Source organism: Dickeya sp. CFBP 2040 (genome assembly GCF_012273755.1).
GTDB classification, from domain to species: domain Bacteria; phylum Pseudomonadota; class Gammaproteobacteria; order Enterobacterales; family Enterobacteriaceae; genus Dickeya; species Dickeya poaceiphila.
The window spans coordinates 115,344-230,686 of the sequence record NZ_JAAVXH010000087.1; the positions used below are offsets into that span (position 1 = coordinate 115,344).

Annotated in this window: 95 protein-coding genes, 1 pseudogene and 3 CRISPR repeat arrays (2 of these 99 cut by a window edge); of the genes and pseudogenes, 37 read left to right on the forward strand and 59 right to left on the reverse strand. The window is 55.0% G+C overall.

The features are described from left to right. From Dpoa2040_RS12260 to Dpoa2040_RS12275, 4 genes are all read right to left on the reverse strand, one after another. Positions 1-482: the 5' portion of an FCD domain-containing protein gene (locus Dpoa2040_RS12260; protein WP_042872620.1), read on the reverse strand. Its footprint begins 286 nt before the window's first position; the window shows 482 of its 768 coding nt (coding positions 1-482); the start codon lies at positions 480-482; its stop codon lies off the left edge, out of view. Positions 483-595: 113 nt separating this feature from the next. Then, on the reverse strand, positions 596-913 hold the full coding sequence (locus Dpoa2040_RS12265) for a PTS sugar transporter subunit IIB (protein WP_168641417.1): 318 nt from the start codon (positions 911-913) through the stop codon (positions 596-598). Between the two features lie 8 nt (positions 914-921). Then, positions 922-2,358: a glycoside hydrolase family 1 protein gene (locus tag Dpoa2040_RS12270; RefSeq protein WP_168641418.1), complete on the reverse strand. Its 1,437-nt coding sequence runs from the start codon at positions 2,356-2,358 to the stop codon at positions 922-924. 62 nt (positions 2,359-2,420) lie between these two features. Next, the gene (locus tag Dpoa2040_RS12275) at positions 2,421-3,761 is read right to left on the reverse strand and encodes a PTS sugar transporter subunit IIC (protein WP_168641419.1); all 1,341 of its coding nucleotides are present in this window, start codon (positions 3,759-3,761) and stop codon (positions 2,421-2,423) included. A gap of 234 nt (positions 3,762-3,995) precedes the next feature. On the opposite strand from Dpoa2040_RS12275, the gene Dpoa2040_RS12280 reads away from it, so the two are divergent. Together Dpoa2040_RS12280 and Dpoa2040_RS12285 are read left to right on the forward strand one after the other, a co-directional pair. Then, positions 3,996-4,322 carry a PTS lactose/cellobiose transporter subunit IIA gene (locus tag Dpoa2040_RS12280; protein ID WP_042872629.1) on the forward strand — a complete coding sequence of 109 codons (327 nt, stop codon included), beginning with the start codon at positions 3,996-3,998 and terminating at the stop codon, positions 4,320-4,322. 130 nt (positions 4,323-4,452) lie between these two features. Then, entirely contained in the window at positions 4,453-5,463 is a 1,011-nt protein-coding gene (locus tag Dpoa2040_RS12285; RefSeq protein ID WP_168641420.1) for a LacI family DNA-binding transcriptional regulator, read from the forward strand. A gap of 24 nt (positions 5,464-5,487) precedes the next feature. Here the strand turns inward: Dpoa2040_RS12285 and lysA are convergent, their stop codons facing one another. Continuing rightward, positions 5,488-6,750 (reverse strand): diaminopimelate decarboxylase, encoded by a 1,263-nt coding sequence (gene lysA, locus Dpoa2040_RS12290; RefSeq protein ID WP_168641421.1) that lies wholly within the window; start codon positions 6,748-6,750, stop codon positions 5,488-5,490. 125 nt (positions 6,751-6,875) lie between these two features. Here lysA and Dpoa2040_RS12295 point away from each other — a divergent pair, with 125 nt between their 5' ends. Continuing rightward, positions 6,876-7,811 carry a LysR family transcriptional regulator gene (locus Dpoa2040_RS12295; protein ID WP_168641422.1) on the forward strand — a complete coding sequence of 312 codons (936 nt, stop codon included), beginning with the start codon at positions 6,876-6,878 and terminating at the stop codon, positions 7,809-7,811. Between the two features lie 10 nt (positions 7,812-7,821). Here the strand turns inward: Dpoa2040_RS12295 and Dpoa2040_RS12300 are convergent, their stop codons facing one another. The 5 genes from Dpoa2040_RS12300 to Dpoa2040_RS12320 are packed head-to-tail and all read right to left on the reverse strand — an operon-like array spanning position 7,822 to position 12,388. Next, positions 7,822-8,814 (reverse strand): ABC transporter ATP-binding protein, encoded by a 993-nt coding sequence (locus Dpoa2040_RS12300; protein WP_168641423.1) that lies wholly within the window; start codon positions 8,812-8,814, stop codon positions 7,822-7,824. A 33-nt stretch (positions 8,815-8,847) separates the two neighbouring features. Beyond that, positions 8,848-9,630, reverse strand: a complete 783-nt coding sequence (locus Dpoa2040_RS12305; protein WP_042872638.1) for an ABC transporter permease — start codon at positions 9,628-9,630, stop codon at positions 8,848-8,850. A gap of 20 nt (positions 9,631-9,650) precedes the next feature. Further along, positions 9,651-10,493: an ABC transporter permease subunit gene (locus tag Dpoa2040_RS12310; protein ID WP_042872640.1), complete on the reverse strand. Its 843-nt coding sequence runs from the start codon at positions 10,491-10,493 to the stop codon at positions 9,651-9,653. Then, positions 10,490-11,314 (reverse strand): alkaline phosphatase family protein, encoded by an 825-nt coding sequence (locus Dpoa2040_RS12315; protein WP_168641424.1) that lies wholly within the window; start codon positions 11,312-11,314, stop codon positions 10,490-10,492. Before Dpoa2040_RS12315 ends, Dpoa2040_RS12310 begins: the two co-directional genes overlap by 4 nt. A gap of 21 nt (positions 11,315-11,335) precedes the next feature. Next, positions 11,336-12,388, reverse strand: coding sequence for an ABC transporter substrate-binding protein (locus Dpoa2040_RS12320; protein WP_042872646.1), 1,053 nt, complete (start codon positions 12,386-12,388; stop codon positions 11,336-11,338). 257 nt (positions 12,389-12,645) lie between these two features. On the opposite strand from Dpoa2040_RS12320, the gene Dpoa2040_RS12325 reads away from it, so the two are divergent. From Dpoa2040_RS12325 to pspG, 3 genes are all read left to right on the forward strand, one after another. Then, positions 12,646-13,353 carry a UTRA domain-containing protein gene (locus Dpoa2040_RS12325; protein WP_168641425.1) on the forward strand — a complete coding sequence of 236 codons (708 nt, stop codon included), beginning with the start codon at positions 12,646-12,648 and terminating at the stop codon, positions 13,351-13,353. Between the two features lie 359 nt (positions 13,354-13,712). Continuing rightward, on the forward strand, positions 13,713-14,729 hold the full coding sequence (dusA, locus tag Dpoa2040_RS12330) for a tRNA dihydrouridine(20/20a) synthase DusA (protein ID WP_246867295.1): 1,017 nt from the start codon (positions 13,713-13,715) through the stop codon (positions 14,727-14,729). A 191-nt stretch (positions 14,730-14,920) separates the two neighbouring features. Further along, positions 14,921-15,196 (forward strand): envelope stress response protein PspG, encoded by a 276-nt coding sequence (gene pspG, locus Dpoa2040_RS12335; protein WP_042872656.1) that lies wholly within the window; start codon positions 14,921-14,923, stop codon positions 15,194-15,196. 558 nt (positions 15,197-15,754) lie between these two features. On the opposite strand, the gene Dpoa2040_RS12340 is transcribed toward pspG, so the two are convergent. Then, the gene (locus tag Dpoa2040_RS12340) at positions 15,755-16,750 is read right to left on the reverse strand and encodes a quinone oxidoreductase (protein ID WP_168641426.1); all 996 of its coding nucleotides are present in this window, start codon (positions 16,748-16,750) and stop codon (positions 15,755-15,757) included. Between the two features lie 108 nt (positions 16,751-16,858). On the opposite strand from Dpoa2040_RS12340, the gene dnaB reads away from it, so the two are divergent. Together dnaB and alr are read left to right on the forward strand one after the other, a co-directional pair. Beyond that, positions 16,859-18,262, forward strand: a complete 1,404-nt coding sequence (gene dnaB / locus Dpoa2040_RS12345) for a replicative DNA helicase (RefSeq protein WP_042872660.1) — start codon at positions 16,859-16,861, stop codon at positions 18,260-18,262. A 73-nt stretch (positions 18,263-18,335) separates the two neighbouring features. Beyond that, positions 18,336-19,412, forward strand: coding sequence for an alanine racemase (gene alr / locus Dpoa2040_RS12350; protein WP_042872663.1), 1,077 nt, complete (start codon positions 18,336-18,338; stop codon positions 19,410-19,412). Positions 19,413-19,540: 128 nt separating this feature from the next. On the opposite strand, the gene Dpoa2040_RS12355 is transcribed toward alr, so the two are convergent. After that, positions 19,541-19,789, reverse strand: coding sequence for a DUF1471 domain-containing protein (locus Dpoa2040_RS12355; RefSeq protein WP_042872664.1), 249 nt, complete (start codon positions 19,787-19,789; stop codon positions 19,541-19,543). A gap of 243 nt (positions 19,790-20,032) precedes the next feature. Further along, positions 20,033-20,800 carry a transporter substrate-binding domain-containing protein gene (locus Dpoa2040_RS12360; RefSeq protein WP_168641427.1) on the reverse strand — a complete coding sequence of 256 codons (768 nt, stop codon included), beginning with the start codon at positions 20,798-20,800 and terminating at the stop codon, positions 20,033-20,035. Positions 20,801-20,999: 199 nt separating this feature from the next. Beyond that, positions 21,000-21,455: a CRISPR direct-repeat array (repeat unit 28 nt; unit sequence GTGAACTGCCGCGTAGGCAGCTTAGAAA). A gap of 354 nt (positions 21,456-21,809) precedes the next feature. On the opposite strand from Dpoa2040_RS12360, the gene Dpoa2040_RS12365 reads away from it, so the two are divergent. From Dpoa2040_RS12365 to Dpoa2040_RS12375, 3 genes are all read left to right on the forward strand, one after another. Then, positions 21,810-22,286, forward strand: coding sequence for an Lrp/AsnC family transcriptional regulator (locus tag Dpoa2040_RS12365; protein WP_168641428.1), 477 nt, complete (start codon positions 21,810-21,812; stop codon positions 22,284-22,286). Positions 22,287-22,539: 253 nt separating this feature from the next. Then, entirely contained in the window at positions 22,540-23,154 is a 615-nt protein-coding gene (locus Dpoa2040_RS12370; RefSeq protein ID WP_168641429.1) for a YitT family protein, read from the forward strand. Between the two features lie 41 nt (positions 23,155-23,195). After that, the gene (locus Dpoa2040_RS12375) at positions 23,196-24,389 is read left to right on the forward strand and encodes an amino acid aminotransferase (RefSeq protein ID WP_168641430.1); all 1,194 of its coding nucleotides are present in this window, start codon (positions 23,196-23,198) and stop codon (positions 24,387-24,389) included. A 418-nt stretch (positions 24,390-24,807) separates the two neighbouring features. Continuing rightward, positions 24,808-25,256: direct repeats of the CRISPR family, unit length 28 nt; unit sequence TTTCTAAGCTGCCTGTGCGGCAGTGAAC. 129 nt (positions 25,257-25,385) lie between these two features. On the opposite strand, the gene cas6f is transcribed toward Dpoa2040_RS12375, so the two are convergent. The 7 genes from cas6f to Dpoa2040_RS12410 form a co-directional block, all read right to left on the reverse strand. After that, complete coding sequence (gene cas6f / locus Dpoa2040_RS12380) at positions 25,386-25,940, reverse strand: type I-F CRISPR-associated endoribonuclease Cas6/Csy4 (protein ID WP_042872676.1); 555 nt, start codon at positions 25,938-25,940, stop codon at positions 25,386-25,388. A 4-nt stretch (positions 25,941-25,944) separates the two neighbouring features. Beyond that, the gene (gene csy3, locus Dpoa2040_RS12385) at positions 25,945-26,973 is read right to left on the reverse strand and encodes a type I-F CRISPR-associated protein Csy3 (RefSeq protein ID WP_168641431.1); all 1,029 of its coding nucleotides are present in this window, start codon (positions 26,971-26,973) and stop codon (positions 25,945-25,947) included. A 16-nt stretch (positions 26,974-26,989) separates the two neighbouring features. Next, positions 26,990-27,949: a type I-F CRISPR-associated protein Csy2 gene (gene csy2 / locus Dpoa2040_RS12390; RefSeq protein ID WP_168641432.1), complete on the reverse strand. Its 960-nt coding sequence runs from the start codon at positions 27,947-27,949 to the stop codon at positions 26,990-26,992. After that, positions 27,946-29,259, reverse strand: coding sequence for a type I-F CRISPR-associated protein Csy1 (gene csy1, locus Dpoa2040_RS12395; protein ID WP_168641582.1), 1,314 nt, complete (start codon positions 29,257-29,259; stop codon positions 27,946-27,948). Before csy1 ends, csy2 begins: the two co-directional genes overlap by 4 nt. Positions 29,260-29,273: 14 nt before the next feature. Further along, on the reverse strand, positions 29,274-32,549 hold the full coding sequence (cas3f, locus tag Dpoa2040_RS12400; RefSeq protein ID WP_168641433.1) for a type I-F CRISPR-associated helicase Cas3f: 3,276 nt from the start codon (positions 32,547-32,549) through the stop codon (positions 29,274-29,276). Then, positions 32,546-33,547: a type I-F CRISPR-associated endonuclease Cas1f gene (gene cas1f, locus Dpoa2040_RS12405; protein WP_168641434.1), complete on the reverse strand. Its 1,002-nt coding sequence runs from the start codon at positions 33,545-33,547 to the stop codon at positions 32,546-32,548. The genes cas3f and cas1f overlap by 4 nt, the downstream gene beginning before the upstream one ends. 297 nt (positions 33,548-33,844) lie before the next feature. Further along, a CRISPR array of direct repeats spans positions 33,845-34,592; the repeat unit is 28 nt; unit sequence GTTCACTGCCGAGTAGGCAGCTTAGAAA. A gap of 519 nt (positions 34,593-35,111) precedes the next feature. Further along, positions 35,112-36,806: a methyl-accepting chemotaxis protein gene (locus Dpoa2040_RS12410; RefSeq protein ID WP_168641435.1), complete on the reverse strand. Its 1,695-nt coding sequence runs from the start codon at positions 36,804-36,806 to the stop codon at positions 35,112-35,114. A gap of 1,055 nt (positions 36,807-37,861) precedes the next feature. Between Dpoa2040_RS12410 and Dpoa2040_RS12415 the strand changes: the two genes are divergently transcribed. Then, entirely contained in the window at positions 37,862-39,406 is a 1,545-nt protein-coding gene (locus Dpoa2040_RS12415) for a sensor domain-containing diguanylate cyclase (protein ID WP_246867296.1), read from the forward strand. A 294-nt stretch (positions 39,407-39,700) separates the two neighbouring features. On the opposite strand, the gene uvrA is transcribed toward Dpoa2040_RS12415, so the two are convergent. Then, positions 39,701-42,532: an excinuclease ABC subunit UvrA gene (gene uvrA / locus Dpoa2040_RS12420; protein ID WP_168641437.1), complete on the reverse strand. Its 2,832-nt coding sequence runs from the start codon at positions 42,530-42,532 to the stop codon at positions 39,701-39,703. Between the two features lie 244 nt (positions 42,533-42,776). Between uvrA and Dpoa2040_RS12425 the strand changes: the two genes are divergently transcribed. Further along, the gene (locus Dpoa2040_RS12425) at positions 42,777-43,331 is read left to right on the forward strand and encodes a single-stranded DNA-binding protein (protein WP_042872689.1); all 555 of its coding nucleotides are present in this window, start codon (positions 42,777-42,779) and stop codon (positions 43,329-43,331) included. Positions 43,332-43,975: 644 nt separating this feature from the next. Here Dpoa2040_RS12425 and Dpoa2040_RS12430 read toward each other — a convergent pair. The 7 genes from Dpoa2040_RS12430 to Dpoa2040_RS12460 form a co-directional block, all read right to left on the reverse strand. Continuing rightward, the gene (locus tag Dpoa2040_RS12430; protein ID WP_210423922.1) at positions 43,976-44,239 is read right to left on the reverse strand and encodes a hypothetical protein; all 264 of its coding nucleotides are present in this window, start codon (positions 44,237-44,239) and stop codon (positions 43,976-43,978) included. A gap of 352 nt (positions 44,240-44,591) precedes the next feature. Next, on the reverse strand, positions 44,592-45,632 hold the full coding sequence (locus Dpoa2040_RS12435; RefSeq protein WP_168641439.1) for a LacI family DNA-binding transcriptional regulator: 1,041 nt from the start codon (positions 45,630-45,632) through the stop codon (positions 44,592-44,594). Beyond that, on the reverse strand, positions 45,633-46,685 hold the full coding sequence (locus Dpoa2040_RS12440; RefSeq protein WP_168641440.1) for a carbohydrate ABC transporter permease: 1,053 nt from the start codon (positions 46,683-46,685) through the stop codon (positions 45,633-45,635). 12 nt (positions 46,686-46,697) lie between these two features. After that, positions 46,698-47,699, reverse strand: a complete 1,002-nt coding sequence (locus Dpoa2040_RS12445) for a carbohydrate ABC transporter permease (protein ID WP_042874073.1) — start codon at positions 47,697-47,699, stop codon at positions 46,698-46,700. Between the two features lie 99 nt (positions 47,700-47,798). Next, complete coding sequence (locus Dpoa2040_RS12450; RefSeq protein ID WP_168641441.1) at positions 47,799-48,899, reverse strand: ABC transporter ATP-binding protein; 1,101 nt, start codon at positions 48,897-48,899, stop codon at positions 47,799-47,801. A gap of 47 nt (positions 48,900-48,946) precedes the next feature. Continuing rightward, positions 48,947-50,050 carry a glycoside hydrolase family 105 protein gene (locus Dpoa2040_RS12455; protein WP_168641442.1) on the reverse strand — a complete coding sequence of 368 codons (1,104 nt, stop codon included), beginning with the start codon at positions 50,048-50,050 and terminating at the stop codon, positions 48,947-48,949. 1 nt (position 50,051) lies between these two features. Then, complete coding sequence (locus tag Dpoa2040_RS12460; RefSeq protein WP_168641443.1) at positions 50,052-52,517, reverse strand: hypothetical protein; 2,466 nt, start codon at positions 52,515-52,517, stop codon at positions 50,052-50,054. 653 nt (positions 52,518-53,170) lie between these two features. Between Dpoa2040_RS12460 and Dpoa2040_RS12465 the strand changes: the two genes are divergently transcribed. The 7 genes from Dpoa2040_RS12465 to Dpoa2040_RS12495 all read left to right on the forward strand — a co-directional run bounded on the left by Dpoa2040_RS12465 (position 53,171) and on the right by Dpoa2040_RS12495 (position 59,564). Next, positions 53,171-54,481: an ABC transporter substrate-binding protein gene (locus Dpoa2040_RS12465; protein ID WP_246867297.1), complete on the forward strand. Its 1,311-nt coding sequence runs from the start codon at positions 53,171-53,173 to the stop codon at positions 54,479-54,481. A gap of 9 nt (positions 54,482-54,490) precedes the next feature. Then, a complete protein-coding gene (locus tag Dpoa2040_RS12470; RefSeq protein WP_042872704.1) occupies positions 54,491-55,039 on the forward strand; it encodes a glucosamine kinase in 549 nt (182 codons plus the stop codon). Continuing rightward, positions 55,036-55,953, forward strand: a complete 918-nt coding sequence (locus tag Dpoa2040_RS12475) for a BadF/BadG/BcrA/BcrD ATPase family protein (RefSeq protein WP_168641444.1) — start codon at positions 55,036-55,038, stop codon at positions 55,951-55,953. The genes Dpoa2040_RS12470 and Dpoa2040_RS12475 overlap by 4 nt, the downstream gene beginning before the upstream one ends. A gap of 322 nt (positions 55,954-56,275) precedes the next feature. After that, entirely contained in the window at positions 56,276-56,977 is a 702-nt protein-coding gene (locus tag Dpoa2040_RS12480) for a metal ABC transporter ATP-binding protein (protein ID WP_168641584.1), read from the forward strand. Next, positions 56,974-57,828, forward strand: coding sequence for a metal ABC transporter permease (locus tag Dpoa2040_RS12485; RefSeq protein WP_168641445.1), 855 nt, complete (start codon positions 56,974-56,976; stop codon positions 57,826-57,828). Before Dpoa2040_RS12480 ends, Dpoa2040_RS12485 begins: the two co-directional genes overlap by 4 nt. 54 nt (positions 57,829-57,882) lie before the next feature. Further along, on the forward strand, positions 57,883-58,761 hold the full coding sequence (locus Dpoa2040_RS12490; RefSeq protein ID WP_042872705.1) for a metal ABC transporter substrate-binding protein: 879 nt from the start codon (positions 57,883-57,885) through the stop codon (positions 58,759-58,761). A gap of 236 nt (positions 58,762-58,997) precedes the next feature. After that, complete coding sequence (locus tag Dpoa2040_RS12495) at positions 58,998-59,564, forward strand: TIGR00730 family Rossman fold protein (RefSeq protein WP_168641446.1); 567 nt, start codon at positions 58,998-59,000, stop codon at positions 59,562-59,564. Positions 59,565-59,590: 26 nt separating this feature from the next. Here the strand turns inward: Dpoa2040_RS12495 and Dpoa2040_RS12500 are convergent, their stop codons facing one another. From Dpoa2040_RS12500 to Dpoa2040_RS12510, 3 genes are read right to left on the reverse strand one after another with little or no spacing between them, the layout of a single operon-like run. Continuing rightward, on the reverse strand, positions 59,591-60,409 hold the full coding sequence (locus tag Dpoa2040_RS12500; RefSeq protein WP_042872709.1) for a DeoR/GlpR family DNA-binding transcription regulator: 819 nt from the start codon (positions 60,407-60,409) through the stop codon (positions 59,591-59,593). A 34-nt stretch (positions 60,410-60,443) separates the two neighbouring features. Then, complete coding sequence (locus tag Dpoa2040_RS12505; protein ID WP_042872710.1) at positions 60,444-61,424, reverse strand: D-threonate 4-phosphate dehydrogenase; 981 nt, start codon at positions 61,422-61,424, stop codon at positions 60,444-60,446. Next, a complete protein-coding gene (locus tag Dpoa2040_RS12510; RefSeq protein ID WP_168641447.1) occupies positions 61,417-62,703 on the reverse strand; it encodes a four-carbon acid sugar kinase family protein in 1,287 nt (428 codons plus the stop codon). Before Dpoa2040_RS12510 ends, Dpoa2040_RS12505 begins: the two co-directional genes overlap by 8 nt. A 215-nt stretch (positions 62,704-62,918) precedes the next feature. Between Dpoa2040_RS12510 and Dpoa2040_RS12515 the strand changes: the two genes are divergently transcribed. The 6 genes from Dpoa2040_RS12515 to Dpoa2040_RS12540 all read left to right on the forward strand — a co-directional run bounded on the left by Dpoa2040_RS12515 (position 62,919) and on the right by Dpoa2040_RS12540 (position 68,908). Then, positions 62,919-64,055, forward strand: coding sequence for an iron-containing alcohol dehydrogenase (locus Dpoa2040_RS12515; RefSeq protein WP_168641448.1), 1,137 nt, complete (start codon positions 62,919-62,921; stop codon positions 64,053-64,055). Positions 64,056-64,147: 92 nt separating this feature from the next. Next, the gene (locus tag Dpoa2040_RS12520; RefSeq protein ID WP_168641449.1) at positions 64,148-65,032 is read left to right on the forward strand and encodes a dihydrodipicolinate synthase family protein; all 885 of its coding nucleotides are present in this window, start codon (positions 64,148-64,150) and stop codon (positions 65,030-65,032) included. A 37-nt stretch (positions 65,033-65,069) separates the two neighbouring features. Next, entirely contained in the window at positions 65,070-66,491 is a 1,422-nt protein-coding gene (locus tag Dpoa2040_RS12525) for a sodium:solute symporter family protein (RefSeq protein ID WP_168641450.1), read from the forward strand. Positions 66,492-66,497: 6 nt separating this feature from the next. Next, entirely contained in the window at positions 66,498-67,673 is a 1,176-nt protein-coding gene (locus Dpoa2040_RS12530) for an exo-alpha-sialidase (RefSeq protein ID WP_168641451.1), read from the forward strand. Positions 67,674-67,745: 72 nt separating this feature from the next. Next, positions 67,746-68,219, forward strand: coding sequence for a YhcH/YjgK/YiaL family protein (locus Dpoa2040_RS12535; RefSeq protein ID WP_042872720.1), 474 nt, complete (start codon positions 67,746-67,748; stop codon positions 68,217-68,219). A gap of 5 nt (positions 68,220-68,224) precedes the next feature. Then, positions 68,225-68,908 (forward strand): SDR family NAD(P)-dependent oxidoreductase, encoded by a 684-nt coding sequence (locus Dpoa2040_RS12540; RefSeq protein WP_168641452.1) that lies wholly within the window; start codon positions 68,225-68,227, stop codon positions 68,906-68,908. 96 nt (positions 68,909-69,004) lie between these two features. Here Dpoa2040_RS12540 and Dpoa2040_RS18385 read toward each other — a convergent pair whose 3' ends face one another. The 4 genes and pseudogenes from Dpoa2040_RS18385 to acnB all read right to left on the reverse strand — a co-directional run bounded on the left by Dpoa2040_RS18385 (position 69,005) and on the right by acnB (position 74,205). Continuing rightward, a complete protein-coding gene (locus tag Dpoa2040_RS18385) occupies positions 69,005-70,069 on the reverse strand; it encodes a methyl-accepting chemotaxis protein (RefSeq protein WP_246867300.1) in 1,065 nt (354 codons plus the stop codon). Between the two features lie 39 nt (positions 70,070-70,108). After that, positions 70,109-70,648 (reverse strand): annotated as a pseudogene (locus Dpoa2040_RS18390) (MCP four helix bundle domain-containing protein); the annotation flags it as partial. A 495-nt stretch (positions 70,649-71,143) separates the two neighbouring features. After that, a complete protein-coding gene (yacL, locus tag Dpoa2040_RS12550; protein ID WP_042874076.1) occupies positions 71,144-71,506 on the reverse strand; it encodes a protein YacL in 363 nt (120 codons plus the stop codon). A gap of 101 nt (positions 71,507-71,607) precedes the next feature. Beyond that, positions 71,608-74,205, reverse strand: coding sequence for a bifunctional aconitate hydratase 2/2-methylisocitrate dehydratase (gene acnB / locus Dpoa2040_RS12555; protein WP_168641454.1), 2,598 nt, complete (start codon positions 74,203-74,205; stop codon positions 71,608-71,610). A gap of 531 nt (positions 74,206-74,736) precedes the next feature. On the opposite strand from acnB, the gene Dpoa2040_RS12560 reads away from it, so the two are divergent. Beyond that, positions 74,737-76,068, forward strand: a complete 1,332-nt coding sequence (locus Dpoa2040_RS12560; RefSeq protein ID WP_168641455.1) for an MmgE/PrpD family protein — start codon at positions 74,737-74,739, stop codon at positions 76,066-76,068. Positions 76,069-76,278: 210 nt separating this feature from the next. Here Dpoa2040_RS12560 and lpdA read toward each other — a convergent pair whose 3' ends face one another. From lpdA to pdhR, 4 genes are all read right to left on the reverse strand, one after another. Next, positions 76,279-77,703, reverse strand: a complete 1,425-nt coding sequence (gene lpdA / locus Dpoa2040_RS12565) for a dihydrolipoyl dehydrogenase (protein ID WP_168641456.1) — start codon at positions 77,701-77,703, stop codon at positions 76,279-76,281. 218 nt (positions 77,704-77,921) lie between these two features. Then, positions 77,922-79,808, reverse strand: a complete 1,887-nt coding sequence (aceF, locus tag Dpoa2040_RS12570; RefSeq protein ID WP_168641457.1) for a pyruvate dehydrogenase complex dihydrolipoyllysine-residue acetyltransferase — start codon at positions 79,806-79,808, stop codon at positions 77,922-77,924. A gap of 13 nt (positions 79,809-79,821) precedes the next feature. Then, positions 79,822-82,485, reverse strand: a complete 2,664-nt coding sequence (gene aceE, locus Dpoa2040_RS12575) for a pyruvate dehydrogenase (acetyl-transferring), homodimeric type (RefSeq protein WP_038909008.1) — start codon at positions 82,483-82,485, stop codon at positions 79,822-79,824. 131 nt (positions 82,486-82,616) lie between these two features. Continuing rightward, positions 82,617-83,381 carry a pyruvate dehydrogenase complex transcriptional repressor PdhR gene (gene pdhR / locus Dpoa2040_RS12580; RefSeq protein WP_168641458.1) on the reverse strand — a complete coding sequence of 255 codons (765 nt, stop codon included), beginning with the start codon at positions 83,379-83,381 and terminating at the stop codon, positions 82,617-82,619. A 648-nt stretch (positions 83,382-84,029) separates the two neighbouring features. Between pdhR and Dpoa2040_RS12585 the strand changes: the two genes are divergently transcribed. After that, positions 84,030-85,376 (forward strand): amino acid permease, encoded by a 1,347-nt coding sequence (locus Dpoa2040_RS12585; RefSeq protein WP_168641459.1) that lies wholly within the window; start codon positions 84,030-84,032, stop codon positions 85,374-85,376. Positions 85,377-85,447: 71 nt separating this feature from the next. On the opposite strand, the gene ampE is transcribed toward Dpoa2040_RS12585, so the two are convergent. Next, entirely contained in the window at positions 85,448-86,302 is an 855-nt protein-coding gene (gene ampE / locus Dpoa2040_RS12590) for a beta-lactamase regulator AmpE (protein WP_168641460.1), read from the reverse strand. A gap of 6 nt (positions 86,303-86,308) precedes the next feature. Further along, on the reverse strand, positions 86,309-86,869 hold the full coding sequence (gene ampD, locus Dpoa2040_RS12595) for a 1,6-anhydro-N-acetylmuramyl-L-alanine amidase AmpD (protein ID WP_168641585.1): 561 nt from the start codon (positions 86,867-86,869) through the stop codon (positions 86,309-86,311). Between the two features lie 421 nt (positions 86,870-87,290). On the opposite strand from ampD, the gene Dpoa2040_RS12600 reads away from it, so the two are divergent. The 5 genes from Dpoa2040_RS12600 to hofC all read left to right on the forward strand — a co-directional run bounded on the left by Dpoa2040_RS12600 (position 87,291) and on the right by hofC (position 92,556). Continuing rightward, a complete protein-coding gene (locus Dpoa2040_RS12600) occupies positions 87,291-88,154 on the forward strand; it encodes a nucleoside-specific channel-forming protein Tsx (RefSeq protein ID WP_042872739.1) in 864 nt (287 codons plus the stop codon). A gap of 148 nt (positions 88,155-88,302) precedes the next feature. Continuing rightward, positions 88,303-89,193 (forward strand): carboxylating nicotinate-nucleotide diphosphorylase, encoded by an 891-nt coding sequence (gene nadC, locus Dpoa2040_RS12605; protein WP_168641586.1) that lies wholly within the window; start codon positions 88,303-88,305, stop codon positions 89,191-89,193. Between the two features lie 262 nt (positions 89,194-89,455). Then, a complete protein-coding gene (gene ppdD / locus Dpoa2040_RS12610) occupies positions 89,456-89,899 on the forward strand; it encodes a prepilin peptidase-dependent pilin (RefSeq protein ID WP_168641461.1) in 444 nt (147 codons plus the stop codon). Positions 89,900-89,904: 5 nt separating this feature from the next. Beyond that, complete coding sequence (gspE, locus tag Dpoa2040_RS12615) at positions 89,905-91,341, forward strand: type II secretion system protein GspE (protein WP_042874081.1); 1,437 nt, start codon at positions 89,905-89,907, stop codon at positions 91,339-91,341. A gap of 9 nt (positions 91,342-91,350) precedes the next feature. Beyond that, positions 91,351-92,556 (forward strand): protein transport protein HofC, encoded by a 1,206-nt coding sequence (hofC, locus tag Dpoa2040_RS12620; protein WP_168641462.1) that lies wholly within the window; start codon positions 91,351-91,353, stop codon positions 92,554-92,556. 25 nt (positions 92,557-92,581) lie between these two features. On the opposite strand, the gene Dpoa2040_RS12625 is transcribed toward hofC, so the two are convergent. After that, positions 92,582-93,622, reverse strand: coding sequence for a GMP reductase (locus Dpoa2040_RS12625; protein ID WP_042872745.1), 1,041 nt, complete (start codon positions 93,620-93,622; stop codon positions 92,582-92,584). Between the two features lie 181 nt (positions 93,623-93,803). Here Dpoa2040_RS12625 and coaE point away from each other — a divergent pair, with 181 nt between their 5' ends. From coaE to yacG, 3 genes are read left to right on the forward strand one after another with little or no spacing between them, the layout of a single operon-like run. After that, positions 93,804-94,430, forward strand: a complete 627-nt coding sequence (gene coaE / locus Dpoa2040_RS12630; protein WP_042872746.1) for a dephospho-CoA kinase — start codon at positions 93,804-93,806, stop codon at positions 94,428-94,430. Next, complete coding sequence (zapD, locus tag Dpoa2040_RS12635) at positions 94,423-95,172, forward strand: cell division protein ZapD (RefSeq protein ID WP_042872749.1); 750 nt, start codon at positions 94,423-94,425, stop codon at positions 95,170-95,172. The genes coaE and zapD overlap by 8 nt, the downstream gene beginning before the upstream one ends. Positions 95,173-95,232: 60 nt before the next feature. Further along, complete coding sequence (gene yacG / locus Dpoa2040_RS12640) at positions 95,233-95,454, forward strand: DNA gyrase inhibitor YacG (RefSeq protein ID WP_042872751.1); 222 nt, start codon at positions 95,233-95,235, stop codon at positions 95,452-95,454. 81 nt (positions 95,455-95,535) lie between these two features. On the opposite strand, the gene mutT is transcribed toward yacG, so the two are convergent. From mutT to secM, 3 genes are all read right to left on the reverse strand, one after another. Then, entirely contained in the window at positions 95,536-95,937 is a 402-nt protein-coding gene (gene mutT / locus Dpoa2040_RS12645) for an 8-oxo-dGTP diphosphatase MutT (protein ID WP_128569785.1), read from the reverse strand. Positions 95,938-96,003: 66 nt separating this feature from the next. Next, the gene (gene secA, locus Dpoa2040_RS12650; protein ID WP_042872756.1) at positions 96,004-98,697 is read right to left on the reverse strand and encodes a preprotein translocase subunit SecA; all 2,694 of its coding nucleotides are present in this window, start codon (positions 98,695-98,697) and stop codon (positions 96,004-96,006) included. Positions 98,698-98,792: 95 nt separating this feature from the next. Continuing rightward, entirely contained in the window at positions 98,793-99,299 is a 507-nt protein-coding gene (gene secM / locus Dpoa2040_RS12655; protein ID WP_042872758.1) for a secA translation cis-regulator SecM, read from the reverse strand. 27 nt (positions 99,300-99,326) lie between these two features. Between secM and Dpoa2040_RS12660 the strand changes: the two genes are divergently transcribed. Beyond that, positions 99,327-99,857 carry a DUF721 domain-containing protein gene (locus Dpoa2040_RS12660; RefSeq protein WP_042872759.1) on the forward strand — a complete coding sequence of 177 codons (531 nt, stop codon included), beginning with the start codon at positions 99,327-99,329 and terminating at the stop codon, positions 99,855-99,857. 7 nt (positions 99,858-99,864) lie between these two features. Here the strand turns inward: Dpoa2040_RS12660 and lpxC are convergent, their stop codons facing one another. The 14 genes from lpxC to ftsL all read right to left on the reverse strand — a co-directional run. After that, a complete protein-coding gene (gene lpxC / locus Dpoa2040_RS12665; protein ID WP_042872761.1) occupies positions 99,865-100,782 on the reverse strand; it encodes a UDP-3-O-acyl-N-acetylglucosamine deacetylase in 918 nt (305 codons plus the stop codon). A gap of 94 nt (positions 100,783-100,876) precedes the next feature. Next, entirely contained in the window at positions 100,877-102,028 is a 1,152-nt protein-coding gene (ftsZ, locus tag Dpoa2040_RS12670) for a cell division protein FtsZ (RefSeq protein WP_042872763.1), read from the reverse strand. 73 nt (positions 102,029-102,101) lie between these two features. Then, positions 102,102-103,358 (reverse strand): cell division protein FtsA, encoded by a 1,257-nt coding sequence (gene ftsA / locus Dpoa2040_RS12675; RefSeq protein ID WP_013319461.1) that lies wholly within the window; start codon positions 103,356-103,358, stop codon positions 102,102-102,104. Then, positions 103,355-104,209 carry a cell division protein FtsQ gene (ftsQ, locus tag Dpoa2040_RS12680; RefSeq protein WP_168641463.1) on the reverse strand — a complete coding sequence of 285 codons (855 nt, stop codon included), beginning with the start codon at positions 104,207-104,209 and terminating at the stop codon, positions 103,355-103,357. The genes ftsA and ftsQ overlap by 4 nt, the downstream gene beginning before the upstream one ends. 1 nt (position 104,210) lies before the next feature. Next, a complete protein-coding gene (locus Dpoa2040_RS12685; protein WP_168641464.1) occupies positions 104,211-104,354 on the reverse strand; it encodes a hypothetical protein in 144 nt (47 codons plus the stop codon). 7 nt (positions 104,355-104,361) lie between these two features. Then, positions 104,362-105,822 (reverse strand): UDP-N-acetylmuramate--L-alanine ligase, encoded by a 1,461-nt coding sequence (murC, locus tag Dpoa2040_RS12690; RefSeq protein WP_168641465.1) that lies wholly within the window; start codon positions 105,820-105,822, stop codon positions 104,362-104,364. A 57-nt stretch (positions 105,823-105,879) separates the two neighbouring features. Then, positions 105,880-106,965 (reverse strand): undecaprenyldiphospho-muramoylpentapeptide beta-N-acetylglucosaminyltransferase, encoded by a 1,086-nt coding sequence (murG, locus tag Dpoa2040_RS12695; RefSeq protein WP_168641466.1) that lies wholly within the window; start codon positions 106,963-106,965, stop codon positions 105,880-105,882. Next, a complete protein-coding gene (gene ftsW / locus Dpoa2040_RS12700) occupies positions 106,962-108,164 on the reverse strand; it encodes a cell division protein FtsW (RefSeq protein WP_168641467.1) in 1,203 nt (400 codons plus the stop codon). The genes murG and ftsW overlap by 4 nt, the downstream gene beginning before the upstream one ends. Continuing rightward, positions 108,164-109,477, reverse strand: coding sequence for a UDP-N-acetylmuramoyl-L-alanine--D-glutamate ligase (murD, locus tag Dpoa2040_RS12705; protein ID WP_146411040.1), 1,314 nt, complete (start codon positions 109,475-109,477; stop codon positions 108,164-108,166). The genes ftsW and murD overlap by 1 nt, the downstream gene beginning before the upstream one ends. Positions 109,478-109,479: 2 nt before the next feature. Beyond that, a complete protein-coding gene (gene mraY, locus Dpoa2040_RS12710; protein ID WP_042872774.1) occupies positions 109,480-110,562 on the reverse strand; it encodes a phospho-N-acetylmuramoyl-pentapeptide-transferase in 1,083 nt (360 codons plus the stop codon). Continuing rightward, positions 110,556-111,917 (reverse strand): UDP-N-acetylmuramoyl-tripeptide--D-alanyl-D-alanine ligase, encoded by a 1,362-nt coding sequence (gene murF / locus Dpoa2040_RS12715; RefSeq protein WP_168641468.1) that lies wholly within the window; start codon positions 111,915-111,917, stop codon positions 110,556-110,558. The genes mraY and murF overlap by 7 nt, the downstream gene beginning before the upstream one ends. Continuing rightward, positions 111,914-113,398 (reverse strand): UDP-N-acetylmuramoyl-L-alanyl-D-glutamate--2,6-diaminopimelate ligase, encoded by a 1,485-nt coding sequence (gene murE / locus Dpoa2040_RS12720; protein WP_168641469.1) that lies wholly within the window; start codon positions 113,396-113,398, stop codon positions 111,914-111,916. The genes murF and murE overlap by 4 nt, the downstream gene beginning before the upstream one ends. Beyond that, positions 113,385-115,148: a peptidoglycan glycosyltransferase FtsI gene (locus Dpoa2040_RS12725; RefSeq protein WP_042872779.1), complete on the reverse strand. Its 1,764-nt coding sequence runs from the start codon at positions 115,146-115,148 to the stop codon at positions 113,385-113,387. The genes murE and Dpoa2040_RS12725 overlap by 14 nt, the downstream gene beginning before the upstream one ends. A gap of 25 nt (positions 115,149-115,173) precedes the next feature. Continuing rightward, positions 115,174-115,343, reverse strand: the 3' portion of a protein-coding gene (gene ftsL, locus Dpoa2040_RS12730) for a cell division protein FtsL (protein WP_042872782.1). The gene runs 151 nt beyond the window's last position; only the last 170 of its 321 coding nucleotides appear in the window; its start codon lies off the right edge, out of view; its stop codon occupies positions 115,174-115,176.

Sequence of the window (115,343 nt, forward strand, 5' to 3'; positions counted from 1 at the left end):
AACATCTGATTTTGGGTAGCACCCGCCACCTGCAGATGAAAAATTTTATCGAAGTCGCTGCGGTAATCATTAGCGGCGATAGCCGCCTGCTCCTGTTCCAGCGTGCGCCGCAGGATATCAATATCATTGCGGGTCGCCATGCGCGCGGCAAACGCGGCGATATTGCTTTCCAGCAATTGACGCGCCTGCAACATTTCAAACGCACCGATGCGGTTTTGCGCATTAGGGGACGGCTCCTCCACCGACGGCACGCGCAGCACATAGACGCCAGAACCCTGACGAATATCCACCGTGCCTTCCAGTTCCAGCATCAGCAACGCTTCACGCACGATGGTACGGCTCACACCGTAGGTTTCTGCAATATTCCGCTCCGGCGGAAGACGCGCCCCAACCGGGTACTCCCCCTGCTGGATTTTCTCCCGCAGGTCACACCCTATCTCCTGGTATTGCTTTCTTTCTTGTAGAACCACAACCTTTGCCACAATGTCACCCTGAACGGCCAAGAATTGAACATCGCTGCCGTACCGACGTTGGGCCGGAGAACCGCATGGCCGGGAAATCCGGCCCCCGGCCATACACTACAGCAATCAGAAATTCAGTTTACCAAACTCAGCGCCTGATCGAGTACCTTTGCACCGTTCAAGGTGCCGTAGGCTACCGGGTCTATCACCGCGATGGGGATGTGGTACTCGTCGGTCAGCTTTTTGTTTTCCGCCAGTTTGAAGCGCACCTGTGGTCCCAGTAGCACCGCAATGATATCGTCGCCATAAGTCTGTAATTCATCCCGCAGGTTCTGTTCAGGAATGGCGTAAATCTGATATTCCATGCCACGTGCAGCCGCTTCTTTTTCCATTTTAGTCACCACCAGCGAGGTAGACATGCCTGCCGAGCAGGCCAGTACAATCCGTTTCATCTTTCCCCCTATTTATCTTCATCGTCCAGTTCGAATGCCAGCACGCCGCTGTCTCGCACCTGACGGAACCAACCTGCCGATTTCTTAGGCCGCCGCTGCCGGTCATGCTCCAAATCGATTTCAATCAGGCCATAACGGTTCTTAAACGCGTTCATCGGCGAGACGTTGTCGGTAAACGCCCACAGCATGTAACCCAGACAGTTGGCACCGTCTTCACGCGCCTTCAGCGTCCAGTAAAGGTGCTCGGCGATAAACGCGATACGGTAGTCGTCCTGTATCACGCCGTGGCGGTCTTTGAACTGGCCTTCGTTTTCGATCCCCATGCCGTTTTCCGACACAAACCAGGGCACGTTGCCGTAGTCATCCTTCAGGCGCATCGCCATGTCGTAAATAATGCGGGGATTGATCTCCCAACCACGGGACTTATTCATGCGGCGGCCAGGCAACTCAAAATGCTCGTAGTAGCAGGCTGGATGGAACGGCGTGTTGCTGTTCCAGGCCCGACTGGGCGCTTTGACCCGGTGCGGGTAGTAGAGATTGATCCCGACCTCGTCCACGGTGTTGGCGCGGATAATCGCCAGCTCGTCGGCGTTGTAATCCCAGTTCACCTGATGCTTTTCCAGCAGCGCCAGTAATTCCGCCGGGTATTCGCCCTTCAGCGCCGGGTCCAAAAATACCCGGTTGTAGAACAGGTCATACAGCCTTGCTGCTTCCACATCGTGTACAGCGCGGGAGCGCGGATAGGTGACCTCAGGATTGAGGATCACCCCGATGCTGCCGCCCTGCTGGTGATAACCTTTGTCGCGGAACAGTTGCACCACGTTGGCGGTTGCCAGATTCTTGTGGTGGTTCCACTGCATCCAGACGCCGGTGTCCTGCTGGTAGGGGTAGCGCACCGCGTCCAGATAGACGCGGGTTTGCACCACAATCGGTTCGTTAAAGGTGAACCAGCGTTTGACCTTGCCGGCATAACGGGCGAACACCGCGTCGGCGTACTGCACGAACCACTCCACCACCTGCTTCGACGACCAGCCCTGATACTTCTCAAACAGCACCGCTGGCAACTCATAGTGTTCCAGACACAGCATCGGTTCGATGCCCTGACGGCGCAGTTCGTCAATCAGGTTATCGATATAAGCGGCGTACTCCTCATCCACCACGCCGTTTTCATAGTCCAGCATAAAGCGCGACCAGTTGATGGAGGTGCGAAAGTGCGTCAGCCCAGTCTGTTTCATCAGTGCCACGTCTTCGCGGTAGCGGTTATAGAAGTCGGTGGCGACCGCCGGGCCGTAGCCGTTGTGCCATACCTGACGATCACGCTGGTACCACAGGTCCAGATAGGAATCCTGCCCATTCTTCTTGCCTGACCACCCCTCGGTCTGCCAGGCGGATGCCGCCGCCCCCAGAATAAAGCCCTCAGGCAGGGTGATTGATACCTTGCTCATGCCTGTCTCCCTTGCGTTTTTCGATTCGCTTCGTTTTTCACGTTGCTCAGTTCTTCACTTCGCTAATGCTTCGCTTCACTGACCTGCCCGGCCTCCGCTTCCCGCTGCGCCTGCTCGGCACGGCGAGATGCGACGTTGACGAACGGCAGATAAATCAGGGTGGCGACAATGATGCAGACCACCTGCGTTGCCACCGCGCCCATGGAACCGGCGGTGGACAGCCAGGCGTTGATAATCGGCGGCGTGGTCCAGGGCACCATCACCACCGCTTTGCCGGCAAAACCCATGCTGGTGGCGAAGTAACCGATGGTGCCGGTAACCAGCGGCGTGATAATGAACGGGATCGCCAGAATCGGGTTGAGCATGATCGGCATACCAAAAATCACCGGTTCATTAATGTTGAACACGCACGGGCCAAAGGAGATTTTGGCAATCTCTTTCATCTCTCGGCGTTTAGAGGCGATCATCACCGCCAGCAACAAGCCGATAGTCAACCCGGACCCGCCGATACTCATGTACACATCCCAGAACGGCATGGTGATAATGTTCGGCACCTCGTACCCCTGCTCAAACGCGGTCATGTTCACCGCAATCGCCCCCAACAGCAGCGGCTCACGGATTGGCTTGATCATCTGGTTGCCATGGATGCCGATAACCCAGAACAACTGCGCTACAAACATCAGGATCAATAGCCCCGGCAGGCTCTGCACCACGGATTCCAACGGCTGCTGCACCACTTTGTAGATGGCGTCATACAGGTACATACCGGTCACGTTCTGGAAGGTAAACCCGAAGGTCGCCACCAGCGTGACGGTGATGATCGCCGGGATCAACGCCGAAAACGACGCTGACACATTCGGTGGCACGCTGTCCGGCATCTTGATACGCAGTCGTTCTACCGATTCCAGCTTCGAATAGATTTCCACCGAGGCAATGGCGATAAACATGCCGAGAAACAGGCTTTTGGTATCGGAGAACTGGCGCGCCAGCACGTCTTTCACCGGCAACGTCTGGCCGTTGATCACCATATCGATGGTGGTAGGGGTGATGGAAATAAAACAGATCACCGCCAGCAGGCCAGGAAACAGGCTGCGGGAGCCGTTGATTTTCCCAAGCTCAATGCCAATCAGGAACACCGCGCCAATGGTGAGAAAATTCAGCGTGGCATAGTTAATACCGCTCATAATCGGCTTGAGCGGCGCCAGAAATGAAAACAGGGCGAAACTCGCCAGCCCGTTCCTGGGGTCCAGCACCATGTTGGAGATCAGCACAGAGAACGCCCCCACGATGATCACCGGCATCAGCGTGATAAACGAGGCTTTGATCGCCATGATGTATCTCAGACTATTGAACTGGTTGGCAAACGATCCCAATGCATCGATGGCCTGATCCTTGAATGACATAACTCCACCTCTTTGATTTACCGGCATGTCAGGGGTTGTTGTTATCAGAGGCTATCGCCCCCGTAGTGGCCGTTACGCGCGGAAGAATAGACGTCAGGTTCAGCGCTTTCGCGTTTGGCATACCAAAAAATAAAACAAACGAATAATTTTTCTGTGACATTGTTCTCACAGGCCAATATTGGAATTCCAATAGCATGTACACCAGCAAATCTGGCATACCAAGAGGACAGTTTGATGGAACTGGATATGGAACAAACCGTGATGGAACTGCTGATCAACGCCGGCGAAGCGCGTTCCTGCGCCATGATGGCGATTCAGGCCGCACGAGCGCAGGACTGGTCGCAAGCCGAGGCGCAGTTGCTGGCCTCGCAGGAAGCCGCAAAAGCAGCTCATCTGATCCAAACCCGGTTGATCGGGCTGGATGAAGGCGAAGGCAAAGTGCCGGTTAACCTGATTATGGTACACGCACAGGATCATCTGATGACCGCGATGCTATGCCGGGATCTGGCTGAAGAACTGGTGCTGCTGCGCAAGGAGCTGTGTGGCCGCCCGTCAGCCTGACTCACACCACGGCTGAAAGACGGTAATATTCTGCGCCCGCGCCACTGACACCGTTCCCGTATGCTAGTATGTGAGCAGAATTGATAACAACTCTGTGAAAGACTTCGGTAAAACAGGGAAGGGACAAACGATGATAACCATGCTTGATGTGGCAAATCATGCTGGCGTATCCAAAGCAACGGTATCACGGGTGCTGAATGGTACAGGCCAGGTGAAACAAAGCACACGAGATGCCGTATTCAGGGCGATGGAAGAACTGGGCTATCGCCCCAACTTTCTGGCGCGCTCGCTGGCACAACGCAGCTCAAATAGCCTTGGGCTGGTGGTATCCAATTTCGACGGTCCCTATTTTGGCCGCTTGCTGCGCCGTGCGGCGGAACGCGCTGAAACCAGCGGCAAACACCTGATCGTGACCGACGGTCACGATACGCCGGAAGACGAGCAGCAGGCGGTGCAGCTACTGATTGATCGCCGTTGCGACGCCATCGTGCTCTACACCCGCCACATGTCCGACGCCGCCCTGATGTCGCTGCTGGAACAATCCAGAGTGCCTATCGTCGTCATCAACCGTCACCTGCCAATGGCACCAGACCGTTGTGTCTGGTTTGAACAACAGCAGGCGGTGTTTCAGTTGATTGACTATCTGGTACAGCAAGGGCACCGCGACATTGCCTGCATCACCGGGCCAATCAATACCCCAACCGCCCATGCACGTCTGGCAGGTTATCGGCAGGCACTGGATCACCATCATATTGCTTATGATCCGCTGCGGGTGATCAACGGCGACAATCTGGTGTCCGGCGGTTATCAGGCGGTACGTGAACTGCTGGCGCATGGCGTCGATTTCTCTGCGATCTTCGTCAGCAACGACGATATGTGCATCGGTGCGATGAAAGCGCTGCTCGAAGCGGGCAAGCAGTTGCCGCAAGATGTATCGCTGTTCGGCTTTGACGACATCCCCAGCGCCCCTTATCTCAGCCCGGCGCTATCTACGGTGTATTTACCGATTGAAGAGATGACCAGCGCCGCTATCACGCAGGCACTAAAACTGAGCGAGGGCAATCCCGTCCAGCCCATCGCCCCATTTACCGGCGAGTTGAAACAGCGCGCATCGGTGACAAAAGGCCCCTACGCGCACTGAAGCAGCACCTGGCGGCGGTTACGGTTACACCCGCTCCAGCGCCAGCAGTTCGTCCAGCGTCTGGCGGCGGCGAATCAACCGCGGCTGCCCCTGCTCAAACAGCACTTCAGCGATTAACGGGCGGCTGTTGTAGTTGGAAGACATCGAAGCACCGTAGGCGCCGGTATCATGGAACACCAGATAATCGCCCACCTGCGCCGCTGGCAACGCCAGCGTTTCCACGCCCCCACCGGCCTGCTGGGTAAACACATCGCCGGATTCGCACAGCGGCCCGGCGACCACGGTGTCACGCAACGCTGACTGGCTCAGGTCGCGCCCATCGCCCGGCAACAGGGTAATGTGATGGTAACTGCCGTACATCGCCGGGCGCATCAGGTCGCTGAACCCGGCGTCCACCAGCACAAAATGACGGCTGCCCATGTCTTTCACCGCACGCACCTGCGCCACCAGCACGCCGGACTCCGCCACCAGAAAACGCCCCGGTTCGATTTCCAGCGTCACCGGGTGACCCAGATGAGCAGCAATCTGCTCCCGCGCCCGGTTCCACAAGCCATAATAATGCTGGGTATCAATGCGCTCACCACCATGGCGATACGGAATAGACAACCCACCACCCGCGGAAATCGCCGCCAGATCCTGCCCCACCGCCAGCACCTGCTGCACCATCGCATCGCATACCTGCTCCAGATGCCCGTAATCAACGCCGGAGCCAATATGCATATGGATACCAACCAATTTCAGGTGGTAACGACTCAATGCTTCCAGCGCCTGCGGCAAATCGGCATACCAGATACCGTGTTTGCTGTTTTCGCCGCCGGTGTTGGTCTTCTGGCTGTGACCGTGACCAAATCCCGGATTAATACGCAACCACACCGGGTGACCCGGCGAGCGCTCGCCCAGTTGATGCAACATGTCGATGGAACCGGCATTTACCGGAATGTTCAGTGCGTGCACCCGTTGCAGCGTGGCGTCATCCAGCACATCGGCGGTAAATACGATCTCATGTGCGTCAGTACCCGGCTCAAAACCGGCTGCCAGTGCGCGTTCGATCTCTCCCAGCGATACCGAATCCACCTTCACGCCCTGCTGGCGCATCAGCTTTAAAATATGCAGGTTAGAACAGGCTTTCTGCGCGAAGCGGATGGTATCGAACTGGCGCAACTGACCGATACGCTCAATGATGGTATCAGCGTCGTAGGCCCATAACGGACAACCAAAACGCTCCGGCAGCGCACGCAGGCTCTGCACGTTCAACGCATGAGAAAGGTCATTCAGATCATGTGGCATGGATATATTACCGAAACGTTATTAGATAGCTAAATTGTGCTGGCCCGCAGGCTATAATGCCAATATCCTTTTTCGCAGGTTCCATTCATTTTTGATATAGGAATACTGAACAAAAAGAGGGAAACATGGCTGATATTTCTCTGCGCCACATTGAGATCTTTCATGCGGTAATGACCACCGGCAACCTGACAGAAGCGGCGGACCTGCTCAATACCTCACAACCAACGGTCAGCCGTGAGTTGGCGCGTTTCGAGCATCTGGTGCAGATGCCGCTGTTCGAACGTATCCGCGGGCGGTTGCACCCTACCGCACAAGGATTGCAATTATTCGAAGAAGTGCAGCACTCCTATTATGGGCTGGAACGCATCGTCAATGCGGCGCGTGATATCCGCCAGTTCCGGCAGGCACCGCTCTCGGTAGCGTGTCTGCCGGTGTTCTCCCAGTCGTTGCTACCCGAAGTCTGCCAGCCGCTGCTGGCGCGCTACCCCGAACTCAACCTGCATGTCATCCCGCAGGAGTCGCCGCTGCTGGAAGAGTGGCTGTCGGCGCAACGTCACGATCTGGGGCTGACGGAAAACCTGATGACGCCCGCCGGCACCGAACGGCAAACGCTGATGGAATTAAATGAAGTCTGCGTGCTGCCTGTCGGTCACCCACTGGCGCGCAAGGCGGTGCTGACGCCGGAAGATTTCCGCGACCAACCGTTTGTCAGCCTGTCCAGCACCGACAGTTACCGGCAATTGCTGGACCAGCAGTTTGAGCAGGCGAATGTAGCGCGGCGACTGGTATTGGATACCCACAGCGCCGCCTCGGTGTGCGCGATGGTGCGCGCCGGAGTAGGATTATCGATAGTCAATCCACTCACTGCGGTGGATTACGCCAGCAGCGGCGCGGTAGTGGTACGCCGTTTCAGCATCGATGTGCCGTTTACCGTCAGCCTGATTCGCCCGCTGCACCGTCCCCCCTCGGCACTGGTGGAACAATTTACCGAACAGCTACTCGCCTTCGCGGGGCACTTTCCCGCACGGTTACAGCGCGTGCTGGCGGCTAACCCGGTCTAAAAAACGCCCTTTACGCCACCTCACGCAACGCGCTGAGGTCTATCTGTACTCCAACCCGGCTACCGGCTGGGTGCAGATCGGCCATCGCGCGATTGAGCACATCCACCGACAATTCCACCTCGCGGATACGTATCCGGTAGCGCACCACGTTGCCCAACAGGCTGTGACCGATGATTTCCCCATCCATCCCCTGCTCCGGTGCGCATAGCAGCACGGACTCCGGGCGCAGCGCCACCTGGCCGGAAAACCGCTCGCCGGTCAGGCGCATCGCCTCGTCGGCGCTCAGCAGATTGTAGCTGCCGATAAACCCGGCGGCGAACAGGCTGGCAGGCTGGGTATAGAGCGATTCGGCGTCGCCGTTTTGCACGATTTCACCTTTGTTCATCAGCACAATGCGGTCAGATAACGTCAGCGCCTCTTCCTGATCGTGGGTGACGAAAATCGTCGTCAGCTTCAGTTCCTGCTGGATGCGCCTAATCTGCTCGCGCAGATGGCGTCGAATACGGGCATCCAGCGCCGACAGGGGTTCATCCAGCAACAACAGCCGTGGGCGCGTCACCAGCGAGCGCGCCAGCGCCACGCGCTGACACTGACCGCCGGATAACTGATGCGGATAACGGCGAGCGTAATCGCCCAGTTCCACCAGCGCCAGCACCTCTTCCACCCGGCGGTGCATCTCACCAGTGGGCAGTTTCTGCATCTTCAGGCCGAACGCCACGTTGCCTTCAACCGTCATGTTGGGAAACAACGCATAGTTCTGGAACACCATGCCGATATCGCGCTGTTGCGGCGACAGCGGCACGATATCACGGCCTTGTAGCAGAATCTGGCCGCTGTCCACCGCAGTCAGTCCAGCCAGACAGCGCAACAGCGTCGATTTGCCGCAACCGCTCGGCCCCAGCAGCGTGACAAACTCGCCTTCGTCGGCAGAAAACCGGATATCCTGAAACACCCTGGTCGGCCCGTAGTGTTTGTTTAGATCGATGACGTCAAGGTAGGCCATGTTCAGCGAGTCCCTTTTTATTTATTACGTAATTCATTGATTGCGATTCAGCACGTTCGCCAGCCAGGTCACCAGCAGCACCACCAGAAAATAGGAGATCACCAGCGCGCTGGTGAAATGCCCGCTGTCGTTGCGTTTGTTATAAAGGTAGACCTGCAAGGTTTCGTAATTGGTGCCCGCCAGCAGATTGGCAAACACAAACTCGCCAATCAGGAACGAAAACGACAGCAGCACCGCGATCATCACCCCTTTACGCAGGTTGGGCAGCACCACCCACAGCGCCGCCTGCCTGGTGCTGGCACCGAGCAGATGCGCCGCGTCCAGCAGTTCCTGTAAATTGATGGCCTGCATATTGTTAGCAATGGCACGATAAATAAACGGCAGCGCGATGGTGAAATAACAGCCGATCAGAATCCACGGGGTGCCGGTCAACGCCAGCGGTGCGGCGGAGTAAAGCTGTAACAGCCCCACCGACGACACCACCGGCGGTACCGCAAACGGCAGCAGAATCAGCACATTCATCAGCCCGTCCAATTTTGGAAACGCCCAGGCGATGACAAACATCGCCGGCAGCACCAGCAGCAACGAAAACAGTAATGCGCCGAAGCAAATCAGCAGCGAGTGGCCCAGCGCCACCAGAAAACGGCTGTCGCTCCACAGTTCCGTAAACCATTTCAGGGTCAGCCCCTGCGGCAGAATGGTCGCGCCCCACTCGGTCGCCAGCGCATAACCCAGCGTGGCGAGCAACGGCAACATCAGTATCAGCAAGATAAACCACACCACCAGCAGGTGGTAACGGCGCTCAGCACGGGACATGGCGGCCTCCGGTGACAGAATTAACGGGCAGCATGGAGGTAACTCCGGCGCAGCAGCCATTGGTGAATCACGGTAATCAGCGCCATCAACAGTACCAGCAACATGGACAGTGCGCTGCCCAGATTAGGGTCCAGCGAGATATCGCCGGACACCAGCGCCGCAATGCGAATTGGCACCACGTTGAAGTTGCCGGTAGTGAGCGCGTACAAGGTGGCGTACGCCCCCAGCGCATTGGCCAGCAGGATGACGAAGGTGCCGAGCAACGCCGGCGTCAGCACCGGAATGCCGATGTGCAGCCAGTAACGCCAGCGGCTGGCGCCCAGCAGCGCCGCCGACTCTTGCCATTCGCTGCGCAACCCGTCAAACGCCGGATAGAGCAGCAAAATGCCGAGCGGAATCTGGAAATAGGTATAAATCAGGATCAGCCCGTTGCGGGAATACAGATTAAAGCCATCCAACAGCCCGTTCTGCCGGAGCAACAGGGTAATAAAACCGTTCAGCCCCAGCATGATCACGAAAGCAAACGCCAGCGGCACACCGGCGAAATTGCTGGTCATGTTGGCGAACGCCATCACAACGCGTCGCAGCCGCCCTTCTCCCAGCTGTTGCAGCGAATACCCTCCCACCAGCGCGATAATCAGCCCGTACAGACTCGACCAGAACGAGATATCCAGCGAAAAGCGCATCGCCTGCAAATAGAACGGCGAGGTCAGCAGGTCACGGTAATTCGCCAGCCCCCAAGCGCTTTCCGCGTCACTGTAAAAACTGTTGATCGCCATCCACACCAGCGGGGCTATCTGAAAGGCGATAAACACCCCCAAAAACGGCAACAGAACCAGCGCCGCCAGCCATCGAGTCCTCACGCGCGCGCCTCCATCATGCCTTTTGCCAGCAGATCGCGGCTCACCGGCTTGTCATGCGTCACGCCAAGCAACTGGCACACCGTGCCGCACAGCTCGGTTTGCTGCGGCGCGGCGTCCGGGTGCAGTGAGAATGCGTCGCCGAACACGTACAACGGCACCTGACGCTCTTCCGGCAATGTGCCGCCGTGGCTGCGGTCATCATTCATGCCGTGATCGGCAGTCACCAGCACCTGGTAGCCCTCGTCCAGCCAGCGCGGCATCCAGTGCGACAGGTAGCCATCCGCCATACGCGCCCGATTGCGGTACTGCGGGGTAGACAGGCCGTAGCGGTGCCCGGCGTCATCAATGTTCATCGGGTGAATCAGCAGAAAGTCCGGCTGGTAACGCAGGCGCAGACTTTCTGCATCTTCAAACAGGTGGGAGTCGGGATAACCGTCATCATGGTAGAAATGGCCGTACTGGATCGGCAGCGACGGCTCAACGGTATGACGATCACGCACCGCCTCAAACGGCGTGCGGTTGTACAACTCGCTGATCCAGTGATACGCCGCTGCCGCCGTGGTTAACCCGGCCTCGCGGGCGTAATGGAAAATGCTGCGCTCACCGCTCAGCCGGTCAACGCCGTTGTGGATGATGCCGCTTCGCACCGGCGTTGCACCGGTAAGAATGCACTCATACAACGGGCGCGACAGCGACGGTAGCTCGCACTCCAACAGATAAAGACAACCGCGCCCGGCGGCACACTCCGCCTGCAGGTAGCCCATCGCCTCGCGTCCGACCTGAAAGCTCAGCCCGTCCAGTATCACCAGAATCGTTTTCATCCCGCACTCCCGAAGGCGTTCTTACTGCTTCATGTTGATGATGACGTTTTCCTGCCACAGACGCGGCAGTGCTTTCACAGTCTTGTCCCAGGCGCCGGCGTCAGCAATCGGACGGGCATTCTTGTATTGCTCCTGCGACAGCAGTTTGGCTTTCACGTCATCCGGCAGGGTAATGTACTGCGCGCGGATCGGGCGGGCGTAACCGCGCGCCAGGTTGATCTGACCGGCGTCGGAGAAGATGTACTCGCGCGCCAGTTTGGCGGCATTCGGGTGTTTGGCGTATTTGTTGATGATGGTGGTGTAACCGGAGATCACCGAGCCGTCAGACGGGATCAGCACCTCGAAACGATCTTTGTTGATCGTATCGCGGTAGTTCAGGCCGTTGAAATCCCACACCACACCGACCTGCACTTCACCTTTCTCGATATTAGCGATAGCCGGGTTGGTCAGACCGAGGCGGCCTGCTTTGGCCAGTTTGGCAAAGAAATCCAGCGCCGGTTTCAGGTTCTTCTCGTTGCCGCCCAGCGCGAAACTGGCTGCCAGTACGCCGCTGGATGCCTGAGATGCGGTGCCCACGTCGCCGATGGTCACCACGTAGTTGCCTTTTTGCAGGTCTGCCCAGCTATGCGGAATGTCTTTTACCTGCTGTTTATCAACGATAAACGCAATGGTACCGGTGTAGGCCATCGCCCACTGACCGTCCTTATCTTTCGCCCAGTCCGGCACCTGTTCCCAGGTGGTCGGCTTGTACGGCTGACTCACGCCTTTTTGCACCGCGACCGGGCCGAAGGCTACGCCTACGTCGCCGATATCGGCACTGGCGTTCTCTTTTTCAGCGGCGAATTTGGCAATCTCCTGCGCGGAGGACATATCGGTATCGCTGTGCTTCAGGCCGTATTTGGCGCTCAAATCGTTCCAGGTATCCTTCCAGTTAGCCCAGCTGTCCGGCATACCAACACTGTTAACTTCGCCTTCGGCGCGAGCGGCTTTTTCCAGCGCGGCCACATCCTGCGCCATCACGGCACTCGAAAACAACGCGCTGCTGATTAACACAGAAGACAACAATCTTTTCATCATAATGCTCCATAGCAAGGGGAGTGATACGCTGTTGGTCTGAACGCTTCTGGTCTAGACCAGCAATAAGTACGCCAATTCAGCACACGGCGATGACGTTTTTATGTCAGCAACGAGACAAAATGGTGGCAGCACCGGTTCTGCCACCATTTGTTGTGATGTGTGGCCCATCTGCTGCGACGCTCCGGCAGGCGTGCAACCATGGCGTCAACAATCCCTGCTATGGTGCAGGCTGCACAACATCAAGGCTCTAACAGATGACAAAAACACAACCGACCGCCGTCACCCAGATTGCCGATACGCTGCTCAAACGAATGCAACGAGGCGAGTTCGCCAACGGACGACTGCCGTCCGAACGGGTGCTCAGCGAGCAGTTTTCCACCACCCGCATTACCCTGCGCGAAGCGCTCACCCTGCTCGAATCGCAAGGCATCATCTATCGGGAACTGCGGCGCGGTTGGTTCATCTCACCACCGCGGCTTGGCTATAATCCGCTGCACAGAAGTCACTTTCATGAAATGGCGGAAAAACAGGGGCGTAAAGCCGCCACCGAGGTGCTGGAAGCTGGCGTGATTGCCGCGGGCACGGCAATCGCTCGCCATCTGGAACTGGAAGAAGGTACGGAGATCTACCGCATCCGTCGCCTGCGACGCCTTGACGGGCGCGCGGTGCTGTATGTGGAACACTACCTGAACCCGGCCTGGTTTCCGGGCTTGCTCAACAGCGATTTGACGCGTTCACTCACCCAGCTTTACCAGTCGCAATATGACATTCGCTATGGCCGGGTGCGCTTCACCATGCTGCCGACGCCGCTGCCGCCGGTCGCAGCCCCGGCGTTAAAGCTCGCCCCCGGCAGCCCGGCGCTGTTTATCACCCGCATCAACCGCGACCAGCATGACCGCATCATCGACTGCGACTGCGAATACTGGCGTTACGATGCGCTGTATATTGATGTTCAGGCGTGAGTGATGAAGTGATGAGAGAAACTGAATAAATCGCCGGAGAATATCGTTAACAGGCTATCCCCATGAACCCGTAACACCGAAATAAGAACCAATCCCAATAGGCGTCATTGGTGCAACCAGTTTGGGCACGGACAGAGGGCGAGCACAGCAAGTAAACCGAAGCGTACACCTAGTACGTGAGAGTTTCGGACTGCCCAGGCCCAAACTGGCAAGTGAAATAGCGCTATTGGGATAGGTTCTAAATACAGTACCGCCGGTTAGCTAACGCGCAAGGAATAACGCCGAGACAACCATTGCGCTATCCTTAAATCACGTTATATTACGCCTCTTGTTTTTCCCTGGTAGCGAGTCCACGCGCAATGAGCGATACCCATCCCATGCCGCCTTCTTCTTTATCTGCATCCACGTTCTGGCGCGGTCGTTTTTCCGTCGCCCCGATGCTGGACTGGACTGATCGCCATTGCCGCTACTTTCACCGGTTACTGAGTCATAACGCGCTGTTGTACACCGAGATGGTGACCACCGGGGCGATTCTGCACGGCAAGGGGGATTATCTGGCCTACAGCGAGGAAGAGCATCCGCTGGCGTTGCAGCTTGGCGGCAGCGATCCGGCAGCGCTGGCGCAATGCGCGCTACTGGCGGAACAGCGCGGCTATGACGAAATCAACCTCAATGTCGGCTGCCCGTCCGACCGGGTGCAAAATGGCCGTTTCGGCGCCAGCCTGATGGCGGAATCACAACGGGTGGCAGACTGCGTTAAAGCGATGCGCGAGCGCGTCAGCATTCCGGTCACGGTGAAAACCCGCATCGGTATCGACGATCAGGACAGCTACGAATTCTTATGCGATTTTATCCGCACCGTTTCCGAACAGGGCGGCTGCGATACCTTTATCGTGCACGCCCGCAAAGCCTGGCTTTCCGGCTTAAGCCCGAAAGAAAACCGGGAAATCCCGCCGCTGGACTACCCGCGCGTCTATCAACTCAAGCGCGATTTCCCCTCGCTGACGCTGGCGATTAACGGTGGCATCAAAACGCTGACTGAGGCGCAACAGCACCTGCAATACGTAGATGGCGTGATGGTGGGCCGCGAAGCCTATCAAAACCCCGGCATACTGGCGCAGGTTGACCGCGAGCTGTTTGGGGCAAACACAGCAGTGCCGAATCAGGCCGCCGTGGTGCAGGCGATGTACCCGTATATCGAACGTGAGCTTTCCGGCGGCGCCGCGTTAGGCCATATCACCCGTCACATGCTGGGTTTATTTCAGGGCGTGCCCGGCGCACGCCAGTGGCGGCGTTATCTGAGCGAAAATGCCCATAAACCCGGCGCAGACGCCACCGTGGTGGAACGCGCGCTGGCGCTGGTTAATGTAGCCTGAAAAAAACCAACTATTGGTCTTTTTGACTAACACAGTATCGCCACTCTGCTGACTGTCGCTGATAAATCAATCAGTTATCAGCGACAACTTCTGGCACGCTTCTTGTAATACCCCTCCTGTAAGCATCATGCGGCACGCAGAATAATCGTTTCCCCTGCGCAAGACGCGATCTAACGGCTAAGGAGCACACCATGCTGGAAATTTTCTTCGTTATTGGTTTTTTTATCATGCTGCTGGTTACCGGCGTGTCACTGCTGGGGGTGATGGCGGCACTGTTTGTTGCCGCCATTTTTATGCTGGCTGCCGGACTGTTTGCGATAGCAATAAAAGTACTGCCGTGGCTACTGCTGGCGATCGTGGTGGTGTGGCTGTGGCGCGGGTATCAGGGCGGGCCAGTGTGCGGCACATACCGCTACCGGTATCGCAAAAAATACGACTGGCGTCACCGCCGGGGCAATGACTGGTAAGAAAAGAAGAAGGAAACGACTGAATCACAAACGAAAATACCAGGTAATACCACGCTGGCGGCAAACGTATTAAATATGAAACTGTGCGCCAGCAAATATTTTTTCCTTATTGTGGCTGTTAGCATAGCGCTTACTGTTTAGTGGTTCCCGGTTCAAGGGAAACCCACTATACCCGTCATACTTCAAGTTGCAGGTGCGTTGGCTTTCCTCGCTCACCCCAGTCACTTACTTGAGTAAGCTCCTGGGGATTCGCTGCGTCGCCGCCTGCCTGCAACTCGAATTATTTTGGGTATACACGATTTCATCATCGTCAGGAAAATAATAGCCACACAGCGGCACCTTCATGACGAGTTCCACACTGTACCCTACATACAGTTGATGAAATTAACCGCATGGCTAAACCGCCTGCGGAATAACACCGGTTCTTAACGAGCCGGTGTTATTTTTTCCAGATATCCTCTCTGAATAACCCGCTCTTCATCCCGCATCCCGCATCCCGCCGCCTGCTTACGTGAAGTACAACAAGGCGCACGTGCTAACGGATCACCACACGCTTCATTATGATCCGGAACCCGGAATCAGCAGGCATGATCCTTGAGTACTGCGGCTTTCCAGCGCCCGATGGGCGGACTGTGCATCTTCCAGCACAAACTTCTGGCTATCCGGCACCTCCACTTTGATGGCGCCGCTGGCTATCAACCCGAACAGCTCGCGGCTGGCCTGTTCCAGCTCCTGCCGGTTGGTGATATAGCTGAACAACGAGGGCCGGGTCACATACAGCGACCCTTTCTGATTAAGGATGCCGAGATTGACCCCGGTCACCGGACCAGACGAGTTGCCGAAACTCACCATTAACCCGCGCCGTTTCAGACAGTTCAGCGAGGCTTCCCAGGTGTCTTTACCGACCGAGTCATACACCACCGAGACTTTTTCTTCGTGGGTCAATTCCAGCACCCGCTGGACGATATCTTCCTTGCGATAGTTAATGGTGGCCCAGGCTCCCGCCTGTTTTGCCAGTTCGGCCTTGCTATCAGAACCGACGGTGCCGATAAGCTTCACCCCCAACGCTTTCGCCCACTGGCAGGCGATAAGCCCAACGCCGCCTGCCGCCGCGTGGAACAAAAATATCTCGCCCGGCTTCACTTCATAGGTCTGGCGCAACAGGTAATACACCGTCAGCCCTTTCAGGAAGGACGCCGCCGCCTGCTCAAAGCTGATGTCATCCGGCAACAACGTCACTTTGTCCGCCGGTACGTTATGCCGCTCGCTATACGCGCCCAGCGCAGACTGGGCATACACCACGCGGTCACCCACGTTGAGGTGTTGCACATTCGCCCCGACTTTGACCACCACGCCAGCCGCTTCGGTGCCCAGACCAGAAGGAAACGACGGCGGCGAGTACAGCCCGGAACGAAAGTAGGTATCGATAAAATTCACGCCGATGGCGCGGTTTTCCACCTGAACGTCGTTAAGGCCCGGCTCACGCGGCGTGTAATCCACATACTCCAGCACTCCCGGCCCGCCGTGGTCGCTGAACTGAATACGTTTGGCCATGATGATCTCCTCGCTCTATTCTGGTCATCGGACGATATGTCATTCTGTGTTTAGGATATACAATGCTCCCATCACTTAAGGTAAATCAACCCGTAAAGAACGCGTTTCATGGCAGAAAAAAAACCAACTAAACCGGCAGAATCCCGCGACCGTCAGGTAGAAGGGCTAAAACTTCCGCCCCATTCCATCGAAGCGGAACAGTCGGTGCTAGGGGGGTTGATGCTCGACAACGAGCGTTGGGATAACGTCGCCGAGCGCGTCTCCGCCAACGACTTTTTCAACCGCGCCCACCGGCTGATCTTCAACGAGATGCAGCGCCTGCTGGAAATGAGCAAGCCGATTGACCTGATCACCCTGTCAGAGTCTTTGGAGCAAAAAGGCGAGCTGGAATCCGCCGGCGGGTTCGCCTATCTGGCGGAACTGGCGAAAAACACCCCCAGTGCGGCGAATATCGGCGCGTATGCCGACATCGTGCGTGAACGTGCGGTGGTGCGCGAGATGATCGCCGTCGCCAACGAAATCGCCGATGCGGGCTACGACCCGCAAGGCCGCAGCAGCGAAGAACTGCTGGATCTGGCCGAATCACGCGTGTTTCAGATAGCGGAAAATCGCGCCAGCAAGGATGAAGGCCCCAAAAGTATCGACCGTATTCTGGAAGATACCGTGTCGCGCATCGAACAGCTTTATCAGCGCCCGCATGACGGCGTCACCGGCGTGTCCAGCGGTTATCAGGATCTGGATAAGAAAACCGCCGGTTTGCAGAAATCAGACCTGATTATTGTGGCGGCACGTCCTTCCATGGGGAAAACCACCTTCGCCATGAACCTGTGTGAAAACGCCGCCATGACGCAGGAAAAACCGGTACTGATCTTCAGTCTGGAGATGCCCGGCGAGCAGATCATGATGCGTATGCTGGCCTCGTTGTCGCGCGTCGATCAAACCCGCATTCGTACCGGCCAGCTCGACGACGAGGACTGGGCGCGCATTTCCAGCACCATGGGGTTGCTGCTGGAAAAGCGCAACATGTACATCGACGACTCCTCTGGCCTGACGCCTACCGAAGTGCGCTCCCGCGCCCGCCGGGTATTCCGCGAGCACGACGGGCTGAGCCTGATCATGATCGACTACCTGCAATTGATGCGGGTTCCTTCATTGTCTGACAACCGCACGCTGGAAATCGCTGAAATTTCCCGCTCGCTCAAAGCATTGGCAAAAGAATTGCAAGTACCGGTTATCGCGCTGTCGCAGCTCAACCGTAGTCTGGAACAGCGCGCCGATAAACGTCCGGTCAACTCCGACCTGCGTGAATCCGGCTCCATCGAGCAGGACGCGGACCTGATCATGTTTATCTACCGTGATGAGGTCTATCACGAAAACAGCGATCTGAAAGGCATCGCGGAAATTATTATAGGGAAGCAGCGTAACGGGCCGATTGGTACCGTACGCCTGACCTTTAACGGGCAGTGGTCGCGTTTCGACAATTACGCCGGGCCACAATATGATGATGAATAAATTACGCTGATGAATACATCACGCGGATAACGACATCACCGTCGATGATAAATACATGCACTAAGGACTCAGAATGAAAACGGCAACCGCCGTCATTGATCGTCAGGCTTTGCGTCATAATCTGCAACGTATCCGGAAGATGGCGCCACAAAGCCGGCTGATCGCCATCGTCAAAGCCAACGCTTACGGGCACGGCGCGGTGGAAGCCGCCCACGCCTTTTCCGACGCCGACGGTTATGGCGTTTCCCGTCTCAGCGAAGCACTGGCGCTACGCGCCGCCGGCATCACCAAACCCATCCTGCTGCTGGAAGGCTTTTTTGCCGCCGAGGAGTTGCCGCTGCTGGTCGAACACCAGCTGGAAACCGCCGTGCACTGCGAAGAACAACTGGCGGCGCTGGAACAGGCGCGCCTGACGCACCCGCTGACCGTCTGGATGAAGATCGACACCGGAATGCACCGTCTTGGCGTGCTGCCGGAACACGCCGACGTGTTTTATGCCCGACTGTGCGCCTGCTCCAGCGTAGTGCAACCGGTGAACATCATGAGCCACTTTTGCCGCGCCGATGAACCACAGGCAGACACCACCCAACGCCAGCTCGACTGTTTCGACGCCTTTGTGCAAGGCAAACCGGGTCGCCAGTCCATCGCCGCCTCCGGCGGGATTCTGCTGTGGCCGCAGTCTCATCGTGATCAGATCCGCCCCGGCATTATCCAGTACGGCGTCTCGCCGCTGGCGCAGGGCGATGCCAGCCAATGGCAGCTCAAACCGGCGATGACCCTGACCTCACACCTGATTGCGGTGCGCGAACACCACGCCGGCGAACCCGTGGGATACGGCAGCACCTGGGTTAGCCCACGCGACACCCGCCTCGGCGTGATTGCCATCGGCTACGGCGACGGCTATCCGCGCGACGCCCAAAGCGGCACCCCGGTGTGGATCAATGGCCGCGAAGTCCCGCTGTCTGGCCGGGTCTCGATGGACATGATTACCGTCGATCTGGGACCAGACGCACAGGATAAGGTCGGTGATGAAGTGATTTTGTGGGGTGGCCCACTGCCGGTAGAGAAAATCGCCGCCCACAACGGCACCAGCGCCTATGAGCTGGTTACCCGACTGACCACACGCACCCAGTTGGAGTACATCGGCTAGCCTCCTGGCGCTCATGGCGAAGCATCGCCTCTTCTCATCACGCAAAAAGCCCGAACCCCGGATAATCCGGGGTTCGGGCTTTCTCACTAACCACTGAGCCGTTCAGCGAATAAAAACGCACTCAATAATTAGTTATACAGCTCAGCAACGGCGCGCATCTGGTCATCACCGGTAGCGGAGATGATACGGAAAGATTTGGCGCCAGCGGCATCGGCTTTGGCAGACAACTGAGCCTGCACATCATCCAGATTATAACCGGTGGCGGAAACGGTACCCAGGTCACGGCTCGATGCCGACTGCACTTCAGTCGCCGCCATAGAACCGAAAGAAATAGTAGCCAGAGCGATAGCAGCAACAACAGTTTTGATTGATTTCATGATAAGCCTCTTCACATTATTCGGGTCGGGAAGACGTGATTGCCTTCGATGTGAAGCAGGATAGCGCCGTTAGCAGGCTGTTAAAATCGGGTTAATTTGCCGATTGCACTCAAAAAAATTGAATAAAAAAAGCACCAAAAGATAAGCAAAAACTATCTCATGGTGCACAACAATGGTTCATTATTCCGATATATACGGTAAACTACAAAAATTTACATTACGTTAAACGCATTTAGCCAACTTTTATTCCACTTTACCCAACCATTCAGAAATTATATTCCGATATTCACCGGTCGATTTCGACAGATGCAGCCATTGATCCACATATAACTTCCAGCTCATGTCGTCACGCGGCAACATGTAAGCTTTCTCGCCATACTGCATTGGCGAAGCGGGGTTAACCGCACACAACTGCGGATAACGCTTCTGCTGGTACAACGCCTCCGACGCATCGGTAATCATCACATCCGCCTGCTTATCCACCAGTTGCTGAAAGATGGTCACGTTGTCATGCAACGCCAGATGGGCATTCGGCAAATGGGCGTGAACAAATGCCTCGTTGGTGCCACCCGCCGGTTCGATGACCCGCACCGAGGGCTGATTAATCTGCGCTATTGTCTGGTACTTGTCCTTGTCGTCGCAGCGCACCAGCGGGATCTTGCCATCCACATCCAGCGTGCTGGAGAAGAACGCCTTTTTCTGACGATCTAACGTGACGGAAATCCCGCCCATGGCGATATCGCACTGACCGGACTGAAAATCTGGCATCAGGGTTTTCCAGCTGGTTTTCACCCATTCCACCTTCACGCCCAGGCTTTTCGCCAGCGACTGTGCCATGGCGATATCGATGCCTTCGTAGTCACCATCCGCACGCAGCGAGGTATACGGCTTATAGTCCCCGGTGGTGCACACCTTCAGCACCCCGCGTTCCTGCACCTGATCAAGATGAGACGCCGCGCTGGCGCCACCGGCCAGCCCCCACAACAGAATTAGTGAAAACCGTTTTTTCATGAAAGTTCCTTGCAAAGCTGTCTGACAAAAGCGCCACTGTAACATGCCGTTTCAGCGAATGTCGGTTTGGACCTTTTTTTCGACCACGTATAACTCGTTGATTTTTAATCATGATAATCGCAGGTATAAAAAAAGGGTTTTCCGGGTGAAAAGCCCGATTTCCCTTTCAACATCAAGCCATAAGCGATAAATTGCTACAGTGAACTGCCGCGTAGGCAGCTTAGAAATTCATTCCTTGCGGGACAAATCGAGCAGGAAAGTGAACTGCCGCGTAGGCAGCTTAGAAACCGGATCATCAATCTGGTCTGGAGTGACGTAATGTGAACTGCCGCGTAGGCAGCTTAGAAATGTAACATTGAAAATCAGGCCAGAAGACCTCAGTGAACTGCCGCGTAGGCAGCTTAGAAATTCGACGAGGCGGGTAAACTCAGCACGCAGTTGTGAACTGCCGCGTAGGCAGCTTAGAAAGTTGCATGTTGCATAAAGAGCAAGCTGGCAAAGCAGCCGGTGAACTGCCGCGTAGGCAGCTTAGAAAGAACCGGCGGTGCTACGACCAGCCCTCCGCGTGTGAACTGCCGCGTAGGCAGCTTAGAAACAAATACGTAAACATTAATTCCAGCGGAGATAGTGAACTGCCGTGTAGGCAGCTTAGAAAAGACAAGCGGCTCATCAGATATCGTCACACACGCAGCAATTATCAGGCCAACCCCAACACCATTTACCAGCAGGGCGTGTTTAAGGTACTTAACAAACTGAATCAGATGAAAAAAATCCCCACTCTCACGTTTATTGCAGCAATGCGATTATCACGTTGATTTAGTGTGTAAATAGTTCAAAACCTGCACACAACCGACATATTGACGGGTCGCTATGCACTACCATGAACCAGAACAGTGCTGCCGGGCAGCAGAAAAAACACGCTGACCCCATCAGGATGCCAAACAACAAACTTTCGGAAGCCAAAAAAGCTGCTAGTCTGTAGCTTTTGTATTTCTGGGAAAGCAGGGCTATGTACAACATTGATGATTTTGACTTGAAGATCCTCACACTGCTGCAGGCAAATGGACGCCTTACCAATCAGGAACTCAGCGATCTGGTGGGGCTATCGGCCTCACAGTGTTCTCGTCGTCGCATTGCCCTCGAACAGGCACAACTGATTATGGGGTATCACGCCCGGCTGGCGCCGGATGCCGTCGGGCTGGACCTGATGAGCCTGATAGAAGTACGACTACTCAATCACACCGAGGAGTGCGTAGACAACTTTCACCAGATGCTGGGTGAAGTCGATGCCATTATTGATGCCTACAAAACCACTGGCGACGCAGATTACATGCTCAAAGTCGCGGTGGCGGACCTGCACGGCCTGAGCGAGTTAATCAGCGAGATTCTGGCGCGTAACAAAAGCGTGGCGCACCTGAAAACCTCGGTGGTGCTCAACCGTCTGAAAGAGAACGGGTTAATGGTCTCAACGGTTTCCGTGCTCTGATTTGGTGCAGGCATTGCTTCATGATGGTGCGGGTCACATAACTCCCGCACAAATCGATGCCAGCACGCACAAGATCTACACAAATAAAAAGTTAAATACACGATACGTGTAAATAAATTCATTTAGCTCTTTCAATAAGTTAACGTTATTCCTGCGTAAAAAAACGTCAACTCGCCACATCAGCCGTGCCAGATGGTGTGCTTTTTGCTTGAAAAGACCGGTATTTTTTCTTTCTTTTATCGGGCTTGTTTCCATGGATAACGTCATCACCCCACAACCGGTTTCACATACACTGCTGGAAGACATTCTGGCACTGCTTATCGGCACTCTGATGGTGTCTTTCGGGGTCATTTTGCTGCGTCAGGCCGGCGCGCTGACCGGCGGCACCGCCGGAATGGCATTTTTGCTGCACTACGCCACCCGCCTCTCGTTTGGTACCGCATTCTTTTTGCTGAATCTGCCATTTTATTACCTCGCCATTCGGCGCATGGGCTGGCCGTTCACCATCAAAACCTTCTGCGCGGTGGCGCTGGTGTCGCTGTTTTCCGACCTGCACCCGTTATTCATTCACTTTGACCACCTGCAACCGATTTACGCCACGCTGTTTGGCAACCTGATTATGGGGCTGGGGTTTATCGTACTGTTCCGCCACCGCGCCAGCCTGGGCGGGATGAATATTCTGGCGCTCTATTTACAAGATAAAAGCGGAATCCGCGCCGGAAAATTCATGATGGCGGTAGATGTGACCATTGTACTGGCTTCCCTGTTCGTGGTAAGCATACCGATGCTGATCGCCTCGGTGCTGGGTGCAGCGGCGCTGAATCTGATTATCGCCATGAATCATCGCCCTGGCCGCTATACCGCCTAGCGAACAGCCTGATTTTTTATACCTGAGGAGAGTGACCAACCGTGTTCCAAAATGTCGATGCCTACGCTGGCGACCCTATCCTGTCCCTGATGGAGAAATTCAAGCAGGACCCACGTACTGATAAAGTGAACCTCAGCATCGGGTTGTATTACGACGGCCAGGGCGTTATTCCTCAGTTACACGCGGTCAATGCCGCAGAAAGCCAGATGCAGGACGAAGCGCAGCAGGCATCGGTCTACCTGCCGATGGAAGGTCTGGCCGCTTACCGCAGCGCGGTACAGACGCTGCTGTTCGGCGAACACCACCCGGCGCTTAGTGCGCAGCGTGTCGCCACCATCCAGACGCTGGGCGGCTCCGGCGCGCTGAAAGTGGGGGCCGATTTCCTTAAACGTTATTTTCCGGATTCCGAAGTCTGGGTCAGCGACCCGACGTGGGAAAACCATATCGCCATTTTCTCCGGCGCCGGTTTTCAGGTGCATACCTACCCGTACTTTGATGCCGACACGCTGGGCGTCAACGTAGAAAGGATGATAGGCGCACTGAAACAGCTGCCGCCGCGCAGCATCGTGCTGCTGCATCCGTGCTGCCACAACCCGACCGGCTCAGACCTGACCCACGCCGAGTGGGACCGCGTGATCGACGTGTTGATCAAAGGCGAGCTGGTGCCGTTTCTGGATATCGCTTATCAGGGCTTTGGCGGCGGCATGGACGACGATGCCTACGCCATCCGCGCTATCGCCAGCGCCGGCTTGCCTGCGCTGGTCAGCAACTCGTTTTCCAAAATCTTCTCGCTGTATGGCGAGCGCGTTGGCGGGTTGTCTGTAGTCTGTGAGGATCAGGACGCGGCCAGTCGCGTACTCGGTCAGTTGAAAGCCACCGTGCGCCGCAACTACTCCAGCCCGCCGAACTTCGGCGCACAGGTGGTATCACGCGTACTGAACGACAGCACGCTCAACGCCAACTGGCACGCAGAAGTGGAAGCAATGCGCCTGCGTATTCAGGAAATGCGCCAGACGCTGGTGAACGAACTGAAAAAAGCGCTGCCGGAGCGCAACTTTGACTACCTGCTGACCCAGCGCGGCATGTTCAGCTACACCGGCTTTAGCGCCGCACAGGTAGACCGCCTGCGCGAAGAATTCGGCGTATATCTTATCGCCAGTGGCCGTGTCTGCATCGCCGGGTTAAATCATCACAACGTACAGCGCGTGGCGGCGGCTTTCGCTGCCGTACAGTAAGTTATTCCTTTCACTTTTTTACGCCCCTTTTCCTCCAGCCGGTAACGGTTGGGGGATTTTTTTCCTTGCAGGAAACGGCTATGCCCGCCGGGGATGGGCTGTTGGCAACAGCCGGGGGCTGCTGGCGAATGTGTTTGTCGAATGTATGTGGGGGCGGTGGGTGGTTTCGTGCGGGATAGACCGTGTCGCCTCTTTGCTACATCATCGCACGCACGACAAGGAGAGGTGCAAGCGCCACCTCTCCTTGACCTCTGGCTTGATGGCTAAACTACGCCGCTGACGCGGTACCTTCGGCGTTCGCCTTCGCTGTTCGGACCGCCCATTACGCGTTCCTTACGCGGAATGGGCTTGCACGGCATCCATGCCGTGCATCCGGCGAAGTCGCCCACCTCAGCGTAGTTTTAACGCCAGTAAACCCGTCAACCGCTGCCTGTGCGGCAGTGAACTTGACACAATGAATGTGTGGGCTGGATATAACTTTCTAAGCTGCCTGTGCGGCAGTGAACTCCAACCGGAAACCATTGCAATACGTGATAGTTTTCTAAGCTGCCTGTGCGGCAGTGAACAGAGCAGGCCGTGTCTATATCCTGCTGAGTCATTTCTAAGCTGCCTGTGCGGCAGTGAACACGGGCTAAAGACTGGAGACGAATTTTTTAGCTTTCTAAGCTGCCTGTGCGGCAGTGAACAAATGCAGGTTTCCTGTTCGATTTGTCCCGCAATTTCTAAGCTGCCTGTGCGGCAGTGAACGCGGCACGGTGCCAGCGGTCGTTTTTGCCTTATTTCTAAGCTGCCTGTGCGGCAGTGAACGATCGAGCTGTCGGACACCGGCCTGATGAGATTTTCTAAGCTGCCTGTGCGGCAGTGAACTGTAGCGAATCATCGCTTATCGCCTGATTGTTAAAGAAAAACCGCCGTTTTTCCGAAAAAACCCTTTTTTCTGGCGGCCAGATTGCGGTATTAAAAATCAATACGTTACAACTGGCCGCCAAAAAAGGGTCAAAACCACGGGATGGTGGCGGTCGCGCTTAAGCCGTAGCTGGAGAATGTACCGGCGACCGGTTTATCCTGCAGCGGGCCGTGCTCGACAAACAGTAAAAACGTTTGTCCGCTGGAAAGGCTACGCAGCGGCAGATACGGCAGCGAAGTGCGTTTTTCCACCGCGTAGGGAATGCGGGTGGCGGCTTCGTCCGCAGTCATCCGGCCTTTGCTCACCGCCCGGCGGCGCAGGCGCTCGGCGTTGCTTTTCACCTGCACCCGCCGCACGGTGCGGTACTGCGCACCAGTTGGCACCGGTAATACATTGGTGATGGTGCTATAGTCGCGCAGCCCTGTGCGCCAGCCGGTTTGTTCCAGTGCCGTCAGTGCCTGCACGCTGCCGTGCAGCCGCAACCGTTCCCCCAGCGTTTTGCTCACATCCGGGAAACTCACACCGATGGCGCCTGTCGCTTGCTGCCCCAACGCCCGGTGCAGCTTGGCGAACAGCGCGCTTAGCAACTGCACCGCGCTGAACTCCAGGTCGGGCAACACCCGAATCTCGATATAGTGGTCCATAGGGTTACTCGTCTTTTTTACCTTTCTCACCTTTCTCACTAAACACCCCGCCGCGAATCAGTGTGGCGATCACGTAGTGCTGCTGCTCTACGTCTGGCGGGTTGCCGTTGAGAACCCAGTTATCCAGCAGGGTGTAAAAATCCTTCTTGTCCTTCGGCTGGCGATACGCACGGCCACGGCTGGTGACAGAGCCATAGGGTTCAACCGCAATCGGCCCAGTTTTCGTCGCTTCCGGGTGCCAGTCATCCACCGTGCGCAGCGCATTGCCGATTTTCTGGGAGTGCATCGCCGCCACACCGTTAACCTGATACAGAATTTTGCTCTTTCGGTCACGATCAGATTCATTTGAGCGCACTAGCTCTTGCGACGGGAACACCTCCTGCCCGTTGCCCAGTTTCACCTGCGCTTCCACACAGAAAAACGCCGAATCGCTGCCCGCCAGCACCTGCTCAATCACCGCAGCCAGCTCAGCCAATGCGCCTGAAGGTTGGCTAAACTGGCGCAGCGAGTAGTCTTCGCCGTTAAATTCCCAGCGCTTATCGTCGTGCGTCACCACCACCTGCACCGCTTCGGCACCAATACGGTTTCGCCACAAGAAGCGACCGCTGGCGATATTCTCGGCGTAACGCGCTGCCAGCACGCCAAAGCCCGGCTCGCGGGCGTAGCCATTAATCAGTTCCGTCAGCGCCTGCTGGTAATCCTGATTGTTACACACCGACGGCAGCGCCAGGTTACCCAGTACCCGCAGTGTAAAAACCACTTTCAGCGTGTCGGCATCAAACGGCAGCGCGGCGACATCGACGGGCTGTATATTAGGATTCTCAATACTTTTCATGAATTTGCCCGGATCACTAACCAACGCGCCAGACTGTCGGTTTGATATGGTGCCGCGTACCGATTTTTCCTGAATCACCACCGGCTGCCAGTTCTCCTGCTGCCAGTTGCCCGCCAGCATCAGCGCATCGGAATTCGCCAGTTTGCGCTCAAACGCCAGTACCGTTGGGGTTTTCAAGGTGGTTGCTGCTTTCGCCATGGTTTCAATCCTTGTCTCAGTAGTTGAATTCAAGTTCGTCGTAATCATCATCTGCTGCACTGTCTTCATCGTTGACAGTTTGCAGGCAGCGGTAAGTGTGGTGTTGATTGTCGCGTTGATAGAGGTAACGCCAGAAAATACGGTTGATGTCGTCAATACGGTGTGCGCCGCGCCACTCGCCAACACCGTAAATGGCTTCGGCAAAACAGAACGGAGTGGACGGGTCACGGGTTTTCTCCACCTCGCCGGGGGCATACAACGGCGAAATAGCGCGGTAGCCGGTCATCAGCGGCACCAGATAGCCGCCTTGCGGTTTTGGCAGTGGCTGCCAGTTCACCTCATCACCTGAGGAGCGCTCCGCCTGGAATTTCAGGGCAGCGAAATCGAGCCAGGCATCCAGCATGTCCGCCTGCGGATTGGCCTGTTGCAGGGTGTCAAGATGCGACGATAACAGCGCCGTGCGGTCCAGCAACACAAAGCCCGGCAGTAAACGACGCATCAGGCTGCGGGTGGCTGCGCCATTGGTGGGGATGTCATGGAAGCTCACCTGGTCAAGCGCCATATCCACAATCAGCCCGCCCGCCAGCCGCTGCTGTAGTACCTGTTGCTGCACCTGCTGGCGAAGCGCTTCGCGCCCGTCTTCACCGGGCAACATGCCGTGGCATTCGATAAGCAGCGACACGGTGAGGTGCATCCGCCCCTCTTCGTTAAAAGCGGCGGTTTTTCCCTCTTTGGTCAGCGGGTTACGCGTCAGCGCAAAGCTACGGTTCCAGCCGTTGCCGTGAGCGTGAACCTGATGCTGATGGCACACCACGCCGCAGCCTTCCAGCCGCAAACCGTGAGATGCCTGCAACTGGCGCGACAACGCATGGGTAAAGCCGAGAAAATGACTGATGGCGGGAAAGCCGTAGGTGTGCCCGGCAATAGTGTTGGCGTTTTCCACCACAATACACCGCAGAATCATCAGCTTGCTCATGCCCGTTCCTCCTTCAGCGCACGCTCGGTTTCCCGCAGCCGTTGCTTAAACAGCGCGGCGGTTGACCACTCACGGCGCTCCACCTCGCCGAAAATCAGTTTTTCGTGCTGCAATCGCGCATTCAGCCACTGGCCAAATTCATGGGCGACGTCCTGCTGCCAGTCGCCCATATCACGCTCACGCAGAAAAGCGGAGTCCCGCGAGCCGCGCTGTGGGTCAAGCCACAATTGCAGGTGGCGTTTCAGACAAGAATCAACGCTCCAGCCCGCCGGGTACTGGTTTTGTACTGTAACGACATAGTCGAATAAGGTGTCGATCAACTGGTCGAGGTAACGCCGACGCTGATTGCGAATATCGCGGTTGTTGTCCACGTCTTTGACGCTGAGCAAAAATTTTCGCATCGCACTGAGTTGATCGCGAGTCCGTGTATACAGCTCACCACGGTTACGAAAGATAGTGTCATGCTTAAGCGGCGGTTTATCCTGACTGCGCCACTGTGGCGGCGCACCGTTGAGCAGATAGGAGCGACCGCTGCGGGCGGAATTAAGCGCGGAAATATTTTGCGGCTTGGTGCCGCCCATATTCTGCACCGCAATACCGGGGTAGCTGACATCAACCTCACCATGCCAGCGCTTATCATACCGGGCTTTAGCCTGCTCACTGAAGAGCACCGCGTTCAGGCGTTGGTCCAGCGTCTGCGACAACGAAGAAGAATAAAGCGGGCTTAACAGATGGTATTGCCCGTCCCCCACCGGGAAGTAGATCTGTTTAGCGAGGGAATGAGAACTGGGCTGCTTATCGCTCAGCACTTGCTTAAACCCAGCCAGCCACTGCGCAAGCTGCTCCGGGTTTTCCGCCAGCGCTTCCAGTGCGCGGTGGTCACCGCGCTGTAACGCCGCCAACAGCGAATCACCCTGATGCTCTTCGGTCAATAATTTTGCAATACCAAGAACCGCCGCCGTATCAACCGCAGTATCTAAAACTGGGTGACTTAATGATGCCGTGGATAAAAAAGGTAGCGATAGATCCTTGAACAAATCTAATCGGCTACTTCCTTTTGCTGAACTGTGGGTAAATTTCAAAACATGCGTTGCTCGTTTTATTTTGTACGCTTTCGGCGCGTTGTCCGTCAGCCAAGTGCGCACTATTTCAAGCCGTTCCTGTTCCAGCTTCAATTCCATCGCAGCCAGCGCTTCGCCGCTTAACGACATTCGCTGTTTGTCAGCGACTTTATCGAGAGCATCCAGCTTAGATTTCTCTTTATCGTTGATATAACTGACAATAAACTGCGTTAATTCACTCTCTTCCATGCCTCCTCCTGTCATCATGATTTTTCCCCAAACACCCCCAACAGCGGATGCCAGCACCACGCCAGGTTATCTCGCGTGCTAAGACTGATTTCACCAAAGCGGTCGCTGACTCTGGCTAACTCCCACTGCTTTTCCTCGGCCAGTTGCAAGTAAAGCGCGGTGTAATCCATATCTACCCACTGGCTGACGCCATCGGCCATCTGCTGTTGCACGGTTCGGATCACATCGACGTCTTTCCATCCACTCGGCCCGTCGTCCTGCACCATAAAGCACGGTTTTTCGCCCTCCTCTTCCAATCGCAGCCAGTAACGCTGCTGCGGGTCTGAGCGGCGAAACGGCGTACGGCGCTGTAGTTCACCGTTCCAGTGCAACGACTCGCGCCACCACAGCACGGCTGTCGCCTGTGAAAGCGGTGCGTTTTTCGGCCCAAACAGTTTTGTTGCCAGCGCCGCATGTTCCAGCGAAATCAACGTGAATGGTTTTTTCAGTACCGGTGGCTGTTGAATACGCGGCGCAGCGCTGATGTGCTGGTAGTCCTCCGGTTTCAGCAGTTCCCGCAGGTCGTGGCTGGCGAGGGTGAAGCCGTGCTCCGACTCAAAACCGGGGCGAAGGAACACCAGCTTTTCGCCTTTCAGCGCCCGCACGTTATGGCTTAGCAGATAAAAGTTGGGTGAGGCTGGCACATTCTCGTCACGCTGGCGGTGGCGCAGAATACGTCCGGCCAGTTGGATAAAAGAACGCATTGAGCTGGGTTCGGCGATGGCCCAGTCATAATCGTGGTCCCGGCCCACTTCCGCCACCGAGGTTGCCAGCACCACAAACAGGTGATGCTGCTGCGGCTGCTGTGCGATGGCGTCACGAATTTCCGCCACCTGCCACAGTGCCTGCGGGTCTTTGCGCATCAGTGCCGCATCCAGCCGCGCTTCGATGTGGGAACGCATCGCCAGCGGGTGCTGGCTGTGATAGACGCAATAATGCACGCAGTAATCCGGCGGGGAAGGCATCTCCATCAGCGCACGCGCCACCGCCACCAGCGGGTTGATGTTCGCCATGCGAATCAACCCCAGCGACACGGTTTTGCCGCCGGAATGCGTCTGGTGATGGTGCTGATGCAGCGCAAACAACCGTTGATGCAGGGTGTGCGCCACCGCCTGGCACACCGCGCTCGCCTCTCGCGTCGGGCTTGCCACCGGTTCAATCTCCGCCCAGCGCAGCCGCTGTTCCTGCTGTTGCAGCTTGTCGATACGCCCGGTGACAAACGCCTGATGCTGATCGGCAAAAGCGCGAGTATCGGCTATCGTCTGGCACTGACTGTCGAATTCATCAAACCAGCCGCAGCAAATACTCAACGGCGTACCCGGCTCACCGTAAGCCTGCTGCCAGGCTTCGCGCCCTTTCAGGTAAGCTTCGAACAGTGCGCGGATCAACGCCGGTGGCAGCGTGGCGGATGACAGTAATACCCGTGAACCGAGCATCCCCGCCCAGTTCACCAGCCGACACAGCGCGGGCAGGTCTTCCAGCCCAAAATCGTCCGGCTCGTCCAGCACCAGATCAGAGGTCAGCAGCCGCAGCATCGGCGCAATCTGGTGGCCGCCGCGCAGGCTTTCGGTCGCGGGCATCAGGTGGTCGATAGTGGTGACCAGCACCGGCGCACTCAGCAGTTGATGCAGCGTCGGCGATTTTTCCAGCCAGGTTTTCAGCCGCCCGTCATCCAGCGAGCCGTCGTAACTGACGTACTGATGCTCGCTAAACAGCGACTCAGCCGATTCGCTGCCGGTTTGCGCCGCACGCGTTTCCTGCTGGCGTAGCTCATGCAGTTCCTGCACCGCTTGCGAGCCTATCAACACCGCCAGGTCGTCTTCATCCAGCGTCAGGCGCTGGCGCAGGGCATCGCCGGTTTGCAGCGTCAGGGTACGCAGGCCAAGTGCTACCGAAAAGCGACATCCGGCGGATTCGTCTGCCAGCGCGTACATAATGCGGGCATTCGCCAGCGTCTTGCCGCGCCCGGTAGAGGCCATGTTGACGCCAAAGAAACCGTGGCGAGCCGCCTGCTCACGAACGGCACAGACCTGATCAAATGCCCGGTCCTGCCAGCGGAAACGCGCATCGGTGCTGCGCTGGCGAAAGCCTTTGTGCCGGGTGATGGCCGGCAGCGTGTCGCGCAGGTGCGGCAGGCTACGGCCCAGCAGCAGCGCATTCTGCGCCACGCCGACGCAGTGTTCATCCAGTTGCTGTTTGAGTTTGCCAGTCTTTCTGTCGGTATTGGCCCACACGGTATAACGCGGGTCTTGCCAGCCGGGGGTGGCATCGGAAGATGAGTAGTAGTGATCTGCCAGCATCAGCGCCAGCCGTGCCAGATGCACCGTCAGCCGTTGGTCCAGTTGGCCGAAGGTCATCAGCGAGGGTAACTTCAGCGCACGGGCGGCGAATTTGCGCGCCTTTTCACACCAGACGCGGCTTTGCAACGGCGTGCCGTGCGGGAACTGCCACACCTGTTGCCATTCCTGCGCGCTGATATCCGGGCGCAGGTGATTAACCGCATTCCAGTTGGGCGACACCTGCGTGGTCAGCCATTCATCAATATAGGCGAGATCAGGGCTGGGATTGCCACTCTTATCATCCCAAAACATCGGCAAGCGGTGGTGCGAGACAATCAGCCAGCCCACCACCTGCGCCAGCGGCGGCAGGCTGTTAAACGGCGAGGGTTTGGGTATTTTCACATCCTGCTGCAAGCGTGCCAGCAACGCCGCTTCATCCTCCGCGCTGACGGTGGCCAGCGCCGTCAGCCAACCGGTATCATCCCGCTCGCCGACAAACGCCTGAAACAGCCGCAGCGACACCCACTCGTGGCGAAGCGGCTGGCTGCGCGGCCCGTTGCCCCGCAACCCAACCTGAAACAGCGCATTGGCCTTGCCGATATCGTGAAACAGCCCAGCAATCGCCGCCAGCAGGCTGAAGGCTTCAGCGCTGTGCCACGGGTTTTCGTCGTGGCGGCGCAGAATATCGCGCTCGGTACGGTTGGTCGGCACGCTGCCTTGCGGGTTGAAACGCCGCAAGTTGCCGACAATCCACAACAGCTCGGTGTGATTGGCGCTGCGAATCCAGTGGCAGGCCACGGCAGTGTTGCGCCGCGCGGTTTTACGCAGCAACTGGCGCAGCGTTTTTAACCCCTCTTCGGTGATGGCGGTCTGCCAGGTGCGCTCCCCTTTGCGCTCGGCGAACTGATCCAGCACCCGGCGGGTTTCCACCAGCGCTCGCTTATTGCATTCGGAAATCAGCAGGATGTTCATTGCGCCCCCTGACTCCCGCTTTTCGCCACCTGGCTTAATTGCTGCGCCACCTGTTGCAGGCTCTCTATCATCACATCCAGCGCCCCGGCCTGACGAAACGCCGTCAGGCAACGCTGGCGAAAGTCCTGCTCGTCTTCCCCTTCCATGGCGGCGATAAACGCCTGCGGCAGAATCAGCGCGTCTTTGATCAGGTCCGCCACGTCGAACACCAGCCCGCCGCGCCGGGTTTTGCCATGCAGCACCGCCAGCCCGTGCGGCAGGCCCAGCACCCACAACGCCACCGCCGCTAACCCATAAGCCAGATAATTACCGTGGTCGAGAAAACGGTTCGCCAGATCGGTGCCGCCGCCGCGTTTGGCGCGGGTAAACTCGCCGTAGCTCACCGCGTTGGCCGCCAGCCGGTACAGCGCTTTGGTCATCATCGCTTCCTGCACCAGCACATCGTTACTGGTGCGGCACGCCGTCAGCCCCTGCTGATAGCGGTTAAGCAGCGCATCCACATGTTCGGGTTTGATGGCGAAACGCGACTCACGCTCCAGCCGTCCGCCCAGCCAGTGCTGGCGGATCTGGCCGATACGCACCTGCTGAAAGGCAATCGCCGCCGCCAGCCGCTGTTCTTCGTTAAACCAGAAGCTGACCCAATCCTGCAAATACTCAGTAGGGCGGTATTCACTCTGCGGCGACAGCCATGACACCGCCACTTCGGCTTCATTGGCAGCGAACAGCGGCGTTCCCCCGCCGCCACAAAACCCGACCATCACCCCGGCGCGGGCAAATTCCCGCATCGCCGCCTGCGTGACCGAGGTACCGGTGCCGAGCATCACCACGCTGGTATTGGCAATCGGGATATTCCAGTACAACGACTGATTCCCTTCTTCGGTGACATATTCCACCCGCCCGCCATTCACCAAAATACGGCAATGCTGGAGGTAATAAATATTGGCGCGTTTGGAATGCAGAATGGTTTTTAAATCCGACGGGCTGAATACGTTATCCATAAAACGGTTTCTCTGTCGTAGTGATAAAGCAGCACCACCCGCGTAATAACACGCAGGCTAATAATTTATTGGAAAAAATGTAATGCACTGGAAAATAACGAGAATTAGCCTAACACAGCCAAAACGAGAAAGTGAATGACGCCCAAAATACTTTTCGTATTTTCATACCCTTTTTTTCAGGCGTCTTTTTCGATATTGAAAAATCAATAAGTTACCGAAAGCCGAAAAAAAAGGGTCTGAGGGCAAAAATCGCCAATTGCGAGTCAGAATACAAAGAGTTAGAGTCAACGGGCTACAGTTCACTGCCGAGTAGGCAGCTTAGAAAACATCTGCGATGGTTTTACCTCTCGCCCGTCCGTTCACTGCCGAGTAGGCAGCTTAGAAAAATAGACGCAGTGGTGATGACAAAATGCACTAGTTCACTGCCGAGTAGGCAGCTTAGAAATGATTCAGCACCAGAATCAGATTGAGGTCCGCGTTCACTGCCGAGTAGGCAGCTTAGAAACTCAGCTTGAGTTATAACCATTTGCTTGAGTGGTTCACTGCCGAGTAGGCAGCTTAGAAAATCACCTGAGCGCAAAGCGGCCACATCTGCGAGTTCACTGCCGAGTAGGCAGCTTAGAAAAATACGTGCATGACGGTGATTTGCCGCTTGGAGTTCACTGCCGAGTAGGCAGCTTAGAAATTTCGCCAATCCCGCTTTCACGGAAGGTACATGTTCACTGCCGAGTAGGCAGCTTAGAAATGTCTTCCTCACTAGTCCTGCTGTCGGAGCGAGTTCACTGCCGAGTAGGCAGCTTAGAAATGATTAGGCCCAACGCGGAACGTGTTGCCTACGTTCACTGCCGAGTAGGCAGCTTAGAAATTGTCGATTACCGCCACGCGCTCTTTTGTTTCGTTCACTGCCGAGTAGGCAGCTTAGAAAAGAAAGCGACTTACCCATTCTTCCGCCGTGTCGTTCACTGCCGAGTAGGCAGCTTAGAAACAAATCAAATGTTATACGCTGTTTTCCTTTCAATTCACTGCCGAGTAGGCAGCTTAGAAAACAGTTCTGGCGATTAAGGGGATTAAATTAGATTTTCACTGCCGTACAAGCGGTGGTTGACGGGTTTACTGGCGTTAAAACTACGCTGAGGTGGGCGACTTCGCCGGATGAGCGGCATGGATGCCGCGAAAGCCTGTGCCGTGTTGGACAAAAACGCCGGGAGCGTTTTTGAACAGCGTTTACGCTGGCCCGTAGGGCGAGCCCCAGGGATGGGGCGAGTAACCGCGTCACAGGCGGTCCGAATAGCGAAGGCGAACGCCGAAGGCACCGCGTTAGCGGCGTAGTTTAGCCACCCAGCCAGAGGTCAAGGAGAGGTGGCGCTTGCACCTCTCCTTGTCGTGCGTGCGATGATGTGGCAAAGAAGCGACTCGGTTTATCCCGCACGAAACTCTTCACGCTTTCAGGCACGCCTTCGGTGTCGGCGTGATGCGGTTAATCACGCACGAAACCCTTCACCACACTACCCTATACACTACGCCCTTAATCCAACAGCGCTTTCCCCGCTTCAGGGATATTCTGTCAGAACGATGTCCAATCATCATGGCTGGAGGCAGTAGCAGCGGCACGTTTTTCGGCCACAGCCGGGCGAACCGGCAACGCCGCGGGGGATAACGCCGCCGCAGGCCGACGGGTGGGCGGCGTTGCTGCCTTGCTGCCTTGCGACGACAGGCGGAATGCGCTCACCGCTTCAGCCAGCAGCGATGCCTGAGACTGCAACGACAGCGCAGCGGAAGCCGACTCTTCCACCAGCGCCGCATTCTGCTGGGTGGTGGTGTCGATTTGCCCGACCGCAATGTTGAGCTGACTGATGCCATCGCTCTGCTCATGACTGGCCTGCGAGATCTCGTTGATGATGCCATGCACATCGTTAACGTGGCTGGTCAGGTCATTCATGGTGGATTCAGCGTTATCCACCAGATCCATCCCTTCCTGAATCTTGTCTACCGAATCATCGATCAGTTCTTTTATCTCTTTCGCTGCCGTAGCACTGCGTTGCGCCAGCGAGCGAACCTCGCCCGCCACTACCGCGAAACCGCGCCCTTGCTCGCCGGCACGTGCGGCTTCCACCGCCGCATTGAGCGCCAGAATATTGGTCTGGAACGCAATACCGTCGATCACGCCGATAATTTCAGCCATACGCATCGACGCTTCACGAATGCCCCGCATCTTATGGGTGACGGACAGCATCACTTCACCGCTGCGATTCGCGGCTGACGATGCCTGATTCGCAATCGACGTCGCCTGCTGGGTGTTGTCGGCGGTGTTTTTGATGGTCGAGGCCAGCTCTTCCATGGAGGCCGCCGTCTGCTCCAGCGAGCTGGCCTGTTCTTCGGTGCGGGAAGAGAGATCCTGATTACCCGCAGCAATTTGCGAAGCAGCGCTAGAGATAGCCTCCGCACCATCGCGCACCTGGCTGACAATCTGCCGCAGACTGGCATTCATGTGATCCAACGCCTGCAACAGCAACCCGGTTTCATCTTTACGGTTGGAAGAAATGTGTGAGGAAAGATCGCCTTGCGATACACGGTCTGCCATCGCCAGCGCCTGCTGAATCGGCTGGGTGACACTGCGGGTAATCGCCATCGCCACCCAGATACTGAGCAACACACCAGCACCCAGAATCGTTAGCAGAATCAGCCGGATGTTGAGGTAAGTGGACGACATGGTATCAATGGTGCCTAACATGGCTTTGTTATGGTAATCCACCAACCGGCGCACCGCATTACGGTACTCGCGCTGCGTCGGGTCAAGATGCTGATTAAATTCATCAAACGCCGCTTCCCGGTTGTGGTTTTTTACCAGCTCGCCGACTTTTAGCCCCGAAGCCAGAAACTGAGCGCGAATACGCTGTATATCGCTGATCAACTCCTGACTCTTCGCATCCTGAGATTCATTAGCATGTTTTACCAATGCATCCATCAGCCGGGTAATGTCTTTTGAGAGCGGGGGAATTTGGTCGGATATCGCCTTGATACGGTCATCGCCCGACACCAACATTAACTGCTGAGAAATTCGGACGGCTTCATTCACATCTTCTATCAGCGCGTTGGCATTAACAGTTTGAGGATAAATATCCTGCACAATGTCACGCGCGTTATCATGAAAACTTGACAACTTTGCTATTGATAATATACCCACACAGACCAACATAATAGCCAGCACGGCAAAACCAGCCCCCAGCCGATACCCTATTCGCCAATCAGATAAACGCATATTCAGTTCCTCACTCCTTTATTAAGAACACAATGCAACAAAGATGATTCTCAAGGGCAACGCACAGAGCTATGGCTAAAACAGACATCTCATCCGTTACAGTCATTGATCGTGATAAGGGAAAAACAACAGCCAGACAAATAGTTCAACCAGCCATCATAATGAAATGTTTCTCGTTCCCATTCCTGGCGACAAAAATCATTTCTTTTCCACAGTGGGTAAAACAAAAACATTAAAAAAGAGGTGTAAAACGTAGTGCAGACTAAGACCAGACTCAACGTCATCTGTTCCAGCAACCATTTAATATCCCCTGGCTTGACCCAGAGCTGCTATCGGCTGTTGTCTATAAACCTTTATATCGGGATCGGCAAAAACACTCAAAAATTAACCAGATATGGGGAAATATTATCGTTTAATTGTTATTGATCAAAAATAACAACATAAATCACTTACTTTTTGTATGGTTAATAGCAAGAAATCTACAGGCAGGCATCCGTCGTGCATGAGAAACAGCCTCAGTGATGAGCCACCTCGGTTAAGAAAGAAAGGGAATAACATGAGGTTTTATCAAGGAGTCAGTAAATCGCCTGACCCCGTATGGGCACCCCCGTGAAAGAGGCACACAGAGGCTGCACATCACGATAAAACCGCCCTTCCGGCTACCATAATGGGTAAACCGCGCAAAAAAATAGCAACAGCATATTGATTAACAATTGCTCGAATACATGATAATTATTCTTATAGGTTACTTTCTAATTTATACTTATAACGCTTATTAGAACACAGTTTCTTTTTTTCTTTTCGTTCCAACTAATCGTTCCAACTAAAAAATTCCTTTACCGTCTGTTGACACTATTTTAAACCTTGACTAATACTTAAATACTAAGGTCAAACAGGTGTTTTTTCTTCACCTTAACCTTAAATGGGGAATAGATAAGTTGCATATCGTTAGCAACTAAAAATGATAATAATCCGGTAACTATAACTACATGCGAACAAAAAAACTGCCACAAATAAATCTATTGCATTTAATTTTATTTATTTCCCTTACCAGTATGTTTGTTACATTACTGAATAGCTATTTCACTTTTTATCACGTGCAAAAAAAACTGCTTATTGAACAGGCAACAAAAGTGAACTCAAGTTATTCATACAAATTATCTGCAACTGTAGATAATTTTTTCTCTACGTCAGAAGAACAACTGTCTTACAGCGCGAGACTTATCGCCAGCCATATGAAGTCAGGAAATCTTGGCGCCCTGCAAGCCGAGTTGCAACGCATTCATCGGTTAAGCCATGCCTTTAACTCGATGGTGGTGGTAGCGGGAAATAGCCAGATTATCGCCGCCTCGCCAACGTCGCTTAATTTGCCCGGCATCATCCTGACCTCCAGCCAGCATCTTAGCAGACTGAAAGAAAGACGATTTTCTATCAGCCCCCCTTATACCTCCCTGAACGGCAATTATATTATTTTTATTTCACAACCTATTGTGGATAATTTAGGCAATTATCTCGGTTATATCGGTGGTTCCCTTTATCTGAATAGCCAGCGGGTTCTGAATGAGTTTATGAATACGCAATTCAGCAATGACAGTTTTAATACTTATGTGATTGATAAAGAAGGCACCATCATTTATCACCACGACATTACCCAAATTGGCGCTAAATTTAACGATTCACATGCCCTGTCCACGATTAGCAGTCAGAATAAAGGCAGTTTTATGATGCCGGATGAACAAGGTATCCCTTCACCGGCTTCATTTATTCGCACACAAAAATCAGACTGGATTATCATCACTCAACAGTCATTTCACTCCATTGAAGAAGCGCTGAATAACGTGATGCTCAATGTGCTCAGACAGGGTACGCCGCCAGGCATCCTCACGCTGCTGGCGATAAGCCTGCTGGCCTATTACATTGCCAAACCGCTACGCCGACTGGCGAAATCAGCCAGCAGCATGGAACAGCTCGGTGTGATAAACAAAATCCGCGCGGTCAAAGCCTGGTATCAGGAAGTCGAACAGTTAAAACGGGTATTGCTGATAGGTACGGTGCTGTTGCATAAACGTATTGGCCGCCTCAGCTCGGAAGCCCATACCGACCCGCTTTCCGGTATGCTGAACCGCCGCGGTATGCTGGAAAGCATGGAGGAGATCCGTGGCGAATATAAAAAAGTCTCCGTGATCGCCATTGATATCGATCACTTCAAAGCGATTAACGACTCTTTTGGTCATGACGTTGGTGATGAGGTCATTCGTAAACTGAGCCAACAGATCCGCAAAAACTACCGTAAAACCGATCTGATCTGCCGCATTGGCGGTGAAGAATTTCTGATTCTGCTGCCGGGTGCCGACATTACCGTCGCCACAGTAATCGCCGAACGACTACGCAATAATGTCGCCAACACGGTCTATATACCAGGTTCGCATCACCATCAGGTCACTATTTCAATTGGCGTGACCACCTTTAACCCACAGGAAGCAGCTCTGGATATCGCCATTAAAACGGCGGATAAGGCGCTGTACAAAGCCAAAAACAGCGGACGTAATCAGGTGGTGGTGGAATATCTCTCTGAAGATATGTCACTGGCACAACATTAACAACCGGTCCGGTATGCTCAATCGCAGCATACCGCCGGTAGTCATACCTGAAAACAAGGTTACTCAACGCCGCCTCTCCTTGACCACTGGCTTGATAGCTAAACTGTGCCGCTGGCGCGGTGCCTTCGGCAAGCGTCTTCGCTGTTCGGGCCGCCCGTGACGTGCTCCCAGCACGGCACGGGCTTTCGCTGCGTCCATGCGGCTCACCCGGCGAATCCGCTAGCCTCAGCACAGTTTTGACGCTGGAAAAACCACTTCCGTCAAATAGGAAGGTTTATCAATAACCTAAACTGATTAACCCCGATCCAGAATCGGTTTCAGGAACCGGGCGGTGTGAGATTGCTCGCACTGCGCCACCGTTTCCGGCGTGCCGGACACCAGAATCTCGCCGCCGCCGCTGCCGCCTTCCGGTCCCAAATCGACAATCCAATCCGCGGTCTTGATCACATCCAGATTGTGCTCTATCACCACAATGGTGTTGCCCTGATCGCGCAACTGATGCAAAACCGCCAGCAACTGCTGAATATCGGCGAAATGCAGGCCAGTCGTCGGCTCGTCCAGAATATACAGCGTCTGCCCGGTGCCACGCTTCGACAGCTCACGCGCCAGCTTCACACGCTGCGCCTCACCGCCGGACAACGTGGTGGCGGACTGCCCCAGCCGAATGTAGGACAAACCGACATCGATCAGCGTTTGCAGCTTGCGCGCCAGCGCCGGAATGGCATCAAAGAACTCGCGCGCCTCTTCAATGGTCATTTCCAGCACTTCATGGATGCTCTTGCCCTTGTATTTAATCTCCAGCGTTTCGCGGTTATAACGTTTGCCTTTGCACTGGTCACAGGGCACATAAATATCCGGCAGGAAGTGCATTTCCACCTTGATAACACCGTCACCCTGACAGGCTTCGCACCGCCCGCCGCGCACGTTAAAACTGAAGCGGCCAGGGTTATAGCCACGGCTGCGCGCTTCCGGCACGCCGGCAAACAATTCGCGGATCGGCGTAAACACACCGGTGTAGGTGGCCGGGTTCGAGCGAGGGGTACGACCGATCGGGCTTTGATCGATATCGATCACCTTGTCGAAATGCCCCAGCCCCTGGATCTCGCGGTACGGTGCGGGTTCGTTCAGTTCACCGCCGTTAAGCTGACGCTGGGCAATCGGGAACAGCGTATCGTTGATCAGCGTCGATTTACCGGAACCGGACACGCCGGTAATGCAGGTGAACAGCCCGACTGGCAACGTCAGGGTCACGTCTTTCAGGTTGTTGCCGCGCGCGCCAATCAGTTTCAGTACTTTAGTCGGATCGGCCTGCACCCGCTGCGCCGGGATCTCGATTTTGCGCGCGCCGCTCAGGAACTGCCCGGTCAGCGATTCCGGCACCGCCATAATCTGCGTGGCCGTGCCTTCGGCAATCACCTGACCGCCATGAACACCTGCGCCGGGACCGATATCGATGATATGGTCAGCGGCACGGATGGCGTCTTCATCATGCTCTACCACAATCACCGTGTTGCCGAGGTTGCGCAGGTGAATCAACGTCTCCAGCAGGCGTTCGTTGTCGCGCTGATGCAGACCGATTGACGGCTCGTCCAGCACATACATCACCCCGACCAGACCGGCACCGATTTGGCTCGCCAGACGGATGCGCTGCGCCTCACCGCCGGACAAGGTTTCCGCCGAGCGCGACAGCGACAGGTAATTCAGGCCGACGTTAACCAGAAAGCGCAGCCGATCGCCAATTTCTTTCAGCACTTTTTCGGCGATTTTCGCCCGCTGACCACTCAGCTTGATGTTATGAAAAAACGCCATCGCGTGGCCGATGCTCATATCGGCAATCTGCGGCAGCGTTGTCTGCTCCACATAGACGTGGCGCGCTTCTTCACGCAGGCGGGTGCCGTGACAACTGGCGCATGGCCGGTTACTGATGAACTTCGCCAGTTCCTCACGCACCGCGGTCGATTCCGTCTCTTTGTAGCGGCGCTCCATATTGTTGAGCACCCCTTCGAACGGATGACGACGCACTGAGGTGTCGCCGCGATCATTGATATACTTGAACTCGATATTTTCCTTGCCGGAACCGTACAAAATCACCTTGTGAATCGCCGGGCTGAGGCTATCAAACGGTGCTTCCACATCGAACTCATAGTGCTCCGCCAGTGAACGCAGCATCTGGAAGTAGTAGAAATTGCGGCGATCCCAACCACGAATGGCGCCGCCAGCCAGCGACAGCTCGCCGTTCTGCACCACACGCGCCGGGTCGAAAAACTGCTGTACGCCCAGCCCGTCGCAGGTCGGGCAGGCCCCCGCCGGGTTGTTGAATGAAAACAGCCGGGGTTCCAGCTCATGCATACTGTAGCCGCACACCGGACAGGCGAAATTGGCGGAAAACAGCAGTTCCGGCGCGTTCGGCTCATCCATATCCGCCACCACAGCGGTGCCACCGGACAACTCCAGCGCGGTTTCGAACGATTCGGCCAGGCGCTGCGCCAAATCGTCACGCACTTTAAAGCGGTCTACCACCACTTCGATGGTGTGTTTTTTCTGCAACTCCAGCTTCGGCGGGTCCGACAGGTCGCACACTTCGCCGTCGATACGCGCGCGGATATAGCCCTGCGTCGCCAGGTTCTCCAGCGTCTTGGTGTGTTCGCCCTTGCGGTCTTTAACCATTGGCGCCAGCAGCATCAGCCGCTTGCCTTCCGGCTGCGATAAGACATTATCCACCATCTGGCTGACGGTCTGGGCATCCAGCGGAATATCGTGTTCCGGGCAGCGCGGCTCACCGACACGGGCAAACAGCAGACGAAGGTAATCGTGGATTTCAGTGATGGTGCCGACGGTAGAACGGGGGTTGTGCGAGGTGGATTTTTGCTCAATGGAAATGGCGGGCGACAACCCTTCAATGTGGTCCACATCCGGTTTTTCCATCAGCGACAGAAACTGGCGCGCGTAGGCCGACAACGACTCCACATAACGACGTTGCCCTTCAGCATACAGCGTATCGAACGCCAGCGAGGATTTGCCGGAACCGGATAACCCCGTCACGACGATCAACTTATCGCGTGGAATAATCAGGTTAATATTCTTCAGGTTATGGGTTCGGGCACCACGAATTTCGATCTTATCCATGCATACTTTTCCCGCAATAGACGCTGTTTTTTATCCTTTACGAAAGAAAGGAAAGCGATAGAAAAGGCCGATTATGGCATAAACAAAACTGAATGGATATCCAGTATTTGACTGCAATAACAGCAATATGGCAAATAAAGACGCAAGCTGGCTCGCGGCTCTCGCACCGGTATAATCTATAGCACTGACGTGCTAGAATTATTCGTTTAAACTTTTAAAACGTGATTGTTCAGGAGACACCAACATGGCCAGCAGAGGCGTTAACAAAGTGATTCTTATCGGGAATCTGGGTCAGGACCCGGAAGTCCGTTACATGCCGAATGGCGGCGCAGTCGCTAACCTGACTCTGGCCACGTCGGACAGCTGGCGCGACAAGCAGACCGGCGAGCAGAAAGAGCGCACCGAGTGGCACCGCGTTGCACTGTACGGCAAGCTGGCGGAAATCGCCGGCGAATACCTGCGCAAAGGCTCTCAGGTGTATATCGAAGGCCAGTTGCGCACCCGCAAATGGCAGGATCAGAGCGGTCAGGATCGCTACACCACCGAAGTAGTGGTCGATATCTCCGGTAGTATGCAGATGCTGGGTGGCCGCGCAGGCGGCGGTGCACCAGCCGGTGGCGGCATGGGCGGTAATATGGGTGGTGGTAACGCGCCACAAGGTGGTTGGGGTCAACCGCAACAGCCGCAGCAAGCCAACCAGTTCAGCGGCGGCGGTCAGTCCCAGTCCCGTCCGCAGCAAAGCGCGCCGATGCCAGGCAACGAACCGCCGATGGATTTTGACGACGACATTCCGTTTTAAAAAACACCCTGGCATTTTTTAAAACGGTTCTGATTCTTAGTGGGCTGTCGCAGAGAAAGCGACAGCCCCTTTATATTACGATGCTCGTGGTGAATAGCGGATATTCACTAATGGAGGATGGAAACGAGCATACCATTGCTGCGCCTACAGGTTGCTCGCAGGCAATGATTTTATACCCTAAATAATTCGAGTTTCAGGAAGGCGGCAAGGGAAGGAATCCCGATGAGCTTACTCAGGTAAGTGATTCGGGTGACTGAGCGCAGCCAACGCACCTGTAACTTGAAGTATGACGGGTATAAAACCAGACATAGGTAGCTCTGATTATATTCCCCTTCAACAACCGCTACTCCGTTCCTTGCCACCATTTTGAATTCGGAACATCCCAAGGCAGCGCAGGCTGTGTGCGTATTTTTTTGTATTCGCCATTGCAGAAATGATACGAAATCAACTCTAAGAAATGGCGTTTTTCTCCATCCGGCTTGAATGTTATAACAAACAGCAAAAGGGGATTCTTTGCAGACTGCCAAATATTATTAATCTCCTTAACTTCATCATCTACACGACCAGATTTACAGTAGGAAATGAACGCAGAGAAATGTTTTTTATCGCTATCGGATTCAATTTTTTTAAGTTTTTCAATTTTATCATTCCCTTTTTTCCCCTAATTCATCCCACGTCCATTCGACGTTGGCCATTATCGTACCGTTAGCGTCACGAATTACTGAACCTGTTCTATTACCAGACTCAAAAAATAAATAACACCCTAGTAAATCAGCATATTTCTTAACAGCACACCCAATATGATTCGTCCAATTCACGCTATAGATATACTTTCTGTTTGGAGCAGGAAAATCCTGATACCAGAAAGCGTTAAATATAACAACAAAATCTTCCATTATTGTTTCCATCAGACACATCCTCATAAAATGATATAGTTAGCACCATCACAATAATAAATCACAAAATTATTGTCAGGCCATACTCTCATAAATTATCGAGTATTAATCATTTGCTGTACTTCTGCAAATAAAATCATCCAAGTAGCTTCGCCAAATAATATTCCATTTTTTGGGCATAGAAGTTAAAAAATGGGGTGTCGCCGGCCACTTAATGAGTTCAGCACTTAAAAAAATATGAGTTCTCTTTTTTCATCACGTTACTATGCCATTCATCATGGCTAATTTACGTATTATTCCGTTGAACGTCCCAATACGCTTTTCGGCACACGCACCATCAGCAATACTGTCTTTTATTTAGCGCTTAAACATGTAGTGCCCCCCGCACCGACTCCCTGATCACCACATGCCCGGCCAGCTCGATGCGCTGGGCGACGCCAAGCGCCTGTGCAGGCAGCAGTTGTTGGGTCAGCAGGTGCAGCGCGGCGCACGCCATCTCTTCGAACGGCAGATGCACGGTGGTAAGCGACAGCGGCAACATGTCGAGCGGCAGAATGTCGTCCATGCCCATCACCGAGAAATCATCCGGCACCCGCAAGCCGTGCTGACTGAGCGCGTCGATTACACCAATGGCCTGATTATCGGCAGCGCAGAAAATGGCGGTGACGCCGAGCCGGTCCGGGTGACGCGCCAGCCAGTCGAGCAGCGCGTCGCGGGCGGTCAGCGGCTGAAAATCCGGCAGCGACAGAATCAGCCGCTCATCGGGTGCGATCCCGGCTTCAGCCAGCGCATCCCGGTAGCCGCGCTCGCGTTCACGGATAGTCTGACGCGAAGGCCAAGTCAGATGCAGGATGCGGCGGTGCCCCTGCGCTATCAGATAACGTACTGCGGCGGCGGCTGCATAGTGGTTGGCAGGCATCACGGCGTTAAGCCGCATGGTCGGGTCTTCGCCGTTAATCAGCACCGCCGGCACGCCGCTTTCCGCCACCGCATTCAGCAAGGCGGAATGATCGTCATTGACTATCAGGATACCGTTGGCCTTATCGCCCCGCAGCGCCTGTAACAGTTGCTGTTCGTTGATGCTGTCCGGCTCGCCGACAAACGGGCTGAGCTGGATGTTGCGCTGCTGGCACAGGGTTTTTAGCCGGTTGATCAACGTCAGCGACACCAGATTAAGGTCGCTTTCCAGCATCAGATTACGCGGCGTCGCCAGCATGATGTGGCGCAGCGGCTCCGGGTTCTGCGCCGTTTTACTCGCCTTGTGCAGCGGATACCCCTGCTCGGCAGCAATCGCCATAATCTGCTGGCGCACTTTGGCGCTGATGGGCGCGGTGCCGTTCAGCACCCGCGATACCGTACTGATCGACACGCCCGCACGCTCAGCAATATCTTTGAGCGTCTTCATTTATTTCATTCCTGTGTTGGCAATACCGGTGGTGATGTATTTTTGCAGGAACACGAATACCGCCGTCACCGGCAGCAGCGACAGCATGGTCATCGCCAGAATATAGTGCCACTGTACCGAGAACTGCCCCTGAAACGCATTCAGGCCGATTTGCAGCGTAAAGTTATCCTGGCTGGACAGCACAATCAGCGGCCACAGGAAGTCGTTCCAGCGCCAGATAACCGAGAAGATCGCCAGCACTGCCAGCGCCGGCGCAGTGAGCGGCAGGATGATTTTCCAGTAGATGCGAAATTCGCTGGCGGCGTCGATGCGTGCCGCTTCGATCAACTCATCCGGAATGGTCAGCATGTACTGGCGCAGCAAAAACACCCCGGTGGGCGTGGCGATAGTCGGGATGATCACCCCCCACAGGTTATCGCCCATACGCAGGCCAATCACCACCAGAAAGGTCGGCACCATTACCACCGACAGCGGGATCATCATGGTGGACAAGAATAACGTCAGTACCGTGCCGCGCCCGCGAAATTCGTATTTCGCCAGGGCGAATGCCGCCATCGAACTGAGCAGCAGCGTCAGTAGCGTCGCCATCACCGTTACGAATACGGTGTTTTTCAGGTAGGTGGCGAAGTGAAATTTCGACATCGGCGTGGCGTAGTTGTCGGTTTCCAGATGCAGGGTTTTCTGCGGCGTCAGGTTCTGCACCGGCACCCGCACTATCTCCTGCGGCGCTTTCGGGTCCACCATCTGCGCCAGCAGGCCGATGCGGCGCACCATCGCCAGTGTTTTGCTGCTGCCGTCGTCCTGCTTCGCCTGCCACAGCTCCAGCGGTTTCGGGTAGTCGGGCAGCGTGACGGTGCTGGCGGCCTCCGGCAAAAAACTGGGCGGAAAACGGTTGATCTCCGACGGCGTTTTCAGCGACGACATCGCCGCCCACATCACCGGGATCAACACCAGCAGCGTGCCCACCACCAGCCACACCCAGCTCAGAATGTCGGTGACGTGAATCCGCCCCGGATAACGGGTACGGGTAAGAAACGCGATTATCTTCATCATGCCGACTCCCGGTTATTTTTTGCCTTCCAGACGGCGGGTGAGCAGAAACTGCAACGCCGTCAGGATCATCAGCACCAGCCCCATCAGCACCGACGCCGCCGACGCCAGCCCGTACAGCGAGGCATTGGACGAAAACGCCGTCTGATAAATGTACTGCACAATAAAGTTGTTGGCGGTACCCGGCCCACCGCCGTTGGTCAGCACCCAGGCTTCATCGAAGATCTGCACGCTGTTGATGGTCAACAGGATCACCACCACCAGAATGTTGGGTGCCAGCAGCGGCAGCGTCAGGCGATAGAAACCGCGCCAGCGCGAGGTGCCGTCCACCGCGGCGGCTTCATAGATATCACGCGGAATCGCCTGCAACCCGGCCAGCAGAATCAGAGTATAAAAACCGACGTGAAACCACACCGAGACGAACACCACCCAAAAACGCGCCAGCGACGGCTCCAGCAAAAACGTCACTGGCTGGCCGCCCAGCGACGACAGCACCAGATTCAGCAGCCCATTACGATTAAGGAACCACTGCCACACCAGCCCCACCACCACCGGCGACAACAACACCGGGTAAAAGAAGATGGCGCGGAAAAAACCGCGGGCGATGATCTTGCGATTAAGGATCAGCGCGGTGACCAGCGCCACGCCGAGCGTGCAGGTCACATTAAAAAAGGTGAATGAGACGGTGTTGTAAATTCCCGTCCAGAACAGGTCCTGCTCGCAGCTGGCGGGCACGGTGTACTGCTCGCAACGCAGCAGGGTAGCGAAGTTCTGCAACCCGACGTAGGGCCGGTCCCACAACAGAATGTTGGTGCCGCCGGTAAAGGCGTAGCACACCGCCAGCAGGATCGGAATAAATACGAACACGGCGAACAACAGCATGTTCGGTGCAATGAAAAACCACGGCATCACCCGGCGACCGCCGAATTTTTGCAGCAGATTGACCGATTTTTCCACCGGCGTCACCAGCGTATCCACCAGCGACGCACCGGGCTGAATCAGCGATTTTCGGTTCATGGTCGTCCCCCAATCATGATTGTTTTCACTCATGGCTGTCTCCTGCTCATGGCTGTTTCCCGCTTATAACTGTTTTGCATTCACTACGGTCTTACGCCTTCAGGCATCCGGTTCCGCCAGACGCGGCAGCACCTGACCGGTGTCGGCGTCAAACAGGTGGCAATAGGCGTGCGGGAAACGCACAAACACCAGCTCGCCGGTGCGGAATTCATGGTGCCCCGGCAGGTGCACAATCAGTTCGTCTTCAATACCGGCGCAGCGACCATAGATAAAGGTTTCGTGCCCCATCATTTCGCAACGGTCGATGCACAGCGACACGCCGTCGCTATGCTCCTGCACCAGTTGGCAGTGTGATGGCCGGATACCCAGTTCCACCGTTTTCCCCTCTTCGCCGCGAAACGGCAGGCGTAACAGATGACCGGAGGGGCAGCGCACCTCCACTCCGTCATCCGACGCGCTGCTGATGGTGACTCGGAATATATTCATGCGCGGCGAGCCGATAAACCCGGCCACAAACTTGTTTTTGGGTCGGTTGAACAGCTCCAGCGGTGTCCCCACCTGTTCGATACGCCCGCCGTTGAGCACCACAATGCGCTGCGCCATGGTCATGGCTTCGACCTGATCGTGGGTGACGTAAATCATGGTCGTGCGCAGCTTCTGGTGCAGCCGGGTCAGTTCGCCGCGGGTTTGCACCCGTAGTTTGGCGTCGAGGTTGGATAAAGGCTCGTCAAACAGGAACAGGTCCGGGTCGCGCACAATGGCACGACCGATGGCGACACGCTGCTGCTGCCCACCGGACAGCGCACGCGGCTTGCGTTCCAGATATGGCTCCAGCCCCAGCATTCGGGCCGCTTCCGTAATGCGGCACTCAATTTCGTGTTTGGGGAAATGCAGGTTTTCCAGCCCGAATGCCAGATTTTTGCGTACCGACAGATGCGGATACAGCGCGTAAGACTGGAATACCATGGCGATTTTGCGTTCCGCCGGGCTGAGATCGTTCACCTTGCGATCACCGATCCACAGCTCACCGTCGGTGATGGGTTCCAGACCGGCGATCATCCGCAACAACGTGGATTTGCCACAGCCGGAAGGCCCGACGAATACCATAAACTCCCCGTCGCGGATGGTCAGATCCACGCCTTTGATAATCTGTACCGACCCATAGCTTTTATGGACGTTTTTTAGTTCCAGACTCGCCATCACCGTTTCCTCAAACCTGTTTCTGTTTTCAAACCCATTTCTGTTTTTCAAACAGAATGTCGCTGCGCCAGCAGCATCAGCATGACCAGCGCCTGCCCGTACGGCACGGCGACATTGGGGATATCGTGATAAAATTGCAGGTCATGACCCATTGCGGTGCCGTCCGACACGCCTTGCACCACACCCTGTTCATCGATTTGCGCCACCACCGCCGCCAGCCCTTTGTCCAGCACCTGTTGTGGAAAATCCGCCAACATGCCGAGCTGACGAGCAGTAAGAATCCCGGCGATGAAGCCGGCGCTGGCGGAGGTTTCCAGCGGTGAATCCGGGTCGTTAAGCAAGGTGTGCCACAACCCGGACTCATGCTGACAGCGTGCCAGCGCACGGGTCTGCTGGGTGAGAATAGCCTCCAGCGTACGGCGCACCGGCGCTGAGAGCGGCGAGTCCGTCAGACAGCATATTTCCGGCAGCACCAGTGTGACCCAGGCATTGCCGCGCCCCCAGAACGCCCCGGCGTAATGGTGGCGGCCCAGGAAAGTCCAGCCGTGATACCACAACCCGGTGGCGGCATCCGCCAGATAGCGGGCGTGGGTCAGCAACTGGTATTCCGCTTCCTCCAGCAAATCCCGGCGTTTAAGTACCCCGGCGCTGACCACCAGAAACAGCCCGGCCATGAACAACGTGTCGTCCCACAGTTGCCCGGTGTTGGGGCGCTCTTTCACCGTGTGCTGGAAGCCGCCGTCTTCAGTTTTCGGCAGTGAATGCAGCAGCCAGTCTGCCCACTCTGCCACCGCCGCCAGCCAGTGCGGACGCGGGTTATCACGACACAACAGCGCCAACACCAACATCGGTGCGGTGGAGTTAATTTGCCGCGGCGGTAGCCCGGCCTGTAATTTTTGTTCGTACCACTGCTCCAGCGCCGCCAGCATGGCGTGGTCCTGCCGTTGCCGCGCCAGCTTCCAGAAGCCGTACAACCCGACGCCTACCTCCCAGTCCCACTCTTCGAACTGGATGGTCAGCGTCTCGCGGGTAGGTGCGCCGTCGGTCACGCTGTTAATGGCCTTCAGGCGACAAAACGCCAACGCCACCTTATCCAGCAGCGCATCAATCTGCTGGCTGCCAGCAGCTCCGTTTATTGATGGTGTTGTCATGTTACCGATCCTCCTCGGTACGCTCAGGCATTACCGACACCGTGTCGGGAAAGACGAAAGTATGATGATTGACTGCGAACCCGCTCGCCGGATGCCAGCTCATCAGGCCGTAATCCGGGTCGTCAAACTGTGCTGCGCCGTCGTCAGACAGTTGTGCCTGACGATGGCGGAAACGTGCGATAAACGCCGGGAAATCTGTGGCGCCCTGTCCGCTATCCACCGCGATGTACCAGACGTTGCACTCGCCCGGCGCACGCACTTCGCTATCCGGCTGCCCGCCGTCCGGCGTATGGGTTTGCAGTCCAGCCGGGTTGTGCAGCGCGGCGTAGCCGTTGCCGCCGCGCACAAAGCACCAGTTCGGTTCCAGTACGACCTCGTCCAACGCGGCACGCGGCAGGTAGAGGTGTGTCCAGCGGCGCAGATCCTGCTGCAAGTCGAAGATCATCCAGGCACGATTGCGATGCTGCATCACATGCGGCAGGCGGCCATTCCCCGCCCAGTAAGACGGGCGGTGCACGCCATCCGGGCGATCCTCGCCGGGATGGTTAACCCACAATCGCGCGGCGTAATGACGACCCAGACGAATATCCAGCACATGCTGTTGATGCCCCGGCTGACCGGGGTGATGGTCAAATACGGAAGAAAACGCCACGTCCTGCTGTTTCCAGGCAATGACGCGGGCGCTGCGATTCAGCCCCTGCACCCAGCGCGCCTGCCCGCCTTGCGGTGACGGCCAGTGGGCAATGGCGCAGGATTCGTCAGGCGGCTGATACTGGCTCAGGCACAGCAACGGCAACGCGGCACAATGCGGAATCAGCCAGCCTTCGCCCCACATTAGCGCGCACAGCCCGGATAATTCAGTCAACATGCCGGAGCGCAGTTCTTTATCGTAAGCACGCCCCATGGTGCCGACTGCCACACCATTTTGGTGCACCCAGGCGGTCATCAGGAAAATACGGTCGATCACCGTGCGAGCGCGTTCACGCAGGCTTTCATCGCTGGCCAGTTCGGCTAACGCCACCAGCCCAATCAGATCGATGGGGTAATACGCCGCGGAGTTCCACTCCACCAGCCCGTGTTCCAGAATGGCATCGAACCATCTGTCCAGCCGCTGACGGGCGATAGCCTGCTGCTCGCGGCCCTGACGGCCACTACATACGAAGACTTCATCGGGAAAGTTTTGTCCGGCCAGATACTGCGCCACATGAAAACACAGGCAGTGGTTTTCGCTCCAAAACCACATGGTGTCGTTGCCCGGCTCATCGATCCAGTAACGGAAACCCAGGATCGCGCTGCGCACGCGCCGCCAGTCATGAGCCGCCAGCCGCTGGCCCTGATAGCGTTGCCACAGCCAGATCAGCGGCACCAGTTGAAAGTCGGCGCAATCTTCCCGGCGGCTGATTTTGTGCAGCGCCTGATTGAGGACAGGCAGGATGTTCGCCGTCCCTTCACCGGTAGCGAAAATTGCCAGCACCCGGCCAATGCGTTCAAAACCATGCAAAGCGGTGTGGCGCAGCAGGTAGTCGCGTCTGGCCGCCAGCGTCGGTAGCGCAGGCATGGTTTGTTTCGGCAGGCGGCCAAAGCTGATGCTGCGCATCAGGGTGATACCGCCGCACACCGCACGGCAGACCAGATCGTAATACCCCGCCAGTCCGTCCGGCAGCGTGACCTGCCAGCCGGTATTGTCTATCGCCAGTGACAACTGTTGCTGCCAGGACGGTACCGACTCGTTGACGTTGCACACCAGATGGTGCCGGATATCAACCGGCACCGGTAACGGCGTAGCGGCGCGCAGGGTCAGGGTATCGGTATCCGTCAGGTTATCGACCAGCGAAAGACTGTTGAGCCAGCGATCCAGCGCCCACATGCGTTCGTTGCAGGCCGCATCCGGCGCAACCTGCCAGCGCAGCGGCGTGTCATCAAGATAACGCAGGCTGAACAGGTAATCGGTATCGCGCTCGCACAACTCTTCGGCGTGCACCACTAAGGTATTCAGCCCCAGTTGCAGCGGCAGCGTCAGTTCGCATTGCTGCTCGGTATTGCGGCTAAACGGGGTAAAACGGCGGATCTGGCTGCCGTTGAGCCAGATGGTGACACCACCGCAGGTGGACAGCAGAAAGCGCGCGGTTTTCAGACCGTCGCTGTGCAAATAGCAGCGGGCGAAACGTTGCACATGCGTCGGGCACGGCCAGAAGTCGCTGAAATTGACCGACTGGCTGTCATCGCCGCCGCTCCACAGGGTATGAAAGCGGAGTTGCTCCGGCAGGCTGACAGTGCGCGGCGCCGTTTCCCGCAGAAAACGTACCCGACAAGGCAATACACCGACATCCACAAAGCCATTAATAAAACGATAATTGACCGTATCCGGCAAGGTATCCGCTTCTGCGGGATAATATTTTTCCTGCAGCTCGGTAATCATAAACCGGTTAATCACGTTATTTTTCTTTAATACCCAACCGATATTCATGGCGAATCCTTGTTACGGTTCGAACGAATAAATGGAATAGCGAAAACCTATTACCCAAAAAACTTATTACCCAATAAAAAAATCCAATAAATAATAAACGTCTGACAGTATTTATTTGCACTATTATCGTGCGCGCCATGCCTTTATTTGGCGCAATGCAATTTTCCAATACCAGACTCAGTATGAGCAAGCTGATAATGCAAATTTTGCATTATCAGGCAATTTGCACTTAACATCGTATTTTTGCATTATAGAGTAAATTATCGCATGAACAATATGCGATTCTTATCACAAAAAGATGTTGACTCAGTGTTATGTCGAAATATATTTAATATGCCTCACAAAAAAGAATGCCATTTTTGTTCATGATAAACTGCCACACGGCATTATTAATGCAAATTTGCATTCATATACCCAAAATAATTCGAGTTGCAGGAAGGCGGCAAGTGAGCGAATCCCGATGAGCTTACTCAGGTAAGTGATTCGGGTGAGCGAACGCAGCCAACACACCTGCAACTTGAAGTATGACGGGTATACATCAGGGATTGTCGAATATACCCGAAGTAATAGCGTAATAATGCCAACGCACCTGTAACTTGAAGTATGACGGGTATAAACGGGTATATATCCAGAACCATAATGGGTGGGAGAAAATGATGAATCGCTATCAGCACGCGCTGTTATTATCCTTCATGACGCTGGGCGCTTTTGCCAGCAGCAACGCCATTGCCACCAAAACACAAATTACTTTTTTATACAGCGACGACGACCCGGAACTGGTCCATTTTATGGAACAGAAGGTGAAGACGTTTTCACAAAACAACGATCATATTGACGTGAATTTCGTCAGCACCGGCTATAACGCGTTGCAAACCCAACTGCCGATGCAACTGGCCGCCGGTCTGGGACCGGATATCGCTAAAACTACCCAGATGGGCCTGCTCTCCTACACCCTCGACCTGCGCCCTTATCTGGCCGACCCTGCCGGGTTTGAAAAACGCTACGGCGCCGGCATTGAAAAAATTATGCGCATCAAAGGGGTACACAAGGATAACGCGCTGCCCGGCTTTGTCGCCTCCTGGACTGCCGACCTGCCGTTCGTCAACGTGACGTTATTCCAGCAAGCCGGCGTGCCGCTGCCGCAACCGGGTTATACCCTGGAACAACTGATGCAGGCGTCGAAACAGGTTGCAGCCAAAACCGGCGTCGCCATTCCCTTTACCATCGACCGCAGCGGTTTTCGCTTCTCCGGCCCGGCATACTCCTACGGCACGCGCTACGACAAAGACGGCCAGATTAATTTCCCGGACGCCGCTGCGCAGGCGTGGATCAAAGACCTGAAACGTTGGTCAGACGAGGGGATTTTCCCGCGTGAAATGTGGGGCGCCGCCGGCGGCGGTCAGTACAAGAGCATGGCGGACGACTTTGTGAACGGCAACATCGTCACCTATTTTTCCGGCAACTGGCAGTTGAACCAGTTCAGCAAGCAGATTGGCAACGGTTTCGACTGGAAAATGTTGCCCGCTCCCTGCAAGGAAAAATGCATTTCGATGGGCGGCGCCACCTTCATCATGCCGTTCAAAACCAGCAAGCACCCGAAAGAAGTGGCGGAGTTCATGGAATGGCTGGGCAGCGACGCTATCCAGCGTGAAATCGCCGAGCACTTCAACATCATCGTCGGCGCCGATATTCCGGATCTGCACTACCAGACTAAAGATCAGCACGTAATCGACGGGTTAAACACCGCCCGCGCCGAGATAGCCAAGATCCCGGCTTATGTGTTCGATTGGGAAAAAATGGAAAGTCTGGGCGGCAACGAGCTTTACCCGATCATCCTGACCCGTTTTACCCAGTATCTGAACAATCAGGTGTCGTATGACGAGTTCCTGCGCCTGACGGAAAACGACGTGAAACGGCTCAATCAAACCATCGTCGCCAACCGGCAACAGCAGAAAGCCCAGTAACGCAACGGTATGGAACACCCGCTGATTCATCTACCTTTCGATGGCGACGCCCCGTTTGACTGGCAGACGGAAAATGCCGTCTGCCAGCAACGCTGGCCGGATGAAGACCGTTTTCTGGTCGTCACCGGCACCTTCACCCGGTTGTTGTGCTGGCGGCAGGGACGGCTGCAACGCTATGGCGGCAACCTGTTTCCGGTGGGCGACCCGGCCAGTCAGGCACGGCTTGGGCTGTGGGGCGTGCAGGCGATGCTACAGGCGGTGGAAGGCATAACGCCGCTGACGCCGCTAGCTGATACCTTGTTTGCCCGTTTCAACCACCACATTGAACAGGTGGTGGACTGGTCGAAGCTGGCGCAGGCCGATGATTACGCCGCGCTGGCCGCCGACATTCTCGCGCAGCCGGACGACGCACTGGCGGTGCCGCTGCTGCAACGCTGCGCCGGTGAACTGGCGGCGCTGCTAAGGGTGCCCGAAGCGCCCCCGCTGGAACAAGTCTGCTTTAGCGGCGCGCTGGCGGCGGCCTGTCTCCCCTATCTTGCTCAGGAGAGCCGCTTATGACCGCAACCACCGCATCTGATGCCAGTAAAACACCTTATGCCGATGAAACGCTGTACGCCGGTGTTGATGGCGGCGGTACCGGCTGCCGGGCGCGTATTTATCGGGCTGACGGCACGCCGCTCGGACAAGGTGTCGGAGGCCGCGCCAATCTGCTGCTGGGCGTGGAAACGGTGCGTCAGGCGGTAGACGAAGCCCTGCTGCACGCGCTGAAACACAGCGGATTGAGTGAACAGGACCGTGCGCGTCTGCACGTTGGGCTGGCATTGGCTGGCGCGGAACACCGCAGCGCCTATCAGGCGTTTCTGGCCTTGCCGCACGCCTGCGCCGCGCAGGTGCTGAATACCGATGCGTTGGGAGCCTGCCTGGCAGTCAATCAGGGGGATGACGCCGGCGTGGTCATCGCCGGCACCGGTTCCTGTGGGCTGGCATGGCATCAACACATCATCACCGCCTATGGCGGCCACGAATTCCCGATATCCGATCAAGGCAGCGGTGCGCGTCTTGGGCTGGCGGCCCTGCAATACCTATGGGGCGTCAGGCAAGGTTGGGCTACGCCGTCGGCATTCAGTCGGCAACAGGCGCTGCCGTTTGATAACGACGCAGACGCCACAGCCTGGCTGAAGCAGGCCAAACCGGGCGACTACGCCCGCTTCGCCCGGCCAGTGTTTGACTGCGCCCGTCAGGGCGATGCGCTGGCAACCAGCCTGCTGCAACAGACCGCCCGCGAGATTGAAGGGCTGCTGGCGGCAGTGGCTGAACATGCACCACCCCGCCTGTCGCTGATGGGCAGCATCGGCTTGCATATCCGGCCCTGGCTGTCCGAAACATGGCAACAACGGTTGTCACCCCCCAATGGCGACGCGCTGGACGGCGCACGGCTGCTCGCGGTACACGGCTACGCGCTCTACGCCTGACGTTCTTGTTCTCTGATCGCAAGGCGCGCGAAGGTAACGCGTGCCTGTAAAATGCCCAACGGAAACGGCGCAACGGCGATACACTCCACGTCTCTTCTCCCCCTGCCTCCCCCTGCAATATCTGACTCATCATCCCCTGATGCGTCAAACGCACTTTTTTAGCGCTCCCTTCCCTCATCAAAATTGTTATGTTATAACATTAAAATAAACAGGAGGGTGATGTGACCAGTCTTTACGCTTTTTCCGCCGTGGCCCGGCTGGGTATCGCCAGTGTTTTACTGGCGTTGTTATGGGGTTTGATTTCCTGGGCGGTAGCGCTGGCATGATTGCATTACATACGCTGACGTTTGGCTATCCGGGCCAGCCCCCGTTGGGTACGCTGAACGGTTGCTTTGAAAGCGGTTCGCTGACCGCGATTATCGGCGCTAACGGCACCGGTAAATCTACCCTGCTCAAAACGCTGGCGGGTCTGTTGCCGCCGCTTGGCGGTCATTTCTGCATGGCCGCGCCGTCGCGTCGCCAGTTGGGTTACCTGCCGCAACTGGCTGAATTTGATCGCCAGTTTCCGCTCAGCGTCAACGATCTGGTGCTGATGGGGTGCGTCCCGCACTGCGGCATGTTTGGCCGTATTTCCGGTGCATGGCGAAAAAAAGCCCTCGACGCACTGGATACCGTCGGTATGGCGGAATTCGCTCAGGCGCACATCGGCACGCTTTCTGGCGGCCAGTTACAGCGGGTGCTGTTTGCCCGGCTGCTGGTGATGCAGTCACCGGTGATCCTGCTGGATGAACCCTTTACCGGTATCGATGCCCAGACCACCCGCACCCTGCTGGCGGTAATCCAGCAATTGCATCACCAAGGGCGCACCATTCTGGCGGTACTGCATGACCTGGAACAGGTAGAAGCCCATTTCCCCCGCGTACTGATGCTCCGCACCGAAGATCACTGCTGGGGCGACAGCCACGACGTGCTGCCCACCTCATCTTTCGCTGCCCCTGCGCCGCAACTGAGGCTGGTGCCATGACGCTGCTGCATCTGTTGACTGAACCGTTCGGCGATTTCGGTTTTATGCGCCGGGCGCTGGTGGGCTGTCTGGCGCTGACGCTGAGCGCCGCGCCGCTCGGCTGTTTTTTGTTGCTGCGCCGTATGAGCCTGATCGGCGATGCGCTGTCTCACGCGGTGTTACCCGGCGTGGCGATAGGCTACCTGATTTCCGGCATGTCGCTGGTAGCGATGGGTGTGGGCGGCTTTATCGCCGGGCTGGCGGTGGCGATGCTGTCCGGCGTGGTCAGCCGCCATACCGAACTGAAGGAAGACGCCAGTTTCGCCGGGTTCTATCTCGGTTCGCTGGCGCTGGGCGTCACCCTGGTATCGCTGCGCGGTTCCAGCGTCGATCTGCTGCATGTGCTGTTCGGCTCTATTTTGGCTATCGACGCCAATGCGCTGATCACCATCGGCATGATTAGTTCCTGTTCAGTGCTGGTGCTGGCGTTGATCTACCGGGCGCTGGTGATCGAATCGTTCGATGTCACCTTCCTGAAGATCCTGTCGCGCCAGTCACGAGCACTGATCCACGGCCTGTTTCTGTCGCTGGTGGTGCTGAATCTGGTAGCAGGATTCCAGTTGCTCGGCACGCTGATGGCGGTCGGTATGATGATGCTGCCCGCCGCCTGCGCCCGTTTCTGGACCCAGCGCCTGCCGGTCATGCTGCTGACCGCGGTAGGCATCGGCGCTGGCGCCAGTCTGGTAGGGCTGACCTGGTCTTATTACGCCGACCTGCCCGCCGGCCCGGCGGTAATCCTCACCACGACGTTGTTGTTCTGTTTTTCGGTTCTGTTCGGTTCCAATGGCGGCATGTTGCGTAGGCGCCGCTGACACCTGATGGTTTTGCATGACAATTTTGCATGACAAACACGCTAAGAGGAAAAAATGAAACGTTCTATTTTGATTATGGCGCTGTCCAGCCTGCTGCTAAGCCCACTGGCAATGGCAAAGGCGTTGAATGTGGTGGCAAGTTTTTCGGTGCTGGGCGACATGGTCAGCCAGATTGGCGGTCAGCACGTACACGTCACCGATTTGGTGCAGCCGAACGGCGATCCGCATGAATTCGAGCCATCGCCAAAAGACAGCAAAACCCTGGCGCAGGCCGACGTGGTGTTCGTCAACGGGCTGGGGCTGGAAGGTTGGCTGGACCGGTTGGTTAACGCTTCCGGCTACAAAGGCGAGGTGATCACCGCCTCCACAGGCATCAAGACGCTGAAAATGGAAGAAGACGGCAAAACGGTAACCGACCCGCACGCCTGGAACAGTATGAAAAACGGCATCACCTACGCCCACAACATCGTTAATGCACTGGTGAAAGCGGACCCGGAACACGCCGACGACTACCGCAAACAGGGCGATAGCTACATTCAGCAGTTACAACAGTTGGATAACTACGCTACCCAGACGTTTGCCGCCATTCCCAAAGAAAAGCGCAAAGTGCTGACCAGTCACGACGCGTTTGGCTATTTTGCCGCCGCTTACGGCGTACAGTTCCTGTCGCCTGTCGGTTACTCCACCGAGTCGGAAGCCAGCAGCAAAACCGTGGCTAAACTGATTAATCAGATCAAGAAAGAGCATGTGAAGTTGTACTTTATTGAGAACCAGACCGACCCACGGCTGGTGAAGCAGATTGCTGATGCCAGCGGCGCGCAGCCGGGCGGCGAGCTTTACCCGGAAGCGCTGACCGACAGCAACGGCCCTGCCGCCACTTACACCGCGGCGTTCAGGCACAATGTCGATACCATCGCAGTCGGCATGAAATAAATCATCAGGTTGCCCGGTATCGCCGGGCAACCGTATAGCTATCCTCCACTCTGCGCCCTCCGCACCACGCTCCCCCGTTCCTGCCGCGCCACAAATCCGATTATCGTCCGATAGCCCCTTATTTCGGTTTCGATTATGCTGATGGCGCGCGTTAACTCTGCGGTTCATCGTGCGGATTCATACAGCATTCGCCCCGCCGACAGCACCGAGAAACTCTGTTCACATGAAGGAAGACTATGTTGAAATTCGGCGTATTTTGCGGTTCCGCCCCCGGAAACAATGTGATTTACCAGCAACAAACGCAAGCCCTGATCCGTTATCTGGTCGGCCACAACGCCGGAATTGTCTACGGCGGCGGAAAAGTAGGCCTGATGGGGCTGGTGGCGGATACCGCACTGGCCTGCGGCGGCCAGGTAACCGGGGTTATCCCAAAACATTTGGTGGATAAGGAGCTGGCGCACCCGGCGCTGACCGAACTGGTGATCACCGAAGACATGCACGCACGCAAAGCGAAAATGGCGGCGCTGTCAGACGTGTTTATCGCGCTGCCGGGCGGTGCCGGTACGCTGGAAGAGATCATCGAACAGTGGACCTGGGCGCAGTTGGGCCTGCACCACAAAGCCTGCATCCTGTTCAACGTCAACGGTTACTATGACGGCTTTATCGATTTTGTCACCCGAACCGTTCAGGATGGCTTCATGAAGCAGGATTATCTCGACATGCTGATCATTTCAGACCATCCCGAAACGGTGCTGGACAAGGCGCTGTCTTATCAGCCGCCCAAAGCCAAGTGGGATAAATAACCGTATCGACAGGCGAAAACCGCCGCTCAGCGGTCTGCCACGTTGACCAGTTGCAACGTAAACGGCTGCGCCCGCAACTGACGTTCCACCTCCGGCGACAATGCGCTGTCGGTGATGATATCGGTCAGTTCAGACAACGGCGACACGCAAAACAGCGAGTAAGCGCCATATTTGCTGCTGTCAGCCAGTAACACCCGGCGGCTGGCGTTCATGCCCAGATCCTGCTTGATGCCGGCTTTTTCTTCGGTGGGTGTGGTGACGCCTTTCTCCAGACTCCAGGAGTTGCAGCTGATAAATGCAATATCCGGATAGATACTGCGCAGTAAACGGCGGCCATGCTCACCGATGCACGACTGGCTGCTGTCGTCGATACGTCCGCCGATGATCGTCACTTCAATCTGTTTGAACTCTGAGAGAAACAACGCTATCTGCAAATCGGCGGTAATCACCCGCAGCGGCAGATGCGTCAGGTTGCGCGCCAGCTCCAGCATGGTGGTGCCGGCATCCAGCACCACTGCGTTGCCCGGCTGCACCAGCGTGGCCGCCTGTCGCGCGATGGCTTGTTTCTCCACCAGGCTACGTTGCAGCTTTTCATTGGTGGTCGGCTGAGAAGGGATAAAGCGATTAAGCGTCACCCCGCCGTGGCTACGGCTGATGACGCCCTGCTCGTCGAGCTTGATCAAATCGCGGCGAATCGTCGCCGGGGACGCATCAATAACCGTCACAAGTTCATCCACCGTCACCAGATTATGGCTTTTCAGATAATCCAGAATCTGATCGAGACGGCTTTGTCCTCTCACTCGTTCTCCAGTTACACGCAACGTATCAGTCAATGTGTACCCCACAACGTATTCAACAGGTTCCCTACCGCAAATTCTATCAGGCTAGTTGCATCGCCAGTTTGATGGAGATCGCCATGCTGTCAGACTTCGCTTTACCTGTCCAGGCGATATCAAACGCAGTGCCATGATCCGCCGAAGTGCGGATAAACGGCAGCCCGGCGGTGATATTCACGCCATCATAAAAGCCCAGCAGCTTGAGTGGAATATGGCCCTGATCGTGGTACATCGCCACTACCATATCGTATTGCCCCTCGTACGCTTGCAGGTAGACGGTATCCGGCGGGCACGGGCCGTAAGCGTCGATGCCTTTGGCTTTCATCGCCTCGATGGACGGGCCAACAATCTTGATCTCTTCGTCGCCGAACAGACCATTTTCGCCCGCGTGCGGGTTCACCCCGGCTACGGCGATGCGCGGCGCCTGATAACCGACGCGTTTCAGGAAAGTATCCGCCATGGCAATCACGGTTTCCACCCGATCACGGTTAAGCGTATCCAGGAATTTACGCAGCGCAATGTGGGTAGTGACGTGAATCACCTTCAGTTTGTCGGTGTACAGCACCATGGCGTAGTCACGGCTGTGGGTCAGCTTCGCCAGCAGTTCAGTATGCCCCGGATAGAGGTGCCCGGCGGAGTGCAACGCTTCCTTGTTAAGCGGCGCGGTGGCGATAGCATGAACCTCACCGGCCATCGCTAATTCGGTCGCACGCTTCACACAACGATACGCCAGATCGCCTGCTTGTGGCTGCACCACCCCTTGCTTCAGGCCTTGCGGGTCGTCCAGCGGTTCGTTGATCACGTTGATAACGCCGGGAGCGAAATGGGCATCGGCAGGACGCTCGATTTCATTGAGCTCCACCTGCGGTACAACACCTAACGCCAGAATACGGCGCAGCGTCTGTACGCAGCCCACCACCACCGCCGGCGCGCCGGACAGTTCACCTTCGGCCAACGATTTGATGATGATTTCCGGACCGATGCCAGCCGGGTCGCCCATGGTTACCGCAATAATTTTACTCACACACGCTCTCCTCAATAAAACGCAATACATTCAGCAGGGTGGCCTCATCGCCAAACCCGCCCGCTTTCGTCATGACAGGAATATCCCCAACCAGACTGTCCAGCAGATGCCCCCAGGGTACACAAGAAGCAATCTGCCCTTTAATGCGAAATCCGCTGGCCTGCAGCGTCGTTGCCGCGGCAATGGCGATATCCCCGCCGGATAAATAGAGTCCGCCCGGCTGCTGACGCTGCACAATGCGCCGCGTCAGTTCCCCCAGTCGGCGACTGATAGTCTCGCCCAGTTGCTGGCGGCTCATGCCGTAGCGCTGGCACAGCGCGTCCACCTCAAATCGCTGGTTATCATCGCGGCAGGTACGAATTACGCAATGGTGACCCGCCGCCAGTTCCACCGCCGCCTGCTGACTGATCTGCACCAGCAAGCTGTCGCCAGCCGCCAGTAATCCGGCAATATCCACATCGATTAGCTGAACATTCGGTCGCTGGCTGACTGCATTAATCTGCAATTGAGCGATTTCACTCATCGAACCAATCACTGCCAGCAAGGCGCGGCAGGAGGCCGGAAACGTCAGATGCTGCGCCAGCGCCTCGCTCAACCCAGCCGAGCCAACCAGCAACGGCTTTTCTGCCAGTTGAGCCGCGGCGTGAATAATATGGTCAAGATCCTGGCGGCACTCAGCATCCAGCACCACCAGCCGCACGCCGCTATCGCTTAGCTGTTGCAGGCGTGTCGCCAGCTTGTCGTCACGAACCTCGTTCAGGGACAGCGTCGTCTGAGACAGTGCCGTCTGTTCTGCCAGACGCTCACCAATGGACGCCGAGCGCACCGGCGTTTTCGGGTCGCTGGCGAATTCGGTGTCGGTCAGCACTCTGCCGTGCACCCATACCTGACCGCCACGAGTGATACGGCCCAGCGCCGGTGCGGCAGGTGCAATCAATGCCAGCGATAAACCCGCTGCGTTGAGCGCGGCTTCAATTTCCGCGCCTGGATTGCCGCGCAGGGTAGAGTCCACCTTTTTGACAATCCAGCCGCGCGCACCGGTTTTGCACCACTGCGCCACCGCTTGCGCGGTGCGCTCCGCCGCCAGTGAAGCCGCGACGGCACGGCTGTCGGTATTCACCACCAGCGCGTCATCCGACTGCCCGGAATGGATCGCCTCGGCGTCAAACATCACATTTACCCGCGCCCCCTGCAGCGCCAGCCCGACGCCCGCATCGTTCGCGCCGGTGAAGTCATCTGCCACCACCATTACCTGGGTCAATTCACGCCCGTCCGGCATAGCCGTTCTCCATCAGTTCCATCACCTGTATTTGATTATATTAAATCACGATTGATTATATGTGAACAAAATCAAATTATTCAAAACCAATTTCACCTATAAATTAGTCCACAGAATGCGAGAAAAACGATTTTTTTCTATCAATAAGTAGATATGTGATTGAAAAAAATCAGACCTATCCAGCTGAAGTCACAGCAAAAAGACAAGGTACCAGTATGAATATCAACAGCACCCTCATCAGCGGTTATCAGGCACTTCAGGATCTGAGTTATCTCCTGCACGGCAGGCAGCACATACTGTTGGTGACGGACAAAAATATCGTGGGGCTGGCCGGGGTACAGGCCCTGATTGCGCAATTAAAGGCAGGCGTGCCGCAACTTTCCCTGATTGATAACGTGCCAGCCGAACCCAGCCAGCATGACGTTGCCGCCGTACTGCAACAGCTGCCGGCCACGCAGCCGGATCTGGTGGTCGGCGTGGGCGGCGGCAGCGTACTGGACGTTGCCAAGCTGCTGTCGCTGCTGTGCTCCGGTGAAGAAGGCATCACGCTCGATAGTTTGCTGGAAGGCCGCAAGCCGACACGACGCACCACCTCGCTGCTGATTCCAACCACTGCGGGCACCGGTTCCGAAGCCACGCCGAATGCCATTTTGGCTATTCCGGAAAAAGAAACCAAAGTCGGGATTATCACCCCGGTGATGCTGCCGGATTACGTGGCGCTGGTGCCGGAGCTGACCACCAGTATGCCGGCGCACATCGCCGCCTCAACCGGCATTGACGCGCTGTGCCACCTGATCGAATGCTTCACCGCCACCATCGCCAACCCGGTGGCCGACAACTATGCGCTGATCGGCATGAAAAAGCTGTTCGCCAACATCGATACCGCGGTGAACGAACCTTCCAATCTGGAAGCGCGCCTGAATATGCTGTGGGCCTCCTACTATGGCGGCGCGTCTATCGCCCACTCCGGCACCCATCTGGTGCACGCCATGTCTTATCCGTTAGGCGGCAAATACCACATTCCACACGGGGTGGCGAACGCCATTTTGCTGGCGCCTTGTATGCGCTTTGTTCAACACGCTGCGGCGGAAAAATTCGCGCAAGCCTATGACCTGCTGCCGGATGCCAACCCGTCGCTCACCACCGAACAAAAAGCCGCCGCATTGGTGGACTACTTCACCGCGCTGGTGAAACGCCTGAATCTGCCATCTTCGCTGCAGCAACTGGGGATAAGCCCGGATCACCTGCCGTATCTGGTGGAATCCGCACTGCAGGTACAGCGGCTGATGAAAAACGTCCCGACTACCGTGACGGCACAAGACGTTCACGCCATTTATTCAACGCTGTTTTAACCGTGGGTTTTCACCATTTGTTTTAACAAATGGTTGAACTACGTGTTTAACAACGTCGCTCTGGATGATGAAGATAACGAGGAACAATAACGATGACTAAAGCGATTACAGGCGTATTGACAGCAATCGTCACGCCTTTTGACCATCAGGGGGAGTTCAGCCCCGCCGCCATGCGCCAGCAGGTTCAACGCCAGATGCGCTACGGCAACGGCATTTTCTGTAACGGCACCAACGGTGAATTCTTTGTATTGCACACCGATGAGAAAGTGGCCGTTACCGAAACTTGCGTCAATGAAGCCGCAGGTAAGGTGCCGGTCGTCGCACATATCGGCGAAATCTCTACCCGCGAAACCATCAAGCTCGGCAAACGCATCGCTGCGCTGGGCGTGGATGCGGTATCCGTGATCACCCCGTATTTCGTGCCGCTCAAACAAAGCGAGCTGATCGACCACTACCGTGCCGTGGCAGACGCGCTGCCGGTGCCGGTGTTCATGTACAACATTCCGGCTCGTACCGGCAATACGCTGCAACCGGAAACGGTGCGGACTCTGGCCGAGCACCCGAACATCATCGGCATCAAGGACAGCGCCGGCAGCTACGAAAGCCTGAGCGGTTTCCTGCAGGCCGTGAAAGATATGCCGAACTGCGACGTGCTCAACGGCCCGGATTCGCTGATCCATCAGGGGTTTGTCGATGGTTGTTCCGCCTGTATTTCCGGTCTTGCCAACGTGGCGCCCAAAGCCATCAGCGAGATCTGGCATCGCTTCCACGCCGGAGATATTGAAGGCTCCCGTCAGGCGCAGGAACAGGTGAGTGAACTGCGTAAAACGCTCTACGCGGTAGCGTTCTCACCTGCTGTGGTGAAAAAAGCGCTGGTACTGATGGGGCAGGACGTGGGCGTCAGCCGCTACCCGATTGCGTTCTCAGCACAAGACGAAGAGACCATTCGCGCCATCATCGCACCGTTCGCTGAGTGAATAAAAACAAACTTCTACAGCTACAGGATCGAAAACCATGAACCATTTTGATCTGACAGACACACTGATTATCGTTGGGATAATTGTGTGCTATATCGCCCTCACCTCCTGGCTAACCCTGCGCCTGCGCAGTAACTCCAACGCGGAGTTCATGGAAGGCTCACGCGCGCTGCCGGCCTTTATCGTCGGCATCCTGCTGATGACCGAATTTATCGGCGCCAAGTCTACGGTCGGTACCTCGCAAGCCGCCTTTGAAAGCGGTATCGCGGCCTCCTGGTCGGTGATCGGCGCCGCCATCGGCTTCCTGCTGTTCGGGATGATTCTGGTGAAAAAGATCTATAACACCGGGAAAATCACCATTTCTGGCGCTATCGCCGAACGTTACGGCAATACCACCAAAAACATTATTTCCATCATCATGATCTACGCACTGCTGCTGGTTAACGTGGGTAACTACGTCAGCGGCGCGGCGGCCATCTCCACCGTGCTGAAAGTCAGCCTGCCGGTAGCCGCACTGATTACCGCCATCGTCAGTACCTTCTATTTCTACTTCGGTGGTATTAAAGGCGTTGCCTACGTCACGCTGATCCACAGCGGCCTGAAATATGTTGGGGTGATGATCATTCTGTTCGTGGCGCTGAAAATGACCGGCGGCATCACGCCGATGGTCGAGAAAATGCCGGAATTTTACTGGACCTGGGATGGATCTATCGGCGCCAGCACCATCGGTGCGTGGCTTATCGGCACCATCGGCTCCATTTTCTGTACCCAGTTCGTGATTCAGGCTATCGCCTCCACTAAAGATGAAAAATCCGCCAAACGTGCGACCTGGATTGCATTCCTGTTCTGTATGCCGATCGCCATTGCAATTGCCATCATCGGTGTCGCGGCCAAATTCGTACACCCGGAAATCAAGAGTCTGTACGCGTTGCCCATCTTCCTGCAGGACATGAACCCGTGGCTGGCTGGTGTGGTCACCACCTCGCTGGTCGCTTCTATCTTCATCAGCGTGAGTACCGTGGCGCTGGCTATCGCCTCGCTGATCGTGAAAGATTTCTATGTGCCGTACTGCAAACCAACGCCGGAAAAAGAGTTCAAGATGACCCGCGTGTTCTCGCTGATCATCGGCTTCCTGCCGCTGGTGTTCGTGCTGCTGGTGCCGGAAGTACTGAAACTGTCGTTCTTCACCCGTGCGATTCGTCTGTCGATTTCCGTGGTGGCGATGGTCGCCTTCTACCTGCCGTTCTTCAGTAGCGCCCGTGGCGTCAACGCCGGGCTGATCCTGTCCTGCGTGGTCACCTCAGTCTGGTACATTATGGGTAACCCGTTCGGCATCGATAACATGTACATTGCGCTGGCGACCCCGGCTGTGGTGATGGTCATTGACCGCTTGATTCCTAATAACGCGGCTAAAACCCAACAGCACACCGAATCATCCGTACCTCATTCTGGAGTATAAGTAGTCATGACGACCGAAACTATTACCATTGAACGTGACGGGCTGGTCCGCCAGGCAGAAGGCGACAGCCAACGTCTTGACGCCTACATCCCGTCAGAATGCCCGCAGAACCACGCCTCTAACCTGCTGCATCTGCCTGACGGCGATGTGCTGTGCGTCTGGTTCGGCGGCACCCAGGAAGGGGTGTCGGACATATCGATTTATCTGTCACGGCTGGTGAAAGGGAGCGGGCAATGGACGCCTGCTGTCAAGCTCTCCGACGACCCGACCCGTTCCGAGCAAAACCCGGTGCTGTTTCTGGCACCGGACGGCGTACTGTGGTTGTTGTACACCGCGCAGAAATCCGGCAATCAGGATACCGCTATCGTGCGTTACCGCCAGTCGCTGGATCAGGGTCAAACCTGGGGCGAGATTGGCGTACTGCTGGAGCAGCCCGGCACCTTTATCCGCCAGCCGATTACCGTGCTGCCCAACGGCGACTGGCTGCTGCCGGTGTTCTACTGCCGCGTCCAGCCGGGTGAAAAATGGGTTGGCAACGACGACATCAGCGCGGTGAAGATCTCCAGCGATCAGGGGAAAACCTGGCGTGAATCGGTGGTGCCGAACAGCACCGGCTGCGTGCACATGAACATCACCTTGCTTAAAGACGGCACCCTGCTGGCGCTGTTCCGCAGCCGCTGGGCCGATTTCATCTACCGTAGCCACTCTACCGACGGCGGTGAAACCTGGTCTGAGCCAGAGGCGACAAATCTTCCGAACAACAACTCGTCGATTCAGGTAACCACGCTGGACAATGGTCATCTGGCGCTGGTGTTCAACGCCATGAACGCCGATGGCGCCACCGAGCGCCGTCTGTCGCTGTATGACGAAATCGAAGATGAAGAAGAGAGCGATGCCAAAATGCCGGAAATCGCCACCGGACGCAGCGCCTTCTGGGGCGCGCCACGTGCGCCGATGACACTGGCGATTTCTGAAGACGGTGGGAAAACCTGGCCGTGGCAGCGCAATCTGGAAGTGGGTGACGGTTACTGCATGACCAACAACTCAACCGAGAAACGCAACCGCGAGTTCTCCTACCCCAGCATCAAACAGGGGCCGGACGGCAAATTGCACATCGCGTTTACCTACTTCCGCCAGGCGATTAAGTACGTCTGCGTCAGCGAAGCGTGGGTTAAAGGCTAGCCTTCTGCCTCCCTCCCTCTTGCAGGGAGGGAGATTCTTACCGCTTCACGTCTACTTGCTAAGGAACCGCTTATGATCGCAGGTAATCTGAATCATCTGCCACTGGCAACGTTGCCCGAACCGCTGTGGCGCATTCTTTCCGGCTTCACGCTGGCGCAGTTGAACGCGCTGCCGGAAGGTAAATACCAGCCGGAGGGTGTGGACTGGTTCTACTCCATCGGCACGGTATCCACCGCCCCGAAAGCCGAACGCCATACCGAATTCCATCGCCGTTTTCTCGATATTCAGTTGATTCTGGAAGGGGAAGAGATCATCGGCTACGACCTGAATGACGCAGGTGATCGCGCCGCCACCGAACGCAAACCGGACCTGTTCATTCTGGAGCAACCGCAGGTACCGCACGCCATTCAGCTGGCCGCCGGGGATTTCGTCACCTTCTATCCGGGTGAACCGCATCAGGCGCTGTGTGCCATCAACGACCAGCCTGCCCCGGTGAAAAAAGCGGTATTCAAGGTGCCGGTCGAATTACTGCACGCGCAGGGGTAAAACGTATGTCAGCACAAAAACAGGCGGTGATCACCGGCAGCAGTTCCGGTATCGGCGCCGCTATTACCGCTACCCTGTTAGCGGCGGGGTGGAAGGTTATCGGGCTGTCGCGTCAACCTGGCCCACATCAGCATCCGAACTTCACACATTATCCGCTGGATATCACCGATACGCCTGCGCTCTGCGCCTTGCTGGACAGCCTGAATACCGTCGATGCGGTGATCCACGCTGCCGGGGTAATGAAAGCCGCTACGCTGGGCACACTGTCATACGCCGACAGCGAGCAATTATGGAAGCTGCACATTCAGGTGGCCGAAGTGCTGGCCGACCGGCTGGTGAGCAAGCTGCCGCAGGGTGGCCGCATCGTCCTGCTGGGCAGCAGAACCTCCAGCGGTGCCGCCGGACGGAGTCAGTATGTCACCACCAAATCAGCGATGATTGGTATGGTGAGAAGCTGGGCCGCGGAGCTGGCACCGCGCGGTATCACCGTGAATATCGTGGCACCGGGAGCGACCGAAACGCCGATGCTCAACCAGCCGGGAAGACAGAGTTCGCCGCCGAAGCTGCCGCCGATTGGCCGGTTTATCCAGCCGCAGGAAGTGGCGGATCTGGTGGCGTATCTGCTGTCGCCTTCGGCATCGGCCATCACCGGGCAACAACTGGTGATCTGCGGCGGTGCCTCGTTATAACGCCGCTATGCTACTGCCTCGTGGTAACCTGGCCACACAGCGCTATGCCGTGTGGCCAGGACGCACACCTATTCCTTCGTCGATTCATTCAGATATTCAGCGGCTGGCGACGCTCAACGCCAGTCGCGGAGTTCTACTGACCCTCATCGAGTCGGCGCTCATCGAGTCAGAATTCATCGAATCAGCAATCGTAAAGCGACTAACGGACTGCTTCAATTCCTGCGAATGCGTTTCCAGATAGGTGGTATCCGTCGCGGTTTGTTCAACCATCGCGGCATTCTGCTGCGTTGTGCGCTCCATGTCGGCCAGCGACCGGGCAATCTCCTGCGTGGCGACAGACTGTTCCGCCGAGGTGTCCGCTATCTTGCGGATAAACTCGCTCGACAGATCAACCGCCTGATTAATTTTCTGCATCACTTCAGATGCCTGATTGATTTCATTGTATCCCTCGCCGATTTTCCCTGATGACGCATCAATTAAGTTTTTTATCTGATGCGCCGACGCGGTGGTTTTCTGCGACAGGGTGCGGATTTCAGCGGCAACGACCGAGAACCCGCGACCAACCTCTCCTGCACGCGCCGCCTCCACCGCGGCATTAATCGCCAGAATATTGGTCTGGAACGCAATATCCTCAATCACTTTAGTAATCGACGAAATACTGTCTGAATGCTGTTTGATGTTTTCCATCGTATTCACGATCTTACTCACCAGCTGGTAGCCCTGATGCGTTTCATTCGCCACGTTTTCAGATAACTGGCTTGCCTGTCTGGCGCTGGCGGCGTTGTCCTTCACCGATTCCGACACCTGCCCCATCGCCGCCGAGGTTTGCTGCAACGCCGAAACCTGCATATCGGTACGTTGCGACAACGCCACACTGCTTTTGCTGATATTCTCGCTGGCGACCGTCACGCCATCGGCATGTTCCAATACATTAGCAACAATAGAAATTAATGACCGGCGCATAGTTTCGATAGCTGCCATCACACTGTGCTGCTGTTTATCGTTAATGATGGTTTTTTCCGCCAAATTACCGGATGCAATTGCACGGGTCATCGTCAGTAATACCGCAGGCTCTGCGCCCAATGCCTGAAAAATTCGGTGGCGAGTGGTAAACATCGCTAAAGCGCCCAGTAAGATAGCGACGATTAAAATAATCGGCATAGCCACAGAAAAATACCTTGCCGTGTCTCTTGCCGTATTCGTTAACTGGTTATTTTGTGCAGCCTCATAATTAATAAACGCATTCACATCAGCCAACCACTGCACAAATGCACCCCGCCCTTCACTCAATAACAGATTACGTGCAGACTCCGTATTTCCTTCATTCTTCAAAGCAATCAATCTGGCAATAATTGCGCTGGTTTTATTATTCGACTGCTGTATGTTTTGATATAAATTTTTTTCTTGTTCAGATATAGCAAACTGGCGCAACATCGCATTAAGCTTAACATCCGACTGTTGATAGATAGAATCCAGTTCATTGATATTGTTTATTATTTTATATTTTTCTTGTTGATCAGCTATCAATAAATCCCGTACCGCAATTGACCGATCATGTACGCTGCCTCGTAAATTCACTGCATAGAATTGCTTAACACTATTTTCATCATTAACCTCAGTTAATATATTGCTAATATGACGAATAGTGATCAGACCCGAAATACCTAACAAGACACTCACTAATATAGGAATAATAAAACCGACTACAATTTGTCTTTTTACCGTCATGGTATTTTTCATGTATCCTCCGATGCCAACCTAATCGTGTAGAAATTATCTCAACAGGCATGATGCACGCTATTTGGACACAGGAGTAAAGAGAAAACCAGAATGTACACATAGTACGTGATGATTTCTGGCTCTGCTCAGGTCACAAATAGCAAATAAAATAGCCTGTGAGATAAATGATTACCGTATGTTTTAATAACCATCATGTTTTAATAACTATTATGCTGTAGTAAGCATCATGCTTTAATAGTCATCATGCTTTACTAACTATCATGATTTCATTTTATACTAAGCCAAATTGGCATCATAATCGATAGGGCAGAGCATCGGATCACACTATTAATACAATTGGGATAATTGATATATATCGGATATACTTCAATAGATAAGGCGTGTTGGCTTTATTATCCTCTTCGCGTCTCGTCATTTTGCCACGTCGCGACAGCGCGTTCAGCACTCAAGTTAGTCTCTGCGACCCGAATAGTATTTGATATCGATGGGCACACATCATCCCTTATCCACAAATGCCCGGTAGCTCTCCAGCAATTCCAGAAAATCCTCCAGACCGCACAACGACAGGCTTTCTTCGTCGTAATAGCTCATGCCTTCTTCCAGCTCATCGGTTTCAATCGCCAGTTGGTTGGCGCGCACCATCACCTCTTCGCTGTCCAGCAATAACGTGTATTCGTGACCCATGCGTTCCCACTGACGCTCGCTACCGGCCAGTTCACGAACTGCGGCTTCCACTTCATCCAGCACCGCCTGCTGACCTTTGACTTCTTCATTCAGCCAGTGCCCTACTGCTTCATGGCCCATCGACATCCGGACAATCACCTGCCCGGTTACATCACGCAAAAACTCATAGTCCACGATCATTCTCCTCTGCCTGATTCGCTATCGCGTGCCACAACAGTAAAAAAAGGGAGACCTTTCGGCCTCCCTTCCTGTTAATTCCAACGAACTATAGCGGTTTACACGGCAGTCTGGAAGATCACCTTGTCCGCTTTGTTGGTGTACTGCTGCAACTGGTCAAAGTTCAGATAGCGGTAAGTATCATCCGCCGTCTTGTCCACTTTCTCCATATATTGCTGGTACTCTTCCGGCGACGGCAGACGACCCAGCAGCGAGGCGACCGCCGCCAGTTCAGCCGAGGCCAGATAGACGTTCGCACCCGTACCCAGACGGTTCGGGAAGTTACGCGTCGATGTTGACACCACGGTCGAGCCGTCTGCCACACGCGCCTGGTTACCCATGCACAGCGAACAACCAGGGATTTCAACACGAGCGCCGTTCTTGCCGAATACGCTGTAATAGCCTTCTTCGGTCAGCTGTGCGGCGTCCATGCGGGTAGGCGGAGCCACCCACAGGCGGGTTGGCAGCTGCCCTTTATTCTGATCCAGCAGCTTACCGGCGGCACGGAAGTGACCGATGTTGGTCATACAGGAACCGATAAACACTTCATCGATCTTATCGCCCTGCACCGTGGAGAGCAGGCGCGCATCGTCCGGATCGTTCGGCGCACACAGAATCGGCTCTTTGATCTCGTTCAGATCGATGTCGATCACCGCGGCATATTCGGCATCGGCATCAGCTTCCAGCAGTTGCGGGTCAGCCAGCCATTTTTCCATCCCCTGCACACGACGCTCCAGCGTACGGCGATCACCATAACCTTCGGCAATCATCCACTTGAGCAGAACGATGTTGGAGTTCAGGTACTCGATGATCGGTTCTTTGTTGAGCTTAATGGTACAGCCCGCCGCAGAACGCTCCGCCGAGGCATCGGTCAATTCGAACGCCTGCTCCACTTTCAGGTCCGGCAATCCTTCGATTTCCAGAATGCGACCAGAGAAGATGTTTTTCTTGCCTTTCTTCTCTACGGTCAACAAGCCCTGTTTAATCGCGTAGTACGGAATAGCATGAACCAGATCACGCAGGGTAATCCCCGGCTGCATTTTACCGGTAAAACGTACCAGCACCGATTCAGGCATATCCAGCGGCATTACGCCGGTTGCTGCGGCAAACGCCACCAGACCGGAACCTGCCGGGAAGGAAATCCCAATCGGGAAACGGGTGTGGGAATCACCACCGGTACCCACCGTATCTGGTAGCAACATGCGGTTCAGCCAGGAGTGGATCACACCGTCGCCTGGGCGCAGCGACACGCCGCCGCGATTCATGATGAAGTCCGGCAGAGTGTGATGGGTATTAACATCGACCGGCTTCGGATAAGCAGCGGTATGGCAGAAGGATTGCATCACCAAATCGGAAGAGAAGCCCAGGCAAGCCAGGTCTTTCAGTTCGTCACGGGTCATCGGACCGGTGGTATCCTGAGAACCGACCGAGGTCATTTTCGGCTCGCAGTAAGCGCCAGGGCGAATGCCCGCGACACCGCAGGCGCGGCCAACCATCTTCTGCGCCAGTGAGAAACCACGGCTGCTCGCCGCCACGTCTTTAGCATGGCGGAACACGTCGCTGTGCGGCAGGCCGAGCGATTCGCGCGCTTTGGCCGTCAGACCACGACCGATAATCAACGGAATACGGCCACCTGCGCGTACCTCATCCAGCAGTACATCGGTTTTCAGCTCAAAACTCGCCAGCAACTCGTTACTGTCGTGGTGACGGATTTCGCCCTTGTACGGGTAGACATCAATCACATCGCCCATATTTAGTTTGGTGACATCCACTTCGATAGGCAGCGCACCGGCATCTTCCATGGTGTTGAAGAAGATCGGCGCAATTTTACCGCCCAGCACCACGCCACCAGCACGCTTATTCGGCACGTTCGGGATATCATCACCCATGAACCACAGTACCGAGTTAGTAGCGGATTTACGGGAAGAACCGGTGCCGACCACGTCGCCGACGTAAGTCAACGGGAAGCCCTTCTTGCTCAGCGCCTCGATCTGCTTGATTGGGCCGACAGCGCCGGGTTGATCCGGCTCGATGCCTTCACGGGCATTTTTCAGCATTGCCAACGCGTGCAGCGGGATGTCCGGACGCGACCAGGCATCCTGTGCCGGGGACAAGTCATCGGTATTGGTTTCGCCGGTCACCTTGAATACCGTGACGGTGATTTTTTCCGCCAGCTGAGGACGGGACAGGAACCACTCAGCATCCGCCCAGGATTTAACTACCTGCTGCGCGTGGGGATTGCCGGCTTTGGCTTTTTCTTCCACATCATAGAAATTGTCGAACATCAGCAGGGTGTGAGACAGGGCTTTGGCGGCGACCGGAGCCAGGGCGGGGTTATCCAGCGCTTCGATCAGCGGCTGAATGTTGTAGCCGCCTTGCATGGTGCCCAGCAGCTCAGTCGCTTTTTCTGGGGTGATGAGGGGAGAAACCGTCTCGCCTTTGGCGATGGCAGCCAGAAAACCGGCTTTAACATAAGCCGCCTCATCAACGCCCGGCGGCACACGATTGACTAATAAATCGACTAAAAACGCTTCTTCTCCGGCAGGTGGATTTTTCAACAACTCCACCAGTGCCGCCATTTGCGAAGCCTCTAACGGTTTGGGTACGATCCCTTGTGCAGCCCGCTCGGCTACGTGCTTGCGATAATCTTCTAGCACGACGTTCTCCTCGCTCTCATTGTCTAATTATGCCCGGCGCTCAGTTCCAGCTTTAGGCTGATTATCAGCGTATGGATAGGTAAGGTCAGAGTGCCCGGTCCAGCCTGCTGAGCATATCAGAATTCAAACCGATTGTTAATTCGTTTACATTAAGGCAACATTTTGCAAATACGTTGTCTTTAGAGGCACTGCTACGTTCAGCAACATAATCCAGACATCCTGACTCATCTCAGCATAGCAGTTAGCAACAAAATCAAACATCGATTACCCCACAGAAACGATAAGGATACAGAAAGAAAGTGAAGGGGGGGGTCAGCGTCACCCAAGCCGTCAATATTGCCAGTTACACCAGTACGGCTAACGTTACTACCGCACAGTCCCCCTCCAGAGCAGTTAATAACACTACGACCGAAACAAAACTACGTCCGAAACAACACTACGTCTGAGAAACTTGATGAAAAATCGCTATGCTTCGCGCGTCATTCGCGGCATTGTCTTCTTTCTTATTTAAGCCACACTACAAATATCGTTATGTCGAACTATCCCAGTATAACCGCCCAACTGGCGCGCCTGATTATCACCACCCAGCCGGATGCCACCACCCTTGATCTTGCTCGCAGCGGGGTAACGGATTTCCTCGCCTGCGCACTGCCAGTCTGGCATGGTGCAGTTGTAGACAGTGGGCTTGCGCCGCTGAAATCGGTCTATCCCGACCACAACAGTCAGAATCGCAGCCTGCTGCTAGGCTATGCCGGTCACGCACTGGATTTTGACGATTTTCACTCAGGGTTTCGCGGCCACCCCAGCACAGTTATTCTGCCGGCGTTGCTGGCACTGGCTGGCGAGCAACCAACGCTTACGCCAGCGCATTTTCTCACCGCCTATGTTATCGGCGTGGAAACCGCAGGAAGGCTGGGGCTGGCAGCAGGGCCTCGCCATTACAGTCTGGGCTATCACAATACCGCCACGTTAGGCGCCATCGCCGCAGCCGCTGCGACCTGCCGCCTGATCGGCGCCACGCCAGACCAAACCGCCAATGCGTTGGGGCTGGCCGCCTCACAAGCGGCCGGGCTACGCGCACAGTTCGGCTCTGCAATGAAACCACTGCACGCAGGACTGGCGGCAAGGGCTGGGTTAAGCGCCGCTCAATTGGCATTGGCTGGGTTCCTCGGCAATCACGACACCGTGCTGGATGCGTTTCTCGCTGCTCACGGCGACGGCCAGCACCACAACGACGCGTTGATAGCCGATTGGGGCAAACCATGGCGCATGGTTTCTCCAGGGTTGACCTTCAAGCGTTATCCCACCTGCGGCGGCACTCACAGCGCGGCGGAAGCGACATTTATCCTGAGAGCGCAGTGGTTGGCACGTTATGGGCAACAGCCAGACGCTCTGCCAGACACTATCGACCACATTACGGTAATGTTCCCGCCGGGTGGCGACGCAGCGCCGTTTATCCGGAAGGCCACTACCGGTGTCGAAGGCCGATTTAGCCTCGAATACGTGATTGCCGCCGCGTTACTGGAAGGTGAGTTGCGGCTGGATCGATTTACCGAAAAGCGGGTTGATCCCGAAATTGCGGCGCTGGCCGATAAGGTCTCGCGCCAGGCTGACCTTAGTGCACCACCGGATGAACACAATCCAGATGGTCGCTTCCATGACGTCAGCCTGCTGATGAAAGATGGCTCACATCTTGACGCCAGAGTCACCTGGCAGCAAACCGCAGCCGTAAAAACAGATGTTGCGGCTAAACTGCGTCAGACACTGAGTCTGATGCCGTGGCTACCGGCTGACGACGTGATCAGCCATAGCCAGTTGCGCACGCCCGGCGCACTTGCGGCGCTGGTTCGGCTGCTGTCATAACCGGCAGCAACTCGTCAGGCAACACAACACCCAACCAGGGGGGACGCAATCTGTTTTTTCGACGGTTTTTCTTATAAACAAAACAGATAAGGCTGACAAAAAACGTTGGAATGCTGGAAGGAAGGTAAAAAAAATCCGGCAACAGGTGCCGGATTTACATGGAACAGACAAGACTCTCGTCCCCCGCAACAACCGTTGCGGGGAAACGAATTATTTCTTCTTGGCTTTCGGGTTCGGCAGGTCGGTGATGCTGCCTTCAAAGACTTCAGCCGCCAGACCTACGGATTCATGCAGCGTCGGGTGAGCGTGGATGGTCAGTGCGATATCTTCTGCATCACATCCCATCTCGATAGCCAGACCGATTTCACCCAACAGTTCACCACCGTTGGTACCGACAATCGCACCACCGATCACACGGTGTGTTTCTTTGTCGAAAATCAGTTTGGTCATACCGTCAGCGCAATCGGACGCAATCGCACGACCTGATGCGGCCCACGGGAACACGGCGGTTTCGTAGCTGATGCCTTTTTCTTTCGCTTCTTTTTCGGTCAGGCCAACCCATGCCACTTCCGGCTCAGTGTAAGCGATAGACGGGATCACTTTCGGATCGAAGTAATGTTTCTTACCGGAGATGACTTCAGCCGCGACGTGACCTTCATGCACGCCTTTGTGCGCCAGCATCGGCTGACCGACGATATCGCCGATAGCGTAGATGTGCGGCACATTGGTACGCATTTGTTTGTCAACGCGGATGAAACCACGATCGTCAACTTCCACGCCAGCCTGACCAGCATCCAGCAGTTTGCCGTTCGGCACACGACCGATAGCCACCAGCACCGCGTCATAACGCTGCGGTTCTGCCGGGGCGCTCTTGCCTTCCATTGATACGTAGATGCCGTCTTCTTTGGCTTCTACCGCAGTCACTTTGGTTTCCAGCATCAGGTTGAATTTCTTGCTGATGCGTTTGGTGAAGACTTTGACGACGTCTTTGTCCGCAGCAGGGATCACCTGATCGAACATTTCCACTACGTCGATCTGTGAACCCAGCGCATGGTACACCGTACCCATTTCCAGGCCGATGATACCGCCGCCCATGACCAGCAGACGACCCGGAACGGCTTTCAGTTCCAGCGCATCGGTAGAGTCCCAAACGCGTGGGTCTTCATGCGGAATAAACGGCAGTTGAATCGGACGGGAACCCGCCGCAATAATCGCGTTGTCGAAGTTCACCGTGGTATTGCCGTTTTCACCTTCCACCACCAGGGTGTTCGGGCCGGTAAACTTACCAAAACCGTTGACGACCTTGACCTTACGGCCTTTGGCCATACCCGCCAGACCGCCAGTCAGTTGATTAATAACTTTTTCTTTCCAGGTGCGAATTTTATTGATATCGGTCTGCGGTTCGCCAAACACGATGCCGTGCTCAGCCAGCGCTTTCGCTTCTTCGATAACTTTCGCTACATGCAGCAGTGCTTTGGAAGGAATACAGCCCACATTCAGACAGACGCCACCCAGCGTGGAATAGCGCTCGATCAGCACGGTGTCCAGACCCAAATCTGCACAACGGAACGCCGCGGAGTAACCTGCGGGACCCGCGCCAAGTACCACCACCTGAGCTTTAATTTCAGTACTCATCATGACCTCTTAATTAATTTCCGGCGGGTCTGTGACGTCATTATTGTTGAGTCTTAACGCCCTCTTCCACCGGGACGTGTCTTTACCGTTATAGTTTACAAAATTGTTAACAATCTTGAAACAACAAGCGGCTAACGATTTGTCCTTAATCACTGATTGTTGTCACAAATAACAGCTTATCAGAAAAAAGCCGGCCGTCAGGCCGGCTTTTTTTTCGATTACATCACCAGACGACGAATGTCGGACAAGGTGTTGTTGATGATGGTAATGAAGCGTGCACCATCAGCGCCGTCAATGACACGGTGGTCGAAGGACAGAGATATCGGCATCATTAGACGCGGAACAAACTCTTTACCATTCCAGACCGGTTCCATGGCGGACTTAGACACACCCAGAATAGCCACTTCCGGCGCGTTGACAATCGGCGCGAAATGCGTCGTGCCAAGGCCGCCGATGCTGGAGATGGTAAAGCACCCACCCTGCATTTCGCCAGCGGTCAACTTGCCGTCACGGGCTTTCTTAGAGATGGTCATCAGTTCACGAGACAGCTCAATGATGCCTTTCTTGTTCACATCTTTGAACACCGGAACCACCAGACCATTCGGGGTATCAACCGCAACACCGATGTTGATGTATTTCTTCAGCGTCAGACGCTGACCGTCTTCAGACAGCGAACTGTTGAAGCGAGGCATCTGCTCAAGCGCAGCGGCAACCGCTTTCATGATGAACACGACCGGCGTGATCTTCACATCCAGTTTACGCTTCTCGGCTTCCACGTTCTGCTGTTTACGGAACGCTTCCAGATCAGTGATGTCGGTTTTATCGAAGTGCGTAACATGCGGGATCATCACCCAGTTACGGCTCAGGTTAGCACCAGAGATTTTCTGGATACGACCCAGCTCCACTTCTTCAATTTCACCAAACTTGCTGAAATCAACTTTCGGCCACGGCAACAGACCCGGCAGAGAACCGCCAGTCGCCCCTGCTGCCGGAGCAGACTCAGCGCGTTTCACGGCTTCTTTCACGTAAGCCTGTACGTCTTCGCGCAGGATACGACCTTTACGGCCAGTACCTTTTACTTTCGCCAGGTTGACGCCGAACTCACGCGCCAGACGACGAATGACCGGTGTGGCATGGATGTAGGCGTCGTTTTCAGCAAACTCACCTTTGCTATCGGCTTTCGCTGCAGCTGGTGCCGCTGCCGCCGGTGCTGGTGCACTTGCTGCCGGAGCCGGTGCTGCCGCTACAGGAGCCGCAGCCGGTGCGGCACCTTCCACTTCGAATACCATGATAAGCGACCCGGTTTTCACCTTGCTGCCGGTGCTAACCTTGATTTCCTTCACGGTACCGGCGAACGGTGCCGGAACTTCCATTGACGCTTTGTCGCCTTCCACGGTGATCAGCGACTGTTCTGCCGACACTTTATCACCGACTTTGACCAATACTTCCGTCACTTCGACTTCATCGCCACCGATATCCGGCACGTTGACGTCTTTAGCACCACCGCTCACCGCTGGCGCGGCAGCAGGTGCACTCGCGGCAGGAGCCGGAGCAGCAGCAGGCGCTGCACCCGCAACCTCAAACACCATGATCAGTGAGCCAGTTTTCACCTTGTCACCGGTCTTGATGCGAATCTCTTTTACCGTACCCGCGAACGGTGCCGGCACTTCCATAGAGGCTTTGTCGCCTTCTACCGTAATCAGCGACTGCTCTGCTGCTACGGTGTCGCCGACGTTAACCATCACTTCGGTCACTTCGACTTCGTCGCCGCCGATATCCGGCACTTCAACTTCTTTCACCGCGCTGGCAGCGGCAGGTGCCGCAGCCGGTGCTGGCGCAGCAGCGGCCGGAGCCGGTGCGGCGGCTGCCGCACCTTCTGCTTCGAAGACCATGATCAGTTTGCCGGTCTCGACTTTGTCGCCTACCGCCACTTTGATCTCTTTAACCACCCCCGCCTGCGGAGAGGGGACTTCCATAGAAGCCTTGTCACCTTCAACGGTAATCAGCGACTGCTCGGCTTCCACTTTGTCACCCACTTTGACCAGCACTTCGGTGACTTCAACTTCATCTGCACCGATATCCGGTACCTTGATTTCGATAGCCATTACTCTTTCCCTCTTATGCTACGCGCGGGTTAACTTTTTCAGGGTTGATGTCGAATTTCTTGATGGCTTCAGCCACGACAGATTTTTCAACTTCACCGCGTTTAGCCAGTTCGCCCAGTGCAGCAACAACCACGTAGGAAGCATCCACTTCAAAGTGGTGGCGCAGGTTTTCACGGCTGTCGGAACGGCCAAAACCATCAGTACCCAGTACGCGATAATCGCTGGCCGGAACGTAGGTACGTACCTGCTCGGCAAACAGTTTCATGTAGTCGGTAGAGGCGACTGCCGGTGCGTCGTTCATCACCTGAGCGATGTACGGTACGCGCGGCGCTTCGGTCGGGTGCAGCATGTTCCAGCGTTCGCAGTCCTGACCGTCGCGGGCCAGTTCGGTGAAGGAGGTAACGCTGTACACATCAGAACCGATGCCGTAATCGTTGGCCAGAATCTGTGCGGCTTCGCGCACATGACGCAGGATAGAACCGGAACCCAGCAACTGAACTTTGCCTTTGCTGCCCGCCACGGTTTCCAGCTTGTAGATACCTTTGCGGATGCCTTCTTCGGCGCCCTGCGGCATCGCCGGCATGTGGTAGTTTTCGTTCAGTGTGGTGATGTAGTAGTAAATGTTTTCCTGTGCGTCGCCATACATACGAACCAGACCGTCATGCATGATGACCGCCACTTCGTACGCGAACGCCGGGTCGTAGGAAATACAGTTCGGAATGGTCAGAGCCTGGATGTGGCTGTGACCATCTTCATGCTGCAAACCTTCGCCGTTCAGTGTGGTACGACCGGATGTACCGCCGATCAGGAAGCCACGTGCCTGTTGGTCACCAGCCGCCCAGCACAGGTCGCCGATACGCTGGAACCCGAACATGGAGTAGTAAATATAGAACGGAATCATCGGCAGGTTATTGGTGCTGTAAGACGTTGCCGCCGCCAGCCAGGAGGAGCCTGCACCCAGTTCGTTGATCCCTTCCTGCAGGATCTGACCTTTCTGATCTTCTTTATAGTAAGCGACCAGTTCGCGGTCCTGCGGGGTGTACTGCTGACCATTCGGGCTGTAGATACCGATCTGACGGAACAGACCTTCCATACCGAAGGTACGCGCTTCGTCGGCGATGATCGGAACCAGTCTGTCTTTGATAGACTTGTTCTTCAGCATCACGTTCAGTGCACGCACAAAGGCGATGGTGGTGGAGATTTCTTTGGTCTGCTCTTCCAGCAGAGAGCTGAAGTCTTCCAGCGTCGGCAGGTCCAGCTTCTCATCAAATCTCGGCTGACGGGATGGCAGGTAGCCTTCCAGCGCCTGACGGCGTTCGTGCAGGTATTTGTACTCTTCGGAATTTTTGTCGAAGGTAATGAACGGCAGTTTTTCAACATCAGCGTCAGCAACCGGCACATTGAAACGGTCGCGGAAATAACGCACGCCGTCCATGTTGATTTTCTTGACCTGGTGAGCAATGTTCTTGCCTTCAGCCGCATCACCCATACCATAACCTTTGATGGTATGAGCCAGAATAACCACCGGCTTGCCTTTGGTTTCCTGTGCTTTTTTCAGTGCAGCGTAAACTTTCTTCGGATCGTGACCACCACGGTTAAGTGCCCAGATATCGTCATCGCTCCAGTCTTTGACCAGTGCAGCGGTTTCCGGGTATTTACCGAAGAAGTGCTCACGCACGTAGGCACCGTTTTTGGATTTGAAGGTCTGGTAATCGCCGTCAACGGTTTCGTTCATCAGTTGAATCAGCTTACCGCTGGTGTCTTTACGCAGCAGTTCGTCCCAACGACCGCCCCAGATAACCTTGATCACTTCCCAGCCAGCACCACCGAAGATGCCTTCCAGCTCGTTGATGATCTTGCCGTTACCGGTGACCGGGCCGTCCAGACGCTGCAGGTTACAGTTGATGACAAACACCAGGTTGTCCAGCTTCTCACGGGTCGCGATAGTAATCGCACCTTTAGATTCCGGCTCATCCATTTCACCGTCGCCCAGGAAGGCGTATACGGTCTGCTTCGTGGTGTCTTTCAGACCACGATTGTTAAGATACTTCAGGAACTTGGCCTGATAGATAGCGTTAATCGGGCCCAGGCCCATTGACACGGTCGGGAACTGCCAGAATTCCGGCATCAGTTTCGGATGCGGGTAGGAAGACAGGCCATTACCGTGAACTTCCTGACGGAAGTTGTTCATTTGATCTTCAGTCAAACGACCTTCCAGGAAAGCGCGCGCGTAAACGCCAGGAGAAATATGCCCCTGGAAGAACACCAGGTCACCGCCGTCTTGTGCATTACGAGCACGGAAGAAGTGGTTGAAGCACACTTCATAGAAGGTAGCGGAAGACTGGAAAGACGCCATATGACCGCCCAGCTCCAGATCCTTCTTAGATGCGCGCAGTACCGTCATCACCGCATTCCAACGGATTGCGGAACGGATACGACGCTCCAGATCAAGGTTCCCCGGATACGCGGGTTCATCTTCTGCCGCGATGGTGTTGATGTAGTTACTGCCAGCACTGCCCGCAGCCACTTTCACCCCACCTTTACGTGCTTCAGTCAATACCTGATCAATCAGGAACTGAGCGCGCTCAACACCTTCTTCACGGATAACCGATTCGATCGCCTGCAGCCAGTCACGCGTTTCGATCGGATCCACGTCATTGTTCAAACGTTCTGACATGGTGTATTCCTTATCTGTTTCTAATCAGTGGATTTGTCTGGAGCCTGTCTTCCTGCACTCTGGTCCTGTGGAGAAAACACAGGAAGACAGGCTCTTCGTCTTGTTACCGCAAACGACCGCCAGTCGACGGTCTAATCCTTGCGTTGCTGGAGCCGGCGTAACGAGCGTTCCCGCCGACTATGTTCCCGGTTAAGTTCCAGCAATACTTCCTCAATAAAAGCCAGATGACGATGCGATGCTTCGCGTGCTTTTTCTGGCTCGCGGGCAACAATCGCCTCAAAAATTCTGGCACGATGGCTACTCACCTGCGTCAGCACTTCACGACTCAGATAAAGCAACTCAAAATTCTGTCTGACGTTTTGTTCGAGCATCGGTCCCATACAGCGTAACAGATGCAACAGCACCACGTTATGCGCCGCCTCGGTCACCGCTACCTGATAATGCATGACCGCCTCTGATTCCCCTTCCAGATCGCTGGCTTCACGCGCCGTTTCAATCTGGGCATGACAATCACGGATGCGCTGCAAATCCTCTTCTGTGCCACGCAACGCGGCATAATAAGCAGCAATACCTTCAAGGGCATGACGGGTTTCAAGGAGGTCGAACTGAGATTCTGGATGATTACTCAGCAGTTCCGCCAGCGGATCGCTAACACTCTGCCAAAGATTGTTCTGGACAAAGGTACCGCCACCCTGACGGCGTAACAGTAACCCTTTTGCTTCCAGCCGCTGAATCGCCTCGCGTAGCGAGGGACGGGAAACCTCAAACTGTTTTGCCAGTTCGCGTTCCGGCGGCAACTTTTCACCGGGGCGCAAGGTTCCCTCAAGGATCAAAAACTCCAGTTGTTGTTCAATCACATCTGACAGTTTGGGTTGACGGATCTTGCTGTAAGCCATGTGAATTCTTCCCGGCGAAAAAGCGCGGAGTCAATTGGTAATACCAATTTCAAAAACATGACGCACAAAGTAACAAAGTATTCACCTTCTGTCTATACAGACCTTGCGTGAAATCACCAATCACCCCACATTTTAACAAATGCCTGGAATATTGTGACAAAAGCGCAAGTAGGTCAGAGGTATGACCATTTCAGAAGGGTATACATTTTAACTTTTTTGAAACCATAATCAGGCAAAGCTGAACCGTTCAACCCGAAACAATGTGAATTAAAATTCATTAAATATGAATTTTAATGAAATAAAAAATGCTATTGCCTTCACTCTGCCTGCCGTTATTCTAGCCTATCGCATTTGTGATATGGATAAGGCGGCTATAACCAGCGCCGGTCCCCCACGACGATAAAAGCGCAAAATCATAACGTACAGATGACGGTGATCATGACATCACACTTTTATGCCATGCCTCGCAATAAATCAGTGCAATCCTCTGCGCTTATCACTATTCTCTGACGCGCGATAGCATCGGCAACAATTTAGGTTTGCCAGCGTCGTAAATATAAAATTACATATACGTAAAAAGACAAACAAACCCGCCCCAACCACACTGTTGGTGGACAGTTTGTCTTGTCATCGGCAGGGGGTAAACACATGCAAGATCAACAAGACGGTACGCTACAACGCGGCCTAAAAAACCGTCACATACAGTTGATTGCTCTGGGAGGCGCGGTGGGTACCGGGCTGTTTCTCGGTATCGCGCAAACAATCAAAATGGCTGGGCCATCCGTCCTGCTGGGTTATGCGATAGGTGGCCTTATCGCATTTTTCATCATGCGTCAGTTAGGCGAAATGGTGGTGGAAGAGCCGGTTGCGGGTTCATTCAGCCACTTTGCCTATAAATACTGGGGCAACTTCGCCGGTTTCGCCTCTGGCTGGAACTACTGGGTGCTCTACGTGCTGGTCGCTATGGCGGAACTGAGCGCCGTCGGCATCTACATTCAATACTGGTGGCCCGGCATTCCCACCTGGGTTTCCGCTGCCGTATTCTTTGTGCTGATCAACGCCATTAACCTCGCCAACGTGAAAATGTACGGCGAATTGGAATTCTGGTTTGCGATTATCAAGGTGGTGGCGATTGTCGGCATGATTGTCTTCGGCGGTTGGCTGCTGCTGAGCGGTCAGGGTGGTCCTGAAGCCACCATCACCAACCTCTGGGCACAGGGGGGATTCTTCCCCAACGGCATCAGTGGTCTGGTGATGGCAATGGCGGTTATCATGTTCTCTTTTGGCGGCCTGGAACTGGTGGGTATTACTGCTGCCGAAGCAGATAAACCGGAAGAAAGCATTCCTCGCGCCACCAATCAGGTCATCTATCGTATCCTGATTTTCTATGTCGGTTCGCTGACTGTCCTGTTGTCACTCTACCCATGGGGAAAAGTGGTGGAAGGCGGCAGCCCGTTCGTCATGATTTTCCATGCACTGAACAGTGAATTGGTCGCCAACATACTGAATCTCGTGGTGCTGACAGCGGCGTTGTCGGTATACAACAGTTGTGTCTACTGCAACAGCCGTATGCTGTACGGTCTGGCTAAACAGGGGAATGGCCCACAGTCTCTGCTGAAAGTAGATAGCCGCGGCGTGCCGGTCGTAGCGATTGGCATTTCCGCACTGGCTACCGCACTGTGCGTACTGCTCAACTATCTGCTGCCGGGCAAAGCGTTTGAACTGCTGATGGCGCTGGTGGTGTCTGCTCTGGTGATCAACTGGGCGATGATAAGCCTGGCGCACTTGAAATTCCGTGCCGCCAAAGAGCGCGAAGGGGCCACAATCCGGTTCAAAGCACTGTGGTTCCCCTTTGGCAACTACCTGTGTCTGGCGTTTATGGCTGGCATTCTGGTGATCATGTACCTGACGCCGGGCATCCAGATTTCCGTCTTATTGATTCCAGTCTGGCTGTTAGTGTTGGGCATCGGCTATCGCTTTAAAAAGCATCAATAATCCGTTCCCTTTCAGTATGGCCGCCGTAGCGGCCATACTGTTTTCGTTGGATCTGTCACCTTATCTCTGCGTTATACCAGCGTACCGTAGATAGTCAGCAACGCCACGACCACCACCAGCGCCAGCGTAACCTTTTTCGCCAGCGAGACTGCCGCTCTCGGCGTAGAAATCGGGTCGCCATGCGATTCCCGTTCCAGCGAAAACTGCGCCAGCTTTGTCAGCACCCAATACTGAGAAGAGTGCACATCCATCATGGCGGCAAACCAGGCCGGCAATGCTTTCTCACCGTGCCCCAGCAACGCATAAGCGGCGCCGGCCAACCGTACCGGAATCCAGTCCAGCCAATGCAGTAAAGTATCGACACCGGAATTCGCCCGTTCCAGCGGTGTATGATGACGGGCCAGGCAGCACTGCCGGGCGCGCAACACGGTGTACCCCACCAATGCCACCGGACCATAAGGCCCCGCCGCGACAAACCAGAACAATGGAGCCAGATAAAAGCGGAAATTTAGCCACAACAACGCATTTTGTAATTCCCTTAGCCGCTCATGTTCGCTGGCATCCAATGGCAAACCATGAATCAACGCCAGTTCCTCGGCCATTTCCCGGCAGGCATCCGCTTCACCGCGCTGAGCAGCCTGAATATAACGATGATAATGCTGACGTGTTTCTCCCGCACCGATGCACAGTACCCCTACCGCAATCCACAGTAACAGCAACGGCAAGCCGAACAGCCAGCCGCTAAGCAACCACTGAGCCACCAGCACCACCGCCATACCCGCGACAGCAAGCAGTAACGTTTGCAGCAACGATGGCGCGGAAAGATGACGGAACACCCGCTCCAGATGGTGATCCAATTGCCAATGTTCACCACGCTTAAACAACCGCTCCCACCCCAGGACCAGCAATAGACTAAACAACGTCATCAGTGATTACTCCCCTTGTTCCGGTAGCGTCTGCCATAACTGTTGATATCGTACCCAATCGAATGCGGGACCGGGATCAGTCTTACGTCCCGGCGCAATATCACTATGCCCGGTAATACGTTCAGGCGTAATACCATAGGTTGCACTCAGCAAGAGGGTAACCTCCGCCAGCCGGGCATACTGTTCTGAGGTAAACGGCAGCATATCGGTACCTTCCAGCTCAATACCAATAGCGAAATCATTACAGTGTTCTCGTCCTTCAAACTGTGATAGCCCTGCGTGCCAGGCCCGCTGATCAAACGCCACATATTGTATGATTTCACCGGTACGTCGGATCAGGCAATGCGCTGACACTCGCAGATGACATATTGCCGCAAAATAGGGATGGTCTTCCCCATCCAGCGTACCGGTAAAGAGTTGATCAATGTAAGGTCCACCAAACTCCCCCGGAGGCAGACTGATGTTGTGAATCACCAGCAAAGAAGGTAACTCCCCTTGCGGACGCTCATCCTGATGTGGTGACAGAACGCGTCTGACACCGGTCAGCCAGCCATGCTCCACTTTCATCAACACTCCTTTTCGTTGCTCTGCCATTCAACAAACCATCATCGCCCCAGTATTTTTTGCCTGACAATAACCGGGCCTCTCACCAGCAGGACTAACCGACTGATTACACTCATTGAGCCAACATCTTACCGCATCTACGATATTCCTGACGGGTTAAAAAAACCTTGTGATTTATCCGCCGTCGCTCGTCAGGGGACGCACACAAACCATGATGTTCCACTCATCTTCTGGTATGCTGCGCCCCTTCTTTTCGGCAAGTACCCGATGATTCCGCCATCACAGGCAAACGTTTTCGTCTTCTGCTTATCGCCGGAAAGTTTTTTCAGCATCTATTTTGTTATTACCGCCCGAATCGCTACTTGCAACCCAGGCAGTCAGGCCGGGGCTGCTGACAATGCGTCGGACAATACAGAGAATCGTCATGAAGAAAATCCTTGCTGCTTGTGCAATCAGCACATTGTCATACAGTTTACCCACTCTTGCAGATAACAACGCGCCGCAATACCTCTCTGATTGGTGGCACCAGAGCATCAATGTGGTAGGCAGTTATCACACGCGTTTCGGACCTCAGTTAAACAATGATGTGTATCTGGAATACGAAGCCTTCGCCCGCAAGGACTGGTTTGATTTTTATGGCTACGTCGATGTGCCAAAAACCTTTGGTGCAGGCAACACGCCTGACCGTGGTATCTGGGATAAAGGTTCTCCGCTGTTCATGGAAATTGAACCCCGCTTCTCGATTGATAAATTAACCAATACACAGTTAGGCTTCGGCCCATTCAAAGAGTGGTACGTCGCTAATAACATCATCTACGATCAGGGCCGTAATAACGACTCACGCCAAAGCACTTGGTACGTAGGTCTGGGCACCGATATCAATACCGGCACCGATCTGTCGTTGTCCGCTAATATCTATGCCAAATACCAGGGGCAGAACTACAGCGCGCCGAATGAAGATCGTTGGGACGGTTACCGTTTCAAAATTAAATACTTCTACCCACTCACGTCGTTGTGGGGCGGCAAGCTGACCTATATCGGCTTCACCAACTTCGACTTCGGCTCCGATCTGGCTAATAACGCCGGTCCGTCTCGTACCAGCAATGCCATTGCTTCGAGCCATATTCTGGCGTTGAATTATGACCACTGGCACTACTCGGTTGTCGCCCGTTACTTCCATAACGGCGGCCAGTGGGCCGACGGCACCGAGCTGGATTTTGGCCGAGGTCCATTCAACGTCCGCACCACCGGATGGGGTTATTATCTGGTGGCCGGTTACAACTTCTAATCCGTTGCTACTTGTCATTACGTATCCCGACTATTGTCGGGATACGGACAAAACTAACGCAATAATGCGTTGAATTGAGATAATATTTAAAAAATACGGCCCGTTAAACGGGATAGCATAAATTCCGAATTTCCCTCGGAGTAGCATGATGACAACACGTCGTTATAGTCAGGAACAGCGTCAGGCTGAGCTGCTCAGCCGCATTGAGCAGGATATCCCCATCAGTGTACAGCTGGCACTGCGTGAAGACCTGGGGGGAGACGTCAACCCGGAGCACGATATCACCGCGCAATTATTGCCAGCAGAAACGGCAGCCAACGCAGTCATTATTACCCGCGAAGCTGGCATTTTCTGTGGACAACGCTGGCTCGACGAAGTGTTCCGCCAGTTAGGCGACCAGATCACTATCGACTGGTTAGTCCGCGATGGCGATATCCTGACGGAAAACCAGCCGCTGTGCCGACTGCACGGGCCGTCTCGCATACTGCTCACCGGTGAACGCACCGCACTGAATTTCCTGCAAACGCTCAGTGGCGTAGCTACCGAAGTCAGCCGGTATGCAGCGATACTGGCTGGGACCCGCACGCGGTTGCTGGACACGAGAAAAACGTTGCCTGGCTTGCGCACTGCACTTAAATATGCGGTATTGTGCGGCGGTGGAAGCAATCATCGCCTCGGCCTGGCGGATGCGTTTCTGATCAAGGAAAACCACATTATCGCCGCCGGCTCTATCAAACAGGCTGTCGAGAAAGCCTTCCAACTGCGTAGCGATGTGCCGGTAGAGGTTGAGGTAGAAACACTGGACGAATTGCAACACGCTCTGAACGCTGGCGCGGATATCATTATGCTGGACAATTTCACTCTGGCGGCCATCCGCGAAGCAGTAACACTGACAAATGGGCGTGCACTGTTGGAAATCTCCGGCAATGTGACATTGCAAACACTGCCGGATTACGCCGCCACCGGTGTTGACTATATCTCGGTCGGCGCACTGACCAAACATGTGCAGGCGCTCGATCTGTCGATGCGTTTCAGTTAATCCCTCTCGTCTCATTACGGCTCAACTCCATCAGCTCGGTGTCTCCGGGTTGATGGTTATCCTGCTCAGGTATTTGCCTTTCCGCCAGCCTCCTTTTGGCTTTACACTGTCATTTTGCGAGCCTGCTCGCCTGTTTTCTGCAACTGCTTATCGTTGCGCCTCCCTGTTTGCATAGCGGATTCCTGATTGAAAATAAGGCCATCGCCAGCCCGGCTTGTTGCCATTATCCTGCCGCCACCAGCCACACCAGGGAACCAACAACATGACACAACAAGGATTTTCATTAATTGAACTGATGGTGGTCATCGTCATCATCGCCATTCTTAGCGCACTGGGGATTCCGGCATATCAAGGCTATCTGCAAAAAGCCGCCATGACTGACATGCTGCAAACCATGAGCGCCTATAAAACCGCGGTGGATCTCTGCAGCCTCAGCAATGCAGGATTAGAAGGATGTAATGCAGGTAGCCAGGGGATTCCAACACCGACAACATCACGCTATGTCAGCGCGGTTTCGATCAATCAGGGCGTCATTACCCTGACGGGTCAATCGACACTGCAAGGACTGAGCGTCATCATGACACCGACTCTGGATGCGCAGAACGGCGCATCTCGCTGGACAAGGGCCTGCCGCACCAGTACCGATGCAGAGAGCCTGCGTCAGGCATGTGAAGACGTCTTTCGTTTTGACGCTACCGGTGGGTGATAATGATGACTCAAGACACACAACATCCTGAGCTACAATTACTCTGCCGACGTTATCACGCTCTGCTGCTGGATATGGACGAACAGGTGATTTCTGTTGCCGTGGCGGGACCGGTTGCGGAAGATCTGATTGCTGCACTGCGGTTCGCCAGCCATCGGCGAGTGCTGGTGGAACAATGGCCCGCCGCACGGCTGGAGCAGCAGCTCACCTCGCCACAGGCTGAAGAGATTACCGCGCCTTATCAAGCCGACGCGGTAACGTCAGAAGAACCTGATGATACGCCAGTAGTCCAGTTCATCAACCAGATGCTGAAACTGGCAGTCCAACGGCGTGCTTCCGATATCCATATCGAACCCTTACCTGCCGGTTATCGCGTCAGGCTACGTATTGACGGGGTGTTGCATGAAATCCCATCCGCCCCGGATTTGCCAGCAAACCGAATGATTGCCCGCCTCAAAATTATGGGGAAACTCAATATCGCAGAACGGCGCTTGCCACAAGACGGCCAGTTCAGCCTCCGGCTGGAACAACACGTCTATTCACTACGCATCGCTACCCTGCCCGTTCAGGGCGGCGAGAAGGTTGTGTTAAGGGTATTGCAGACACAGCAACAAGCACTGGAGCTGGATGCATTGGGCCTGCAACATCACGCGCTACAGCAACTCAAGCAAACGCTAAACCTGCCACAAGGCCTGATTTTGGTTACCGGTCCCACCGGCAGCGGCAAGACATTCACGCTGTATAGCGCTATCCGCTGGCTGAATGACGTCAGTCGCAATATTTGCAGCGTGGAAGATCCGGTAGAGATTCCATTATCAGGAATCAACCAGACTGCTATCCATGCGCCAGGTCAGTTGGATTTCGCCAGAGTATTGCGCGCTCTACTGCGCCAGGACCCAGACGTGATCATGATTGGCGAAATCCGCGATGCCGAAACCGCAGAGATTGCCGTCAAGGCTGCACAGACCGGTCATCTGGTCCTGTCCACCCTGCATACTAACTCTGCTCTTGATACGCTGGCTCGTCTGGAGCATCTGGGCATCCCCGGTTATTTACTGGCCGCTGCGCTCAAACTGGTGATCGCCCAGCGACTGGTCAGACGATTATGCCCACACTGTCGCCAGTTGGACGAAGATATGACGACCTTGCCTGATACGCTATGGCGCGGCCCACTACGGCAATGGCGGGCGTCAGGATGTGAACACTGCTTTTCCGGTTACTACGGTCGGGCGGCTATTTATGATCTACTACCGATCACACCTGAGATACAGCAGTCCTTGTCCGGCTCTGCCGCATTATCTGACAACGGCCTGCCACTCCCCTTACAACAACGCCCCTTACGACCGGACAACCGACTGCTCTCCGCCGGGCTGGCGCTGGTTCACGAAGGCATCACCTCGCTGGAAGAAGTCTATCGTGTTGTAGGGGATGACATTGAATAGGGACTGTTTATGGCAGTACAAAAACTCTACCACTGGCAAGCGCTTCGCAGCGATGGTGAACCTTGCTCCGGCGAACGTATCGGCTTTGGGCGGGGGGAGATTTACCAATACCTGCTGGAACTTGGCTACCAGCCTCTGCACCTGAAAACCGGGCAGTACCTAACCCAGCGTTACTGGCAAGGTCCCCAGTTATCAATCATCATCCGGCAGTTAGCTACACTGCTACAAGCCGGATTACCGTTACTGGATGCACTGGACCTACTTGGCCGTCAGAACGAAAAAGCAGGCTGGCGCTGCCTGTTGCAGGAAGTCCGCCTGCAAGTCGGTCAGGGGCGTTCGCTGTCAGAAGTGCTATTGGATTATCCCGATGTCTTCCCGGTAATGTGCAGCTCGTTGATATCTGTCGGCGAATTGACAGGAAAACTGGATGAATGCTGTGCCCGATTGGCAAATTACCAGGAGATGCAACACCAGTTAACGGGAAAAGTTATAAAAGCCTTGCGCTATCCGGTGTTTGTCGTTGTTGTAGGGCTACTGGTCACACTACTGATGCTGACGCTGGTGTTACCGGAATTCGCTGAATTGTACGCCTCCTTTGGCGCGCCGCTTCCCTGGCTAACGCGCATGATGCTGGGTTTATCGGATGGATTAAGCCGTTATGGTGCGCTGTTGTTCACTTTTCCTACGGTAATGTTACTGGCTTATCGGAAATTACGGCGGCAAAAAGTAGCATGGCAACAACGAGAGCAGCAGCTACTACTGAAACTACCACTGCTATCCACACTGGTACGAAGCCATTGTCTGAGCCAAATTTTTCATGCCTTGGCTATGACACAACAGGCGGGATTGACACTCCCATCCGGACTCAGCGCGGCTGCAACATTAAACAACCCGGTTTACCGGCAATCGCTCGCGGAGCTCCAAAGCCAGCTTGAACAAGGCATTCCACTTGGGCAAGCCATCCATGGTTATCCGTTGCTTTACCCTGCGCCCTGCCAGCAACTTATTAGTGTCGGAGAGGAAACAGGTGCGCTGGATCAGCTATTTGCCCGACTGGCAGGCTGGTATGAAAATCATACCCGACAGTTTGCAGATACACTGACGCAAACACTGGAACCGTTATTGCTGGTCATCGTCGGCGGACTGGTGGGAACGCTGGTCATCGCCATGTATCTGCCGATTTTCCAGTTGGGGAATGTACTGGCAGGCTCCTGAGCTTACCAGTACATAACAATGCGGCTCAGCCATTGAACACTGGGTTTTCCTGCTCGGCAACACGAATAAAGGTGGTTCGTTTGGTCAGTTCTTTCAAGCGTGCCGCTCCCACATAAGTACAGGCGGAACGCAATCCACCGAGGATATCGCGTACCGTATGTTCGACTGGGCCACGCAACGGCAAACGCACCGTCTTACCTTCCGCCGCGCGGTATTCGGCAACACCACCAACATGCCGCTCCATTGCTGAGGCAGAACTCATACCGTAAAACAGCATCATTTTGCGGCCATCTTCTTCAACAATATCACCACCACACTCTTCATGAGCCGCCAGCAACCCACCCAGCATCACGAAATCAGCACCGCCGCCAAAGGCTTTAGCCACATCTCCTGGCACGGAACAGCCGCCGTCACTGACAATTTGTCCACCCAGACCATGAGCCGCATCAGCACACTCGATCACCGCTGACAACTGCGGATAACCAACGCCGGTTTTTACTCGCGTCGTGCAAACAGAACCGGGGCCGATCCCCACCTTGACAATATCCGCCCCCGACAACAACAGTTCCTCCACCATTTCACCGGTCACCACGTTACCGGCACAAATCACCTTATCAGGGAAGACATCGCGTGCTTTCTGCACAAAATTAACAAAATGTTCCGAATACCCGTTAGCGACATCAATACAGATAAATTTCAACTCCGACGATAACGCCAGAATCTGCTTCATCTTCTCGAAATCGCCATCAGAAGTTCCACTCGATACCATGACATGACGTAAAACGGCAGCAGGCGTGCTATCGATAAACTGTTGCCACTGCGCTACGGAATAGTGCTTATGTACGGCTGTCAGCAACTCAAACGACGCCAGTACCCGCGCCATCTGGAAAGTCCCCACTGTGTCCATATTGGCTGCGATAATGGGTACGCCAGACCAGTCGCAACCCGCGTGCAGGAAGCTAAACTCGCGTGTCAGTTCCACCTCTGCACGGCTTTTCAGCGTGGAGCGTTTAGGACGAATAAGCACATCTTTAAAACCCAGTTTAATATCTTCTTCAATACGCATGATGAACGACCCAATGAAGTGAGGATAATGGTTCAGGGAAGAATGGGCGATAGTGCACCGACTTATACAGTGCACCTACTCATAATGATAATACGCCCGAATAATCCAGCGGCAAGACTGCGATTTTCCCTCAATTTGGGCTAAAATCCGATAAATTTACCCAGCCATTTAATTGATTACCATGGCATACATCGTCGCGCTGACAGGCGGCATAGGAAGCGGGAAAAGCACGGTTGCTCAGGGATTTGCGAAGCTTGGAGCCACCATTATCGATGCGGACGTGATCGCCCGCCAGGTGGTTGCGCCGGGACAATCCGCATTCGCCGCTATCGTAGAACATTTTGGTCGGGAAATATTACAACCAGACGGTACATTAAATCGTAGCGCTCTGCGTGAACGCATTTTTTCTAACCCGGAAGACAAACGCTGGCTCAACGCCTTGCTGCATCCAGTGATCCAGAAAGAAACCCGGCGTCAGCTCGCAGCCGTTAGCACCCCTTATGTATTATGGGTGGTGCCATTACTGGTGGAAAATCAACTCCAGGGAAAAGCCCACCGCATTCTGGTGGTAGATGTCCCTCTGGAAACACAGTTACAGCGCACCATGAGCAGAGATGGTGTTTCCCGCACTCAGGCGGAAAATATTCTGGCATCGCAGGCTAGCCGTGAACAGCGATTGGCCTGCGCTGATGATATTATCGATAACAACAGCAATCCGAGCTTACTGGCTCCGCGGATTGCCGCTCTACATCAGCATTATCTTGAGCTGGCCGCATCCGCAACCGACAGGACGACCTATAATGAGTGACGTTTCCTCAACAGTTCTTTTTGAATATCCGCTAAATGAAAAAATGCGTACCTGGTTACGCCTGGAATTTTTACTGCAACAAATGTTCGACAACCACGACCTGAAAGACATCGGTGTTGCTCTAACGTTTTTCCGCGCCGTGTCGGAGTTACTGGATATTCTGGAACGGGGAGATGCTCGCCCAGACCTGCTCAAAGAGCTGGAACGCCAGCAACAGAAATTAGCGCAATGGGGTGAACTGCCGGAAGCGGATATTTTGCGTATTAACACGTTACGTCAAAAATTACGCAACCTGTCCAGCGAACTGATTGCTGCTCCGCGCATGGGGCAAGGGCTGCGTGAAGACAAATTAATCGGCATGGTACGCCAGCGTCTGAGTCTGCCAGGCGGATGTTGCAGCTTTGACCTGCCCACCTTGCATATCTGGCTACACCAGTTGCCTGAGCAAAAACAGCGACACATCAATATTTGGCTGGAGAGCGTATTGCCGCTTAAACGTTCACTCGACAGCATACTGGAGTTGATTCGCCATGCGGGTGCCTTCAAAGAGCAAACCAGTCTTAACGGTTTTTATCAGGATAACGCAACCGATGCTGACCTGTTGCGTTTAAGGATTGGTCTTGAGCATCAGCTCTATCCGCAGATATCTGGTCATAAGACTCGTTATGCCATCCGTTTCCTGCCATTAGATAGCGATGGGCAAACCCCTGCACGGCTGGAATTCGAGCTGGCATGTTGCTAGGCAAGCCTTTGCTTGCTGGCGATAGCTGTTTTTCTAAAGATAGCTGTTTTCTGGAACTAAATGTTTTCTGGAGATAAATGCACCGTGGATGACGAAATGAGCGTTGTAAAATGCCCCACCTGTACCAAGGCGGTGGAATGGAGTGAAAATAGCCCTTATCGACCATTTTGCAGCAAACGCTGTCAATTGATCGATTTGGGGGAGTGGGCTGACGAAGAAAAACGCATTCCCAGCGCGGAAGATGTCTCTGACAGCGACGCCTGGGGTGAAACACAGCACTGAACCCAATATCGCGTCCTGCCATTCATAATCTCGATTCATGCCAGCAGGCATGAATCGTTGAAAAGAAAACCCGGCTTAGGGCTACACCACGCCTGCTTTCAATTGGCGAATCATCTCAACGTTGGCCGGTGGAAACTCTTGTTCATTCAATTCATCAGCCGTTAACCAACGAGAAGGCTGACCTTCACGACCATACGGCTCGCCATGCCACTGTTCTACTAAAAAGAAGTGCAACGTAATCAAACGCTCCCCGGCAGAAAACGTCTTGCTCCCCAGTGATTTCGGATTAATTACCTCAATCCCTACTTCTTCATGCAGCTCACGTACCAGCGCCTGATCCGGTGTTTCTCCCTCTTCAACCTTACCGCCGGGAAACTCCCATTTTCCGGCCATGTGTACCCCAGCCGGACGACAGGCAATGAAAAATTCCCGCTGCGGATTGCGGATAATCCCTACCGCCACAGATAAAGTCTTTTGCATCATTGTCCTTTCAACCAGTAAAAAGGCGGTCAATGACCGCCTTTTGAATATATCACTACGCTCTTCGCTTTACTTCTGAAGGCGCCCATGACACTGCTTATATTTTTTACCCGAACCACACGGGCAAGGATCATTACGACCGATTTTACGATCAGCATAAGGCGAATCGCCAGCCACGTCATCCTGATGGCTCAACTGCTGCTGGCGAGCCAGACGTTCAGCTTCGTCACGACGCTGCTGTTCCATTGCTTCAATTTCTTCCGGCATCCGCACCTGAACTTTGCTCAGAGTACTGATGACTTCATATTTGAGGCCTTCTAGCATAGCGGCAAACATCGCGAACGACTCACGCTTGTATTCCTGTTTCGGATCTTTCTGTGCATAACCACGCAGATGAATCCCCTGACGCAGATAATCCATTGCAGCCAGATGCTCTTTCCACAGCGAATCCAGCGTTTGCAACATCACGCCTTTCTCAAAGTTACGCATGACATCGCTGCCGACCACTTCCTCCTTACGACGGTATACATCTACCGCCTGCTCGTAGATACGCTCGCGCAACGTTTCTTCGTGCAGTTCTGGTTCCTTATCCAGCCATTCGGCAATCGGCAGTTCGAGGTCAAAATCATTTTTCAGACGCTGCTCCAGCCCTGGAATATCCCACATTTCCTCCAGAGACTGGGGGGGGATATGAGCATCAATAGTAGCTTTGAACACGTCTTCACGAATGCTGTTGATGGTTTCGCTGATATCAGAGGCATTCAACAGCTCATTACGCTGGGTGTAGATAGCACGACGCTGATCATTAGCCACATCATCATATTCAAGCAACTGCTTACGAATATCGAAGTTGCGGTTTTCTACCTTACGCTGCGCATTGGCTATCGCTTTGGTTACCCAAGGGTGTTCAATCGCTTCGCCTTCTTTCATCCCCAGTTTGCGCATCATGTTAGACACACGATCCGAGGCGAAAATACGCATCAGCGCATCTTCCATCGACAGATAGAAACGGGAGGAACCTGGATCCCCCTGACGACCAGAACGGCCACGCAACTGGTTATCAATACGGCGAGATTCATGGCGTTCAGTACCGATAATATGCAAACCACCCGCTGCCAACACGTCATCATGACGTTTTTGCCAGTCTGATTTGATAGCGGCAATTTGAGCGTCATCCGGGCTTTCCAGTTGTGCTACTTCAGCCTGCCAGCTGCCGCCCAATACGATATCCGTACCACGGCCCGCCATGTTGGTAGCAATAGTTACCGCGCCAGAGCGTCCGGCCTGAGCCACGATATCCGCTTCCATCGCATGGAATTTCGCGTTCAGCACGTTGTGCTTGATACCGGCTTTGGTCAGCGCATGTGATACCACTTCGGATTTTTCGATAGAAATGGTCCCCACCAACACCGGCTGCCCTTTGGCTGTACGCTCCTTAATATCGTCAATGATGGCGTTGATCTTTTCCTGCTCGGTCATATACACCAGATCCGGCAGGTCCTTACGGATCATTGGGCGGTTAGTCGGCACCACAATGGTATCCAGCTTATAAATCGAGCTGAATTCAAACGCCTCGGTATCTGCCGTACCGGTCATCCCGGCCAGTTTTTCGTAAATGCGAAAGTAATTCTGGAAAGTGATCGAAGCCAGTGTCTGGTTTTCGTTGTTGATCTTGACGTTTTCCTTAGCCTCCACCGCCTGATGCAAACCATCGGACCAACGACGCCCTTGCATGGTACGACCGGTATGCTCGTCAACGATAATCACTTCGTCGTCTTTAACGATGTAATCGACGTCACGGGTAAACAGTGCATGGGCACGCAATGCCGCCGTCACATGGTGCATCAGCATGATGTTAGCTGGCGAATACAACGACTCACCTTCTTCCATAATACCGCCCTGCACCAACAACTCTTCAATTTTAACCAGACCACGTTCGGTCAAGTTGACCTGGCGGGCTTTCTCATCCACCGAGAAATGACCTTCACCCTGGAAGGTATCAGAGTCCTCTTTCTCCTGACGGATTAGATGCGGGATGATCTTGTTCACCTGCATATAAAGCGTGGAGCTGTCTTCTGCCGGACCAGAGATGATCAACGGAGTACGCGCTTCATCTATTAGGATGGAGTCAACTTCGTCCACCAGGGCATAATACAACTCACGCTGCACGCGCTCTTCCGGGCTGAACGCCATGTTGTCGCGCAAGTAGTCAAAACCGTATTCGTTGTTGGTGCCGTAGGTGATATCGGCCGCATAGGCGGCACGTTTGGCTGGCGCCGGCATACCCGGCAGGTTGATACCAACCGTCAACCCTAAAAATTCGAACAGCGGGCGGTTGTTTTCAGCATCGCGCTGCGCCAGATAATCGTTGACGGTCACCACATGCACACCGCGGCCAGTCAAGGCATTGAGGTAAGCCGGCAGCGTTGCAGTCAGGGTTTTACCTTCACCAGTACGCATTTCTGCGATGCAACGCTCATTCAGCACCATGCCGCCTATCAACTGCACGTCGAAGTGGCGCATACCAAAAACACGTTTACTGGCTTCACGTACTACGGCAAAGGCTTCGGGCAACAATGACTCCAGGGTTTCACCTTTCTTGATACGGTCACGAAACACCTGGGTTTTCGCCTTTAGCTCATCATCGGAGAGTTTCTCCATATCCGGTTCGAGGCGATTGATCACATCCACAATTTTGCGCATACGACGCAACGCACGGTCATTACGGCTACCGAAAACTTTAGTCAATAATTTGATTAACATAGTAATTTTTTCTCAATAGCGCCAGTCTATCAATGCTGGCACGACATCACAAAAAGAATCTACGGCCACTTGCCGTAGGGTAAACACTGCCGAGATCAGGCTAAGGCCGGCCCGGCACGGATACCCTGAACCTGCGCTAACCACAGGCCGGTATGATAGGAAGGTGAAACATGAACTGGCGCCAGCTCGGCGCAACAGGAAGAATTGTGCGGAGTTGCCTCACTCGTCAGCAAGGCATTCAGTGTTTCCAGTAATACCTGGTGGTGTAATCTGGAAGCTTCTGCGGTTTCAACTACAGTAGCAGGTGGAGTGAAAGCAAACGACAGGTGACGGATCACCGTACGGATAGCATGTTGATGCCAGAAATCGTGACTGAATAACGAACGCCGGCGAGAATCTTTTAACGCCACCAGATCGGTGAGATTGAAATAAGATATATTTGGTCGGCTAACTGTCGAGGCGGAATTGGGTTCGGTAGCAGCATCACGCGATTCGGTGAAATTAGCAGGCAGGCCGAGCGTTGCCGCCACCATCCCCAGCAGTAGGTGAGGCCAAAAATAACGTCTGCCAAATTGTCGCCAACGATTTAAAATACCAATCACAAGTTTCTTTCCGTCGGAGCCTGCGTTATGCGTGATAACCGTCCACAATCACTGGAGTCATTTTTTGATGGTGCATCGCAAACCGGGTCAGGCCCGCTACACGATATTCAACAACGTGCGCTCGCACTGCTAAAGCTCAATCGGGCGGTTCATGCTCTGTTGCCGACAGCGCTACGTCCGTATTGTCGGGTAGCCAACTATCGCCATGGACTGCTGGTGTTGGAAACCGCCAGCGCCAATTGGTTAATGCGATTACGCTATGAACAACCCGCCCTGCTTTCCGCCCTGCGCGCACAGATACTACCATCATTGGCGGCGATCGACATCAGGATTAATCCAGCGCTGGCCGCAAAAATGCATGAAAACGAAAAAACTCATGCTGCCAAGGCAGTGAATGAAGCGAATGAAAAGACTACGACAACTACAAGAATTCTTAGTACGCAAAGTGCGGAAATATTGAAGGGGTTGGCGGAACAAAGCCCGGAGCGGTTACAGAAGATATTAAAACGACTGGCTTCACTGGCCGGAGAGAATACCAGCAAAAACCAGTCGTCATAGTGTTATATCAGGCCAGAACAGTAGACGGGGCTTTGAAAGCCAGCGGCATTTCAGCTTCGTCTTCAAAGGTCACGAATTCCCATGCTTCCTGTTTAGCCAGAACAGCCTGTAGCAGTTTGTTATTCAATGCATGGCCGGACTTGAACGCCGTGAATGCACCAATAATATTGTGGCCGCACATGAACAGGTCGCCAATCGCGTCCAGCATCTTATGCCGTACGAATTCATCGTCAAAGCGCAAACCGTCCTCGTTCAGCACACGGTAATCATCCACCACAATCGCACAATCGAAGCTGCCACCCAGACACAAGCCGCGAGACTGCAGATATTCGATATCGCGCATAAAACCAAAGGTACGCGCGCGGCTGATCTGGCGCACAAACGCATCGGCGGAGAAATCCAGCTTGAAGCGCTGTGAACCGGCATCAATCACTGGGTGATTGAAATCGATGGTGAAATCAAGGCTAAACCCGTTGAACGGTTTTAATTCTGCCCACTTGTCGCCGTCTTCTACACGTACAGGTTGCTTGAGTCGAACAAACTTCTTGGCACAGTTCAGCTCTTCGATACCAGCATCCAGCAGCAGGTAAACAAACGGACTGGCGCTACCGTCCATGATCGGAATTTCAGGCGCATTCACTTCAACAACAATGTTGTCGATGCCTAATCCCGCCAGAGCCGCATTCAGATGCTCCACCGTTGAAATACGCACGTCATGCTCATTAACCAGGCAAGTACAGAGCATGGTATCACGCACGGATTTGGCATCAGCCGGAAAATCAACCGGTGGATTCAAGTCAGTACGACGATAGATGACCCCGGTATTTGCCGGTGCAGGACGCATAGTCAGGGTGACTTTTTTGCCGGTATGAAGACCGACCCCTGTCGCCTGTACGATACGTTTTAATGTACGTTGTTTGATCATCGTATTATCTCGCATTCATCTGAACCTACGACCTCAGATTACACTAAGGCCGGCGGCACAGTTTAGCACAAAGAGCGGAGATTCCAACCAGACCTTAGTCCGCCTGCTTACGCAGGAAAGCAGGAATATCAAGATAATCCGGCTCTTTATTGGTCTGCACGCTCTGGTCGTTTACCACTTTGGCGGCAGGTTTTTCCTGCGTCAGCGGTGCCATGCCATGTTGTTGATAGCGGTGATCCATAACCGGCTGGCTGCTTTGCTTGTTGGTAACCAGCGTAATTTCAGGACGTTTGTCCATACCGATACCGGTCGCCACCACGGTCACCCGCAGTTCGTCATTCATATCTGGGTCCAGCGACGTACCAATCACTACCGTTGCATTATCAGATGCAAATGCGCGAATGGTATTACCAACCGTTTCAAATTCATCCAAACGCAGATCGAAACCGGCAGTAATGTTAACCAACACACCACGAGCGCCTGAAAGATCAATGTCTTCCAACAGAGGACTGGAAATCGCCATTTCCGCCGCTTCTTCCGCACGATCTTCACCACGAGCCACGCCGGACCCCATCATGGCATAACCCATTTCAGACATCACGGTACGCACATCGGCGAAGTCTACGTTCATCAGACCCGGACGGGTAATCAGTTCGGCAATGCCCTGTACTGCGCCTTTCAGCACGTCGTTAGCCGCACCGAACGCATCCAGCAGAGAGATGCCACGGCCCAATACTTTCAACAGCTTATCATTGGGAATAGTAATCAGCGAATCAACGTGCTTGGACAGCTCCGCAATCCCCTGTTCGGCAAACGCCATGCGCTTTTTGCCTTCAAAATTAAAGGGCTTAGTGACAACCGCAACAGTCAGGATGCCCAGTTCCTTAGCAACTTCCGCCACCACTGGCGCAGCGCCGGTACCGGTACCACCGCCCATGCCCGCTGCGATAAACACCATGTCCGCACCATCCAGAGCAGAACGCAATGCTTCGCGATCTTCTTCGGCGGAATTGCGGCCTACTTCTGGGTTAGCACCCGCCCCCAAGCCTTTGGTGATGCCGCTGCCGATCTGAATGGTCTGGCCGACCGCCGTTTTGCGCAGTGCCTGAGCATCGGTGTTAACCGCAAAGAATTCAACACCTTCGATGCGTTCACGCACCATGTGTTCGACGGCGTTACCGCCGCCACCACCGACGCCGATGACTTTAATCACCGCGTCGTTGGTTAACTCCATTGGTTCAAACATAGTTTCTCTCCGTCTTGTGCCTGTATTACTTCAAGATCAAAAAAGTCGTGCTAATGATCTCTTTTGATAAACGTTAAAATTCCTTTCTCAGCCAGCTGTTCAGGCGTTTAAACCAGTTGCTGACCGAAGCGCGTTTCTCAACTTCGTGTTCGCCACTCAGATGAGACTCTTTGCCGTAATGCAGCAGCCCCACCGCTGTCGAGTAATAGGGCTCCTGCGCATAATCCGTCAATCCGGTGATATTCAGCGGCTGGCCGATACGCACTTGTGTATGGAACACACGCTGCGCGCAGGCCGCCAGGCCGTCGATTTGCGCCGCACCACCGGTCAGCACGATGCCTGCTGCCAGATGATGCTTCACACCTTGCTGACGCAACTGCTCCTGCAACTGCAACAGTTCGTCATTCACCAGATTCAATAATTCGGTATAGCGGGGTTCAATTACCTCCGCCAATGTCTGACGCTGCAGACTACGCGGCGGACGCCCGCCGACGCTCGGCACTTCCACGGTTTCATCCTTGCTGACAATAGAACCGAGTGCGCAACCGTAACGCACCTTAATCGCTTCCGCATCCGTGGGGGGCGTGCCAAACGCATAGGCTATATCGCTGGTGACGACGTTACCAGCATAAGGAATCACTTTTGTGTGACGCAGCGCGCCGCCGGTATACACCGCCATATCCATGGTGCCGCCACCGATATCCACGACACACACACCCAGTTCACGCTCGTCTTCGGTCAATACGGCATAACTGGATGCCAGACCGGCGAAAATCAGTTGATCCACCTTAAGACCACAGCGTTCCACCGCTTTAACAATGTTCTTCGCCATGTCGTTATGACAGGTGATCAGATGTACCTTGGCCTGCATCCGCACGCCAGACAACCCAACCGGGTTTTTAATCCCTTCCTGATAGTCGATGGCATATTCCTGTGGGATAACATGCAAAATTCGATGCTCATCACGAACCCGGACAGATTTGGCCGTATGCACCACACTTTCTACATCGTCCTGCGTCACTTCTTCTTCAGAGATAGGCACCATGCCAATCTCGTTCTGGCAGCTAATGTGCTTGCCGGACAACGCCAGATACACCGAAGAGATCTGGCAATCAGCCATCAGTTCCGCCTGGTCGATGGCGCGCTGCACGCATTTGACCACCGATTCCAGATCGTTGACGCCGCCTTTATCCATGCCCCGTGACGGGCAGCTTCCCACACCGATGATATTGATCATGCCATCAGGCAGAACTTCACCGACCAGTGCAGCGACTTTTGCTGTACCGATTTCCAGCCCAACTACCAGTTTTCTGTCCGTCGACTTGATCATTGCTGTTTAGCCTGTGCCTGATTCTGTTGCTGAGTACTGTTTTTTTGCTGATCAATGTCTTTTTGCTGATCAATAAATGCCGGGCTCCAACCTACTGCAGCGCCGGTGTCATACCGTAAGTCAACATAATTAATCCGCTTGTTTTCATTTTGAGCCTGCCGCTGCAGCAACGGATAAAGCTCCAGAAAACGCGCCAGACGCCGACTTCTGTCATCACGCCCCAGTTCAAGGCGGACGTCATTATCCAACCCAACCTGCCATGAATGACGCGCGGTCATCGCCACCATCTTCACGGTAAATTTGCCTGCCGCGAGTGTCTGGCTTATCTCGCGATATCCCTCCAGCACATCTTCCTCGCCCCCTTCCGGGCCGTACAACATCGGCATTTTTTGATTGCCGATACGCTCAGCGGGAACGCTAAACGCGCTACCTTCGCTGTCAACCATAAACTGATCATTCCAGCGCGCAAACGGAACAAATTCAACCAGATGAATCTTTAATTCGTCTGGCCACTGCTTACGTACGCTGGCCTGTTTGATCCAGGGCAAGCGTTCAATCTGCTGCTGAATGACATTGACATCCTGCGTCATGAACGTGCCGGGCGGCCCCAGCGACAAAATCGCCTGACGAATATCGTCATTGGTGGTGTAGTGCCGTTCTCCGGTCACCACCAATCTGGATAGTGGCAAACGGCTGGCATCTTTCATCCAACCCAGCACCATCCAACTGCCCCAAAGGATGGTACCGGCCACCATCAACAGGAAAAAAATCCCTGCCAGCTGACTACCATTACTGCGTCGCGCGCCTTTTTCCTGCTCACGTCCGCGTGTATTCAACGCCGCCTGCGACATACTAATTCGCTAACTCCACAACGGGTACGCGGCGGTAACCGTTGTCTGTCATGACCGGACACGAAATAGCGGCATAACCAACCTCAACCGGCCAGTGGCCGATTTCACAGTGGTCAGTCATCACTACCATCACGAACGTAGTCATCCTGTTCTCAGTCTTTGGTCTTTGCCTGCAGGCGATTTTCCGCCAGCCGACGCGCCAGTTTGCCAATGTTGCCAGCGCCCTGAACCAGTATCAGATCATCACCCTGCAACGCCTGCGCCAGCAGCTCAGGCAACGTCTCCACATCCGGCACCATGATCGGATCGATTTTTCCACGACCACGAATGGTACGACACAGCGACCGACTATCTGCACCCGGAATCGGCGCTTCACCAGCCGGATACACATCCAGCATCAGCAACACATCTACCTGCGACAACACGTGAGCGAAGTCATCATATAGATCCCGCGTACGGGTATAACGATGCGGCTGAAAAATCATCACCAAACGCTTATCAGGCCAGCCAGCACGCGCCGCCTTGACGGTAGCGTCCACTTCCGTCGGGTGATGTCCGTAATCATCCACCAACATGGCGCTGCCGCTTTTACCGTTGACCGACTGCAGCGAGAATTCGCCCAGAAAATCAAATCGACGCCCGGTCCCCTGAAAACGCGCCAACGCCCGCAGGATAGCCTCGTCATCAATACCTTCTTCCGTTGCCACAGCTACCGCCGCCGCCGCGTTCAGCGCATTGTGACGGCCCGGTGCATTCAGCGTCACGTTGAGCAACGGCTTACCCTGACGCGCCAGCGTAAACAGCCCCTGTGCTCCGACCTGACGGTAATCGGCGACGCGTACATCCGCATCATCGCTAAAACCGTAGGTCGTGATATGGCGCCCTACTTTCGGCAACAGTTCACGAATCACCGCATCGTCAAGGCACATCACCGCATGGCCGTAAAACGGCAGGTTGTGCAGGAAGTTGATGAACGTCTGCTTGAGGTTCTCAAAATCGCCCTGATAGGTGTCCATGTGGTCGGCTTCGATGTTAGTCACAATCGCTACCATCGGCTGCAAATGCAGGAACGACGCATCACTTTCATCCGCCTCTGCAATCAGATAACGACTCGACCCCAAACGGGCGTGCGTTCCCGCTGCCTTAACCAAACCACCGTTGACAAACGTTGGGTCCAGGCCTGCTTCCGCGTAGATACTGGTCACCATCGCGGTGGTCGTTGTCTTGCCATGCGTACCGGCAATGGCGATGCCATGGCGAAAGCGCATCAATTCTGCCAGCATCTCTGCCCGGCGAATCACTGGAATACGGGCCTCATGAGCCGCGATAATCTCCGGGTTGTCTGCCGTAATAGCGCTGGACACCACCACCACACTCGCGTCGTTCACATTTTCCGGGCGGTGATGGAAATAGATCCGTGCGCCCAGATCGGTCAATTGCTGAGTCACCGCATTAGGCGCCAGATCGGAACCGCTGATCTCGTATCCTTCATTAGCCAGGACTTCGGCGATACCGCCCATGCCAGCACCGCCGATGCCGACAAAATGGATGTGCCGGACGCGGTGCATCTCAGGCACGATTGAACGCAGTTTCGCCAGTTCTTGAGTATTCACTATTTTTTATCGCAACCTACATCAACGCCGACTATTGTCGGCCATCATCAATTAATTTCAGACAGCCTGGGATGCCCGTTGCGTCGCCGCTGCCGCTACCTCAGCCGCCACCCGTTCCGTTGCATCGGGAATCGCCACAGTCCGGGCTTTCTGCGCCATATCACGCAAGGTGGCCCGATCCCAGGCGGACAACACCGCGCTTACCGCATCCACGCTCAGAGAGGCCTGTTCGATAATCTTCGCCGCCCCCGCTTGCTCCAGTGGCAACGCATTCCAGTACTGCTGCCGATCCTTATGCTGAAACGGCACAAATAACGCCGGCAACCCGGCTGCGGCAATTTCGCTGACCGTCAGCGCACCCGAACGGCACACCACCACGTCAGCCCACGCGTATGCCGCCGCCATGTCGTCGATAAACTCGGTAATCCGGTGTTGAGGCTCGCCAGCTTTCGCATAGGCGGCCTGAACCTCTGCCTGTGCTCCTTTGCCGGTTTGATGCCAGATAGTAACGGCACCATGTAACTTTGCCGCAACGCCGGGCAAGGTTTGGTTTAATACCCTCGCCCCCTGGCTTCCACCGACCACCAGCACGCGCACCGGGCCATTTCGCTCCGCCAGCCGCTCTGTGGGGGAAGGCAGCGCCAGCACGTCAGTACGTACCGGATTTCCCACCACATCCGCATGGGGAAATGCGCCCGGAAACGCCTGTAATACTTTCTTGGCAATGCGCGACAGCCAGCGGTTAGTCAACCCGGCGATGCCGTTTTGCTCATGCAACACCACAGGGACACCACACAACCACGCAGCCAGGCCGCCGGGACCAGATACATAACCGCCCATGCCCAGCACTACATCCGGCTGATAGCGGCGCATAATCGCCTGCGCTTGCCGCACCGCCCGGAAAATACGCACCGGTGCCAGCAACAAAGCTTTCAGCCCCTTGCCGCGCAGACCGGAAATACGGATAAAGTCGATGTCGATACCGTGCTTCGGCACCAGATCCGCTTCCATCCGGTCAGCCGTGCCCAGCCAGCGCACCTGCCAGCCTTGCGCCATTAGATGATGCGCAACCGCCAGACCGGGGAACACATGCCCACCGGTACCGCCTGCCATCACCATCAAACGCTTGCCTTCGCCACTCATCGGGTACCTCTCGTAAACGCCTGCGCTTTGGTCAGGCGCGTTTCGTAATCAATTCGCAACAACAACACAATAGCCGTCGACATAATCAGCAAGCTGGAACCACCGTAACTGATTAGCGGTAATGTCAGCCCTTTAGTCGGCAACATACCTGCAGCAGCGCCGACATTCACCAGCGTCTGAAAACTGAACCAGATACCGATGGAGCAGGCCAGAAAGCCCGAAAATCGCTGATCGATTTCCAGCGCCCGACGACCAATCGACATCGCCCGAAAAGCGACGAAGAATATCATTAACAACGCCAAAACCACACCGATATAGCCCAGCTCTTCCCCCAAAATTGAGAAGATAAAGTCGGTATGCGCTTCCGGTAGATACTCCAGTTTCTGGATGGAATTACCAAGCCCTTGTCCCCACAGTTCGCCGCGGCCAAACGCCATCAACGATTGCGTCAGCTGATAGCCGCTGCCGAATGGGTCGTCCCAGGGATTCCAGAACGAGGTTACACGGCGTACACGATACGGTTCCGCTATAATCAACAACCCGACGGCGAAGATGCCACAACCGATGATCGCCAGGAACTGCCACAGTTTTGCCCCTGCAAGAAACAACATCGCCAGCGTAGTAATAAACAGCACCACCACCGTACCGAGGTCCGGCTGAGCCAGCAGCAACACCGCCAGCACCACCATTACCCCCATCGGCTTACAGAATCCCCAAAAGTTGTTCCGCACTTCCTCGACTTTGCGCACCATGTAGCTGGAGAGGTAGCAAAACAACGACAATTTCGATAACTCCGCCGGCTGGATGCGCAACGGCCCCAGAGAAATCCAGCGTGATGCTCCGTTCACCGAGCTGCCCACCACCAGTACGATCAACAACATCACTATCGACGCCAGCAGCAGTACCACGCTGTAACGCTGCCAGACCTCCATCGGCACTCGCATGGTGACCAGCGACAAACCGAACGCCAGCCCCAGATACAACGCATCACGCTTGGCGAACAGAAACGGGTCGCTTGCCAGACGCTGCCCAACCGGCATCGACGCCGACGTCACCATCACAAAACCTATCACCGCCAGTCCCAGGGTCAGCCACAGTAGCGTCCGGTCATACAGCACAGTGTTGAGGTTGTCGCTTTCGCGCGTCCCCATCACCCAGCTTTTCAGACGTTCAACCATGCCGGCCCCGATAACACGCATTATCCCAGCTCCTCCGCCAGACGAGCGAACTCATCGCCACGCTGCTCAAAGCTACGGAACTGATCGAGACTGGCGCAGGCGGGCGACAACAGCACCATATCCCCTGACCGAGTGCGGCTGGCAATAAGCCGCATCGCCTGCTCCATGGTTTCAGTCCGTTCAGCAATGTCCGGACGCAGCGCCGCCAGTTGTCCGCCATCACGCCCAAAGCAATACAGCCGAATATGGTCGCCTTGCAGGTAACGCAACAGCGGAGAAAAATCCGCTGATTTCCCATCGCCGCCCAGCAGCAGATGCAGCGTGCCATCGACATGCAACCCGCTCAACGCGGCTTCGGTACTGCCGACATTAGTAGCTTTGGAATCATTAACCCAGCGCACCCCCCTCCGCTCCAACGCCAGTTGGAAACGGTGCGGCAAGCCGGTAAACGTAGTCAGCGCCGTCAGCGCCGACGAGCGGGGGATTCCCACCGCATCCGCCAGCGCCAAGGCAGCCAACGCATTGGTGTAGTTATGCTGACCAACCAGTTTGATTTCACGGGTATTCAATACCCGCTCACCCTTCACACGCAGCCAGGTTTCACCCTGTTGCCGATTCAGATGATAATCACCCACATCCACACCAAAGCTCAGACAACGCGCGTCCGCTCCGCGCACCGGCATGGTCAAGGCATCGTCTGCGTTCACAATGCAGACGTTGGCGTTTTCATAAATACGTAGTTTTGCGGCGCGGTACTGCTGCAATCCCAGCGGATAACGGTTGGTGTGATCCTCAGTTACGTTGAGGATCGTGGCAGCGGCAGCGTGCAGGCTATAAGTGGTTTCCAACTGGAAGCTTGATAGTTCCAGCACATACAGTTCACTTTCCTGCTTGAGCAATTCCAGTGCTGGTATGCCGATATTACCGCCCACGCCAACGGCCCAACCGGCAGCGTGCGCCATTTGCCCCACCAACGTGGTCACAGTGCTTTTGCCGTTAGAGCCGGTAATCGCAACAATCGGTGCCTGCGCTTCGCGGCAGAACAATTCGATATCGCCGATAATCTCAATACCAGCCGCCGCCGCTTCGCACAACACGGGCGTCGCCAACGCGATACCGGGACTGGCGATAATCAGGTCGGCGGACAGCAACCACTCATCATTAAGACCGCCCAGATGGCGCTCAACGGACTCAGGTAATTTATCCAGGCCCGGCGGACTGATACGGGTATCCAACACGCGCGGCACCACCCCGCGTGCAAGGAAAAAATCAACACAGGAGAGCCCTGTCAGCCCTAACCCGATAATGACAACCTTTCTACCCTGATAGTCCATTTTTACCGTACCTTGAGCGTTACCAGGCCGATGAGCATCAGCATCAGCGAAATAATCCAGAACCGCACAATCACTCGTGGCTCCGGCCATCCTTTCAGTTCATAGTGGTGGTGAATCGGCGCCATGCGGAAAATCCGCTGACCGCGCAGTTTGAAAGAACCCACTTGCAAAATCACAGACAGGGTTTCCACCACGAATACCCCGCCCATGATCACCAGCAAAAACTCCTGACGCAGCAATACCGCGATGGTACCCAATGCTCCGCCCAGCGCCAGTGAGCCGACATCCCCCATAAATACCTGCGCGGGGTAGGTGTTGAACCATAAAAACCCAAGTCCGGCACCAACAATCGCAGTACATACCACCACCAGTTCGCTGGCATGTCGGATATACGGAATATGCAGATAACTGGCGAAATTCATGTTACCGGTCGCCCAGGCAACCAACGCAAAACCGGCCGCCACAAACACCGTCGGCATAATGGCTAACCCGTCCAGACCATCGGTGAGGTTAACCGCGTTGCTGGTACCGACAATCACGAAATAAGCCAGCACGATGTACATCACACCCAGTTGCGGCATCACGTCCTTGAAAAACGGCACCACCAGTTGCGTAGCCGGCGTGTCTTTGCCAATGGCGTACATGGAGAATGCCACCGCCAACGCCAGCACCGACTGCCAGAAGTACTTCCAGCGGGCAATCAACCCGCGAGTATCCTTACGCACCACTTTGCGATAATCATCTACAAACCCGACGATGCCATACCCCACCAGCACCAACAGTACGCACCAGACATAGGGGTTAGCCAGGTTGACCCACAACAACACCGAAATAATGATCGACGCCAGAATCATCACGCCGCCCATGGTCGGTGTGCCGCGCTTGCTGAAATGGGACTCTGGTCCTTCGTTACGCACGACCTGACCAATTTGTAAACGTTGCAACCAGGCAATCAGATGCGGCCCCATCCACAGGGAAATAATCAATGCCGTCAGCAGGCTGACAATGGCCCGAAACGTCAAATATGAAAAGACGTTAAAGCCGGAATAAAACTTGACCAGATGCTCGGCCAGCCAAACTAACATGTAGCATTCTCCTGTAATGCGTGTACTACCTGTTCCATCGCCGCACTGCGTGAACCTTTAATCAAAACGGTAATGGTATTATGCTGCGTTACCAACGCCCGCAAACGGGCAATCAACGCTGCTTTATTATCAAAATGCTCGCCAGTGCCGCTCGCTTCGCCAATCAACGCGCTCAGCGTTCCCACACTCAATACCTTATCGATGTTTGCCTTGCGGGCTGCTTCACCCACCTGAAGGTGACAGGCTTGCGCGTCCTGGCCCAACTCAGCCATATCGCCCACCACCATCACCCGGTAGCCAGGCATCTCCGCCAACACCAGCGCCGCTGCCGTCATCGAACCGACGTTGGCGTTGTAGCTGTCGTCCAGCAACAGTTTTCCCGGCGCCAGTGCAATCGGAAACAACCGCCCTGATACCGCCTGTAACTGCGCCAGACCCTCTTTTACCGTGTCCAGCGTCGCCCCCACTGCCAGCGCCAGCGCCGCTGCCGCCAGCGCGTTAGCAACGTTGTGACGTCCCGGCAACGGCAACGTTACGGCGATATCGCCCATCGGCGTATGCAACACGAAAGCCGTTCCCCGCTCGCTCACACTGACATCACTGGCGTAAAAATCGATGCCGTCACGCTGTTGTGGAGCAAAGCGCCATAGGGTTTTCCCCATCAGCAAGTCCTGCCAGCGGGTTTCATCGTGACTGTCCGCGTTGAGGATCGCCACGCCCTGAGCCGGTAAACCGCCAAAAATCTCGCCTTTGGCCTGTGCCACGCCTTCCAACGAACCAAACCCTTCCAGATGAGCTGCGGCCAGATTATTCACCAGCGCCGCTTCCGGTCGCACCATCGCCGTGGTGTAGGCAATCTCACCAATATGATTAGCGCCCAGTTCAATCACCGCGTAGTCATGCTCTGGCGTCAGGCGTAACAACGTCAGCGGCACGCCGATATCGTTGTTGAAGTTACCCGCAGTGAATAGCACATTGCCGCACTGACGCAGAATCGAGGCGGCCATTTCCTTGACGGAGGTTTTTCCCGATGACCCTGTCAGCGCCACGACGCGCGCACGACTTTGCTGGCGCACCCAACCGGCCATTACACCCAACGCCAAACGCGTATCGTCTACCACCAGTTGCGGCACTTTAGCTTGTAAGTACTTACTCACCAATAATGCTGCCGCCCCATTATTAACGGCATCTGCAGCGTAATCATGAGCATCAAATTTTTCGCCACGTAACGCGACGAACAAACAACCGGCGGTAAGTTTGCGGGTATCTGTAGACACATCGCTAATAGTCAGGTCATCCCCCACCAACCGGGCGCCCAACACATCAGCCAACTGTCGCAACGAAACGCTGATCATACGATAACCCCCAGCAAACGCGCGACAGTAATGCGGTCTGAATAGTCCAACCGTTCATTTCCTACCAGTTGGTAGTCTTCATGCCCTTTACCTGCGACCAGCACCACATCATCGGCAGCCGCCTGCATCACCGCACTGGTGACAGCCTGCGCACGACCAGCGATCACCTGCACCCGGCCAGCATCCAGCAATCCGCTCAAAATGTCGGTGACAATCGCCTGCGGGTCTTCGCTACGCGGGTTATCGTCGGTAACGATCACCCGGTCAGCCAGTTGCTCCGCAACCGCCCCCATTAGTGGGCGCTTACCTCTATCACGATCACCGCCGCAACCGAAAACGCACCACAGCGTTCCCCGGCAATGCAACCGTGCCGCCGCCAGCGCTTTTTCCAACGCATCCGGGGTGTGGGCGTAATCCACCACCACGGTTGGCCGACCACTGGCAAGAAAAACTTCCATCCTACCGCAGACCGGTTGCAACGCAGAACCGACCTTCACCAATTGTTCCAGCGGATACCCCAGTGACAGCAGTGTTGCCAGCGCCAGCAACAGATTACTGACGTTAAACGCCCCCATCAGGCGGCTGTTGATAACCCCTGCGCCCCAACTGGAGTCAAACGTCACTGTGAAACCGCTGTCGTGATAATCGATATGGGTAGCTTTCAGCCAATGCGCCCGACCGCTATCAACATCGCCCGCCACGCTCACCGCAACCGCATCTGGCAGACGCCTTAACCAACGACGACCGACCTCGTCATCAGCATTAATAATTTTCTGGCCTGCCTGATGCTCGGCAAATAGCCGCCACTTGGCCGCTTCGTAATTGGCCATGTCACCGTGGTAATCCAGATGGTCGCGGCTCAAATTGGTAAAAACCACGGCGGCAAACGCCAGCGCTTCCACACGATGCTGCACCAACCCATGCGAAGAGACCTCCATGGCGGCAAAGTCTGCCCCCTGCGCCACCAGTTGGCTCAGAATCTGCTGTACATCCACCGCCGAACCGGTAGTGTTTTCCGACGGCACCACACGCCCCAGCAACCCATTACCCACCGTGCCCATTACGGCGCTGGTTTTACCCAATGCCTGACTCCACTGCGCCATCAACTGGGTCGTCGTGGTTTTGCCGTTGGTGCCCGTGACGCCAATCAGTTGCAGCGAGGTCGATGGCTGACAGTAAAAACGCCCCGCCAGCGCGGATAAACGCTGGTTCAGATTCTCAAGATAAATCACCGGCACACCGTGCATTTCAGTCAGGGTACCATCGGGCGTGGCGTTATCCGCCTGTGCGACAACCGCCGCGACGCCCTGCGCAATGGCCTGCGGAATGTAGTGCCGCCCATCTGTCTTGTAGCCAACGACTGCCACAAACAGATCCCCGGCAGCCGCCATGCGGCTGTCTAATGTCATTTCCCGCAGCGCAAGATCCGGGGCGTCGTTCACCCACGGAGCCAGGACATCGCGCAAGTTACGATCTGTCACCTGAACCCTCTTTTCTGTTGATTACAAAATCGCTTTTTTCACCGGTTGCCAGCGCATCCGGTTCGATATTCATGGTACGCAATACGCCGCCCATGATCGCACCGAATACCGGAGCCGACACCGCACCACCGTAGTATTTCCCCGCCTGTGGGTCGTTAATCACCACCACCAGCGCAAAGCGCGGGTTACTGGCTGGCGCGACCCCAGCGGTATACGCGATATATTTGTTGATGTACTTGCCATCCGGGCCGACCTTTTTCGCCGTCCCGGTTTTAATCGCGATGCGGTAGCCTTTTACCGCCGCCTTGGTGCCGCCGCCGCCTGGCAATGCGACACTTTCCATCATGTGCACTACGGTACGGACAATCTGTTCGGAAAAAACACGTTCTCCCGGTACCGGCGGGTCAACCTTGGTGATGGAAAGTGGCCGATAGATACCGAAGCTGCCGATGGTGGCGTAGACGCGCGCCAGTTGCAGCGGTGTCACCATCAGACCATAACCAAACGAAAAGGTAGCGCGTTCAATATCCGACCAGCGTTGACGATTCGGGTACAAACCCAGACTTTCACCTACCAACCCCAGATTGGTGGCTTTGCCAAGACCAAAACGGGAGTAAGTGTCCACCAACGCGGAAGCTGGCATCGCCAGTGCCAGATGAGATACGCCGACATTACTGGATTTCTGCAACACCCCGGCCAGGGTCAGCTCGCTGTAACGCGCTACATCCTTGATTTCATGACCGTTGATGTAATACGGCAACGTATTGAGTACCGCATTTTCCTTAACCACGTTGCGCTGTAGCGCCGTCATCACCACCATGGGTTTCACGGTTGAACCAGGTTCGAAAATATCGGTAATGGCGCGGTTACGGATGACATCGGTTGGCGTACCGGTCAGATTGTTGGGGTTGTAGGACGGACTGTTGGCCATCGCCAATACTTCGCCAGTATTGACATCTACCAACACGGCGGTGCCTGACTCAGCCTTATTGAATGCCACGGCGTTGTTCAGCTCACGGTACACCAGCGCTTGCAGGCGTTCGTCAATACTGAGCATCAGATTGTGGGCCGCCTGGCTATCCACTGAGGAAATATCTTCAATCACCCGCCCAAAACGGTCTTTACGTACGGTACGCTCGCCAGGTCGGCCAGTCAGCCAGCGATCAAAACTCTTCTCAATACCTTCAATACCCTGACCATCGATATTGGTAAAGCCGATCAAGTGCGACGTCACCTGACCTGAAGGGTAATAACGCCGCGATTCCTGCCGCAGGTTGATGCCTGGCAGTTTCAGCTTGTGGATGTATTCGCCAATCGCCGGATTCACCTGACGGGCGAGGTAGACAAAACGACCATTCGGGTTAGCGTTCACTTTAGCGGCGATCTGATCCAGTGGGATTTCCAGCGCATCCGCCAGCGCTTTCCAGCGGGTATCCAGTGAAATGCCGCCATGATCGTTAACATCTTTCGGGTCGGCCCAGACCGCGTTGACCGGTACGCTCACTGCCAGCGGACGTCCGGCGCGATCACTTATCATACCGCGAGCGGTCGGGATTTCCTGCACGCGCAGAGAACGCATATCTCCTTCACGCACCAGCTTGTCGGGCGCGATCACCTGCAGATACGCCGCTCGCAACATCAATCCCACCATACACAACAGAATACCGCCGCAAAGCAACGCAAAACGCCAGCTGACAAAGCTGGCATGTTCTTCCTGACGTTTCAGTTTTCCCGGTCGCGCTGCTTTCATAATCTAGGCGATACCTGTTAATGCATTACTGTTTAACCACAATATTTTCCTGTGAAGGATCAACGTGCACCATATGTAGCTTCTCGGTAGCGATCTGCTCGACACGGCTGTGATCGCCCAAGGCGTTCTCTTCCAGAATCAGGTTGCGCCATTCGATATCCAGCGCATCACGCTCCAGCAGCAACCGCTCACGCT

What these genes read in the sequence shown, in the direction of transcription:
- Dpoa2040_RS12525 (WP_168641450.1), top strand. Translation starts at nt 65,070, where the DNA reads ATGAACCATTTTGATCTGACAGACACACTGATTATCGTTGGGATAATT.
- Dpoa2040_RS12415 (WP_246867296.1), top strand. Translation starts at nt 37,862, where the DNA reads ATGTTTGTTACATTACTGAATAGCTATTTCACTTTTTATCACGTGCAA.
- Dpoa2040_RS12625 (WP_042872745.1), bottom strand. Translation starts at nt 93,622, where the DNA reads ATGCGTATTGAAGAAGATATTAAACTGGGTTTTAAAGATGTGCTTATT.
- Dpoa2040_RS12450 (WP_168641441.1), bottom strand. Translation starts at nt 48,899, where the DNA reads ATGGCGAGTCTGGAACTAAAAAACGTCCATAAAAGCTATGGGTCGGTA.
- hofC (WP_168641462.1), top strand. Translation starts at nt 91,351, where the DNA reads ATGGCAGTACAAAAACTCTACCACTGGCAAGCGCTTCGCAGCGATGGT.
- alr (WP_042872663.1), top strand. Translation starts at nt 18,336, where the DNA reads ATGAAAACGGCAACCGCCGTCATTGATCGTCAGGCTTTGCGTCATAAT.
- Dpoa2040_RS12455 (WP_168641442.1), bottom strand. Translation starts at nt 50,050, where the DNA reads ATGACAACACCATCAATAAACGGAGCTGCTGGCAGCCAGCAGATTGAT.
- Dpoa2040_RS12600 (WP_042872739.1), top strand. Translation starts at nt 87,291, where the DNA reads ATGAAGAAAATCCTTGCTGCTTGTGCAATCAGCACATTGTCATACAGT.
- Dpoa2040_RS12515 (WP_168641448.1), top strand. Translation starts at nt 62,919, where the DNA reads ATGAATATCAACAGCACCCTCATCAGCGGTTATCAGGCACTTCAGGAT.
- yacG (WP_042872751.1), top strand. Translation starts at nt 95,233, where the DNA reads ATGTTTTCTGGAGATAAATGCACCGTGGATGACGAAATGAGCGTTGTA.
- Dpoa2040_RS12725 (WP_042872779.1), bottom strand. Translation starts at nt 115,148, where the DNA reads ATGAAAGCAGCGCGACCGGGAAAACTGAAACGTCAGGAAGAACATGCC.
- ampD (WP_168641585.1), bottom strand. Translation starts at nt 86,869, where the DNA reads ATGAAAGTGGAGCATGGCTGGCTGACCGGTGTCAGACGCGTTCTGTCA.
- Dpoa2040_RS12365 (WP_168641428.1), top strand. Translation starts at nt 21,810, where the DNA reads ATGTACAACATTGATGATTTTGACTTGAAGATCCTCACACTGCTGCAG.
- coaE (WP_042872746.1), top strand. Translation starts at nt 93,804, where the DNA reads ATGGCATACATCGTCGCGCTGACAGGCGGCATAGGAAGCGGGAAAAGC.
- murF (WP_168641468.1), bottom strand. Translation starts at nt 111,917, where the DNA reads ATGATCAGCGTTTCGTTGCGACAGTTGGCTGATGTGTTGGGCGCCCGG.
- Dpoa2040_RS12685 (WP_168641464.1), bottom strand. Translation starts at nt 104,354, where the DNA reads ATGACTACGTTCGTGATGGTAGTGATGACTGACCACTGTGAAATCGGC.
- zapD (WP_042872749.1), top strand. Translation starts at nt 94,423, where the DNA reads ATGAGTGACGTTTCCTCAACAGTTCTTTTTGAATATCCGCTAAATGAA.
- lpxC (WP_042872761.1), bottom strand. Translation starts at nt 100,782, where the DNA reads ATGATCAAACAACGTACATTAAAACGTATCGTACAGGCGACAGGGGTC.
- ftsQ (WP_168641463.1), bottom strand. Translation starts at nt 104,209, where the DNA reads ATGTCGCAGGCGGCGTTGAATACACGCGGACGTGAGCAGGAAAAAGGC.
- csy1 (WP_168641582.1), bottom strand. Translation starts at nt 29,259, where the DNA reads ATGGAAGAGAGTGAATTAACGCAGTTTATTGTCAGTTATATCAACGAT.
- Dpoa2040_RS12295 (WP_168641422.1), top strand. Translation starts at nt 6,876, where the DNA reads ATGGCTGATATTTCTCTGCGCCACATTGAGATCTTTCATGCGGTAATG.
- Dpoa2040_RS12585 (WP_168641459.1), top strand. Translation starts at nt 84,030, where the DNA reads ATGCAAGATCAACAAGACGGTACGCTACAACGCGGCCTAAAAAACCGT.
- Dpoa2040_RS12315 (WP_168641424.1), bottom strand. Translation starts at nt 11,314, where the DNA reads ATGAAAACGATTCTGGTGATACTGGACGGGCTGAGCTTTCAGGTCGGA.
- Dpoa2040_RS12285 (WP_168641420.1), top strand. Translation starts at nt 4,453, where the DNA reads ATGATAACCATGCTTGATGTGGCAAATCATGCTGGCGTATCCAAAGCA.
- gspE (WP_042874081.1), top strand. Translation starts at nt 89,905, where the DNA reads ATGACTCAAGACACACAACATCCTGAGCTACAATTACTCTGCCGACGT.
- nadC (WP_168641586.1), top strand. Translation starts at nt 88,303, where the DNA reads ATGACAACACGTCGTTATAGTCAGGAACAGCGTCAGGCTGAGCTGCTC.
- Dpoa2040_RS12435 (WP_168641439.1), bottom strand. Translation starts at nt 45,632, where the DNA reads ATGAAGACGCTCAAAGATATTGCTGAGCGTGCGGGCGTGTCGATCAGT.
- cas1f (WP_168641434.1), bottom strand. Translation starts at nt 33,547, where the DNA reads ATGGATAACGTATTCAGCCCGTCGGATTTAAAAACCATTCTGCATTCC.
- Dpoa2040_RS12445 (WP_042874073.1), bottom strand. Translation starts at nt 47,699, where the DNA reads ATGAACCGAAAATCGCTGATTCAGCCCGGTGCGTCGCTGGTGGATACG.
- Dpoa2040_RS12340 (WP_168641426.1), bottom strand. Translation starts at nt 16,750, where the DNA reads ATGGCCAAACGTATTCAGTTCAGCGACCACGGCGGGCCGGGAGTGCTG.
- Dpoa2040_RS12560 (WP_168641455.1), top strand. Translation starts at nt 74,737, where the DNA reads ATGTCGAACTATCCCAGTATAACCGCCCAACTGGCGCGCCTGATTATC.
- csy2 (WP_168641432.1), bottom strand. Translation starts at nt 27,949, where the DNA reads ATGAGCAAGCTGATGATTCTGCGGTGTATTGTGGTGGAAAACGCCAAC.
- cas3f (WP_168641433.1), bottom strand. Translation starts at nt 32,549, where the DNA reads ATGAACATCCTGCTGATTTCCGAATGCAATAAGCGAGCGCTGGTGGAA.
- mraY (WP_042872774.1), bottom strand. Translation starts at nt 110,562, where the DNA reads ATGTTAGTTTGGCTGGCCGAGCATCTGGTCAAGTTTTATTCCGGCTTT.
- Dpoa2040_RS12280 (WP_042872629.1), top strand. Translation starts at nt 3,996, where the DNA reads ATGGAACTGGATATGGAACAAACCGTGATGGAACTGCTGATCAACGCC.
- dusA (WP_246867295.1), top strand. Translation starts at nt 13,713, where the DNA reads ATGAGCGATACCCATCCCATGCCGCCTTCTTCTTTATCTGCATCCACG.
- Dpoa2040_RS12485 (WP_168641445.1), top strand. Translation starts at nt 56,974, where the DNA reads ATGACGCTGCTGCATCTGTTGACTGAACCGTTCGGCGATTTCGGTTTT.
- Dpoa2040_RS12535 (WP_042872720.1), top strand. Translation starts at nt 67,746, where the DNA reads ATGATCGCAGGTAATCTGAATCATCTGCCACTGGCAACGTTGCCCGAA.
- Dpoa2040_RS12530 (WP_168641451.1), top strand. Translation starts at nt 66,498, where the DNA reads ATGACGACCGAAACTATTACCATTGAACGTGACGGGCTGGTCCGCCAG.
- pdhR (WP_168641458.1), bottom strand. Translation starts at nt 83,381, where the DNA reads ATGGCTTACAGCAAGATCCGTCAACCCAAACTGTCAGATGTGATTGAA.
- Dpoa2040_RS12660 (WP_042872759.1), top strand. Translation starts at nt 99,327, where the DNA reads ATGCGTGATAACCGTCCACAATCACTGGAGTCATTTTTTGATGGTGCA.
- Dpoa2040_RS12480 (WP_168641584.1), top strand. Translation starts at nt 56,276, where the DNA reads ATGATTGCATTACATACGCTGACGTTTGGCTATCCGGGCCAGCCCCCG.
- Dpoa2040_RS12355 (WP_042872664.1), bottom strand. Translation starts at nt 19,789, where the DNA reads ATGAAATCAATCAAAACTGTTGTTGCTGCTATCGCTCTGGCTACTATT.
- csy3 (WP_168641431.1), bottom strand. Translation starts at nt 26,973, where the DNA reads ATGGCGAAAGCAGCAACCACCTTGAAAACCCCAACGGTACTGGCGTTT.
- ftsA (WP_013319461.1), bottom strand. Translation starts at nt 103,358, where the DNA reads ATGATCAAGTCGACGGACAGAAAACTGGTAGTTGGGCTGGAAATCGGT.
- Dpoa2040_RS12325 (WP_168641425.1), top strand. Translation starts at nt 12,646, where the DNA reads ATGACAAAAACACAACCGACCGCCGTCACCCAGATTGCCGATACGCTG.
- Dpoa2040_RS12265 (WP_168641417.1), bottom strand. Translation starts at nt 913, where the DNA reads ATGAAACGGATTGTACTGGCCTGCTCGGCAGGCATGTCTACCTCGCTG.
- Dpoa2040_RS12370 (WP_168641429.1), top strand. Translation starts at nt 22,540, where the DNA reads ATGGATAACGTCATCACCCCACAACCGGTTTCACATACACTGCTGGAA.
- Dpoa2040_RS12465 (WP_246867297.1), top strand. Translation starts at nt 53,171, where the DNA reads ATGATGAATCGCTATCAGCACGCGCTGTTATTATCCTTCATGACGCTG.
- ampE (WP_168641460.1), bottom strand. Translation starts at nt 86,302, where the DNA reads ATGACGTTGTTTAGTCTATTGCTGGTCCTGGGGTGGGAGCGGTTGTTT.
- Dpoa2040_RS12440 (WP_168641440.1), bottom strand. Translation starts at nt 46,685, where the DNA reads ATGATGAAGATAATCGCGTTTCTTACCCGTACCCGTTATCCGGGGCGG.
- aceE (WP_038909008.1), bottom strand. Translation starts at nt 82,485, where the DNA reads ATGTCAGAACGTTTGAACAATGACGTGGATCCGATCGAAACGCGTGAC.
- Dpoa2040_RS12320 (WP_042872646.1), bottom strand. Translation starts at nt 12,388, where the DNA reads ATGAAAAGATTGTTGTCTTCTGTGTTAATCAGCAGCGCGTTGTTTTCG.
- Dpoa2040_RS12490 (WP_042872705.1), top strand. Translation starts at nt 57,883, where the DNA reads ATGAAACGTTCTATTTTGATTATGGCGCTGTCCAGCCTGCTGCTAAGC.
- Dpoa2040_RS12275 (WP_168641419.1), bottom strand. Translation starts at nt 3,761, where the DNA reads ATGTCATTCAAGGATCAGGCCATCGATGCATTGGGATCGTTTGCCAAC.
- secA (WP_042872756.1), bottom strand. Translation starts at nt 98,697, where the DNA reads ATGTTAATCAAATTATTGACTAAAGTTTTCGGTAGCCGTAATGACCGT.
- mutT (WP_128569785.1), bottom strand. Translation starts at nt 95,937, where the DNA reads ATGATGCAAAAGACTTTATCTGTGGCGGTAGGGATTATCCGCAATCCG.
- dnaB (WP_042872660.1), top strand. Translation starts at nt 16,859, where the DNA reads ATGGCAGAAAAAAAACCAACTAAACCGGCAGAATCCCGCGACCGTCAG.
- murG (WP_168641466.1), bottom strand. Translation starts at nt 106,965, where the DNA reads ATGAGTGGCGAAGGCAAGCGTTTGATGGTGATGGCAGGCGGTACCGGT.
- aceF (WP_168641457.1), bottom strand. Translation starts at nt 79,808, where the DNA reads ATGGCTATCGAAATCAAGGTACCGGATATCGGTGCAGATGAAGTTGAA.
- Dpoa2040_RS12430 (WP_210423922.1), bottom strand. Translation starts at nt 44,239, where the DNA reads ATGGAAACAATAATGGAAGATTTTGTTGTTATATTTAACGCTTTCTGG.
- Dpoa2040_RS18385 (WP_246867300.1), bottom strand. Translation starts at nt 70,069, where the DNA reads ATGCCGATTATTTTAATCGTCGCTATCTTACTGGGCGCTTTAGCGATG.
- ftsW (WP_168641467.1), bottom strand. Translation starts at nt 108,164, where the DNA reads ATGCGTGTTATCGGGGCCGGCATGGTTGAACGTCTGAAAAGCTGGGTG.
- murD (WP_146411040.1), bottom strand. Translation starts at nt 109,477, where the DNA reads ATGGACTATCAGGGTAGAAAGGTTGTCATTATCGGGTTAGGGCTGACA.
- Dpoa2040_RS12520 (WP_168641449.1), top strand. Translation starts at nt 64,148, where the DNA reads ATGACTAAAGCGATTACAGGCGTATTGACAGCAATCGTCACGCCTTTT.
- lpdA (WP_168641456.1), bottom strand. Translation starts at nt 77,703, where the DNA reads ATGAGTACTGAAATTAAAGCTCAGGTGGTGGTACTTGGCGCGGGTCCC.
- lysA (WP_168641421.1), bottom strand. Translation starts at nt 6,750, where the DNA reads ATGCCACATGATCTGAATGACCTTTCTCATGCGTTGAACGTGCAGAGC.
- ppdD (WP_168641461.1), top strand. Translation starts at nt 89,456, where the DNA reads ATGACACAACAAGGATTTTCATTAATTGAACTGATGGTGGTCATCGTC.
- Dpoa2040_RS12410 (WP_168641435.1), bottom strand. Translation starts at nt 36,806, where the DNA reads ATGCGTTTATCTGATTGGCGAATAGGGTATCGGCTGGGGGCTGGTTTT.
- Dpoa2040_RS12470 (WP_042872704.1), top strand. Translation starts at nt 54,491, where the DNA reads ATGGAACACCCGCTGATTCATCTACCTTTCGATGGCGACGCCCCGTTT.
- Dpoa2040_RS12300 (WP_168641423.1), bottom strand. Translation starts at nt 8,814, where the DNA reads ATGGCCTACCTTGACGTCATCGATCTAAACAAACACTACGGGCCGACC.
- ftsZ (WP_042872763.1), bottom strand. Translation starts at nt 102,028, where the DNA reads ATGTTTGAACCAATGGAGTTAACCAACGACGCGGTGATTAAAGTCATC.
- Dpoa2040_RS12360 (WP_168641427.1), bottom strand. Translation starts at nt 20,800, where the DNA reads ATGAAAAAACGGTTTTCACTAATTCTGTTGTGGGGGCTGGCCGGTGGC.
- pspG (WP_042872656.1), top strand. Translation starts at nt 14,921, where the DNA reads ATGCTGGAAATTTTCTTCGTTATTGGTTTTTTTATCATGCTGCTGGTT.
- Dpoa2040_RS12425 (WP_042872689.1), top strand. Translation starts at nt 42,777, where the DNA reads ATGGCCAGCAGAGGCGTTAACAAAGTGATTCTTATCGGGAATCTGGGT.
- cas6f (WP_042872676.1), bottom strand. Translation starts at nt 25,940, where the DNA reads ATGGACCACTATATCGAGATTCGGGTGTTGCCCGACCTGGAGTTCAGC.
- Dpoa2040_RS12460 (WP_168641443.1), bottom strand. Translation starts at nt 52,517, where the DNA reads ATGAATATCGGTTGGGTATTAAAGAAAAATAACGTGATTAACCGGTTT.
- Dpoa2040_RS12475 (WP_168641444.1), top strand. Translation starts at nt 55,036, where the DNA reads ATGACCGCAACCACCGCATCTGATGCCAGTAAAACACCTTATGCCGAT.
- Dpoa2040_RS12495 (WP_168641446.1), top strand. Translation starts at nt 58,998, where the DNA reads ATGTTGAAATTCGGCGTATTTTGCGGTTCCGCCCCCGGAAACAATGTG.
- Dpoa2040_RS12270 (WP_168641418.1), bottom strand. Translation starts at nt 2,358, where the DNA reads ATGAGCAAGGTATCAATCACCCTGCCTGAGGGCTTTATTCTGGGGGCG.
- Dpoa2040_RS12305 (WP_042872638.1), bottom strand. Translation starts at nt 9,630, where the DNA reads ATGTCCCGTGCTGAGCGCCGTTACCACCTGCTGGTGGTGTGGTTTATC.
- uvrA (WP_168641437.1), bottom strand. Translation starts at nt 42,532, where the DNA reads ATGGATAAGATCGAAATTCGTGGTGCCCGAACCCATAACCTGAAGAAT.
- Dpoa2040_RS12540 (WP_168641452.1), top strand. Translation starts at nt 68,225, where the DNA reads ATGTCAGCACAAAAACAGGCGGTGATCACCGGCAGCAGTTCCGGTATC.
- Dpoa2040_RS12510 (WP_168641447.1), bottom strand. Translation starts at nt 62,703, where the DNA reads ATGCCGGACGGGCGTGAATTGACCCAGGTAATGGTGGTGGCAGATGAC.